Source organism: Micromonospora sp. CA-240977 (assembly GCF_050942285.1).
Classification (GTDB): Bacteria; Actinomycetota; Actinomycetes; order Mycobacteriales; family Micromonosporaceae; genus Micromonospora.
The window spans coordinates 1244883-1359148 of the sequence record NZ_CP192055.1 but is presented as its reverse complement, the minus strand read 5'-3'; the positions used below and the strand labels follow the sequence as shown (position 1 = coordinate 1359148).

At 71.0% G+C, this 114266-nt stretch carries 103 protein-coding genes, 1 tRNA gene and 1 riboswitch (1 of these 105 only partly in view); of the genes, 50 read left to right on the top strand and 54 right to left on the bottom strand.

Features of this window, described 5'->3' with window-relative positions; genetic code table 11:
• Nucleotides 1-429, bottom strand: partial view of an energy-coupling factor ABC transporter permease gene (locus ACQPWW_RS06445; RefSeq protein WP_433130101.1) — the 5' portion only. The gene continues 288 nt to the left of window position 1, outside the view; only the first 429 of its 717 coding nucleotides appear in the window; it begins with the start codon at nt 427-429; its stop codon lies beyond the left edge, outside the window.
• Nucleotides 430-760: 331 nt separating this feature from the next.
• Between ACQPWW_RS06445 and bcp the strand changes: the two genes are divergently transcribed.
• The 3 genes from bcp (at nt 761) to ACQPWW_RS06430 (ending at nt 2025) form a co-directional block, all read left to right on the top strand.
• The gene (gene bcp, locus ACQPWW_RS06440) at nt 761-1237 is read left to right on the top strand and encodes a thioredoxin-dependent thiol peroxidase (protein ID WP_433130099.1); all 477 of its coding nucleotides are present in this window, start codon (nt 761-763) and stop codon (nt 1235-1237) included.
• Nucleotides 1238-1325: 88 nt separating this feature from the next.
• Nucleotides 1326-1408, top strand: a tRNA-Leu gene (locus ACQPWW_RS06435).
• Between the two features lie 89 nt (nt 1409-1497).
• Complete coding sequence (locus ACQPWW_RS06430) at nt 1498-2025, top strand: N-acetyltransferase family protein (protein WP_433130097.1); 528 nt, start codon at nt 1498-1500, stop codon at nt 2023-2025.
• A 4-nt stretch (nt 2026-2029) separates the two neighbouring features.
• Here the strand turns inward: ACQPWW_RS06430 and ACQPWW_RS06425 are convergent, their stop codons facing one another.
• From ACQPWW_RS06425 to ACQPWW_RS06415, 3 genes are all read right to left on the bottom strand, one after another.
• The gene (locus ACQPWW_RS06425) at nt 2030-3016 is read right to left on the bottom strand and encodes an expansin EXLX1 family cellulose-binding protein (RefSeq protein WP_433130095.1); all 987 of its coding nucleotides are present in this window, start codon (nt 3014-3016) and stop codon (nt 2030-2032) included.
• A gap of 115 nt (nt 3017-3131) precedes the next feature.
• Nucleotides 3132-3950: an MOSC domain-containing protein gene (locus tag ACQPWW_RS06420; RefSeq protein ID WP_433130093.1), complete on the bottom strand. Its 819-nt coding sequence runs from the start codon at nt 3948-3950 to the stop codon at nt 3132-3134.
• Nucleotides 3951-3954: 4 nt separating this feature from the next.
• The gene (locus ACQPWW_RS06415) at nt 3955-4788 is read right to left on the bottom strand and encodes an O-methyltransferase (RefSeq protein ID WP_433130091.1); all 834 of its coding nucleotides are present in this window, start codon (nt 4786-4788) and stop codon (nt 3955-3957) included.
• 117 nt (nt 4789-4905) lie between these two features.
• Here ACQPWW_RS06415 and ACQPWW_RS06410 point away from each other — a divergent pair, with 117 nt between their 5' ends.
• Together ACQPWW_RS06410 and ACQPWW_RS06405 are read left to right on the top strand one after the other, a co-directional pair.
• Nucleotides 4906-5973, top strand: a complete 1068-nt coding sequence (locus ACQPWW_RS06410) for an LCP family protein (protein WP_433130089.1) — start codon at nt 4906-4908, stop codon at nt 5971-5973.
• 173 nt (nt 5974-6146) lie between these two features.
• A complete protein-coding gene (locus tag ACQPWW_RS06405) occupies nt 6147-7622 on the top strand; it encodes a sugar transferase (RefSeq protein ID WP_433130087.1) in 1476 nt (491 codons plus the stop codon).
• Nucleotides 7623-7699: 77 nt separating this feature from the next.
• Here ACQPWW_RS06405 and rfbB read toward each other — a convergent pair whose 3' ends face one another.
• Entirely contained in the window at nt 7700-8701 is a 1002-nt protein-coding gene (rfbB, locus tag ACQPWW_RS06400) for a dTDP-glucose 4,6-dehydratase (protein ID WP_433130085.1), read from the bottom strand.
• A gap of 161 nt (nt 8702-8862) precedes the next feature.
• Here rfbB and ACQPWW_RS06395 point away from each other — a divergent pair, with 161 nt between their 5' ends.
• From ACQPWW_RS06395 to ACQPWW_RS06370, 6 genes are all read left to right on the top strand, one after another.
• Nucleotides 8863-10131: a lipopolysaccharide biosynthesis protein gene (locus ACQPWW_RS06395; RefSeq protein ID WP_433130083.1), complete on the top strand. Its 1269-nt coding sequence runs from the start codon at nt 8863-8865 to the stop codon at nt 10129-10131.
• 1 nt (nt 10132) lies between these two features.
• On the top strand, nt 10133-10984 hold the full coding sequence (locus tag ACQPWW_RS06390) for a glycosyltransferase (protein WP_433130081.1): 852 nt from the start codon (nt 10133-10135) through the stop codon (nt 10982-10984).
• Nucleotides 10981-12060 carry a glycosyltransferase family 4 protein gene (locus tag ACQPWW_RS06385; protein WP_433130079.1) on the top strand — a complete coding sequence of 360 codons (1080 nt, stop codon included), beginning with the start codon at nt 10981-10983 and terminating at the stop codon, nt 12058-12060. The genes ACQPWW_RS06390 and ACQPWW_RS06385 overlap by 4 nt, the downstream gene beginning before the upstream one ends.
• 61 nt (nt 12061-12121) lie before the next feature.
• Complete coding sequence (locus ACQPWW_RS06380; RefSeq protein WP_433130078.1) at nt 12122-13036, top strand: glycosyltransferase family 2 protein; 915 nt, start codon at nt 12122-12124, stop codon at nt 13034-13036.
• A complete protein-coding gene (locus tag ACQPWW_RS06375; RefSeq protein WP_433130076.1) occupies nt 13036-13896 on the top strand; it encodes a glycosyltransferase in 861 nt (286 codons plus the stop codon). Before ACQPWW_RS06380 ends, ACQPWW_RS06375 begins: the two co-directional genes overlap by 1 nt.
• Nucleotides 13897-14010: 114 nt before the next feature.
• Nucleotides 14011-15630 carry a hypothetical protein gene (locus tag ACQPWW_RS06370; protein ID WP_433130074.1) on the top strand — a complete coding sequence of 540 codons (1620 nt, stop codon included), beginning with the start codon at nt 14011-14013 and terminating at the stop codon, nt 15628-15630.
• Nucleotides 15631-15755: 125 nt separating this feature from the next.
• Here the strand turns inward: ACQPWW_RS06370 and ACQPWW_RS06365 are convergent, their stop codons facing one another.
• From ACQPWW_RS06365 to ACQPWW_RS06355, 3 genes are all read right to left on the bottom strand, one after another.
• Nucleotides 15756-17747, bottom strand: a complete 1992-nt coding sequence (locus tag ACQPWW_RS06365) for a DUF7657 domain-containing protein (RefSeq protein WP_433130072.1) — start codon at nt 17745-17747, stop codon at nt 15756-15758.
• A 42-nt stretch (nt 17748-17789) separates the two neighbouring features.
• Complete coding sequence (locus ACQPWW_RS06360) at nt 17790-19355, bottom strand: O-antigen ligase family protein (protein ID WP_433134168.1); 1566 nt, start codon at nt 19353-19355, stop codon at nt 17790-17792.
• 92 nt (nt 19356-19447) lie between these two features.
• On the bottom strand, nt 19448-20638 hold the full coding sequence (locus ACQPWW_RS06355; RefSeq protein ID WP_433130070.1) for a hypothetical protein: 1191 nt from the start codon (nt 20636-20638) through the stop codon (nt 19448-19450).
• Between the two features lie 167 nt (nt 20639-20805).
• Here ACQPWW_RS06355 and ACQPWW_RS06350 point away from each other — a divergent pair, with 167 nt between their 5' ends.
• Genes ACQPWW_RS06350 through hutH form a run of 6 tightly spaced genes read left to right on the top strand, consistent with a single transcriptional unit; the run spans nt 20806 to nt 28673 of the window.
• Nucleotides 20806-21651: a MurR/RpiR family transcriptional regulator gene (locus ACQPWW_RS06350; protein ID WP_433130068.1), complete on the top strand. Its 846-nt coding sequence runs from the start codon at nt 20806-20808 to the stop codon at nt 21649-21651.
• A gap of 16 nt (nt 21652-21667) precedes the next feature.
• The gene (gene hutU / locus ACQPWW_RS06345; RefSeq protein ID WP_433130066.1) at nt 21668-23323 is read left to right on the top strand and encodes a urocanate hydratase; all 1656 of its coding nucleotides are present in this window, start codon (nt 21668-21670) and stop codon (nt 23321-23323) included.
• A complete protein-coding gene (locus ACQPWW_RS06340) occupies nt 23320-24522 on the top strand; it encodes an allantoate amidohydrolase (protein ID WP_433130064.1) in 1203 nt (400 codons plus the stop codon). The genes hutU and ACQPWW_RS06340 overlap by 4 nt, the downstream gene beginning before the upstream one ends.
• Nucleotides 24513-25880 (top strand): formimidoylglutamate deiminase, encoded by a 1368-nt coding sequence (locus ACQPWW_RS06335; protein ID WP_433130062.1) that lies wholly within the window; start codon nt 24513-24515, stop codon nt 25878-25880. Before ACQPWW_RS06340 ends, ACQPWW_RS06335 begins: the two co-directional genes overlap by 10 nt.
• 58 nt (nt 25881-25938) lie before the next feature.
• Nucleotides 25939-27138, top strand: a complete 1200-nt coding sequence (gene hutI, locus ACQPWW_RS06330; protein ID WP_433130060.1) for an imidazolonepropionase — start codon at nt 25939-25941, stop codon at nt 27136-27138.
• A complete protein-coding gene (gene hutH, locus ACQPWW_RS06325) occupies nt 27135-28673 on the top strand; it encodes a histidine ammonia-lyase (RefSeq protein WP_433130058.1) in 1539 nt (512 codons plus the stop codon). Before hutI ends, hutH begins: the two co-directional genes overlap by 4 nt.
• Nucleotides 28674-28766: 93 nt before the next feature.
• Here hutH and rdgB read toward each other — a convergent pair whose 3' ends face one another.
• The 11 genes from rdgB to ACQPWW_RS06270 form a co-directional block, all read right to left on the bottom strand.
• A complete protein-coding gene (rdgB, locus tag ACQPWW_RS06320; protein ID WP_433130056.1) occupies nt 28767-29381 on the bottom strand; it encodes an RdgB/HAM1 family non-canonical purine NTP pyrophosphatase in 615 nt (204 codons plus the stop codon).
• Nucleotides 29382-29433: 52 nt separating this feature from the next.
• Entirely contained in the window at nt 29434-30159 is a 726-nt protein-coding gene (gene rph, locus ACQPWW_RS06315) for a ribonuclease PH (protein ID WP_433130054.1), read from the bottom strand.
• Nucleotides 30160-30168: 9 nt separating this feature from the next.
• A complete protein-coding gene (locus tag ACQPWW_RS06310) occupies nt 30169-31338 on the bottom strand; it encodes a glycosyltransferase (RefSeq protein ID WP_433130052.1) in 1170 nt (389 codons plus the stop codon).
• Entirely contained in the window at nt 31335-32480 is a 1146-nt protein-coding gene (locus tag ACQPWW_RS06305; protein ID WP_433130050.1) for a glycosyltransferase family 4 protein, read from the bottom strand. The genes ACQPWW_RS06310 and ACQPWW_RS06305 overlap by 4 nt, the downstream gene beginning before the upstream one ends.
• A gap of 110 nt (nt 32481-32590) precedes the next feature.
• A complete protein-coding gene (locus ACQPWW_RS06300) occupies nt 32591-33334 on the bottom strand; it encodes an MBL fold metallo-hydrolase (protein ID WP_433130047.1) in 744 nt (247 codons plus the stop codon).
• Nucleotides 33335-33557: 223 nt separating this feature from the next.
• Nucleotides 33558-34523 (bottom strand): PLP-dependent cysteine synthase family protein, encoded by a 966-nt coding sequence (locus ACQPWW_RS06295; RefSeq protein WP_433130044.1) that lies wholly within the window; start codon nt 34521-34523, stop codon nt 33558-33560.
• Nucleotides 34524-34534: 11 nt separating this feature from the next.
• The gene (locus tag ACQPWW_RS06290; protein WP_433130042.1) at nt 34535-34921 is read right to left on the bottom strand and encodes a MoaD/ThiS family protein; all 387 of its coding nucleotides are present in this window, start codon (nt 34919-34921) and stop codon (nt 34535-34537) included.
• A gap of 66 nt (nt 34922-34987) precedes the next feature.
• On the bottom strand, nt 34988-35476 hold the full coding sequence (locus tag ACQPWW_RS06285) for a Mov34/MPN/PAD-1 family protein (protein WP_433130040.1): 489 nt from the start codon (nt 35474-35476) through the stop codon (nt 34988-34990).
• A gap of 52 nt (nt 35477-35528) precedes the next feature.
• Nucleotides 35529-36023 carry a DUF2017 domain-containing protein gene (locus ACQPWW_RS06280; protein ID WP_355033101.1) on the bottom strand — a complete coding sequence of 165 codons (495 nt, stop codon included), beginning with the start codon at nt 36021-36023 and terminating at the stop codon, nt 35529-35531.
• Between the two features lie 2 nt (nt 36024-36025).
• Nucleotides 36026-36316 carry an ATP-dependent Clp protease adapter ClpS gene (gene clpS, locus ACQPWW_RS06275; RefSeq protein WP_357376538.1) on the bottom strand — a complete coding sequence of 97 codons (291 nt, stop codon included), beginning with the start codon at nt 36314-36316 and terminating at the stop codon, nt 36026-36028.
• A 145-nt stretch (nt 36317-36461) separates the two neighbouring features.
• On the bottom strand, nt 36462-38018 hold the full coding sequence (locus tag ACQPWW_RS06270; protein ID WP_433130038.1) for a hypothetical protein: 1557 nt from the start codon (nt 38016-38018) through the stop codon (nt 36462-36464).
• 197 nt (nt 38019-38215) lie between these two features.
• Here ACQPWW_RS06270 and ACQPWW_RS06265 point away from each other — a divergent pair, with 197 nt between their 5' ends.
• From ACQPWW_RS06265 to ACQPWW_RS06245, 5 genes are all read left to right on the top strand, one after another.
• Nucleotides 38216-40894, top strand: a complete 2679-nt coding sequence (locus ACQPWW_RS06265) for a LuxR C-terminal-related transcriptional regulator (RefSeq protein WP_433130036.1) — start codon at nt 38216-38218, stop codon at nt 40892-40894.
• Between the two features lie 16 nt (nt 40895-40910).
• On the top strand, nt 40911-42197 hold the full coding sequence (locus ACQPWW_RS06260) for a nicotinate phosphoribosyltransferase (RefSeq protein WP_433130034.1): 1287 nt from the start codon (nt 40911-40913) through the stop codon (nt 42195-42197).
• A 48-nt stretch (nt 42198-42245) separates the two neighbouring features.
• Nucleotides 42246-42839 carry an isochorismatase family protein gene (locus ACQPWW_RS06255; protein ID WP_433130032.1) on the top strand — a complete coding sequence of 198 codons (594 nt, stop codon included), beginning with the start codon at nt 42246-42248 and terminating at the stop codon, nt 42837-42839.
• Between the two features lie 28 nt (nt 42840-42867).
• Nucleotides 42868-44115 (top strand): MFS transporter, encoded by a 1248-nt coding sequence (locus ACQPWW_RS06250; RefSeq protein WP_433130030.1) that lies wholly within the window; start codon nt 42868-42870, stop codon nt 44113-44115.
• A 71-nt stretch (nt 44116-44186) separates the two neighbouring features.
• Nucleotides 44187-44302, top strand: a riboswitch (SAM riboswitch).
• Between the two features lie 12 nt (nt 44303-44314).
• A complete protein-coding gene (locus ACQPWW_RS06245) occupies nt 44315-44923 on the top strand; it encodes an N-acetyltransferase family protein (protein WP_433130028.1) in 609 nt (202 codons plus the stop codon).
• Between the two features lie 131 nt (nt 44924-45054).
• On the opposite strand, the gene ctaD is transcribed toward ACQPWW_RS06245, so the two are convergent.
• Both ctaD and ACQPWW_RS06235 read right to left on the bottom strand, forming a co-directional pair.
• Entirely contained in the window at nt 45055-46812 is a 1758-nt protein-coding gene (gene ctaD / locus ACQPWW_RS06240) for an aa3-type cytochrome oxidase subunit I (protein ID WP_433130025.1), read from the bottom strand.
• A gap of 130 nt (nt 46813-46942) precedes the next feature.
• On the bottom strand, nt 46943-48049 hold the full coding sequence (locus ACQPWW_RS06235; protein WP_433130023.1) for an FAD-dependent monooxygenase: 1107 nt from the start codon (nt 48047-48049) through the stop codon (nt 46943-46945).
• A gap of 300 nt (nt 48050-48349) precedes the next feature.
• Between ACQPWW_RS06235 and ACQPWW_RS06230 the strand changes: the two genes are divergently transcribed.
• Nucleotides 48350-49477: a GH12 family glycosyl hydrolase domain-containing protein gene (locus ACQPWW_RS06230; RefSeq protein WP_433130021.1), complete on the top strand. Its 1128-nt coding sequence runs from the start codon at nt 48350-48352 to the stop codon at nt 49475-49477.
• Between the two features lie 96 nt (nt 49478-49573).
• Here ACQPWW_RS06230 and ACQPWW_RS06225 read toward each other — a convergent pair whose 3' ends face one another.
• The 4 genes from ACQPWW_RS06225 to ACQPWW_RS06210 all read right to left on the bottom strand — a co-directional run bounded on the left by ACQPWW_RS06225 (nt 49574) and on the right by ACQPWW_RS06210 (nt 52525).
• A complete protein-coding gene (locus ACQPWW_RS06225) occupies nt 49574-50077 on the bottom strand; it encodes a hypothetical protein (protein WP_433130019.1) in 504 nt (167 codons plus the stop codon).
• Between the two features lie 418 nt (nt 50078-50495).
• Nucleotides 50496-51458 carry an N-acetylmuramoyl-L-alanine amidase gene (locus ACQPWW_RS06220; protein ID WP_433130017.1) on the bottom strand — a complete coding sequence of 321 codons (963 nt, stop codon included), beginning with the start codon at nt 51456-51458 and terminating at the stop codon, nt 50496-50498.
• On the bottom strand, nt 51458-51610 hold the full coding sequence (locus ACQPWW_RS06215) for a hypothetical protein (protein WP_433130015.1): 153 nt from the start codon (nt 51608-51610) through the stop codon (nt 51458-51460). Before ACQPWW_RS06215 ends, ACQPWW_RS06220 begins: the two co-directional genes overlap by 1 nt.
• 126 nt (nt 51611-51736) lie before the next feature.
• Nucleotides 51737-52525: an aldo/keto reductase gene (locus ACQPWW_RS06210; RefSeq protein ID WP_433130013.1), complete on the bottom strand. Its 789-nt coding sequence runs from the start codon at nt 52523-52525 to the stop codon at nt 51737-51739.
• Nucleotides 52526-52774: 249 nt separating this feature from the next.
• On the opposite strand from ACQPWW_RS06210, the gene ACQPWW_RS06205 reads away from it, so the two are divergent.
• Nucleotides 52775-53965 carry a threonine synthase gene (locus ACQPWW_RS06205; protein ID WP_433134166.1) on the top strand — a complete coding sequence of 397 codons (1191 nt, stop codon included), beginning with the start codon at nt 52775-52777 and terminating at the stop codon, nt 53963-53965.
• A gap of 19 nt (nt 53966-53984) precedes the next feature.
• On the opposite strand, the gene ACQPWW_RS06200 is transcribed toward ACQPWW_RS06205, so the two are convergent.
• The 5 genes from ACQPWW_RS06200 to ACQPWW_RS06180 form a co-directional block, all read right to left on the bottom strand.
• On the bottom strand, nt 53985-55784 hold the full coding sequence (locus ACQPWW_RS06200) for a glycoside hydrolase family 15 protein (protein WP_433130011.1): 1800 nt from the start codon (nt 55782-55784) through the stop codon (nt 53985-53987).
• Between the two features lie 48 nt (nt 55785-55832).
• Nucleotides 55833-56225, bottom strand: a complete 393-nt coding sequence (locus ACQPWW_RS06195; RefSeq protein ID WP_433130008.1) for a cupin domain-containing protein — start codon at nt 56223-56225, stop codon at nt 55833-55835.
• Nucleotides 56226-56462: 237 nt separating this feature from the next.
• On the bottom strand, nt 56463-57350 hold the full coding sequence (locus ACQPWW_RS06190) for a sulfotransferase domain-containing protein (RefSeq protein WP_433130006.1): 888 nt from the start codon (nt 57348-57350) through the stop codon (nt 56463-56465).
• Nucleotides 57351-57412: 62 nt separating this feature from the next.
• Entirely contained in the window at nt 57413-57694 is a 282-nt protein-coding gene (locus tag ACQPWW_RS06185; RefSeq protein ID WP_433130004.1) for an adhesin, read from the bottom strand.
• A 192-nt stretch (nt 57695-57886) separates the two neighbouring features.
• A complete protein-coding gene (locus ACQPWW_RS06180; RefSeq protein ID WP_433130002.1) occupies nt 57887-58960 on the bottom strand; it encodes an NAD(P)-binding domain-containing protein in 1074 nt (357 codons plus the stop codon).
• Nucleotides 58961-59100: 140 nt separating this feature from the next.
• Here ACQPWW_RS06180 and dacB point away from each other — a divergent pair, with 140 nt between their 5' ends.
• Nucleotides 59101-60687, top strand: a complete 1587-nt coding sequence (gene dacB / locus ACQPWW_RS06175; RefSeq protein WP_433130000.1) for a D-alanyl-D-alanine carboxypeptidase/D-alanyl-D-alanine endopeptidase — start codon at nt 59101-59103, stop codon at nt 60685-60687.
• A 47-nt stretch (nt 60688-60734) separates the two neighbouring features.
• Here dacB and ACQPWW_RS06170 read toward each other — a convergent pair whose 3' ends face one another.
• The 3 genes from ACQPWW_RS06170 to ACQPWW_RS06160 all read right to left on the bottom strand — a co-directional run bounded on the left by ACQPWW_RS06170 (nt 60735) and on the right by ACQPWW_RS06160 (nt 62866).
• Nucleotides 60735-61064 carry a hypothetical protein gene (locus ACQPWW_RS06170; protein WP_433129998.1) on the bottom strand — a complete coding sequence of 110 codons (330 nt, stop codon included), beginning with the start codon at nt 61062-61064 and terminating at the stop codon, nt 60735-60737.
• 102 nt (nt 61065-61166) lie between these two features.
• Nucleotides 61167-62072: a hypothetical protein gene (locus tag ACQPWW_RS06165; RefSeq protein ID WP_433129996.1), complete on the bottom strand. Its 906-nt coding sequence runs from the start codon at nt 62070-62072 to the stop codon at nt 61167-61169.
• Between the two features lie 200 nt (nt 62073-62272).
• On the bottom strand, nt 62273-62866 hold the full coding sequence (locus ACQPWW_RS06160) for a pentapeptide repeat-containing protein (RefSeq protein WP_433129994.1): 594 nt from the start codon (nt 62864-62866) through the stop codon (nt 62273-62275).
• A 98-nt stretch (nt 62867-62964) separates the two neighbouring features.
• Here ACQPWW_RS06160 and ACQPWW_RS06155 point away from each other — a divergent pair, with 98 nt between their 5' ends.
• The gene (locus ACQPWW_RS06155; RefSeq protein ID WP_433129992.1) at nt 62965-64197 is read left to right on the top strand and encodes a serine hydrolase domain-containing protein; all 1233 of its coding nucleotides are present in this window, start codon (nt 62965-62967) and stop codon (nt 64195-64197) included.
• Between the two features lie 296 nt (nt 64198-64493).
• Here the strand turns inward: ACQPWW_RS06155 and ACQPWW_RS06150 are convergent, their stop codons facing one another.
• Nucleotides 64494-64958, bottom strand: a complete 465-nt coding sequence (locus ACQPWW_RS06150) for a PPOX class F420-dependent oxidoreductase (RefSeq protein ID WP_433129990.1) — start codon at nt 64956-64958, stop codon at nt 64494-64496.
• Nucleotides 64959-65000: 42 nt separating this feature from the next.
• Nucleotides 65001-65639 (bottom strand): DUF6642 family protein, encoded by a 639-nt coding sequence (locus ACQPWW_RS06145; protein ID WP_433129988.1) that lies wholly within the window; start codon nt 65637-65639, stop codon nt 65001-65003.
• Between the two features lie 313 nt (nt 65640-65952).
• On the opposite strand from ACQPWW_RS06145, the gene ACQPWW_RS06140 reads away from it, so the two are divergent.
• On the top strand, nt 65953-66732 hold the full coding sequence (locus ACQPWW_RS06140) for a D-Ala-D-Ala carboxypeptidase family metallohydrolase (protein ID WP_433129986.1): 780 nt from the start codon (nt 65953-65955) through the stop codon (nt 66730-66732).
• Between the two features lie 88 nt (nt 66733-66820).
• On the opposite strand, the gene ACQPWW_RS06135 is transcribed toward ACQPWW_RS06140, so the two are convergent.
• From ACQPWW_RS06135 to ACQPWW_RS06125, 3 genes are all read right to left on the bottom strand, one after another.
• On the bottom strand, nt 66821-67174 hold the full coding sequence (locus ACQPWW_RS06135; protein ID WP_433129984.1) for a hypothetical protein: 354 nt from the start codon (nt 67172-67174) through the stop codon (nt 66821-66823).
• Between the two features lie 202 nt (nt 67175-67376).
• Nucleotides 67377-68177 (bottom strand): response regulator, encoded by an 801-nt coding sequence (locus tag ACQPWW_RS06130; protein WP_433134164.1) that lies wholly within the window; start codon nt 68175-68177, stop codon nt 67377-67379.
• A complete protein-coding gene (locus tag ACQPWW_RS06125; RefSeq protein ID WP_433129982.1) occupies nt 68156-69415 on the bottom strand; it encodes a sensor histidine kinase in 1260 nt (419 codons plus the stop codon). The genes ACQPWW_RS06130 and ACQPWW_RS06125 overlap by 22 nt, the downstream gene beginning before the upstream one ends.
• A 131-nt stretch (nt 69416-69546) precedes the next feature.
• On the opposite strand from ACQPWW_RS06125, the gene ACQPWW_RS06120 reads away from it, so the two are divergent.
• The 4 genes from ACQPWW_RS06120 to ACQPWW_RS06105 are packed head-to-tail and all read left to right on the top strand — an operon-like array spanning nt 69547 to nt 72585.
• Nucleotides 69547-70443 (top strand): ABC transporter ATP-binding protein, encoded by an 897-nt coding sequence (locus ACQPWW_RS06120; protein ID WP_433129980.1) that lies wholly within the window; start codon nt 69547-69549, stop codon nt 70441-70443.
• Nucleotides 70440-71237: an ABC transporter permease gene (locus tag ACQPWW_RS06115; protein ID WP_433129978.1), complete on the top strand. Its 798-nt coding sequence runs from the start codon at nt 70440-70442 to the stop codon at nt 71235-71237. The genes ACQPWW_RS06120 and ACQPWW_RS06115 overlap by 4 nt, the downstream gene beginning before the upstream one ends.
• Before the next feature lie 2 nt (nt 71238-71239).
• Complete coding sequence (locus tag ACQPWW_RS06110) at nt 71240-71989, top strand: YqeB family protein (RefSeq protein ID WP_433129976.1); 750 nt, start codon at nt 71240-71242, stop codon at nt 71987-71989.
• Between the two features lie 32 nt (nt 71990-72021).
• The gene (locus ACQPWW_RS06105; protein WP_433129974.1) at nt 72022-72585 is read left to right on the top strand and encodes an SOUL family heme-binding protein; all 564 of its coding nucleotides are present in this window, start codon (nt 72022-72024) and stop codon (nt 72583-72585) included.
• A gap of 1 nt (nt 72586) precedes the next feature.
• Here ACQPWW_RS06105 and ACQPWW_RS06100 read toward each other — a convergent pair whose 3' ends face one another.
• From ACQPWW_RS06100 to ACQPWW_RS06090, 3 genes are read right to left on the bottom strand one after another with little or no spacing between them, the layout of a single operon-like run.
• Nucleotides 72587-73582, bottom strand: a complete 996-nt coding sequence (locus ACQPWW_RS06100) for a hypothetical protein (RefSeq protein ID WP_433129972.1) — start codon at nt 73580-73582, stop codon at nt 72587-72589.
• Between the two features lie 48 nt (nt 73583-73630).
• A complete protein-coding gene (locus ACQPWW_RS06095; protein ID WP_433129970.1) occupies nt 73631-76060 on the bottom strand; it encodes an FtsX-like permease family protein in 2430 nt (809 codons plus the stop codon).
• Nucleotides 76054-76818 carry an ABC transporter ATP-binding protein gene (locus tag ACQPWW_RS06090; protein WP_433129968.1) on the bottom strand — a complete coding sequence of 255 codons (765 nt, stop codon included), beginning with the start codon at nt 76816-76818 and terminating at the stop codon, nt 76054-76056. Before ACQPWW_RS06090 ends, ACQPWW_RS06095 begins: the two co-directional genes overlap by 7 nt.
• A 169-nt stretch (nt 76819-76987) precedes the next feature.
• On the opposite strand from ACQPWW_RS06090, the gene ACQPWW_RS06085 reads away from it, so the two are divergent.
• From ACQPWW_RS06085 to ACQPWW_RS06075, 3 genes are read left to right on the top strand one after another with little or no spacing between them, the layout of a single operon-like run.
• Complete coding sequence (locus ACQPWW_RS06085; RefSeq protein ID WP_433129966.1) at nt 76988-78145, top strand: sensor histidine kinase; 1158 nt, start codon at nt 76988-76990, stop codon at nt 78143-78145.
• Nucleotides 78142-78810: a response regulator gene (locus ACQPWW_RS06080; RefSeq protein ID WP_433129964.1), complete on the top strand. Its 669-nt coding sequence runs from the start codon at nt 78142-78144 to the stop codon at nt 78808-78810. Before ACQPWW_RS06085 ends, ACQPWW_RS06080 begins: the two co-directional genes overlap by 4 nt.
• A 29-nt stretch (nt 78811-78839) precedes the next feature.
• On the top strand, nt 78840-79379 hold the full coding sequence (locus tag ACQPWW_RS06075) for a DUF1697 domain-containing protein (protein WP_433129962.1): 540 nt from the start codon (nt 78840-78842) through the stop codon (nt 79377-79379).
• A gap of 43 nt (nt 79380-79422) precedes the next feature.
• Here the strand turns inward: ACQPWW_RS06075 and ACQPWW_RS06070 are convergent, their stop codons facing one another.
• Nucleotides 79423-80400 carry an MBL fold metallo-hydrolase gene (locus ACQPWW_RS06070; protein WP_433129960.1) on the bottom strand — a complete coding sequence of 326 codons (978 nt, stop codon included), beginning with the start codon at nt 80398-80400 and terminating at the stop codon, nt 79423-79425.
• Between the two features lie 154 nt (nt 80401-80554).
• On the bottom strand, nt 80555-81460 hold the full coding sequence (locus ACQPWW_RS06065) for a serine hydrolase (RefSeq protein ID WP_433129958.1): 906 nt from the start codon (nt 81458-81460) through the stop codon (nt 80555-80557).
• Between the two features lie 52 nt (nt 81461-81512).
• Here ACQPWW_RS06065 and ACQPWW_RS06060 point away from each other — a divergent pair, with 52 nt between their 5' ends.
• From ACQPWW_RS06060 to ACQPWW_RS06050, 3 genes are all read left to right on the top strand, one after another.
• A complete protein-coding gene (locus ACQPWW_RS06060; RefSeq protein ID WP_433129956.1) occupies nt 81513-82472 on the top strand; it encodes a LysR family transcriptional regulator in 960 nt (319 codons plus the stop codon).
• 99 nt (nt 82473-82571) lie between these two features.
• Nucleotides 82572-83423 (top strand): aldo/keto reductase, encoded by an 852-nt coding sequence (locus ACQPWW_RS06055; protein WP_433129954.1) that lies wholly within the window; start codon nt 82572-82574, stop codon nt 83421-83423.
• Between the two features lie 80 nt (nt 83424-83503).
• Nucleotides 83504-84199, top strand: a complete 696-nt coding sequence (locus ACQPWW_RS06050) for a hypothetical protein (RefSeq protein WP_433129952.1) — start codon at nt 83504-83506, stop codon at nt 84197-84199.
• Between the two features lie 29 nt (nt 84200-84228).
• Here the strand turns inward: ACQPWW_RS06050 and ACQPWW_RS06045 are convergent, their stop codons facing one another.
• Nucleotides 84229-85071, bottom strand: coding sequence for a helix-turn-helix transcriptional regulator (locus tag ACQPWW_RS06045; protein WP_433129950.1), 843 nt, complete (start codon nt 85069-85071; stop codon nt 84229-84231).
• Between the two features lie 102 nt (nt 85072-85173).
• Here ACQPWW_RS06045 and ACQPWW_RS06040 point away from each other — a divergent pair, with 102 nt between their 5' ends.
• The 4 genes from ACQPWW_RS06040 (at nt 85174) to ACQPWW_RS06025 (ending at nt 89034) form a co-directional block, all read left to right on the top strand.
• The gene (locus ACQPWW_RS06040; protein WP_433129948.1) at nt 85174-85926 is read left to right on the top strand and encodes an SDR family oxidoreductase; all 753 of its coding nucleotides are present in this window, start codon (nt 85174-85176) and stop codon (nt 85924-85926) included.
• A gap of 82 nt (nt 85927-86008) precedes the next feature.
• Nucleotides 86009-86995, top strand: a complete 987-nt coding sequence (locus ACQPWW_RS06035; protein WP_433129946.1) for an aldo/keto reductase — start codon at nt 86009-86011, stop codon at nt 86993-86995.
• A 171-nt stretch (nt 86996-87166) separates the two neighbouring features.
• Nucleotides 87167-88180, top strand: a complete 1014-nt coding sequence (locus tag ACQPWW_RS06030; RefSeq protein WP_433129944.1) for an ATP-binding cassette domain-containing protein — start codon at nt 87167-87169, stop codon at nt 88178-88180.
• Nucleotides 88177-89034, top strand: coding sequence for an ABC transporter permease (locus tag ACQPWW_RS06025; protein ID WP_433129942.1), 858 nt, complete (start codon nt 88177-88179; stop codon nt 89032-89034). Before ACQPWW_RS06030 ends, ACQPWW_RS06025 begins: the two co-directional genes overlap by 4 nt.
• A 48-nt stretch (nt 89035-89082) precedes the next feature.
• Here ACQPWW_RS06025 and ACQPWW_RS06020 read toward each other — a convergent pair whose 3' ends face one another.
• Nucleotides 89083-92364 carry an ATP-binding protein gene (locus ACQPWW_RS06020; protein ID WP_433129940.1) on the bottom strand — a complete coding sequence of 1094 codons (3282 nt, stop codon included), beginning with the start codon at nt 92362-92364 and terminating at the stop codon, nt 89083-89085.
• A 106-nt stretch (nt 92365-92470) separates the two neighbouring features.
• Between ACQPWW_RS06020 and ACQPWW_RS06015 the strand changes: the two genes are divergently transcribed.
• Nucleotides 92471-92923, top strand: coding sequence for a helix-turn-helix domain-containing protein (locus tag ACQPWW_RS06015; protein ID WP_433129938.1), 453 nt, complete (start codon nt 92471-92473; stop codon nt 92921-92923).
• Entirely contained in the window at nt 92916-93284 is a 369-nt protein-coding gene (locus ACQPWW_RS06010) for a DUF4180 domain-containing protein (RefSeq protein ID WP_433129936.1), read from the top strand. The genes ACQPWW_RS06015 and ACQPWW_RS06010 overlap by 8 nt, the downstream gene beginning before the upstream one ends.
• 5 nt (nt 93285-93289) lie before the next feature.
• Here ACQPWW_RS06010 and ACQPWW_RS06005 read toward each other — a convergent pair whose 3' ends face one another.
• Nucleotides 93290-93925 carry a hypothetical protein gene (locus ACQPWW_RS06005; RefSeq protein WP_433129934.1) on the bottom strand — a complete coding sequence of 212 codons (636 nt, stop codon included), beginning with the start codon at nt 93923-93925 and terminating at the stop codon, nt 93290-93292.
• A 205-nt stretch (nt 93926-94130) separates the two neighbouring features.
• Between ACQPWW_RS06005 and ACQPWW_RS06000 the strand changes: the two genes are divergently transcribed.
• The gene (locus ACQPWW_RS06000) at nt 94131-94970 is read left to right on the top strand and encodes a hypothetical protein (RefSeq protein WP_433129933.1); all 840 of its coding nucleotides are present in this window, start codon (nt 94131-94133) and stop codon (nt 94968-94970) included.
• 177 nt (nt 94971-95147) lie between these two features.
• Here ACQPWW_RS06000 and ACQPWW_RS05995 read toward each other — a convergent pair whose 3' ends face one another.
• Nucleotides 95148-96053: a hypothetical protein gene (locus ACQPWW_RS05995; RefSeq protein WP_433129931.1), complete on the bottom strand. Its 906-nt coding sequence runs from the start codon at nt 96051-96053 to the stop codon at nt 95148-95150.
• Between the two features lie 207 nt (nt 96054-96260).
• Here ACQPWW_RS05995 and ACQPWW_RS05990 point away from each other — a divergent pair, with 207 nt between their 5' ends.
• Nucleotides 96261-96809 (top strand): hypothetical protein, encoded by a 549-nt coding sequence (locus ACQPWW_RS05990; RefSeq protein ID WP_433129929.1) that lies wholly within the window; start codon nt 96261-96263, stop codon nt 96807-96809.
• 410 nt (nt 96810-97219) lie between these two features.
• The gene (locus ACQPWW_RS05985; protein WP_433129927.1) at nt 97220-99682 is read left to right on the top strand and encodes a hypothetical protein; all 2463 of its coding nucleotides are present in this window, start codon (nt 97220-97222) and stop codon (nt 99680-99682) included.
• Nucleotides 99683-99684: 2 nt separating this feature from the next.
• On the opposite strand, the gene ACQPWW_RS05980 is transcribed toward ACQPWW_RS05985, so the two are convergent.
• Nucleotides 99685-99990 (bottom strand): peptidase inhibitor family I36 protein, encoded by a 306-nt coding sequence (locus tag ACQPWW_RS05980; protein WP_433129925.1) that lies wholly within the window; start codon nt 99988-99990, stop codon nt 99685-99687.
• Nucleotides 99991-100370: 380 nt separating this feature from the next.
• On the opposite strand from ACQPWW_RS05980, the gene ACQPWW_RS05975 reads away from it, so the two are divergent.
• Entirely contained in the window at nt 100371-101249 is an 879-nt protein-coding gene (locus tag ACQPWW_RS05975; protein WP_433129923.1) for a fibronectin type III domain-containing protein, read from the top strand.
• A gap of 104 nt (nt 101250-101353) precedes the next feature.
• Here ACQPWW_RS05975 and ACQPWW_RS05970 read toward each other — a convergent pair whose 3' ends face one another.
• Nucleotides 101354-102013, bottom strand: coding sequence for a hypothetical protein (locus ACQPWW_RS05970; RefSeq protein ID WP_433129921.1), 660 nt, complete (start codon nt 102011-102013; stop codon nt 101354-101356).
• 81 nt (nt 102014-102094) lie between these two features.
• Nucleotides 102095-103201, bottom strand: a complete 1107-nt coding sequence (locus ACQPWW_RS05965; protein WP_433129919.1) for an FAD-binding oxidoreductase — start codon at nt 103199-103201, stop codon at nt 102095-102097.
• Between the two features lie 221 nt (nt 103202-103422).
• Between ACQPWW_RS05965 and ACQPWW_RS05960 the strand changes: the two genes are divergently transcribed.
• A complete protein-coding gene (locus ACQPWW_RS05960; protein WP_433129917.1) occupies nt 103423-103941 on the top strand; it encodes a flavoprotein in 519 nt (172 codons plus the stop codon).
• 739 nt (nt 103942-104680) lie between these two features.
• Here the strand turns inward: ACQPWW_RS05960 and ACQPWW_RS05955 are convergent.
• From ACQPWW_RS05955 to ACQPWW_RS05945, 3 genes are all read right to left on the bottom strand, one after another.
• Nucleotides 104681-105214: a hypothetical protein gene (locus tag ACQPWW_RS05955; RefSeq protein ID WP_433129915.1), complete on the bottom strand. Its 534-nt coding sequence runs from the start codon at nt 105212-105214 to the stop codon at nt 104681-104683.
• Nucleotides 105215-105372: 158 nt separating this feature from the next.
• Nucleotides 105373-107907 (bottom strand): trypsin-like peptidase domain-containing protein, encoded by a 2535-nt coding sequence (locus tag ACQPWW_RS05950; protein WP_433129913.1) that lies wholly within the window; start codon nt 107905-107907, stop codon nt 105373-105375.
• Nucleotides 107904-108275: a CU044_2847 family protein gene (locus tag ACQPWW_RS05945; RefSeq protein WP_433129911.1), complete on the bottom strand. Its 372-nt coding sequence runs from the start codon at nt 108273-108275 to the stop codon at nt 107904-107906. Before ACQPWW_RS05945 ends, ACQPWW_RS05950 begins: the two co-directional genes overlap by 4 nt.
• 572 nt (nt 108276-108847) lie before the next feature.
• Here ACQPWW_RS05945 and ACQPWW_RS05940 point away from each other — a divergent pair.
• Entirely contained in the window at nt 108848-111040 is a 2193-nt protein-coding gene (locus tag ACQPWW_RS05940; protein ID WP_433129909.1) for a DEAD/DEAH box helicase family protein, read from the top strand.
• A complete protein-coding gene (locus tag ACQPWW_RS05935; protein ID WP_433129907.1) occupies nt 110952-111932 on the top strand; it encodes a DUF3427 domain-containing protein in 981 nt (326 codons plus the stop codon). The genes ACQPWW_RS05940 and ACQPWW_RS05935 overlap by 89 nt, the downstream gene beginning before the upstream one ends.
• 68 nt (nt 111933-112000) lie before the next feature.
• Here ACQPWW_RS05935 and ACQPWW_RS05930 read toward each other — a convergent pair whose 3' ends face one another.
• A complete protein-coding gene (locus ACQPWW_RS05930) occupies nt 112001-114082 on the bottom strand; it encodes an MMPL family transporter (protein ID WP_433129905.1) in 2082 nt (693 codons plus the stop codon).
• Nucleotides 114083-114266: the final 184 nt, after the last annotated feature.

The following is a 114266-nucleotide window of genomic DNA, read 5'->3' as shown; positions in this document are numbered from 1 at the left end:
GGCCCGCGTCCGGGGCAGCACGCGCAGCAGCACCGCGATCAGCACGTACGCCGCGGCGGTGCCCAGCAGCGCCATGTTCGTGATGTTGAGGCCGAGCATCGCCACGCCGCCGTCACCGAAGATCAGCGCCTGCACGACCAGGACCACTGACACGCAGAGCGCGCCGACCCACGGGCCGACCAGCATGGCGGCGAGCGCGCCGCCGAGCAGGTGACCACTCACACCGGCCGTGAAGATCGGGAAGTTGAGCATCTGGACGGCGAAGATGAACGCGGCCACCAGGCCCGCCATCGGGGCCAGCCGGTCGTCCAGGTCGCGCCGGCCGCGCAGGACGCAGACGGTGAGCGCGGCAAGGGCGAGCGCAGCGAAGATCGCCGCCACGGGACCGTCGATGATCCCGTTCGAGATGTGCATCGCCAGTGTTTCCACGCGACCTCCCACACGTCAGTGGGCCCGACCGGGCCAGCGTGCGTCAGCCTATTTCCCAAGACTCGTTGTTGCCAGAGTCTGGCAACAACGCGAGGTGTTGATCACCTCGCGGTCGACCAAACTCCGCGCCCGCCCGGCGACGGGTGATCGTCTCGCCTTCCTTGATGCCGGGGTGTCCGCCTGGTGATCGACTCGCTTTCCTTGTTGTCGGGGTGTCCGCGACCCGCCGATGGCCCGGATTCCCGGAAGTCGAGTCGACCGAGGGCCGGCGGCGCCAACCTGCGCGCGTCGCCCGCGACAGCACCCGCCCGCCCGGCGGTATCGTCGGGCCATGACCACGCCCGACCGCCTCTCCCCCGGTGACCCCGCGCCCGAGTTCACCCTCGCCACCGACACCGGCGACCAGCTCTCCCTCGCCGACCTACGCGGCCGCAAGGTGGTCCTGTACGCCTACCCGGCCGCGATGACCCCCGGCTGCACCAAGCAGGCCTGCGACTTCCGCGACTCGCTCGCCTCGCTCCAGGCCGCTGGCTACGAGGTCGTCGGCATCTCCCCCGACAAGCCGGAGAAGCTGGCGAAGTTCCGCGAGCGCGACGCGATCACCTTCCCGCTGGTGTCCGACCCGGACCGGGCGGTGCTGACCGCCTACGGCGCGTACGGCGAGAAGCAGCTGTACGGCAAGACCGTCACCGGCGTGATCCGCTCGACGTTCGTGATCGACGCCGACGGCAAGATCGAGCGAGCGCTCTACAACGTCAAGGCCACCGGACACGTCGCCAAGCTCCGCCGCGACCTCGGCCTGGACTGAGCCGCTGAGCCACGGCACGGTCTCGACCATTCTCAGGGAGGCGGGGCTCAACACCGCCGAAGCCAGACGCTCTAGACTCAGCGAGTTGGCGGGAGTGGCGTAACGGCAGCCGCGATAGGTTTAGGTCCTATTGTCCGAAAGGGCGTAGGGGTTCGAATCCCCTCTCCCGCACAGGTCAACACGCACCGCGTGCCCACGTGGTTGTCGGGCGCGTCACTGTCGAGGGTCACGGGCCTGGTCGGCGGGTCAGGATGGCGAGCGTGAGTCTGCGCTTCGTCCTCGACCCCGACCTGACCCCGCGCCTGCGCGCCGAGATCGTCGCGCTGTGGTCGGACGTCAGCAACGCCGGTGGCGCGGTTGGCTTCGTCCCGCCGGTGACCACCGCCGACGTGCACGTGCTCGCCGACCCGACCTTCGCCGGCATCGCCGACGGGCCGGACCGCCTGCTGGTCGGCTACTCCGGCGACCGGCTGGTGGCCCTGCTGGTCTTCAGTGACAACCGCTTCCCGCTCAAGGCGCACTGGTGCGTGTTGAAGCGGGTGATGGTTCACCCGGACGCCCAGGGCAGCGGTTACGGTTCGGCGCTGATGGTCGAGGCCGCCCGGTTGGGCAGGCGACTCGGCCACGAGGCGCTGCACGTGACGGTCCGCGACGGGTTGGGGTTGGACAAGTTCTACGGCCGCCTCGGCTACCGGGAGATCGGCCGTCTGCCGGGCGCGTTGCGGGTGGCGCCCGATGACGATCGGGACGAGATCCTGATGTGGCTCGACCTGACACCTGTCGACTGAGCGGTCAGCTCGCGCACCAGCGGGCGTTCGCCCCGGCCGGCTGGGTGCTCGGCGTGCCGGTGGCCGGCGCGCTCGCCTTCGCCACCTCGACCGGGCGGCGGGCCTGCGTCGGCGTACCAGCGGCGGGTTGCCTGCCGGGTGGCCGAGCCGACGCGGACGGGCGCGGGGTGGCCGCGACGGCGCCGGGCCCGTACATCCGGACGGCGCTGCTCTGCACCTGGCCGGGCGCCATCCGGATGCCGCTGACGGTGGCGCGGTTGCCGTACACGTCGCTGACCCGGATGGTGAACGGGCCGGCGCCGGCGCCGGAGGCGATCAGCCAGTAGTTGTAGTCCTGCCGGGCGGCCGAGCGCCACGGATCGCTGTCACGCTGCCGGACCTCGACGGACCGCAGCGGGTTGCCGTGGTTGCCGACCCGGACGGCGAACCAGAACTGCGACGCGCCCTCCTTGATCCGGAAGGTGAGTGGACCGGGCAGCGGCGGGTTGACCACCGCGCGGTAGGTGACCGGAACGAGCCCCTGGACCGGTTCGGCGATCCGGGCGAACGCCTCGCGGGACAGGTCGAGATGCCCGGGGGCGCACTCCGGGCACTGGTCCATGATCAGCACCCGGACGGTGCCCTTGGGGCCGGTCACGTCGAGGAATCCACCGCAGGCGGCACCGGCGGAGTATTCGGTCGGGCCGAGCGCGACGTAGAGCTTGTTGGCCGGGGCGGCGGGGTTCGAACAGTTGCCGCCGGCGCCGTTCGAGTCGTAGAAGGTGGCCTTGCCGCTGTGCGTGGCGGTGCCGGTGGGCGGCGCGGCGGCGAGGCTCCGGCCGGCGGCGCAGGCGGGGGCGGAGCCGGACCGCATGGTCAGGGTGAGTCCCAGTGCCGCGGCGACGACTGTGACGCCGGCGGCGACCAGCCAGGGCGTCGACCGGGACGACGACGCGGGCCGCTGCTCGGGAGCATGGTCCAGGTCGATGTCCACAACGCTGACGTCCGTCACGACGGCGATGCTGCCGGAACGGGGTGTGCGCGGACAAGCCGGCTAAGCCAAAGCTAAGACAGCATCGACGGACGGTGATCGGCGCGTTCCGCTCGCCGGTCGCGCTCGGCAGTGGTCAGGGCGTGCTGACGAGCGGGGCGTCCACCGCGAGGTGGCCGGTGTCGAGCGGCACCAGGTGGAGTCCGAAGAGGATCTTCTGCCGGACGTTGCGGTGTCGTCCGAGGGTGCGCAGCGGTTCCTTCGCGCGTACCCCGGTCTCCTGGTCGGTCGTGGTCACCACGCAGCGCCCGCAGGGCCCGGCGGCGCGGAAGCGCAGGTCACCGATGCGCAGTGGCCGGCCGGCCCAGTCGTCCTCGGCCCAGGCCGGTGCCCCGTCGACCACCAGGTTGGGCCGGAACCGGGTCATCGGCACCGGCTCCTCCCCGGCCTCGGCCAGCCAGTCGTTGAGGGCGTCGAGGGAGGCGGTGTTCGTCAGCAGCAGCGGGTAGGCGTCGGCGAAGCTGACCTGGTCACCGGTGTCGTGTTCGCGACCAGCGGCGGCCACGTGGCGGGTCGGTCGGGCCAGCCAGACCAGCCGGACCGGTTGGCCGAGCAGCGCGCCGAGCCAGGCGTCGGCCGCTGGACCGGCCGGCAGGGCCGGGACCGGGAGCTCGCGGCTGCGGAAGGTACGCACGGCGACCGGTTCGCCGCCGGCCGGCTCGGGCACGTCGAGGTCGGGCTGCCCGTCGGCGCGCAGCGACAGGCCTCCGGGGCGCACGGTGGCGTGCAGGCCGACCAGCCGGGTGGTCTCGCGCTGGGTGACGCCGACGCCGTCGGCGTCCACGACCATCCAGCGCCGGTCGCCGGCCAGGCCCCACGGCTGCACGATCGCGCCGTCGTGGTCGAGCCGGTGACAACCCTTGACGGGGTACGTGTGGATCGATGTCAGCCGCACGGGGCTACCATGCCACGCCGATCCCGTCGCCGGGGTACCAGTGGTTGGCGGGGCTCTCCCGGTAGGCGAGGAACCGCCGGCCGGTGCGCTCGGCGTGCTCGGCGAGCACGTTGGTGCTTGTGACGTTGTCGGTGAGCAGGATCGCGCCGGCCGCGAGCGTCGACTCGACGGCGTCGAACTCGCGCTTCTCGTGGGCGCGGCTGTGATCGCTGTCGTGCAGGAACAGGTCGACCGGGCGGTCCAGTGCGTCGATCGAGGCGATCGAGTCGCCGATCACCAGGTCGACGACGTCCGACCAGGGTGCGACCTGGGCGAGGTAGCCGGCCTCGGGGTTGATGTCCAGCGAGGTGATCCGGCCGGGGTGCCCCTCCTGCGCGTTGCGCAGCAGGGCGGCGGCCAGGACGACGGTGCCCAGTCCCTTGTCGACACCGGTTTCCACGATGTGCGCCGGTCGGGTGGCACGGACGATGGCGTACCAGCCGATCCGGCGGGCGTAGCGGACCTGCCTGTCGGCGAGGCCACGGCGGGCGGCCCCGGCGGTGGCCTGCTCGATGTGTCGTCGCAACGCCTGGTCGGACTCGATCTCGTCGAGCCAGCCGCGGACCTGTGTGACCGGCCGGTCGCAGACCACGCTGACGAACCAGGCCAGGTGGTGGCGGCTCAGCGTGGTCAGCTCGTACGTGTAGTTGTGATGTTCCCGGGAGGTGACAAGCCAGCGGGCCGAAATGCGCAGCACCCTGGCGTCGTGGCGGACCACCCGGGCGAGCCGCTTCGGAAAGGCGGCGACCGGGGCGAGTGGCGTGCGGGCGATGGCTCGGCGCAGTTGCGTGACGTCCACCACTGCTTCATAGCAGGTTCACCGCAACGATCGTCGGAGAAGTTTCGGTCGGGATGCGGAACCCTATGGCCCGGACGGGGGTACATCCCCGTAACCGGGAATCAGTAGCATCGCGGCATGCAGTATCGCCAAGAGTACGCGGAGCCCGAGACCCAGTTCATCGAGGCGCAGCAACCATCGGACCCGACAAAGAAGGCGCGTCCGAGGCGTCCCCGGTGGCAAAAGGTCGCTTTGATCACTTTCGTGGTCCTGGCGTTGCTCGGCGGTGGCGGGATGATCGCCGGAGGTTTGTACTTCCGTTCGATCAACTCCGGCATCGAGCGCGTCGACGCCTTCGACGGTGTGCCGGAGGCCGACCGCCCGCAGGTGGGTGAGAACGCCAAGGGCGCCATGAACATCATGATCCTCGGCAGTGACTCGCGCGACCCGGACAGCGAGTCCGGCTCCCGCACCGACACCATCATCGTGGCCCACCTTCCGAAGGACCGGTCCAGCGCCCAGCTCATCTCGATCCCCCGGGACACCTGGGTCAGCGTGCCGAAGTCCTCGTCCGGCCGCGGTGGCAAGGACGCGAAGATCAACGCGTCGTTCGCGTGGGGTGGCGTGCCGCTGCTTGTGCAGACGGTGGAGAAGTTCACCGGCGTGCGGATCGACCACGTGACGATCGTCGACTTCAGCGGTTTCAAGGAGATCGTGGACGCGCTCGGCGGCATCACCATTGACGTGGAGAAGGGCTTCACCACGCTGTACGCGCTCAACGGCAGCCGGACGTTCAACGCCGGTCGGCAGAAGATGGACGGTGCCGCCGCGCTGGACTACGCGCGCGAACGGCACGCCTTCGCCGACGGCGACTTCGCCCGGATCAGGCACCAGCAGCAGGTCATCAAGGCGATCCTGGACAAGGCCGCGTCCGGCGGGACGCTCGCCAACCCGGCCAAACTCAACTCCTTCGTCAAGGCGATGGCCGACGCGGTCGCCGTGGACAAGAAGTTGAACCTGCTGGACCTGGCGTCCGAGATGCGCGACCTGCGTAGCGGCAACATGACGTTCCTGACCTGCCCGGTGAAGGGCACCGGCATGATGGGCACCGAGAGCGTGGTGCTTGCCGACAAGGAGAAGGCCGCGAAGGTCTTCGATGCGGTCCGCGACGACAACGTTCCGGGAATCCTCTCCGCCGCAAAGTAGGAGGAGGAACTGACTTGGCGGCTATGGTGACACGACCCGGTCGATCGTAGAGTTCGGTCGCCCTTCTGGTCGGGATACGTGACCGAGGGCTTTCACGGGGAGGTCCACTAGTGTCAGGCCATCCGGCGACCAGCCATTCGTCCACGCCGTCAGTCGACGAGGACGACATCGACATGCCGGGCGACGGGGCCCGCCTCTACGGAGGCGCCCCACCCGTGCCCCAGACCAGGGAGCCGGGGGTACGGGCGCAGGCGAAGGTTCAGGTGCCCGGTCTGGGCACCACCGCCGTCCTGCCGTACGCGAGGTCCCGCACCTCGTCGCGGACCCGGTGGCTGCGGGCATGGATGATGAATGCGCCGGTCGACGCCGTCGCGCTGATCGCTCCGCTGGTGCTGACCCAGAGCTACTGGCGCGGGACGTTGGCCAACGCCGTCCTGACCGTGGCCCTGTTCGCGGCAGGTGGCCTCTACCGGCCGCGCCGTCACGTGAGCATCCTCGACGAGCTGCCGAGCCTCTGCGGGCGACTGCTGGCCGCCGCCTCGGTGGTGGCCATCATCGCGGCCGAGCGCCACGCCTCGGTGGCGTACGTCGGCGGGTTCATGCGCGGCGTCGCGCTGTCGGCGGGGCTCGTGATCGTCGGGCGGGCGGCCAGCAGGTCGTTCACCGTCCTGTCCCGCAAGCGTCGGTGGGCCGAGCACAACGCGCTGGTCGTCGGCGGTGGGCCGATCGGCCTCGAGATCGCCCGGTTGCTGCGCCGCTACCCTCAGTACGGTCTGCGGTTCGTCGGCTGCGTCGACGCTTCGTCACGGCAGGACAACGCGGCGCTTCCGCTGAGCGGGACGATGACGGACCTCGAACACCTCGTCCGACTGACGGAGTGCGAGGTCCTGATCATCGCCGATCCGGACTGCGACGAGACGACGCTGATGGAAACCCTGTTGCAGCCCCGCAGCTCGCGCTGTGATCTCTGGGCCGTGCCGCGCCTGTGGGGCTCGCGCTCGCACAGCGGTTACCCGGACCACATCGGCGCGTTCCCGATCGTCAAGATCGGTGACATCACGCTGACCGGCCCGCGGTGGGCCATCAAGCGGGCGTCCGACATGCTGTTCGCCGGTGTCGCGCTCCTGCTGTTGAGCCCGGTGCTGCTGCTCTGCGCCCTCGCCACCTTCATCGACGGTGGCCGTGGGATCTTCTTCTACCAGGAGCGGATCGGCCGGTACGGCAAGCCGTTCAAGGTCATCAAGTTCCGGTCGATGCGTCCCGTGAACGAGCAGGAGTCCCAGACCAACTGGTCCATCGCGCACGACAACCGGGTCGGCCCCATCGGCCGGTTCATGCGCCGGACCTCCCTGGACGAGCTGCCCCAACTGTGGAACATCCTGCGCGGCGACATGAGCGTGGTCGGGCCGCGGCCGGAACGGCCGTACTTCGTGGAGAAGTTCTCGGCCGAGTACCCGAACTACGCGGCACGCCACCGCGTTCCCGTCGGGCTCACCGGGCTTGCCCAGGTCAGTGGTCTGCGGGGCGACACCCCGATCTCCGACCGGGCCCGCTTCGACAACTACTACATCGAGAACTGGTCGCTGTGGTTGGACGTCAAGGTGGTGCTCCGCACCGTCTCGGAGGTCTTCCGCGCCGGCGGTCGCTGACCAGACGCCACAACGCCGCGGGTGGCGGCGCCGACGGAGTTCGCATCGTCGGCGCCACCACCCGCGGCGTTGTCAGTTCAGGCGGTGGGTGTGGCCTTGAGGGGTTCCCACCAGGTGCGGTTGTCGCGGTACCAGGTGACGGTGTCGGCAAGGCCCTGGTCGAGGGTGATGCTGGGGGTGTAGCCGAGCTCTTCGTGGATCTTGGTGATGTCGAGGGAGTAGCGGCGGTCGTGGCCCTTGCGGTCGGTGACCGGGACGACGCGGTCCCAGCCGGCGTCGCAGGCGTCCAGGAGTCGGCCGGTGAGTTCCTTGTTCGTCAGTTCGGTGCCGCCGCCGATGTTGTAGACCTCGCCGGCGCGGCCCTTCTGTTGGACCAGGGCGATGCCGCGGCAGTGGTCGTGCACGTGTAGCCAGTCGCGGATGTTGCCGCCGTCGCCGTAGAGGGGGACGGTGGCGCCGTCGAGGAGGTTCGTGACGAACAGGGGGATGACCTTCTCGGGGAACTGGTACGGGCCGTAGTTGTTGGAGCAGCGGGTGACGACGACGTCCATGCCGTGGGTGCGGTGGTAGGACAGGGCGAGCAGGTCGGAGCCGGCCTTGGACGCCGAGTAGGGGGAGTTCGGGGCCAGGGGCCAGGTTTCGGTCCAGGAGCCTTCGTCGATGGAGCCGTACACCTCGTCGGTGGAGACGTGCACGAAGCGGCTGGTGCGGTGGCGCAGGGCGGCGTCGAGCAGGGTCTGGGTGCCGAGGACGTTGGTGGTGACGAACGGGGCGGCGCCGGCGATGGAGCGGTCGACGTGGGATTCGGCGGCGAAGTGCACGATGACGTCGTGTTCGGCGACGACCTCGTCGACGATGACCGGGTCGCAGATGTCGCCCTGGACGAACCGTAGCCGCGGGTCGTCGCGGACGGGGTCGAGGTTGGCCAGGTTGCCCGAGTAGGTCAGTTTGTCGAGCACGGTCACGACCGCCGGCTCGAGTGGCGGCACGCCCTCGGCGCTGCCGAGGGGCTTGCCCAGCAGCAGGCGAACGTACTCCGACCCGATGAATCCGGCTCCGCCGGTGACGAGGATCCTCACGGGTCCGAGAGTCTACGCCGGCCGACTGGCGGCGCCGGCAGGTGTTTCGGCATTATCGGTTAGGGCCGCCCGGTCGATTGCAGGTGTAACGGCATTCGGGTAGAAAGTGCCAGCGAAGTACGACTCGTCGTGCCCGCACGTATCGCATCTATGGGGGGCGAGTGAACGGCGTGTCGCTGGTCAATACCGCTCGGCCATCGCCGGGCCCCGGCACGAAGCCATCGCCCGGACGCCGCGCACTGGGCCTGCTGCGACGGCTCGTCGCACCCGAACGCCTCTACATCGGCGCTCTCGGCCTGACCGGGCTGGCGGCGGTCCTGTCCGTCGCGCTGCCGCCCGCGGAGCGTGGTGAGCTCTCCGCGAACATGGTGAGCGCGACGCTCGGCGCGGCAGTCGGTGGCCTGTCCCTGGACACCTTCCTGCTGTCCCGTCCGGGCGGCTGGGTCTTCTCGCGGGGACGCCCCTGGGTCCTCGCGATGTTGGCGGCCTCGGTCCTCCTCTCCGTCGTCGCCGCCGCGGTGCTCACCACGGTCGCCGGGATCGGCAGTTACCTGGTCGGCATGGGGTCCGCGGCAGGTCTGACGATCTTCAACACGGTCTCGTCGATCGCGCTGCGCCAGAAGAGCTTCCTTGTCGTCTACGCGATGCGCGCGGCGAGCGGGGCGGTCCTGGTCGGCGGCTACGTGGCGCTGTACTTCGCCGGCTACCTGGACGGCGGCCTGTGGAGCATGGTGTGGCTCGTCGTCCAGTGGGTCAGCGCGCTGTCCGTGTGTGCCCTGGTGCTGGGGATGCTCCGGCGGATCGGGCCCGCACCCCGGCCGGAGGCCACCGCTGTGGACTACCGCGCCGACATGGCTGCCGTCGGCAACCTGCACCTCGGGATCTTCGCCCAGATGATGACGCTGCGGTTCAACCAGATCCTGGTGGCCAGGTTCGTCGGCGCCGGCCCCCTCGGCGTGTACGCCCTGGCCGTCGCCGCGCTGGAGTTCGCGCAGGCTGGCGCCGTCGTACGGGCGCAGCGGATCCTGGCCAGCCGGGACGGCAACGACGGACCCGACCCCACCCGGTCCGTGGTCACCGCGGCGCTGCCGGTCGCCCTGGCCGCCGTCCTCGGGCTCGGCGTGCTGGGCTACCTCCAGCCGGAGTACCGGCACGCCTGGATTCTCGGCCTTGTCCTCCTGCCCGGCTCCCTGGCCACCGCGGCAGGCAAGAGCTGGAGCGCCCTGCTGCTGAAGAGGCGGGGCGAGCGGGCCACGACAGTGGTCGCCATGATCACCCTCGCGTTCGCGATTCCCGCGTACTTCGCGATCATCCCGTGGGCGGGTGTGATCGGGGCGGCGATCGCCTCGACGCTCGCCTACGCCGTACACGCCTTCGCCTCCAGAGCGAGCCTGCGACGAGCGCAGTCGCCGAATAATGGGACGGTTTGACATGGATGTCTCGATTGTTGTCCTCGCCTGGGAGGACTTTGAGCGCACCCGCGCCTGCGTCCTGTCGCTGCCGGCGGAGGCGGAGATCGTCGTCGTCGACAACGGCAGCTCGGCGCACATCCAGGAGTCGCTCAGCGCGTTCTGCGCCGAGCAGGGTGTCCAGTACGTCCAGTCCGGCTCGAACCTGGGATACGCGCGGGGCATGAACCTCGGCGTACGCCACACCAGCCGGGCGAACGTGATCCTCTCCAACAACGACATCATCGTGCACGCCGACGCCGTGACCCGCCTGCTGACCGCCCTCCAGGACCCGCAGGTGGGCGCGGCCTTCCCGGGCGTTGTCACGCCGTCGGGCGTGTCACAGACCGAGGGCGGGCGGTTCCTGGGCCTGGGCGTCGGTTTCGCCCACGCCACCGGCCTGAGCCTCGTGCTGCCGAACCTGCGCATCGTCGCGCCGCCGGAGAAGGCGGACTGGCTGACCGGTCCCTTCGTCGCCATGCGGCGGAGCACCTTCGACGCCATCGGCGGCGTCGACGAGACGTCGTTCTTCTACTCCGAGGACATGCGGCTCTGCTGGGCCGTCCGGCAACAGGGTCTGCGGCTGGCGTACGTGCCGGAGGCCGTGATCATGCATGAGGACGACGCGACCGCGAAGCGGCGCTGGTCCGAGGAGGAGATCTCCGAACGCCGTACCCGGGAGTTCATCCGGGCGAGCCGGAGCATGGGCGGCCGGCGCGGTCGCATCGCCACCACGGCGTACGTGGGTGGGGTGCTGCTGCGCGCCGCGGTGGGCGCGAACCCGGTTCGTCGCGCCATCGCCCGTGGCGCCGTCGAGGGGCTGCGTACCTCGTGAAGGTGTTGTTCGTCTGCACCACTGGTGGCTCGGGGCGGCGGCAGCTCGGTGGCGCCGAACGCATCCTGACGGAGATCATCCCGGCGCACGCGCGAACCGGCCTGGACGTCGTCGCCGCCACCTCGGACGACGAGGTGGGCCACGCGCTGCGCGAGGCCGGTGTGCCGTGGATCGGGCTCAGCGCGACCAGCCGGATCGATCTCGCCTACGCCCGGGAGATCCGTCGCCTGGTCAACGAGGTGCAGCCGGACGTGGTCTGCGCGCACCTGCTGTCCGCCGCCATGCACTCCCGAGCGGCGCTGAGCATGGGGGGCCGGCGGACGCCGCTCGTCGTCACCCTGCACAACAGCCTGTGGCAGTACCGGGACACCGCCGGCTCGTTCCAGCAGAAGGCGCTCATCCAGTCCAACATCACGCTGGACCTGGCCATGCGTCGGGTGCGTCCACACGCGACCGTGGCGGTGTCCGAGTTCGAGGCCGCCGAGCTGCGCGAGCGGGGCGGGGTCAAGAACATCCACCTGATCCCGAACCCGCTGCCCGTCACCTGGCCGAGCCCGAAGCCCGCCCAGACACCGGAGCCGGGTCGACGGCCGGTGGTGGGCTATCTCGGCCGGTTGGAGAAGGAGAAGGGGGCCGATCTCCTGCCCGAGATCGCCTCCCTCCTCCCGGAGCTGGACTTCAAGGTCGCCGGGGCGGGTTCGATGGCGATCGCCGCCCGGCCCAACCTCGACCTCGTCGGCCGGGTCACGGCCGCGGACTTCCTCCAGGAGATCGACTGCCTCGTGGTGCCGTCCCGGGTCGAGTCGTTCGGGCTCAGCGCGCTGGAGGCGTTGTCCCTCGGCGTACCTGTGGTGCACACCGGGGCCGGTGGCCTGGCCGAGGTGACCCGGCACGCGACGGGCACCCTGGCGTTCCGGGCGGACCTCGCGCCCGCCGCGCTCGCCGGCGCGATCCGGGAGGCGATCGGCCACCGTGCCGTCGACGAGGGGCAGCGGGTGGCCGAGTGGTACGCCCAGGAGTACGCCTTCGACAGGTGTGTGCAGCGGTGGCAGAGCCTGTACAGGTCCCTCCTGTGACGAGCACGCCGTCGTCCCGGTTGTCCGCCAGTCGTCCGCAAACAGTGAGGGGGGTGTCCGAATGGCAGAGACGTTGACGATCGTCACGGTCCTCTACCGGTCCAGCGACATGCTCGCCGAGACGCTCCCGACCTGGGTACGCGCCGCCGACGGGCTACCGGTGAGGTTCATCTTCGCCGACAACTGGCCGGAGGACGAGTGCGCGAAGGTCATCGCTGACGGTCTGGACGAGGAGCGGTACGAGTACCTGCCCGACTCGTCGAACCCGGGATTCGCGGCGGGCTGCAACCGGGCTGTCGCCGCGGTGCGGACGAGCCACGTGCTGCTGCTGAACCCGGACGTCTGGTTGCCGGAGGACGCCCTGACCCGGTTGTTCGCGGCCATCGCGGCGGACCCGGAGAGCCCGATCGCTGTGGGTCTGGCCATGCACGGCGGCGAGTACGTCGGCATCGACCTGCATCCGGTCTCGCTGTTCATCGACCGGGCGGCGACGGTCCCGCGTGGGCCACTCGGCCCGTCCGGTGGCGCGGCGGTCTTCCCCACCGCGCTCTTCCACCGTTTCGGTGGGTTCTACGAGCACCTGTTCGCCTGGGGTGAGGACGCCGACCTCGCCTTCCGGATGTACGCCGAGGGCCTGCGGACCCGGCGGTTGGATTTCATGCTGCCGCACGCCGGTGGCCACAGCGTCGAGGGCGACAACAAGCTCCAGGGGTTCCGGGCGTTCCTGCTGGCCCGCAACCGGCTCCTGGTCGCCGCGCGGACCTTCACCTGGCCGCTGATGCTCGTCGCGATCCCGATCCTCGCGCTGGCGCATCTGGCGCTGGCCGCCCGGCGCGCCCGTCAGGGCCTGCTCCGGCCCTTCCTGCGTGGGGTGGGACGTGGCCTGCTGGAGGGGCCCGCCGCCCGCCGGCAGTGGAAGGGCAGGCGGTTCGGTTTTGCATCCCTGGTCAGCTATCTGAGAGTTCGGAGCGCATGATGGCAGGAACCCCGTGGAGTGTCGTGACGGTCACCTACAACTCCGCGGACACGCTCCGGCGGTGCTGGGGCGGCGCCAAGCCCTACGAGTGGATCGTCGTGGACAACAACTCCGCCGACGATTCGGCCGCCGTGGCCGAGGAACTGGGCGCCCGGGTGATCCGGCTGCCGGAGAACGTCGGCTTCGCCAAGGCCAACAACGTCGGCGTACGTCAGGCGGGTGAGTACGTCCTGTTCGCCAACCCCGACCTGGAGGTCCAGCCCGCCGGGTTCGCCGCGATGCAGCGTCACCTGGACGTGCACGGCGGCCTTGTCGCTCCCCAACTGCTCGCGACCGACGGCACCCCCCAGCCCAACGGCCGGGGTTTCCCCTACGCCACCGCCAAGTTGGGCAACCGGAAGATCTGGCCGCTGTCGCGGATGCACGCGAACTACCGGGTGGTGGCGAACCCCGGCGACGCTGTCTACGTGGCCTGGGTGATGGGCGCGGCGGTCGCGGCCCGCACCGCGGACTTCGTCGCGATGGGCGGATGGAACGAGCGGTTCTTCCTCTACTACGAGGACCACGAGCTGGGGCTGCGGGCGTGGCGGCACGACATGCCGGTGGTGCTGCTCGGCGACGTGCGGTGGACCCACCACTGGGCCCGTGCGACGAACTCGTTCCAGTGGTCGCGGGCGCACACCCTGGAGTTGCAGAGCGCCCGGACCTTCTTCGGCCTGTTCCCCGAGTTCGTGGTCGGCTTGCCGACGGCCGCCCGGCGCAACCCGCAGGCGGCACGCCTGATCGGCACGTCGGTGCCGACGCAGCGTGGCGCGGCCGAGCCCCTGCCCACGTCGACGCGGCCGGCCGGGGCCAGCTGATTCCACAGCTGGCGGTGGCGTCGGGCGGTGCCCGGCCCGGCTCGCCGGGCGGCACCGAGGTGCACTCCCCCCGATGACGTCGTGCGGGTGGAGCATTGTCGTTCCGTACTCGTGATGGGAACCGACGTGGTCGTACAACTGGAACGCGGGGACGTGGGTCGTCCACCCACGTCGGCGACGCCGAAGGGACGCCGTCCCATCCCCGCGGACTGGATCGCCGTCGGCGTGCTGCTGGCCCTCTTTCCGGTGGTCCACGACGTCAAGACGATGCTCACGGCCGGGTACTGGCTCGACGAGGCCTGGGTGGCGCTGTCGGTGCGGCTGCCGCTGAGCGACCTGCCGGTGGCGACCTCGTCCACCCCGCTCGGGTGGAGCTTCCTGCTGCGACTGGTGCCGGACGCCGACTACCTACGCGTGGTGCCGCTGGCGTTCCACGGGCTCACCATGGTCGCCGCGTACGCGCTCGGACGGTTGCTGCGGTGGCCGACGCGGTGGCTCGGGGTCGTCGCTGGCGTCGCCTGCGCCACGGCGGTGCTGCTCGTGCCGGCCCAGCAGATCCGTCATGACCTGAAGCAGTACACCGCCGACGCCGCGATCACCGTGGTGCTTGTCGCCCTGGCGGCCTGGACGGAGCAGACCTGGTCGCGGCGTCGACTCGGCGTGCTCGCGGCCGTGGCCGCCACCGGCATCGCGTTCAGCCACGTGACAGCGATCGCCGCCCCGTGCGTGTTCGGCGGGTTGCTGCTGGCGACCGCGCTGCGGCGGCGGTGGGCGCGGCTGCGGGACGTGGCGGTGGCGGCGTTCGCCGCGATGACAGTCATCGTCGTCTTCTACTTCGGCGTCTCGGCGCGCGGCAACAACGACAAGATGCGGGAGTACTGGGCCGACAGTTTCCCCAGCCTGACCGAGCTGCCCGGCTACCTCAGCCGGCAGGTGCACAACCTGGCACCGATGGTGGGCGCGCCCGCGCTGGTGATCGGCTGCCTGTTCCTGGCCGGTGTCATCACCCTCGCCCGGCAGGGTCGCCCCGCTTCGGCGATCGCGGTGCTCCTGCTGCCGGTGGGGGTGACGACGCTGGGGGTCGCCCGGTTCTATCCACTGCTGGAGCTGCGTACCTCGCACTTCCTGCTCGTCACGACGGCCGCGGTCGCGGGTGTCGGGGTCGCGGGGCTGGCCTACGGTGGCGCCACGCTCGCCCGCCGCGGAGTGCCCCGCCTGCCGGCCACGGCGCTGACCGCGGCGGCCTGCGCGGTGCTGCTCGCGTTGTACGGCCTCCACAATGGCCGCTGGTACCGGTTCGACGGTGACGAACCGGGGCTCTACTACACGGCCATCGCGGTGACCGACATCCGTTCGGCGACCCAGTTCGTGGCGACGCACCGGTCCGCCAACGACGTCATCGTCATGAACGAGCTGGCGTGGTACGGCTTCGCCTACTACTCGCCGCAGGACCAGATCGAGTTGGTGACCCCGCACACCAACACCGTCGGCTGGTGGATCCGGATGCCCACCCGCTCGGACGTCACGGTGATCTACGACAACGAGCCGGCGGCCCTGCACGCCAGCCTCGATCAGGCGCTCACGCTGGCGGATCAGCGCGGCGGCGGGCGCGTGTGGCTGATCCGCTCCCACGCGATGGGGGAGGCGGATGCCTGGCAGCAGGTGCTCGCCGACTACCGGGTCGAAGAGGCGAGTGGCGGAGTCGAACCTGTCCTGCTGATCGGCCGGAAGTGACCGCCCCCGCGCGGGCGGCACACAGCAGAGCGGGGATCCGTACGGTTACCGGTGTGGTAACCGTACGGATCCCCGCCTGGGTCAGGGCGGAGCCGGGGCAGCTCTGACCAGCTGCCCCGGCGTCCTCAGCGAACCTTGTAGATCTGGAACGTCGCAGCCGGGTAGCGGATCGTCTCGCGGAGTTCCAGGCACGGCTCGTTGAGTGGCTCCACGGTCAGCAGGTACCGGGCCTGGTGCTGCCGGAGGAAGTCGCCGCACGGCTCGGTGACGACGTCGAAGTGGTCGGAGGTCCCGAGCACGTAGCTGGTCGGTACCGTCTTGGCGGGATCCCGGTCGAAGACGAACCAGACATGGGCGTAACGGTTGTAGGCGAATTCCTGTTCGCCCTGCGTGTCTGCCGTCCGCCACAGCTCCAACTGCGGGTAGCCGTAGACGCCGGCAAGCGAGTGGGCGCCGCTCATGTAGGCGAAGTTCTCCACGGACGGCACATCGGTCGCCCAGGTGGCGTCGGGATCTTCGGCCTCGATGGCCCGGATCGACTCCGCCAGCGGTGTCCGCGTCAGCACCTCGGTGCCGCGGTACAGCGGGTGGATGTACATCGTCATGACGAACGAGAAGGCCAGCAGGGCGGCCGACGCCCAGGCGAAGTGCTTACGAAGCAGCAGGAACACGACAAGCGGGATGGGGGTGATCGACAGCAGCAGACCGCGCTCCTGCATGAAGTCGGGGAAGGCCCGCTCCACGTGCAGGGTGAGCAACACCTGGGCGAGCAGCACCACGAGGGTGTACCCGATGACGATCTTGTAGCTCGGCCGGCCGATCCGTTCGTCGAGCAGCCGCCGGACGACCAGGGCCATTCCCACGAAGCTCAGCAGACCGATGCCGATGATCAGCCGCGCGGGCGGCACCATGTTGAGGAGCAGGATCTTGCCGACCAGGTCCAGGTGTGGCACGAACAGCCAGGCCACCGCTCCCAGGAGCGTGAGACTGACAAGCAACAGTGGCCAGTCGATGGTCCGCTGGGCGCGGTACAGCATGATCAGCAGGACCACGCTGGGCACCAACAGGAACGGGAAGACGAGCAGGAAGTTGGAGTTCTCGCTCTGGTTGGCCATCACCTTGTAGACGGCGGCCTTCTCCTCGAACTGCAGGCCGAAACTGGTGTGCCCGGCGAAGAGGTGCACGAAGTCGAAGCCACCACTCTCCACGATCCGCTTACCCGGATAGGCCGTGTTCTGGATGGTCTCGATGACCGTCATCCGGGTCGCGACGAAGGCACCGATCAGGGCGCCCGCGACCACCAGCGCCGCGACGGCGATGCCCAGTTGCCGCAGCAGCAGCCGGCGCGGTAGCGCCCGACCCTGCTCGATCAGGAAGCCCACGACGAACGGGGCCACCGCCAGGGCGCAGGACACCTGGAACGGCGGGTAGAGAACGAGCGCGAAACAGGTGAGCACGTAGGCCAGGAGCGCTGCCCAGCCGACGGTGGCCAGCAGCCGTTTCGACCGCATCAGGAGGATGAGGGCCGTCGCCGCGAACAGGGCGTAGTACATCGACGAGAGCGTGACGTACTGGTACCACCACTGGTTGAACGGGCTGAAGAACAGCGCCAGCCCGAGCCCGGCGGCGAACCATCGCTGCTTGGGCATCAGCGCCAGCACGAAGAAATAGCAGCTCAGGATGAGCAGATAGCCCATCAGCCACCATTTGAAGGCGAACGCGAAGTCGAACGGCAGCACCAGGAAAGCCAGGTTGTGTGGCTTGAAGACCGTCGACCACTCTTTGTACGGGACGTCCCTGATCAGGGTGACGTCCTCGCCCTGCCCGACGTTCGGGTTGACCCGCGGGTAGCCGGCGGCGTCCTGGGCGACGGTGAGTTGGGTGTTGACGTTCCACTCGTCCGCCCGGATCCCCTGCGGTTCGTTGAGCAGAAGGTCCGGGTCCGGTTGCGCGCCGTAGAAGTTGCTGTGGACCATGCCCACCGAGGAGCCATTGATCTGCAGGGCCGTCAGCCCCAGCAGAACGACAGTGAGCAGGGCCGGAAAGAGCCAGATGCTGCGGACGAATCTACCGCCGGCACGCATGGTGCGGCCACGTGGACCAGTGTCGTCGTTCATCGGGGCCATTCTTTTAAGGAGTTGTCGAGGGGGTTCGCGCGGTCAGTGGCTGTGGGTGCCACGCGCGGTGAAGGACGCCGCCACACCGGCTGACGGGGACGGCGGCTGGTGGTGCGATTCCCCAACGTCGGCGCTCTCTCGACCGGGGACCCGCTGTCGGCCGGGCACCAGGTCCCGCAGCGACCGGGGCCACGCTGCCGAGTCACCCGCGGCGCCCAGGCTGATCGCCAGGAGCAGGACGGCCACGGCGGTGAGCCACAGCCACACGTCGAAGAAGAAGATCTGCGCGGCGAACCCGACCATGATCAGTCGACCGACGAGCGAGCGGGAACGCCAGAACAGCGTCAGCAGGAGTCCGAGGAAGCTGAGCAGACCGACCAGGCCGAGGTTGTGCCAGATGGTCAGGTAGGTGTTGTCGAAGACCTGAGCCTGGCCGTCGCCGATGCCGACGTCCTCCAGGTAGCGCACGTTGGACTCCGGGCCGTTGCCGAAGATGACTGTCGACCAGTCGCGGGTGATGCCGTCCCAGGCGACGGAGATGCGTTCGAAGCGGGCGCTGGCACTGGCCGATCCCACCGGGTCCGACATCCGTGCTCCCGCCACGTCGACCGAGTCCACGGACGGCGCGGCGGAACTCGGCGTCGGCTTCGCGCCCGGCTCCACCGGGCTGACCCAGGTCGGCGGTGGCTCGGAGGAGCCGACCCGGAAGGTCGCCGGGTTGACCGCGACGGCGACGAAGGCGACCACCGCGATGACGACCCCGGTGGCCACACCGCGCCAGGCGATCCTCCGCAGATTGAGGAGCAGCCAGATCCCGAGCGCGAGGGCGGTGCCCACCCAGGCGCTACGCGTGCCGGAGAGCACCAGCCCGACGAGGTTGGCGGTGAAGGGGATGTACCAGTACCTACCCCGGATCGTCAGCGCCACGAGTGCCATGGCCATGGCGAAGGAGCCGTAGACGATCGGGTGACCGAAGAGCCCGGCCGCCCGGGTCGGATCGAACAGGGACGTGTAGGTCCAGTCGTAGGCGAACTGGTCGAAGAGCGGCCAGGTGCCGGTGAGGGTCTGGTACTTGGCGAACGCCGTCACGGCCACGCTGATCCAGGTGAACGTCTCGGCGATGCGCCGGATCAGCTTCGGATCGCGACGCGCTTCCTCGATGAGGTGCCAGCCCAGCACGCCGATGCACAGCAGGGGCGCGACACCGACCGCCACCGGCTTGATGCCGTGCCAGTGCAGCACTCCCGCGAGGACGGCGCAGAACGGCAGCAGCAGCGCCGCACCGATCAACCTCGGCGGCCATCCGTCGCGTTCGGCGCGGTGCAGCCGTCCCCAGACGGCGAGGACGAAGAGGAGCAACAGCAGCGTGTACGACGGATTTGTCGGGTAACCGAAGTCGATTGTCACCGGGACCATGAAGGCCACCACGAAGATGGCCCAGGTGATCCGGACCGGCTTCAGCAGCACCCAGCCCAGCAGCGCACCGGCGCCGACGGCGAGCGCGAGGTCCCACCTGCCCAGGACCAGGAACGCCACTGCCACCAGCAGCAGGCACAGACCGACGTAGCGCGCCGGACGCCCCAGGCTGCGGAACCGGTCAGTCACCATGTGCACGCTGCGATCGTACGGAGCAGGCGGCGTCGATGGACGCCGGCCTCCGTCGGCGTCGCCGCCCGGACCGGGTCGCCCCACCCCGGGACTCAACTGTACCGACGCCACAGGTCTCGCAGCGCCTCCCAGTTGCCCGCGATGCCGGCCTCGCAGGGCGTTTCGATGACCAGGACACCGTTGGAGTCGTCCCGATTCCACCAGAGTCCGCAGTACGTGCCGGTCTCGACCTTGAACGCGTACTCGACGTAGCTGCCCGGCACACCGCTCTTGCCGCCGGTCGTCCGGGTCGCCTCTTTCAGCCCCGGGGCGAGCGAGCCGGCGGCGAGGTTGAGATCCTGGCGCTGTGCGCGCGCCGCGTCCCGCTGGGCCTGCTCCCGGAACAGCACGAAGTGCAGCTCCAGCGCCCCGTCGGGGCAGAAGATGTGCCGCTCCTCGTTGGGTGGCAGATCCGGGCCGCCGTCGTCGTTGTAGACCACGCAACCGCTGACGTCGGCCAGCCACGGCTCGCCCAACGGCGCCAGTTCGCCGATGAACTTCGCCTTGTTGATGGAGAACTGGGTCGCCCGAAAGGGCGATAGGGAAGCCGTTTCGGACGGCGTCTTCTCCTCCGCGCCGGGCCCGCCGACGGCGTATCCCACGAATCCGGCGACGAGAGCGATCGCCAGCCCGCCGGCGACGAGGGCGATCCAGCTGCGACGTTTCCGGACGACCTGGACCGGCGCGATCCGCCGACCGGGCATCCCGAACGGTTCCCGGTCGAGCGGGACCGGCACGCCGGACGAGGGCGCCGCCGAGACCGGTTGGGACGACGGCCCGGACCACGGGGCCTGCGCGTACAGGGCGACCTGCTGGGTCGGCTCCCCGAGCGCGCCGGTGCCACCGTCACCCGCCGGGTCCTGGCTCCGGCCGCCCGTCGACACGGGGGTGCCGCTGACCGGGGCGACGGAATCACCGAGCGCCACTGTGCCGTCGTCAGCCCGGTAGTCCTGCTGGAGGAGCCGGAACAGCTGCTCCGGAACATCCGGCTGGTCGCCCTCGTACGCCACCCATGGGCTGGTCGAGGACAGGTCGGCCTCCGCGTAGGGGTGACCGGCGGGCGCCTGGGCCAACATCCTGACGGCGTGGGCGAAGGCCTCCCGCCAGCGTGGGTCCGCCGCCGCCGGCCCGTCCAGCAGGACGACCGTCATCGGCCGCTCCTGCCCGTCGACGGCGGCCCATGCCTTTCCCACCAGAGACCCGCCGAGCACGCGGGTGAACCTGTAGGGACTTTCCGGCTGCATGTGCGCTCCTCCGTCGTTTCGCCGAGCGGATACTACCGATCACCTCCGAGCGCGGACTGCCCCGTCAGGACGTGCCCTCGCACACTCTCCGGACGGCGTCGAACCGCGCCGGAACGGCGTAGGTGGCCGCCTTGCCAGGTGAAAGATTCCATGCATAGAGTCGGCCCGTGAATGAAAGTGGTGCGCAGGGCACCGACCTGCTCGACCTGTTCGACGGGGTGCGGCTGACTCCCACCCAGCGCCGGATCGCGCACTGCCTCGTGCAACACGCCCCCTCCGTGGCGTACCTGTCCGCCGCCGAGGTCGCCGAACTGGCCGGGGTCAGCCAGCCGTCGGTCACCCGGTTCGCCGTCGCGCTCGGCCACGACGGCTACCCGGCGCTCCGCCGCCGGCTGCGCGACCTCACCACCGCGACGCCCGGCGGGTCGACGGACGCCGGCAACGAGCTACAGCAGGCGGTACGCGCGGAGATGGGCAACCTGGACCGGCTCGCCGGCCAGCTCGCCGACCGGGACCGGATCGCCGAGACCGGGCGGTTGCTCGCCCGGAGCCGCCCACTGCCGGTGCTCGGCCTGCGCGCCGCCGCGCCGCTGGCCGCGTACTTCGCCTACTTCGCGGCGAAGGTGCACCCGGACGTACGGGTGCTCGACGACGGCGGCAGCCTGCTCACCGACCGCCTGGAGCAGGCGGCCGAGGCCGGGGCGTCGGCCCTGCTCGCCTTCGTCCTGCCCCGCTACCCCCGGGAGACCCTGGACGCGCTCCGCGACGCCCGCGACGCCGGGCTGACCGTGGTGGCGATCACCGACTCACCGGTCAGCCCCGCCACCGAGCACTCCGACGTGGTGCTGCCGGCGGCGGTCGGCGCGCAGCTCGTCTTCGACCTGCACACCGCCCCGATGACCCTGGCCATGGTGTTGTTACAGGCGATCTGCGACGCCGCACCGGCCGACACCCAACGCCGACTGGAGGCGTTCGAGGCCTCCGCGGCCCGCCGTCAGTTGTTCCGCGGATGACCGGAGGAGACCCGAGATGACCCAGCCCGTCCGTGCCGCACGGGGCAACCAGCTCACCGCCCGCGGGTGGCAGCAGGAGGCCGCCCTGCGGATGTTGATGAACAACCTCGACCCGGAGGTGGCCGAGCGCCCCGACGACCTGGTCGTCTACGGCGGCACCGGCAAGGCGGCCCGGGACTGGCCGTCGTACCACGCGTTGGTCCGCACCCTGACCGACCTGCGCGAGGACGAGACGATGCTTGTGCAGTCCGGCCGCCCGGTGGGCGTGCTGCGTACCCACGAGTGGGCGCCCCGGGTGCTGCTGGCCAACTCCAACCTGGTCGGCGACTGGGCGACCTGGCCGGAGTTTCGCCGGTTGGAGCAGCTCGGCCTGACCATGTACGGGCAGATGACCGCCGGTTCGTGGATCTACATCGGCACCCAGGGCATCCTCCAGGGCACCTACGAGACGTTCGCGGCGGTGGCCGCCAAGAGGTTCGGGGGCGACCTCGCGGGCACGCTGACGTTGACCGCCGGCTGCGGTGGGATGGGCGGCGCGCAGCCGCTCGCGGTCACCATGAACGGCGGCGTCTGCCTGATCGTCGACGTGGACCGCACCCGGCTCGACCGGCGGATGCACGACCGCTACCTGGACGAGGTCGCCGACTCGCTTGACGACGCGGTACGACGGGTGCTCGCCGCGAAGCGGGACCGGCGCGCGCTCTCCGTCGGCGTGGTCGGCAACGCCGCCGAGATCTTCCCCGAGTTGCTCAGTCGCGGCGTCGAGATCGACATCGTGACCGACCAGACCAGCGCCCACGACCCGCTGTCGTACCTGCCGGTGGGTGTGGAGCTGGCCGACGCCCGGGACTACGCGCAGGCGAAGCCGGCCGAGTTCACCGACCGGGCCCGCGCGTCGATGGCGACGCACGTTGAGGCGATGGTCGGCTTCCAGGACGCCGGCGCCGAGGTCTTCGACTACGGCAACTCGATCCGCGGCGAGGCACAGCTCGCCGGATATCAGCGCGCCTTCGACTTCCCCGGCTTCGTGCCCGCGTACATCCGGCCGCTGTTCTCCGAGGGCAAGGGTCCGTTCCGGTGGGCGGCGCTCTCCGGCGACCCGGCCGACATCGCGGCCACCGACCGGGCCATCCTGGAGCTGTTCCCGGAGAACGAGCCGCTGGCCCGGTGGATCAGGCTGGCCGGCGAGCGGGTCGCCTTCCAGGGCCTGCCGGCCCGGATCTGCTGGCTCGGCTACGGCGAGCGGGACCGGGCCGGCGTGCGGTTCAACGACATGGTCGCCTCCGGCGAACTCTCCGCCCCGGTCGTCATCGGGCGGGACCATTTGGACGCCGGCAGCGTGGCCAGCCCCTACCGGGAGACCGAGGCGATGGCCGACGGCTCCGACGCGATCGCCGACTGGCCGCTGCTCAACGCCCTTGTCAACACGGCCAGCGGCGCCTCCTGGGTGTCCATCCACCACGGCGGCGGGGTGGGCATCGGCCGGTCGATCCACGCCGGGCAGGTCTGCGTCGCCGACGGCACCGCCCTCGCCGGGCAGAAGATCGAGCGGGTGCTCACCAACGACCCGGCGATGGGCGTGATCCGGCACGTCGACGCCGGCTACGACATCGCCCGCGACGTCGCGGCCCGCACCGGCCTGCGCACCCCGATGACCGAGGGTGCCGCGTGAACGCGGACCTCGCAGCCCGGTTCCGGGCCCTGTGGGACGAGATCGCGCCGGTCGGGCGGGACGCCGACAGCGGCGGCTATCTGCGGTACGCGTTGACCGAACCGGAGCGGGAGCTGCGCGCCTGGTTCCGGGCGCAGGCCGAGCAGCGCGCCCTGCCGGTCAGCGAGGATGGCAACGGCAACCTCTTCGCCCACTGGGGTGACCCGGAGGCCTCCGACGCGGTGCTCACCGGCAGCCACTTCGACTCCGTGCCGCACGGCGGGGCGTACGACGGGCCGCTCGGCATCGTCAGCGCGTTCCTCGCCGTCGACGAGTTGCGCGCCCGCGGGGTCACCCCGACCCGTCCGCTGGTGCTTGCCGCGTTCGTGGAGGAGGAGGGGGCGCGCTTCGGCGTACCGTGCCTGGGGTCGCGGCTGCTCACCGGGGCGCTGTCGCCCGACCGCGCGGCCGGCCTGCGCGACGCGGCCGGGGTGAGTTTCGCCGAGGCGCTCGGCGAGCGGCCGGCGGGCGCGCGTCCGGAGCTGCTGGGCCGGATCGGCGCCTTCGTGGAGTTGCACGTCGAGCAGGGCCGGGCGCTGGACGGGACGGACGCGCCGGTGGCCGTGGCCAGCGCGATCTGGCCGCACGGCAGGTGGCGCTTCGACGTCGTCGGCGAGGGCAACCACGCGGGTACGACCCGGATGGCCGACCGCCGCGACCCGATGCTCACCTACGCGTTCACGGTGCTCGCGGCAAACAAGGAGGCCCGGCTGCGCGGGGCGCACGCCACTGTGGGCCGGGTCGCCGTCGAACCCAACGCCACGAACGCGATCCCGTCGAAGGTGACAGGTTGGCTGGACGCCCGGGCCGCCGACGCGCAGACACTGTCCGGGCTGGTCGAGGCGGTGTGGGGCAAGCTCACCGAACGCGCCCGCCGCGACGGTACGGCGGTGACGGTCACCGAGGAGTCGGCGACGCCGCTTGTCGCCTTCGACGGCGGTCTGGCCGGGCGGCTGGCCGCGCTGCTGGACGCGCCGGTGCTGCCCACCGGCGCCGGGCACGACGCCGGGGTGCTGGCAGCGCACCTGCCCACCGCGATGCTGTTCGTCCGCAACCCGACCGGGGTGTCGCACTCCCCCGCCGAGGCCGCGACCGACGACGACTGCGCCGCCGGGGTACGCGCGCTGGCCCGGGTGCTGGAGGAGCTGACATGTCGCTGACCCCGACCCGGTGGCTGGCCGAGTACGCCTGGCTGCCCGACCACGCCGAACCCACGCCCGACGTGCTGATCGAGGTCGAGGACGGCCGGATCACGGCGCTCACACCGCTGGTGGGGGCCGGCGGGCCGGCCGCCGGGGTGGAGGTGCTGCGGGACGCCAAACGGCTGCCCGGCCTGACCCTGCCGGGGCTGGCCAACGTGCACTCGCACGCCTTCCACCGGGCGCTGCGCGGGCGTACCCACGGCGGTCGGGGCGACTTCTGGACCTGGCGGGACCAGATGTACGCGGTGGCGGACCGGCTGGACCCGGAGACCTACCTCGCCCTGGCCCGCGCGGTGTACGCCGAGATGGCGCTCGCCGGGATCACCTGTGTGGGCGAGTTCCACTACCTGCACCACCGGCCCGACGGCGGCGCCTACGACGACCCGAACGCGATGGGCGCGGCGCTGGTGGAGGCCGCCGCGCACGCCGGGATCCGGCTCACCCTGCTGGACGCCTGCTACCTGACCTCCAGCGTGAACGGTCAGGCCCTCGCGGGGCCGCAGCGCCGCTTCGGCGACGGCGACGCGGCCCGCTGGGCCGAGCGGGCGTCGGCGTTCCAGCCGGCCGACCCGCACGTGCGGGTCGGCGCGGCAGTGCACTCGGTGCGGGCGGTTCCGGCCGACCAGCTCCGCACTGTCGCCGACTGGGCCCGGGATCGGCGGGCGCCGCTGCACGTGCACCTCTCCGAGCAGCCCGCCGAGAACGACGAGTGCCGGGCGGCGCACGGGCGTACGCCCACCGCGTTGCTCGCCGAGCACGGTGTGCTCGGGCCGGACACCACCGCCGTGCACGTCACCCACCCGACAAGCGCCGACCTGACGGTGCTCGGCGACAGCCGGACCGGGGTGTGCCTCTGCCCGACCACCGAGCGGGACCTCGCCGACGGGATCGGCCCGGCCCGGCGGATGGCCGACGCGGGAATCCGGTTGAGCCTGGGCAGCGACAGCCATGCCGTCATCGACCTGTTCGAGGAGGCCCGCGCGGTGGAGCTGGACGAGCGGCTGCGAACCCGCCGCCGTGGCCACTTCGCACCCGTCGAGCTGCTGACGGCGGCCACCGTCACCGGGCACGCCGCGCTGGGCTGGGCCGACGCCGGCCGGATCGCCGTCGGCGCGCGCGCCGACCTGGTGACGGTACGGCTGGACACCGCCCGTACCGCCGGGGTGCCGCCGGTGGGGGTGTTCTTCGCCGCCAGCACGGGTGACGTCGAGCAGGTCGTGGTGGACGGCCGGGTGGTGGTGGCCGAGGGCCAGCACCTGAGCGTGGACGTGCCGGCCGAGTTGTCGGCCGCCATCGAGGCGGTGACACCCCGGTGAGCGCGACGAGTGCGCCGAGTGTGCGAGCCCCGCTGTCGCGAACGGAAGGAGGCGACGCGTGAGCGGCAGTCTGCTTGTCGACAACATCGGGGAGCTGGTCACCAACGGCCCCGGCCAGGGCCCCCTGGGCATCCGCCGCGACGCCGCCGTGCTCGTCGAGGAGGGCCGCGTGGCCTGGGTCGGGTCGTCCGCGACCGCGCCGGCCGCCGACCGTCGGGTCGACGCCGGTGGGGCCGCCGTGCTGCCCGGCTTCGTGGACAGCCACGCCCACCTGGTCTTCGCCGGGGACCGGGCCGCCGAGTTCGCCGCCCGGATGGCCGGTGAGCCCTACACCGGCGGCGGCATCCGCACCACTGTCGGCGCGACCCGGGCCGCCACCGACGACGAGCTGCGGGCCACCGTGCGCCGGCTGCGCGGGGAGGCGCTGCGCCAGGGCACCACCACCATGGAGATCAAGAGTGGGTACGGGCTGACCGTCGCCGACGAGGCCCGCTCGCTGCGGATCGCCTCCGAGGTCACCGAGGACACCACCTTCCTCGGCGCGCACGTGGTCCCCGCCGAGTACGCCGACCGCCCGGACGACTACGTCGGGCTGGTCTGCGGACCGATGCTGGCCGCCGCCGCGCCGCACGCGAAGTGGATCGACGTGTTCTGCGAACGGGGCGCCTTCGACGTGGACCACGCCCGCGCCATCCTGGCCTGCGGACAGGCCGTCGGGCTCGGTGTGCGGCTGCACGCCAACCAGCTCGGCCCCGGACCGGGCGTGCAGCTCGGCGTGGAGCTGGGCGCGGCCAGCGTCGACCACTGCACCTACCTGTCCGACGCCGACATCGACGCGCTCGCGTCCCGCCGGGTCGACTGCATGTGCCACGAGGGCCCGCACACCACCACCGTCGCGACCCTGCTGCCCGGCGCGGAGTTCTCCACCCGCTCGCCGTACCCGGACGCCCGGCGGCTGCTCGACGCCGGTGTCACGGTGGCGCTGGCGACGGACTGCAACCCCGGCTCGTCGTACACCTCGTCGATGGCGTTCTGCGTGGCCCTGGCGGTCCGCGAGATGCGGATGACCCCGGCGGAGGCGGTCTGGGCCGCGACCGCCGGCGGCGCGCGGGCCCTGCGCCGCGACGACATCGGCGTGCTCACCCCCGGCGCGCGGGCCGACCTCGTGGTCCTGGACGCGCCGTCCCACCTGCACCTGGCCTACCGGCCCGGTGTCCCCCTGATCCGCCAGGTAATACGCAACGGAGCACCGCAATGACGAACGTGTCCATCCAACCCACCGGGATCACCGCCGACGACGTGCTCGCGGTGGCTCGCGGCACCGCCACTGTCGTCCTCGCCCCGGCCACCATCGAGGCGATGGCGACCAGCCGGGCCATCGTGGACGGCATCGAGTCGTCGGGCCGGCCCGTCTACGGGGTCTCCACCGGGTTCGGGGCGCTGGCCAACACCTTCATCGCCCCGCAGCGGCGGGCCGAGCTGCAACACGCGCTGATCCGCTCGCACGCCGCCGGGGTGGGCGCCCCGATGCCGCGCGAGGTGGTCCGGGCCATGATGCTGCTGCGGGTCCGGTCCCTCGCGCTGGGCCGTTCCGGGGTCCGGCCGCTTGTCGCCGAGGCCCTCGTCGACCTGCTCAACCACGACATCACGCCGTGGGTGCCGGAGCACGGCTCGCTGGGCGCCTCCGGTGACCTGGCGCCGCTTGCGCACTGCGCGCTGGTGCTGCTCGGCGAGGGCTGGGTCCTCGGACCCGGCGGCGAACGCCAGGACGCGGCGGACGCGCTGACCGCCGCCGGGCTCACGCCGATCGAGCTGGCCGCCAAGGAGGGGCTGGCGCTGATCAACGGCACCGACGGCATGCTCGGCATGCTGCTGCTGGCCATCCACGACGCGGCGCACCTGTTCGCCATGGCCGACGTGACGGCCGCGCTGGCCATCGAGGCGATGCTCGGCTCCGAGCGGCCGTTCCTGCCCGAGCTGCACACCATCCGGCCGCACCCGGGTCAGGCGGCGTCGGCGGCGAACATCCACCGGCTGTTGCAGGACTCCCGGGTGATGGACTCGCACCGCGACGACCTGGCGCACGCCGTGCAGGACGCGTACTCGATGCGCTGTGCCCCGCAGGTGGCCGGCGCGGCCCGCGACACCCTGGACTTCGTCCGCACGGTCGCGGGCCGGGAGTTGGTGTCCGTGGTGGACAACCCGGTGGTGTTGCCGGACGGGCGGGTCGAGTCGACAGGCAACTTCCACGGCGCGCCGCTCGGCTTCGCCGCGGACTTCCTCGCCATCGCCGCCGCCGAGGTGGGCGCGATCGCCGAGCGGCGGGTGGACCGGCTGCTCGACGTCACCCGCTCCCGGGAACTGCCGGCGTTCCTCTCCCCCGACGCCGGGGTCAACTCCGGGCTGATGATCGCCCAGTACACGGCGGCGGGGATCGTCGCCGAGAACCGCCGGCTGGCCGCCCCCGCCTCGGTGGACTCCCTGCCCACAAGCGGTATGCAGGAGGACCACGTCTCGATGGGCTGGGCCGCGACCAAGAAGCTGCGCACCGTGCTGGACAACCTCACCAGTCTGCTCGCGGTCGAGCTGCTGGCCGGCGTACGCGGCCTGCAACTGCGCGCCCCGCTGGAGCCGTCACCGGCCGGCCGGGCGGCTGTCGCCGCGCTCGGCCCGGCGGCCGGTGAACCCGGACCGGACGTGTTCCTCGCACCGGTGATGGAGGCGGCCCGTGCCGTCGTCGCCGGGCCGGAGCTGCGCGCCGCCATCGAACGGGAGGTCGGCCCGCTGGGCTGAGCTCCGTCCGGTCGCTGTCGTCCGCCGCGGGTCAGGCAGCGGACGACAGCACCCCGCGCCCGTCAGGCGGCGGGCGGCAGCACCCCGCGCCCGTCAGGCGGGCGGCAGCACCTTGGCGACCAGCTTGGCCAGCTCGCGAAGCGCCTTGCCCCGGTGGCTGATCGCGTCCTTCTCCGCCGGGGTCAGCTCGGCGTTCGTGCGGTCCTGTCCGTCGCCGAGGAAGATCGGGTCGTAGCCGAACCCGCCGTCACCGCGCGGAGCGCGCAGCACCCGACCGGACTGCCGACCGTCGACGAGGTGCTCCTTGCCACCGGGCAGCACCAACGCCACGGTGCAGACGAACGAGGCCGCCCGCTGCTCGTCGGGCACGTCGGCGATCTGGTCCAGCAGCAACTGGAGGTTGGCCCGGTCATCGCCGTGCCGGCCGGACCAGCGGGCGCTGAACACCCCCGGCATCCCGTTGAGCGCGTCCACAGCGATCCCGGAATCGTCGGCGATGGTCGGCAGCCCGCTCTGCCGGCAACCCTCCCGCGCCTTGATCAGCGCGTTCTCGCCGAAGGTCAGGCCGGTCTCCGGCAGCTCCGCGTACTGCTCGACGTCGTCCAGCCCGAGCAGGGCGATCCGCTGCGCGCCGAGCGCGCCGTCCAGGATCCGCTGGAGTTCCACAAGCTTCTTACGGTTACGGGTGGCGAGCAGGACCTTGTTCACGCTGAGACACCTTTGTTCGCGACTGCGGGGCTCGCAAGCTCACTCCTCGCGCTCACGCGAGTGCCTTCCGCTGGGCTTCGGCCAGCTCCGCGCACCCGGCCACGGCCAGGTCGAGCAGGCTGTCGAGCTGGTCGCGGGCGAACACGCCCGCCTCGCCGGTGCCCTGGACCTCGACGAAGTCACCAGCACCGGTGCACACCACGTTCATGTCCACCTCGGCGGCGACGTCCTCCTCGTAGCAGAGGTCCAGTCGCGCCTCGCCGGCGATGATCCCGACGCTGACCGCGGCCACCGACCGGTGCATCACCTTCTCCGGCTTACCGGCCAACGCCTTGCGGGCGGCCAGCCAGTTCACCGCGTCGTGCAACGCGACGTACGCGCCGGTGATCGCGGCCGTCCGGGTGCCCCCGTCGGCCTGGAGCACGTCGCAGTCGAGCACTATCGAGTTCTCGCCGAGCGCCTTGAGGTCGATGCTGGCCCGCAGGCTGCGCCCGACCAGGCGGGAGATCTCGTGGGTACGGCCACCGACCCGACCCTTGACGCTCTCCCGGTCGGAGCGGGTGTTGGTGGCCCGGGGCAGCATCGCGTACTCGGCGGTCACCCAGCCGAGCCCGGAGCCCTTGCGCCACCGGGGCACCCCCTCGGTGACGCTCGCCGTGCAGAGCACCCGGGTGCCGCCGAACTCGACGAGCACCGAGCCCTCCGGATGGGTGCTCCAGCCTCGGGTCAGGGTCACCGGTCGAAGTTGATTGGGCCCTCGCCCGTCAGGTCGCGCCATCCCTGCACCCTATGCGGTGCGCTGATCCACCTCGGCCGGGGTGTCCCGACCAGTGTCCGCGTCGTGCACCCGGAGGAATCCGGCGACCGCCGCCGGCCAGCCGAACTCCTCGGCCCGCGCGCGGGCGACCCGCCGCCGCCGCGCCTCCGGCCGAGCCGCCAGGCGGGTCACCGCCGCCGCCATCGACGCGCCCGAGCCGTACGCGGCCACGCCCGCGTCGCCGACCACCTCGGGCAGGGCGCTGGCCGCGTTGACCACGACCGGGGTGCCGCAGGCCAGCGCCTCCAGTCCGGCCAGGCCGAAGGTCTCCACCGGGCCGGGCGCCACCACCACGTCCGCGCTGGCCAGCAACGCGGCCACCGCGCGGCGGTCCGGCAGGAAACCGGTGAACGTGACAGGCAGCCCGGCCGCCCGCCGGGCCAGCGCGCCGCGCAGCGGGCCGTCACCGGCCAGCACGAGCACCGCGGGTACGCCCTCCCGGCGCAGTTCGGCGAGCGCCTGCACGGCCAGCTCCGGCCGCTTCTCCGGCGACAACCGGGCGCAGTGCACGAGCAGCAACTCGCCGGGGTCGGCGTACCGGGCGCGCAGCCGCGGGTCGGCCCGGTCCGGGTGGAAGGTGTCCAGGTCCACCCCGAGTGGCACCAGCTCCACGTTGTCAGCGTCGATCCGGTCGAACTCCTCGGCCGCCCACCGGGTCGTGCAGACGATCCGGTCGTACGCCCGGCTGGTCGCGCGGTTGAGCCGGTCGGCGGTTGGGCGGCGCAACGCGTCCGGCACGCCCCACTGGCCGAGCAGCCCGGTCAGCGACTCGTGCGACACCATCACCGACGGCACCCCGTGCGCCCGCGCCCACCGGCCCGTCCAGCGCAGCGACAACCGGTCGGAGACCTCCAACCGGTCCGGTGCCAGGTCGATGAGCAGCCGGGCCAGCCGGCGTCGACCGGCCAGCAGCCGGTAACCGCCACTGCCGGGCAGCTCCGGGCCGGGCACTGTGACCACCCGCCCCCACGGGTACGACTCGTCGGCGGCCCGTCGGCCGGGGATCACCAGCACCGGCTCGTGCCCGGCGGCCCGGTAGCCCTCCCCGAGGTGCCGCAGCGCGGTCCGCAGACCACCGGAGCGTGCCGTCACGAAGTTGGCGAGCCGCACGATCCGCAGCCCGCCCGCAGCCGAGGTCACGACGCGGCCGGCAGTCCGACGGTGGCGGCCACGGCGCGTACCGCGTGGTAGTGCCCGATCAGCTCGTCGCCGACCGCCGCCCAGCTGCGCCGACTGACCGCGACCCGGGCCGCCAGCCCGTAGGCCCGCCGCCGGTCGGCGTCCCCGGCCAGCTCGGCCACCGCGGCGGCCAGCGCGTCACCGTCGTTCGGTGCCACCAGCAGCCCGGTCACACCCTCGTCGACAAGGTCGACCGGCCCGCCGCTGGCCGGCGCCACGACCGGCACCCCGGAGGCCAGCGCCTCCTGGATGGTCTGGCCGAAGGTCTCGTGCGGTCCGGTGTGCACGAACAGGTCCAGGCTGGCGTAGAGCCGGGCCAGCTCGTCGCCGTGCTGCACGCCCAGGAACGTCACCCCGGGCAGGTCCCTGGTCAACTGACGGCGGGCCGGACCGTCGCCGGCCACCACCACCCGCACCCCGGGCAGCCGCGACGTCGCCGCCAGCAACTCCACCCGCTTCTCCGGGGCGAGCCGGCCGACGTAGCCGATCAGCAGCTCACCGTTGGGTGCCAGCCGGTCCCGCAGCGCCGCGCACCGTCTGGCCGGGTCGAAGCGGACCGCGTCCACGCCCCGGCGCCACAGCCAGATGCGCTGCACCCCGTTGGCGATCAGGTCGGCGGCGGCGCGGGTGGACGGGGCGAGGGTGCGCTGCGCCGAGTTGTGGATCTCCCGGATCCGCCGCCAGGCCGCCGCCTCACCCCAGCTCACCCGGTACGCCCGCGCGTACGCCGCCACATCGGTCTGGTAGACCGCCACGGTGGGCAGCCGGTACCGGCCGGCCAGCGTGGCCGCCCGCGCGCCGAGGACGAACGGACTGGCCAGGTGCACCACGTCCGGCTCGGCCGACAGCAGCGCGCCGGTCAACCGGGTGGTCGTCGGCACGCCCAACCGGAAACCCTGGTAGCGGGGCAACGGCACGCTGGGGATGCGTACCACCGGGTACGGCAGCCGGTCGATGTGCTGCCGGCCCGCGCCGGGTGGGGCGGGCGCGATGACGACCGGCTCGTGGCCCCGGTCGAGCAGGTGTTCCGCAGTGCGCACCACGGAGTGCGCGACGCCGTTCACGTCCGGTGGGAACGACTCGGTCACGATGGCGATCCGCATGCCCACACCGTGCGGGTGTCACTGGTGCGTCAGACGACCGCCCGCTGACCGGGCGGCGAACAATGCGGCACAACACCGGGGTCCGGCCGCGCGAACCGGGACCGGGCGCGTCAGACGTCGTAACTCGCGCCGGGCCGGACCACGTCGATCGGCCCGGTGTACGCGCCGGCGGCCGACTCCAGGGTGTGCGCCTCGCTGCCCCAGGCGGGCACCAGGTGGGTCAGCAGGAGCCGGCCCACGGCGGCCTTGGTCGCCGCCTCACCGGCCTCGCGGCCGGTCAGGTGCAGATCCGGCGGATTGTCCATGCCATCGAGGTAGCTGGCCTCGCAGAGGAAGACGTCGACGTCCTGGGCCAGCCGCAGCAGGGCCGCGCAGGGCGCGGTGTCCGACGAGTAGCACAGCGACCGGCCGTCGTGCTCCAACCGCACGCCGTACGTCTCGACGGGGTGGTTGACCCGGTCGACGGTGACGCTGAACGGGCCGATCGGGAAGGTACCCGGCTGCAGGGCGTAGAACTGGTAGACGTCCTCCACCGAACCGTCGTCGCCGTACGCGGCGCTGAGCCGGTCCGGCGCGCCGGAGGGCGCGTACACCGGCAGCGGCGGGTAGGGGCCGTCCGGGGCGTACCGGCGCACGACCACGTACAGCACGGCGTCGAACATGTGATCACAGTGCAGGTGGGTCAGCAGGATGGCGTCCGGGGCGTGCAGCCCCGCGTACCGCTGGAGGCTGGACAACGACCCGGAGCCGAAGTCGACGAGGAGCCGGAAGCCGTCGGCTTCGACGAGATAGGCCGAGCAGGGGGACTCGGGGCCGGGAAAGCTGCCGGCGCTGCCAAGGACGGTCAGTCGCATCGAGTCGTCTCGCTGTCACTGTCAGTAGCATCCGTGCCGGCAATCGCCTCAGCCATGATCTCTACCGACGCGTACGTCACGCTGCGCAGCCTACGCTGGGGTACCCGGCGGCAAGAATCATCCGCCGGAAGTTGTCACGAACGTGACACGTGCTCACGGTGCCCCGGACGCCGTACGGGCCGTCGACGCACGTCGACGGCCCGTACCGGGAAGAGCGGTCCGATCAGGCCCAGAGCTGCCCCTCCAGGGCGTCCTCGGCATCGGCGAGCGTGCCGCCGTACGCGCCGGTGGACAGGTACTTCCAGCCACCGTCGCAGACCACGAAGGCCACGTCGGCCCGCCGACCGTCGCGAACCGCCTCGTGCGCCACCGCGAGGGCGGCGTGCAGGATGGCGCCCGTGGAGAAGCCGGCGAAGATGCCCTCCACCTCCACGAGCTGGCGGGTACGCAGCACCGCGTCCCGGGTGCCGACCGAGAAGCGCCGGGAGAGCACCGAGGCGTCGTAGAGCTCCGGCACGTACCCCTCGTCGATGTTGCGCAGGCCGTAGACCAACTCGCCGTAGCGCGGCTCGGCCGCCACGACCTGGATGCCGTCGACCTTCTCCCGCAGGTAGCGCCCGGTGCCCATCAGCGTGCCGGTGGTGCCGAGCCCGGCCACGAAGTGCGTGATGTCGGGCAGGTCGTGCAGCAACTCCGGCCCGGTCGTCTCGTAGTGCGCCCGAGCGTTGGCCTCGTTGCCGTACTGGTAGAGCATCACCCAGTCCGGGTGCTCGGCGGAGATCAGCTTGGCGGTGGCGACCGCCTGGTTGGAGCCACCCGCCGCCGGCGAGAAGATGATTTCCGCGCCGTACATCCGGAGCAACTGGATCCGCTCGGTGGAGACGTTCTCCGGCATCACGCAGACCAGCCGGTAGCCGCGCAGCTTGGCCACCATCGCCAACGAGATGCCGGTGTTGCCGCTCGTCGGTTCGAGGATGGTGTCACCCGGCCGGAGCCGGCCAGCCGCCTCCGCCGCCCGGACCATGAACAGGGCCGCGCGGTCCTTGATGCTGCCGGTGGGGTTCCGGTCCTCCAGCTTGGCCCAGAGTCGCACCGGAGGAGCCCCGTCGGACACCGTCGGGGAGAGCCGGGGCAGGCCGATCAGCGGCGTACCCCCGCACGCGTCGAGCAGGCTGTCGTACCGCGCCATGGCGGCCGACCTCAGCGAGCCGCGACGGCGCCGCGGACCACCGCGACGGCGGCGCTGTGCGAGCTGATCGCCGCCGCCGCGGCGCTGTGCGAGCTGATCGCCGCCGCCGCGGCGAAGCCGAACGCGCCACCGGCCACGGCGGGCAGGATGGTGACGCTGTCACCGTCGGAGAGCTTGGCGTCCAGCGCGCCGAGGAAGCGGACGTCCTCGTCGTTGACGTAGACGTTGACGAAGCGGTGCAGCGTGCCGGCCTCGGTGATCAGCCGGCCACGCAGACCGCCGTGCCGGGAATCCAGGTCGATGAGCAGATCGGCGAGGGTGTCGCCGGCGCCGTCGACGACCTTGGCGCCGCCGGTGTAGCTGCGCAGGATGGTGGGGATGCGAACTTCAATGGCCATGGTGTCGTACTCCTTGATCGGGTGTGCCTACGGTGACGGGACGAGACGAGCGCGCACGCTGACGGATCAGCGGCCGGAACACTCGTAGTCGACAGTCGCCGGGCTCTGCCCGAACATGTAGGACTGGACGGCATGCGGGTCAACCCCGGCCTCCACGACCTGGACCGGCTCCTCGGTGACCACACCGTCGACGATCCGGAACGAGCGGATCTCCTCCGAGTCGGGATCACGGGTCGAGACGAGCAGGTAGTGCGCGCCCGGCTCACCGGCGAAGGAGACATCCGTCCGCGACGGGTACGCCTCGGTGGCGGTGTGCGAGTGGTAGATGATCACGGGCTCCTCGTCCCGGTCGTCCATCTCCCGCCACACCCGCAGGTGCTCCATCGAGTCGAACTCGTAGAAGGTCATCGACCGCGCGGCATTGTCCATCGGGATGTGCCGGGTCGGGGTGTCGCTGCCGACGGGACCGGCGACCACGCCGCACGCCTCGTCGGGGTGATCCCGGCGCGCGTGGGCGACGATCGCGTCGATGATCGACCGGTCGATGCTCAGCACGAGGACCAGCCTAACGCCTGAGGAGCGCGGGCCGAAGTGGTGCGGGTCACGCCTAGTCGATCAAGGCGTTGAGCAGCGACTCCTGCAAATATCCGAGATACGCGTAGACCGAAAGCTGGAACACGCGGCTGGAGCCCGGATCCTCGGCGACCGCGTCGTCCAACTCCTCGCCCAGATCCGTGCCGTCCTTGATCTCCAGACGGACACCCATCGCGAGCCGGGCGTCGTTCAGCGCCCGCAACCACGCCTCGGCCGCCTCGGCGTCGAGCCGCACCTCACCACCGGCGTCGTCGGGCAGCGCGGCCAGGATCGCCCCCGCCTGATCGATCTTCGCAGTCTTCAGGTCGCCCTCGGTGTACCGACGGAACTCGGCCGTCCCCGGCGCGTCCTGCGGATAGACCGCCGGAAAGAGCCGACCCACGACCGGGTCGGTGTGGTCGAAGCCATCGGTGAGCAGGCCGACCACCTCGGAGGCGACCTTGCGCAGCACGCGCACCTCGTCGACAGCGAAGGTGGCGACGTAGCGGCCGGCCTGGCGGCGGAACATGCTCACGACCGGTCCACCGTCGCCCACAGCCCATACGCGTGCAGCTGCGACGCGTCGTGCTCCATCCGCTCCCGGACACCTGTGGAGACCACGGCCCGGCCCTTGTGGTGCACGTCCAGCATCAGCTGCTCGGCCCTCTCCCGGCTGTAGCCGAAAAGCTTCTGGAAGACCCAGGTCACGTACGTCATCAGATTGACCGGGTCGTCCCACACGATCGTCACCCATTGCCGGTCAGCCGCCGGCACCTCGTCAGTGTCCGGCGTCTCGACCGGTGCAACCTGTGGAGCCGCCATGCCCCCCATCGTGCCACCGGATTCCCGGAACCGAGGAACCGGAACGCCGGACCGGCGCGGATCGCCCACCCCGGACACCCCTGACCGGCCCCGGGCGCCCTCGAACCCGTGGTGCGCGGACCCGGACCGGAGGGCGACCACACCGTCAGGCGAGCAGGATGCCGTGATCGACTGCATCGGAGAGCACCGCGCCCAGCGAGAGGCGGATCACCTCGAACCGTCGGGATATCTCCCGGGACAACCCCAGCTCGACCTCCCGCACCGCGCGCTGGGACCAGGCCCGCGCCGCGCTGTGGTCGTCGCTGCCGGGGGTACGCCACTGCTGCCAGCACCCGCCGGAGAGCGCCACCGCGACCGGCGGAAGCACCTCGTCGCGGATCACCGCCGGATAGTTGGCGAGGGCGTCGATCGCCTCGGGGCCGGTCAACCCGGCCACCCCGGCTGTGCTGGTGATCAGCAGCACCTTGTCCAGCTCGTGGCCCGGCCGGTCATCGACCAGGCCGTACTGGACGGCGGTGGCGATCCGTCGCCGCACTCCTTCGACCGGCGGCGCGCCGAGCACCCGGGCGGCGGTGTCGGAAACGATGCCACGCACCGCCTGGTCGCACTGCGCGGTGGCCAACAGCGACAGCGCCGCCATCTCCCGATCCAGAAGGTCCGGCAGGCCCGCGCAGCCGACCCCGAACACGATCTCCTGGACTGCCCGCAGGTGGATGTTCGCCAGTTCCAGTGCGAGGTGCTGGCGGATCCGCTGAGCACACGTCCGGGTCTGCCGGTCGAGCTGCTCCGACCAGTCCCCCGGATCGGGGACCACGGCGACCCTATCGTGTTGACCAGGCAGCACCGGCGGTTCGACGCTGGCCCGCCGCAACCCCTCCTCCGACGACCAGCCCACCAACGCCCGCCGCAGGTCGGCGGCGGAGTCGGCGGAGTGGGCGTCGACCGGGAACCACCGCGCGGCGGCCAGCGCCGGCACCGCGGCCAGCAGCGCCGCGCGGTGGGCCGCCACGGTCACCGCGACCGTGTCCATCTCCGTCGCCCGGCCTCCGACCGGCGAGACGGACGCCCCCGCGTCCTCCGTCGTCGCCGCGCCGTCGACCGGCGGCGCCCACCCTGCCGCGCCAGGGGTCACCGCGAAGACGACCTCCACCGGGGTCGGGGCGACCTCGGCGAGCAGGTTCAGCTCGGCCGCCGTGAACGCCTGGTCGGCGGCGATCACGAAGAGCAGTGCGCCGGCCCGCCCCACCGCGTCGAGGAGCACCTGCCTGCCGGACACGCCGAGCGTCGCGGTGTCCGGTACGTCGATAAGCGTGAAGTGCCGCAGCAGCGGCTCGGGCACGCTCAGCTCGACCCGCCGGGGAGGACGGGCCAACGCCGGGCCGGCGGCGTTCCGGTCCGCCCCGTACGAGTGGGGTTGGCGGTAACCGGGCACGAACGCCGCCCGGGTGGGCACCTTGGCGTTGCGCACCAGCAACCAGCTGCCCGACGGCACGGTGAGCATGACCGGGTCGAGGTTGAGCAGCGTGGCGAGCACGGCGCGTCGATCGGCACCGGCCGGGCCGACGGCGACCACGCCGAGCGGCTCCTCCGGGGCAGGGCTGGTCACGCCGAGCCGGGCGGGCAGCGGGCCGCAGCTGGGCAGATCGGTTGGGCCGACCACGTCGTCCGCGGAGTCGACCGAGGGGAGAGGGCCCTGCTTCATCAGGCGGCCTCCCGTGGCAGGTGACCGGACGCCCGGTCAGGTGGGGAATCCGGTGAAGATACCCGGATGCCGGAAGACTACGGGCGGGCCGGCAACCAGGTGGAACACCTCGGATACTCAGCGGTAATTGTGCGACTACTCAACTTCGTTGAGTGACGGTGCGGGCGCGGACGGAATTCGGTCGATATGCTGCGCGGATGAGTCGATGGAAGTTCGTCGGCCGAACCGATGAGCTCAACCGCCTGCTGGCGGCGGTCACCGGCGAGGCAGGCCGCGGGCTCTTCTTCAGCGGCAGCGCCGGGATCGGCAAGAGTCGGCTCCTGCGCGAAGGCGTGAACACGCTGCCCACCGAACGCTTCGCCATCTGGTCCATCGCGGCCAGCGCCACCACGGCGGCACTACCGTTCGGGGGGCTGGTGCAGGTCCTTCCCGCCGAGCAGCCCCAGGGCCTCTCCCCCGCCGGCATCCTGCGCTGGGCGCTCAACGTGCTGCAACAGCAGGCGGCTGGTCGACGGATCGTGCTCGCCATCGACGACGCCCACCTGCTCGATCCCCCCTCGGCGGCACTGGTCCACCTGGTCGCCCGCGCGGAGAACGCCACAGTGGTCGGCACCCTGCGCGACGGCGAGCAGATCCCGCTGCCGATCCGCGCACTCTGGACCGACGACCTGGTCGAGCACGTCGAGCTGACTCCGATGCCGCAGGGGGAGACCGCCGGCCTGCTGGCGGAGATGCTGGGCGGCCCGGTCGACGCCAACTCCGCCGACCGGCTCGGCCGGCTGTCGGCGGGCAACCCGCTGCTGCTGCGGGAGCTGGTGCACGCCGCCAACGGCAGCTCTGAGCTCAAGCAGACCTACGGGATCTGGAAGTGGACCGGGCGACTGGAGCTGGCGCCCAACCTGACCGACCTGATCGACACCCGGGTCGGCAAGCTCACCGACGGCGTCCGCGCCGTCGTCGAGCTTGTCGCGTTCGGCGAACCACTCGGCCTGCACCTTCTGCGGCAGGCCGCCGCCCAGTCGGACGTGGAGACCGCCGAGGAGCGCGGGTTGATCAGCGTGGTCCAGAACGACCGGCGCACGAACGTCCGGCTGGCCCATCCGCTCTACGGCGAGGTGATGCGCCGCCGCTGCCCGGTCAGCCGCACCCGCCGACTCCAGGCACACCTCGCGGAGCTGCTCGAGAAGGTCGGCAAGCGCCGCCGCGACGACCTGCTGCGGGTCGCGGTGTGGCGCCTCGACTCCGGCACCGCCCAGGATCCGGCGCTGCTTGTGGACGCGGCGGTCCAGGCGTTCACCCGCTACGACGTGCCGCTGGCGACCCGCCTGGCGCGGGCCGCGTTGCACGCCGGTGGCGGCTCCGACGCGGCGGAGTTGCTGGCCACCATCCTGATGTTCGCCGACCGGCCGGAGGAGGCCATCGAGGTCCTCGACGCGGTGACCCCCGAGCCCGGCGACGAGCGGCGGTACTGCCGCTGGCTGACCGTACGCGGGATGGTCAGCTACTGGGGGCTGAGCCAGCAGTCCACAGTGGAGGAGATCGCCGGCCGCGTCGAGCAGCTCAGCGACTCCGGGGACCGGTCCCGGGTGCACGCCTTCGAGGCGATCATGCGCCTGCACCGGATGGACACGACCACCGCCGTGCGGCTCAGCCAACAGGTGCTGGACCGGCCGGCGGCCGGCGTCGCCGCCCGCGAGTTGGCCCGCTGCACCATCGCGTACGTCCAGGCCGCGCAGGGTCAGCTGACCCACAGCGGTACGGCGATCGCCCAGGTGCACTCCGCCGTCGCCAACTGGCGCACCGACATGCCGTACCTGCAACTGGCTCTGGAGCTGGCCCGGGGCACCCGGCTCATGCTGACCGGCGACCTGGCCGGGATCGACGCGATAGTGGCCGACGAGTTCGCCGACCTCGCCGATGCCGGCGACTTCCGGCTCGGCACCGGCTACCTGGCCATCCTCCAGGCGTACGCGGCCCGGCTGCGCGGGCAGAGCGACGCCGCCACCCGCGCCTCGCTGGGGGCCTGCGCGGTGTTGGCCACCAGCCGGGTCTACGCCGGTCTGGCCCAGGCCGAGCGGGCCCAGTCGGCCGCGCTGCGCGGCGACGCGGCGCAGGCCGCCGCGGCGATGGCCGAGGCGGACCGCACCCACGCGCCGGGCATGGCGGTGCTCTACCCGTGGCTGGAGCAGGCCCGGGGTGCGACGCTCGCCGCGTCGGGTGACCTGCCGGGTGCGGTCAAGCACCTCGGTGACCTGGTGGACCGGCTGCGCTCGGACGGCTTCGCCGGGCACGAGGTGCACGTCCTGCACGATCTCGTCCGGCTGGACCAGGCTGGCATGCCGGTCGGGCCCACCTGCTCCGACGGTGGTCGACGCACTGTGGCGCAGCGCCTGGCCGAGCTCTCCGAGCGGGTCGACGGGGCACTCCCGCCGCTGCTGGCCCGGCACGCCCGCGCAGCGGTGACCGACTCCGCCGCGGATCTGCTCGCGGTCGCCGACGACTACGCCTCGCTGGAGTTGACCGTGTACGCCGCCGAGGCCACCTCCCAGGCCGTGCAGCGGCTGCGGCGGCAGCACTCGACGGCGACAAACGGCGCCCGGGAACGCCTGGCTGGCCTGCTCGGGCGCTGTGACCTGATCCGGACGCCGGCGCTGCACGCGGGGGCGCCGGTGCTGACCGAGCGCGAGTGGCAGGTCGCCCGCCTCGCCGCGCACGGCGCGTCCAGCCGGGCCATCGCGGAACGGCTCTACCTCTCGGCGCGCACCGTCGAGAATCACCTCCAGCGGATCTACAGCAAGCTGGGCGTGACCGGACGGGCCGAGCTGTGGGCCGCGCTGCGGGCGATCCCGGGCCACGACGACGGCGACGCGAACTGAACCTTAGGGTGGGGCGGTGAGCATCAACCGCCCCGCGCTGCTGACCGACCACTACGAGCTGACCATGGTCAGTGCGGCACTGAAGGACGGCACCGCCGACCGCCGGTGTGTCTTCGAGGTGTTCAGCCGCCGGCTGCCGAGCGGCCGCCGGTACGGCGTGGTCGCCGGCACGGCCCGGCTGATCGAACTGATCCGCGACTTCAGGTTCGACCCCACCGATGTCGACTTCCTACGGCGCACCGGCGTGGTCGACGACGCGGCAGCGGCCTGGCTCACCGACTACCGCTTCACCGGCGACATCGACGGGTACGCCGAGGGTGAGCTGTTCTTCCCCGGTTCACCGATCCTCACCGTCTCCGGCGGTTTCGCCGAGTGCGTGGTGCTGGAGACGCTGGCGCTCTCCGTGCTCAACCACGACAGCGCGGTGGCCGCGGCGGCGGCGCGGATGGTGACCGCGGCACGGGGTCGAGCGCTCATCGAGATGGGGTCGCGCCGGGCCCACGAGGAGGCGGCGGTGGCCGCGGCGCGGGCCGCGTACCTTGCCGGTTTCCGGTTCACCTCCAACCTCGCCGCCGGTGCGCGTTACGGCATTCCGACGGCGGGCACTGCGGCGCACGCCTTCACCCTGCTGCACGACGACGAGCGGGCGGCGTTCGCCTCGCAGGTCGCCACGCTGGGCAAGGACACGACGCTGCTCGTCGACACGTACGACATCAGCCAGGGCATCCGCAACGCGATCGCGGTGGCCGGACCGGAGCTGCGGGCGGTACGGATCGACTCGGGCGACCTGGCGGTAATCGCCCAGCAGTCCCGGGAGCTGCTCGACTCGCTGGGCGCCACCGAGACCAAGATCATCGTTTCGGGTGACCTGGACGAGTACTCGATCGCCGCGCTGGCCGCCGAACCGGTGGACATGTACGGCGCTGGCACCGCCGTGGTCACCGGCTCCGGCGCACCGACCGCCGGGCTGGTCTACAAGCTCGTCGAGGTCGAGGGGCGGCCGGTGGTGAAGCGCTCCGAGCGCAAGGCGACAATCGGCGGCCGGAAGGTCGCGGTCCGCCGGCACAAGCCGACCGGCACCGCCACCGAGGAGATCATCGTGCCGCAGGGCGTACCGGACCGGCAGCCCAACGACCGCATGCTCCAACACTCGTACGTGGTCGCCGGCGAGCCGGCGTGGCTGCCCACCCTCGACGAGTCGCGAGAGCACCTGCGCGAGTGCCTGATCTCCATCCCGTGGGAGGGGCTGAAGCTCTCGGCCGGTGACCCGGCGGTGCCGGTCTCCGTTGTACCCGCCGACTGATCTCGTCGAGCATCCCGCCACAGACAGACAGTGAGGAGAGGGACTCCAATGGCCAACGCTCTGATCATCGTCGACGTGCAGAACGACTTCTGCGAGGGTGGCTCGCTGGCCGTCGAGGGCGGCGCGGGGGTGGCCGCCGGCATCTCCCGGCTGCTCGCCGCCGAGCCGGACCGCTGGTCGCACGTGGTCGCCACCAAGGACTACCACGTCGACCCCGGTGCGCACTTCGGCGATCCGCCGGATTTCGTGGAGTCCTGGCCGAGGCACTGCGTGGTCGGCACCAGCGGGCCGGAGTTCCATCCCGAGCTGGACACCGGTCGAGTGGAGGCGATCTTCCACAAGGGCGAGCACGCGGCGGCGTACTCCGGGTTCGAGGGGCATGCCGACGACGGCGAGTGCCTGGCCGACTGGCTGCGCCGGCACGACGTGGACCGGGTGGACGTGGTCGGCATCGCCACCGACCACTGCGTGCGGGCTACCGCGCTGGACGCCGCCCGGGAGGGTTTCGCCACCACCGTGCTGCTGGAGTTGACCGCGGCGGTGGCCCCGGCGACCACCGACGTGGCACTGCGTTCCATGGACGGCGCCGGGGTGACCCTGCACGGGGAGCCTGTGATCAGGGCCGCACAAGACGGTAATTGATTGGCCATCGGGCCGTCGCCAGTCGAAGATGGCGCCGGAGGTACGGACCCACGTGAACATGAAGCCTTACCGGCAGGCGCTCGCGCTGCCCGGCCTGCGGTCGCTGCTGGTGGTCGCCGTCCTCGCCCGCATCCCGCTCACCGCGACCGGGGTGACACTGACCTTCCACGTGGTGTTCGACCTTGATCGCGGTTACGGGGCCGCTGGCCTGGTGGGTGCGGCGGTGACCGTGGGCGCGGCGATCGGCGGGCCGATCCTCGGTCGGCTGGTGGACCGGCGTGGTCTGCGTCCGGTCCTGGTGCTCACCGGCATCGCGGAGGCGATCTTCTGGTCCACCGCGCCGTCGCTGCCGTACCCCCTGCTGTTGCCGGCCGCGTTCGTGGCCGGCTCACTGGCCCTGCCGATCTTCTCCGTGGTCCGTCAGTCGATCGCCGCGCTGGTCCCGGAGGACCAGCGCCGCCCGGCGTACGCGTTGGACTCCATGTCGGTGGAGCTGTCGTTCATGATCGGCCCGGCGTTGGCCGTCGCTCTGGTCACCGCGATCTCCGCGCAGACCACCATGTACCTGGTCGGCGGCGGCATCGTGGCCGCCGGAATCGCCCTGTGGCTGGTCAACCCGCCGATCCGCGAGGCCACCGGAGAGCCCAGCGGCCCAGCCCAGCGGGTGCCTCGCCGGGAGTGGCTGACTCCCCGGCTGCTCGCCGTACTGGCACTCAGCACCGCCGCGACCCTGGTGCTCGGCGGCACCGACGTGGCGGTCGTCGCCGTGCTGCGGGCCAGCGGCGAGGTCGGCTGGACCGGCGCGGTGCTGGCGATCTGGGCGGTCGCCTCGCTGGCCGGCGGGTTCGCCTACGGGGCTGTGCACCGTTCGTTCTCCCCACTGGCGTTGACCGCCGCACTCGCCCTGTGCACCATCCCGGTCGGGCTGGGCGGCGCGCACTGGTGGCTGCTGTGCCTGGCGCTGATCCCGGCCGGTGCGCTCTGCGCGCCGACCATCGCGGCCGGCTCCGACGCGGTCAGCCGCCTGGCCCCGGCCCAGGTACGCGGCGAGGCGATGGGGCTGCACGGGTCGGCGGTCACCGTGGGCATCGCGATCGGTGCGCCGCTCGCCGGTGCGGTGATCGACGCCAGCTCGCCGATCTGGGGCTTCGTGGTCACCGGGGCACTCGGTGCGCTGGTGACCCTTGTGGTGCTCCCGATCGAGCTGCGCCGTCGCCGCGCCGCCGCGACCACCCCACCGCCCGTCGAGGCGGACCTCACCCCCGCCACCCGCTGACGGCCAGCCGGGCGGACCCAGAGCCCGCCAGCCGGCTGGTTCGGCCAGCCGGTGCTACGGTCGCCTGCACAGGTCATGAGTGTCAGCGCGAAGCCCCGGCTTGCTGGCCGGCAACCCTCCGTTCGCGGGCGGGGTGCTCCGGGTGAGGACCAGGCTCGGTACGAGTGGTGTCGAGCAAGCCGCGAACCAGGAGGTCAGTGTGTCGGCTGCCACTTCTTCGGACCAGGGTGGCGCGCTGAGACTGTGCCTCGCCGACGTTGACGTCGCCGGGCAGATCGCGCTGCTGCACGCCGACAGTTGGCGCCGGCACTACCGCGGCGCCTACGCCGACTCGTTCCTCGATGGTGATGTCGTCGCTGACCGTCGCGCGGTCTGGACCGCGCGCTTGGCCACCCCCACCCGGAGCCACACGGTGGTGGCCGAGGACGACGACCGGCTTGTCGGCTTCATCCACGTCGTGTTCGATCAGGACCCGCGTTGGGGCAGCCTCGTCGACAACCTGCACGTCGCTCACGACCGCCAGCGGAACGGCGTCGGCACCGCGCTCCTGGCACACGCCGCCCGGGCCGTCGTCGAGCACGCGAGGGCCGGCGGAATGTACCTGTGGGTGCTGGAGCAGAACACTGCCGCACAGCGGTTCTACCGCGCCTGCGAAGCTCGCCACGTCGAGACGGCGCGGGTGTCGCCGCCGGGCGGAGACCCGTCCCGGCTCAACGGCAGTCCGCGCAGGTTCCGGATGGCCTGGCCGGACGCCACCGTCGCAGGCAATCTCGACACCGAACTCGGACGTCGACCCCAGCCGCGCTGAGCAGCCCGCGGGTCAGCGGTCGCGGCGGTGCGGCGGGCCGCCCGGCCGGGGCGAACGTGGTCGGACATGGCGACGGGCGCCGCTCCCGGTGGTCCCGGTGGCGGCGCCCGTCGTACAGCTGGGCTTGAGCGTCAGTGCCGATCGATGTCGCTTGCGGTGTCCTCGCGGTAGCTGGCGCCGCCGTCCGACTCGCTGGTGAGCGGCTTCGAGCCACCCTCCGGCGGGCCGGCCAGGGTCTGGCCGGCGGCCAGCTCCGGGAACTTCGCGTCGAACGCCGGCCGCTCGGAGCGGATGCGGGGCATCCGGTCGAAGTTGCGCAGCGGCGGCGGGCTGCTGGTCGCCCACTCCAGCGAGTTGCCGTGACCCCAGGGGTCGTTCACCTCGACCACCGGGCCGGTCTTGTACGACTTCCAGCAGTTGTAGATGAACGGCAACGTGGAGATACCGGTGATGAACGCGCCGATCGTGGAGATCGTGTTCAGCGTGGTGAAGCCGTCGCCGGGCAGATAGTCGGCGTAGCGGCGGGGCATGCCCTCGTTGCCGAGCCAGTGCTGCACCAGGAACGTGGTGTGGAAACCGATCATGGTGAGCCAGAAGTGCACCTTGCCCAGGCGCTCGTCGAGCATCCGGCCGAACATCTTCGGGAACCAGAAGTAGATGCCGGCGAAGACCGCGAACACGATCGTGCCGAAGAGCACGTAGTGGAAGTGCGCCACCACGAAGTACGAGTCCGACACGTGGAAGTCGATCGGCGGGCTGGCCAGCAGCACGCCGGTGAGACCACCGAAGAGGAACGTGACGAGGAAGCCGATCGCCCAGAGCATTGGCGTCTCGAAGCTGACCTGACCCCGCCACATGGTGCCGATCCAGTTGAAGAACTTCATACCGGTCGGCACGGCGATCAGGTAGCTCAGGAAGCTGAAGAACGGCAGCAGCACCTGGCCGGTGGCGAACATGTGGTGCGCCCAGACGCTCATGGAGAGCGCGGCGATCGCGACGGTCGCGGCGACCAGACCCTTGTAGCCGAAGATCGGCTTGCGGGAGAAGACCGGGATGACCTCGCTGATGATGCCGAAGAACGGCAGCGCGACGATGTAGACCTCGGGGTGTCCGAAGAACCAGAAGAGGTGCTGCCAGAGCATCGGCCCGCCGGTTGCGGGGTCGTACACGTGGGCGCCGAGGATGCGGTCCGCGGCGAGCGCGAAGAGCGCGGCGGCCAGCAGCGGGAAGACCAGGATCACCAGGAGGCTGGTGACCAGGATGTTCCACGTGAAGATCGGCATCCGGAACATGGTCATGCCGGGCGCACGCAGGGTGAGCACCGTAGTGATCATGTTCACCGCGCCGAGGATGGTGCCCAGACCGGAGATGGCCAGACCCATGATCCACATGTTGGCGCCGACGCCGGGCGAGTGCTCGACGCTGCTCAGCGGCGCGTACGCGAACCAGCCGAAGTCAGCGGCGCCACCCGGGGTGAGGAACCCGGCGGTCGCGATCGTGCCGCCGAACAGGTACAGCCAGTAGGCGAAGCTGTTCAGGCGGGGGAAGGAGACGTCGGGCGCGCCGATCTGGATCGGCACGATGTAGTTCGCGAAGGCGAACACGATCGGCGTCGCGAAGAACAGCAACATGATCGTGCCGTGCATCGTGAAGAGCTGGTTGTACTGCTCGGGCGACAGGAACTGCAGCCCGGGTCGGGCCAGCTCAGCACGCATGATCAGGGCCATCAGGCCACCGATCATGAAGAACGCGAACGCGGTGACCATGTACATGATCCCGATTTGCTTCGCGTCCGTGGTTCGCAGCAGCCGCGCGATGGCCGACCCCTTGACCGGCTCCCGGACCGGCCAGGGCCGGGTCACGACCGGCTTGGGTGCGACGGTGGTCACGAGTGGCCTCCGGTTCTCGGTTGTCCCGCTCGGCACACGCTGTTTATCGGCGGGCCGTCATCCGCAAGGAGGATAGTCCCCGGCAGGTCGCAGCGCCGCGTGGGGTGGCGTGACACGATCTACAACGGGCCTACAGCGGGCCGAGCAGTAGCCGGTAGTGCTCCCCGAAGATCCGGCCGCCGCGCCCGCGCAGCAGCGGGTCGCGCAGCGCCGGCGGCACGTCCCTGGTCCGGTTGCGGTCCCGGGTCCGGTCCCGCACCCATCGGGTACGCGGACGACGACGACTCTCGTACGCCACCAGGGCCGCTTCCACACTGCCGGCGGCGCGCAACGACTCCGCGAGCACCACCGCGTCTTCCAGTGCCATCGCCGCGCCCTGGGACAGCGTGGGGGCGGTGGCGTGCGCGGCGTCCCCGACCAGGAGCACCCGTCCCCGGTACCAGCGGCCCAACTCCACCTCGTCGGTGATCCCGACGTGCACCCCGTCGAGTGCCGCAAGCACCTCCGGCACCGGGCCCCGGTAGTCGGCGAAGAGGTCGCGCAGCCGGCCCAGTGGGTCGGCGGGCGCCTCCGTGCCGGCCTCGTCGGCGTAGAGGTGCAGCCGCCCGGCGCCCATCGGCACCATCAGGAAGCCGGAGCGCTGGCCGAGCAGTGCGGTCCACTCGGTGACGGGCGGGCCGTCCCGCAGCACGGCCCGGTAGACCACCTGACCGACCGGGCGGGGCGGCCCGCCGAGCGCGGCCAGCGCGCGGACCGAGGAGCGTGGCCCGTCGGCGCCGATGACCAGGTCGTACTCGGTGGTGGTGCCATCGGTGAAGGTGACCCCGACCGCCCCCGGCAGCAGCTCCAGGGTGCGGACCTCGGCGCCGTGCCGGACGGCGCCGCCGGCACCGCTGAGCAGCACCCGGTGCAGGTCGGACCGGAGCAGCGCCCGGCATTCGCCGACGCCGGCCCAGAGGGCGTCGAGGTCGACCTCGCAGAGTCGCGCGCCGGTGGCGTCGAAGAACCGCTGCCGGTGGATGACCTGCCCGAGGGGGCGGACCGGGTGGTGCAGATCGAGCCGGTGCAGCGCGCGGGCGGCGTTGCCCGGCAGGTAGAGGCCGGCTTCGGTGGACTCCCCCGTTGGCAGTTTGTCAGTGACGTCGGGCCGGAAGCCCGCGAGGCGCAGCGCCCGGGCCACGGCCAGGCCGGCGATGCCCGCGCCGACGACGAGGATGCGCAGGGGGGAGCCACCCATTGTGGTGTACGCCTCCGGAGGGGGAGCGGAACGCGTTGGAGGCAACACGCTACTCGGAGCGATCGGCGCACGCCAGGCCCGATCGGCCGCCCGGAGCCACTCGTCGGCGTGCCCGTGGCGCTTGGCTGGTCGCCTGCCGACAGCCGTCCGGTGGGTGGGCGGTAATCCGCACGATTCATCACTTTGGCACGTACGGTTGCGCGACAGTTTCAGGCATGTAAATGTGTCGTTGAGCGTGGGAGCGCTCCCGTACCACCCCACCACATGCGGCGCCCGGCATGCGCCGAGTCAAGGAGCGTCATGAAACGTCAACTTCGGGCCCTGGCCGCGACCGGCGTGCTGCTCGCCGGCTCGCTGGTAGCGGTGGCCTTCGGCGGCAACGCTTCCGCCGACACCCTGATCTGCGAACAGTACGGCTCGACGGTGATCCAGGGCCGGTACGTGGTGCAGAACAACCGCTGGGGCACCACCGCCCAGCAGTGCATCAACGCCACAAGCAACGGCTTCGAGATCACCACCCTGAACGGCAGCAGCCCCACGAACGGCGCACCGACGGCGTACCCCTCGGTGTTCTTCGGTTGTCACTACACCAACTGCTCCCCCGGCACGAACCTGCCGATGCAGGTGAGTCAGATCAGCAGCGCCACCAGCAGCATCTCCTACCGGTACGTCAGTGGGGCGACCTACAACGCCTCGTACGACATCTGGCTGGACCCGTCGCCCAAGCGGGACGGGGTCAACCAGATGGAGATCATGATCTGGCTCAACCGGCAGGGCTCGATCCAGCCCATCGGCTCGGTCGTCGGCTCGACGAACCTGGCCGGCCGGACGTGGCAGGTGTGGCAGGGCAGCAACGGCTCCAACAACGTCATCTCGTACGTCGCGCCGTCGGCGATCTCCAGCCTGAACTTCAGCGTGCTGGACTTCATCAACGACGTCCGCAACCGGGGCGCGATCAACAACTCCTGGTACCTGACCAGCATCCAGGCCGGCTTCGAGCCCTGGCAGGGTGGCGTCGGTCTCGCGGTGACCTCGTTCTCGGCCAACGTCAACGGCGGCGGCACGCCGCCCACCAACCCGTCGACCCCGACGCCCCCGCCGTCGGGCGGCGCCGGATGCGCGGTGAAGTACACCGCCAGCTCGTGGAACAACGGCTTCACGGCCGACGTGCAGATCACCAACACCGGGTCCAGCGCGATCAACGGCTGGACGCTGACCTACAGCCTGCCCGGCGGGCAGCAGGTCACCAACGCCTGGAACGCCACGGTGAGCCAGAGCGGGTCGGCGGTGACCGCCCGGAACGTGAGCCACAACGGGTCGATCGCGCCCGGCGGTACGGCCAGCTTCGGGTACCAGGGGACGCTGAGCGGGTCGTACTCGTCCCCGACCAGCTTCTCGCTCAACGGCGCGACCTGCTCGCGCGCCTGAGCAGTATCCCTACCGACAGAGAGGGGCGTGATCATCTGGTCACGCCCCTCGCATTGTGCCCGCCACCCGCGCTCTTCTCGACGCGCCGACCCTGCGTCACCGACCTTCTTCAGCCACCGCTCTCCCGTAGCCCAGGGTTTCACGCAAGAGTGCCAGAATCGTGGCGCAGAAGGCGTCCTCGATCGGAGCGGCATGGGTGACCAGCGTAAGTGCAGTCGCCTCCGGCAGAGCCAGTTCGACTTCGGTCCATCCTGACAGCGGACCATCGTCCAGGCCACCCTCGCCGGCGACGTCCACCTTCATCACCAAACTTCGGTGAATCTCGTAGAAGAGCGCCACTGGCCCGGAGCCGTCCGACATCGGGGCATATCCGTGCTCCTCCCAATGCTCGTCCATCACCCCGTCGCGAGCGAATGTCAGTTCGCCATGAGTTGGAAAGCGACTGGCATCGACGAAGGCGGTAGTCGTCGCCCCCTTGCCGTCATCAAATTCAATGAGGGCAGACGGCCACAGCCGCCGCATGCCACGGACGAACGCGGTCACGGCCGGCCGCGCGTCGAATGGCACCATAACGAGCGTGTCCACTCCAGTGATCTCCACGCGTCCTCCTCTTATCTGCCGACCCCGGCACGCGCCTCAGCCTGACACCGATCGAATCCCGGCCCTAATCGGCCACTGAGCGATATCTGAATTGTCGGATCAGCGGGTCCCTCACCTGCCGGGATACCCGGAACCGCCCGAGGCAGACCGCTACCATCCCGAACAGTGGAGTTCCCGGCCGCCGCTTCCCTGGAGGATCGGGAAAGAGCGTTACCCGGTCGGGGTGACCAGGCCTTTACCAGCATTGCCAGGGGCGGCTACCGCCCAACCTCGGCTTCTCGCCCGACGATTCCCTGTACCGGCTATCAGTCGGCCTCGTGATTCACTCGGGTTCCGTGAAGCCGGGGCATCATCGCGCCGGGGACACCCCGACTTCCGGGAGGTCGAGTCGATCAATCCGGGGCGCGGGCCGTCCGGGTCAGACCCGGGTGAGGCGGACGGCGTCGGCGATGACCAGGCCGGTGGCGTTGCTCCACCTGCTCACCGCCACCCGGTTGGCGTCCCCGGCGGGCAGCGTGAACGTGCCGAGGACCCGCCACTGCCCACCGGTCACCCGCTGGTCGACGTAGACGGTCCGGTTGCCGGTGCTGGTGGCGACGATGTACGGGGTGGCGCTGTTGTAGCCGCTGTTCGTCGGCCACCAGGCCTCGACCCGGTAGGCGCCGGCCGTCGGCACGTTGAACCGGTACCAGGCGGGATCGCTCGCCGCGACCGGGTCGGCGTACCGGTAGTCGGCGCCGTAGCGCTGACTGGAGAACGTCGAGACACCCCAGTTGGCGCTCGCGGTGAAGCGACCGGCGGTGGTGTTGTCCACGGTGGAGGACCAGGCCGTGCCGCCGGCCATCCTCGCCGCGACGTCCGCGCGCATGACGTTCAGGTCGATGAAGGACGGGTCGATCTTGCCGGTGGTGCTTGTCTCCCGGTGCCCGCGGGCGTAGCTGCTGTCCCGGCCGAGGCGGGTGAGCACGGCGGCGGTGGCGGCGAGCGACGCGTCGTACTGCGCGGCGGTCATCTCCTGGTTGACGCCGTTGTAGTCGATCTCCCACCCGATCATGAGGGTGTTGCCGTCCCCGGCCGGGATCGGCCCGCTGCCGCCGCTGACCCCGGCGTGGTTGCACCGGCCGGCGGAGATGACGTGGAAGACACCGTGGTAGTCGACGAGCGCCTGGCACAGCGGCCCGGGCAGGTCGGACCGGCCGTTGATGCAGATGCCGAGCGCCGGGTGCGGGTTGCTGGCGCTGGAGGTCGAGGCGGTGTGGTGCCAGAGCACCCCGATCGGGTCGAACGACCCCGGCCGCATCCGGTTGAGCCAGTCGCCCTCGACGACGACCTGGACCCCGGCGGCGCGCAGCACGTCCACCAGCCAGGGAATCGTCGCCATCAGGCGTCCTGGATCAGGTCGGCGAGGCACTCGACCTTCGGCGCGGCGCTCGCCGGGGCGGGTCGGGCGACGACGGTCAGCGCGGCGGCCACCAGGGCGGGGATGCCGAGCACCCCGCGGCGGCGTAGACGGATGGATGGTGATCGGGTCATGGCGATCCTCCAGCGACGGCGAGCACGAACGGATCGACGATCGTGATGACGGGCACGCTATACCGTCATGAGCGTCGATGTCGATAGCCTTCATCGCCGAGTCAGAGCCTGAAGGAAACCACCGGATCAGACCTCGCCGAGCGCGTCGATGTCGCGCATCTCCTCCGCCGTCAGCGCGAAGTGGAAGACGTCGAAGTTGGCGGTGATCCGCTCCGGGGTCACCGACTTCGGAATCGCCACGATCTCGTGGTCGATGTGCCACCGCAGCACCACCTGGGCCGGGGAGACCCCGTGTGCGGCAGCGATCCTGGTCAACACCGGATCGCTGAGGTCGCTGGTCTTGAACGGGCTGTAACCCTCCAGCACCACACCCCGGTCCCGGTGCTCGGCGTGCCGCTGCCGGTCGTACAGCGCCGGACTCCACTCGATCTGGTTGACCGCCGGGTTCTCCTCGGTCGACTGGATCAGCTCGTCGATCTGCCCGGTGCTGTAGTTGCTGACGCCCACCGCCCGAACCAGGTTCTCGTCCCGGGCCGCCAGCAGCTCCCGCCAGAGCGGGATGCTGTCCGACGGCGACGACGGCGGCCAGTGGATCAACCACAGGTCCACCTGGTCGACGCCGAGCGCCGTCAGGCTGGCCTCCAACGTCGCGCGCTCCTGGCCCACCCGGTTCGGCGGGAGCTTGGTGGTGATGAAGACGTCCTCCCGGCGCAGCCCGCTCTCCTGCACCGCCCGGCCGACCTCGCGCTCGTTGCCGTACACCGTGGCGGTGTCGACATGTCGGTAGCCGGTGTCGAGCGCGGCCAGCACCGCCTCGTAACCGGCCTGGCCGGTGGCCTGCCAGGTGCCGAAGCCGAGCAGGGGCATCCGGACATCCCCCGGAAGCAGGGCGGTGGGCTGGTCGGTGAGGTCCATGAGGTCCGTTGTACCCCGCCGAGCCCTCCGCCGCCGAGCGAACCGGACACTCCGGCATTCCGACGCGCCGGTCCGGCGGGCGTGAGCAGCGTCGACGTTCCGGACGCGCAACGCCGGGAGCTGCGCGATGGGCTGGCCTTGACCGGTGCGCACTGGCAGACTCCGCAGGGTTCCCGGGCGCGCGCGACGCGGCCCAGCGCACCGGGTGCGAGCGGAGGCATCGACGCGGTCCGAACGGCGAGGAGCGACGTGTACCTGACTCACCTGGACTGCCCGCGCTGCGGCAAGGAGCACTCCGCCGACGAGTTGCGCAACCTCTGCACGTGCGGCTCCCCGCTGCTGGCCCGCTACGACCTGCCGGCGGTGGCGAAGGCGGTCACCCCGGAACGGTTCGGACTGCGCCCGGCCGACCTGTGGCGCTACCGGGAGCTGCTGCCGGTCGGCGACCCACGGCACGTCACGACGCTCGGCGAGGGCTGGACGCCGCTGCTGCGCGCCCCGGCGTACGGCGCCGAGATCGGCATCGCGGACCTGATGGTCAAGGACGAGGGGTTGATCCCGACCGGCTCGTTCAAGGCGCGCGGCGCGGCGGTCGGGGTGAGCCGGGCCCGGGAGCTGGGCGTACGGCAGATCGCGATGCCCACAAACGGCAACGCCGGGTCGGCCTGGGCGACGTACGCCGCGCGGGCCGGGATGGGCGCGACGATCGTCATGCCGCTGGAGGCCCCGAGCATCTGCCGGCGCGAGTGCGTCGCCGCGGGAGCCGACCTGCGCCTTGTCGACGGGCTGATCGGCGACGCCGGCCGGCGGGTCGCCGAGCTGATCGGGGAGTCGAACGGGGCGATCTTCGACGCCGGCACGCTGCGCGAGCCCTACCGGCTCGAGGGCAAGAAGACGATGGGGTACGAGATCGTCGAGCAGCTCGGTTGGCAGGCCCCCGACGTGATCATCTACCCGACCGGCGGCGGTGTCGGGCTGATCGGCATCCACAAGGCACTGCACGAGCTGCGCGAGCTGGGCTGGGTCGGCGACAAGCTGCCCCGGCTGGTGGCGGTGCAGTCGACAGGCTGCGCACCGATCGTGCGGGCGTTCGCCGCAGGCGAGGACCGGGCGCAGCCGTGGGCGGACGCGCACACAGTGGCGTTCGGGATCACCGTGCCGGCGCCGCTGGGCGACGAGCTGATCCTGGCGGCGCTGCGGGAGTCCTCCGGCACCGCTGTCGCCGTCGACGACGCGGACCTCCTGGCCGACCTTCGGGACTTCGCCGGCCGGGAGGGGTTGCTGCTCTGCCCGGAGGGTGCGGCCTGCCTGACCGCGGCGCGACAACTGCGGGCCGGGGGGTGGATCCGGGCCGGTGAGCGGGTGGTGGTGCTCAACACCGGCGCCGGCCTGAAGTATCCGGACACTGTCGACGTGTTCGGCGTACCCGTGCTGCGCTGAGCCGGCCCGACGGGGCCGATCAGAAGCTGTTCGGCTCCGTCAACCGCCAGGCCGCGTTGATCAGGCCGATGTGCGAGAGCGCCTGCGGGGTGTTGCCGAGGTGCATCCCGGTGCTCAGGTCGATCTGCTCGCTGAACAGTCCCACGTCGTTGGCGTACCCGACGACCCGCTCGAACAGCGCCTCGGCCCGCTTCGGCTCACCCGCCATCACCAGGCACTCCACCAACCAGAACGAGCACAGCAGGAAGCCGGCCGGGTCGGTCGTCCACCGTCGCAGCAATCCACCCTCGGTGCCCAGCTCACGCTCGACCATCTCGATTGTGGAGCGCATCCGCGGATCGGTGGCCGGCAGGAAACGCGCCACCGGCATGGCGAGCACCGAGGCGTCCAGTTCCGCCGACCCGAACGCGCCGGTGAACGCCCCGATCCGGTCGTTCCACCCCTCCCGCAGCACGGTGTCGCGGATCTCGTCGCGCACTGCGGCCCAGCGGCGCGGGTCGGCCCGGTCACCGAGCCGGTCGGCGAGGCCCACCGCCCGGTCCAACGCCAGCCAGCAGGACACCTTGGACGAGACGTAGTGGCGCTCCTCGCCCCGGGTCTCCCAGATACCCCGGTCCGGCTGCCGCCACGTCGCGGCCACCTGCTCGGCCAACCCGAGCACCATCTCCCGCAGTTCGTCCTCGAACCTCGCGCCGAGGTAGTCGCGCAGCCGCCACACCGCCGACATCACCTCCCCGGGCACGTCGAGCTGCCGCTGCCGCCAGGCGTCGTTGCCGACCCGGACCGGCCTGCTGTCCCGGTAACCGCGCAGGTGGTTGCAGTGGTGCTCGGAGAGGTCGCGCTCACCCTCCAGGCCGAAGAGCACCGGCACGGGCTCGTCGCCGAACCGGCCGATCGAGCGGGTCGCCCAGGCGAACAGCCGGGACGTCTCGTCGGGACAGGCCGCCACCCAGAGCGCCCGCATCGTCAACGAGAAGTCCCGCAGCCAGGAGTAGCGGTAGTCGTAGTTCCGGTCGCCGCCGATCTGCTCCGGTAGCGAACTGGTGAGCGCCGCGGCGACCGCGCCACTGCGCGCGTACGTGAGGCCGGTCAGGACTGTCGCGCTGTGCCGGACGAGCGCGGGGTACCGGCCCGAGTACGTGTGCGTCTCCCGGAACGCCTGCCACGCCCGCGTCGTCTCGGCGAGGGCGGCCAACGGCTCGATCCGGGCCGGCGGTGTGCCGTACGTCTCACCGAACGCCACGTCCATGCCGATCAGCTGACCGGCGGAGATCTCGAACTCGTGGGTCACCCGGTCGACGTCCGCCCGCAGGCGCAGCCCGTCGGCGCGCAACACCAGCACCACGGGGCCCGCGCCGGCCAGCACGCCGCCGTCCGGCTGCTCGTGCAGGTACGGCGTGAGCAACCCGTACTCCGGTCGGGGCACGAAGTCCAGCGCCATCCGTACCCGCCCGGACAGCCCCTGCACCACGCGGATCAGCACGGCTGGCGAGTTCTTGCCCAGCTCGTGCGCGCGGGCCCCGACCTCGGCGGCGAGGGCGTCGGTGACCGCCACGCTGCCCTGTGGCGTGTGATGGACCGTCCGCAGCACCAACGAGTCCGGGAGATAGGCCCGTTCCGACCGGTGCCCCCGGCCGCCGAAGCCGACCGGCGCCAGCCGGAAGTGCCCGGCGCCCGGGTCGAGCAGCCGCCCGAACACCGACGCCCCGTCGAACCGGGCAGGGCACCACCAGTCGATCGAGCCGTCCTTGCCGACCAGGGCACCCGATCGGGAGTCCGAGAGGAATCCGTAGTCGGAGATCGCCGGCTGCTGCTCCACCCGCCGCGGGTACCCGCATCGGCCCAGATCAGACCGCTGCCCAACGCCTCAATCGGTCGGCGGCTCGTCCTTGCCCGCCGCCTCGGCCGCGTCGGCCTCCTCCTTGGTGCGGTGGACGGCCTTGTCGGCGTGCTCCGCCGGGCCGTACACCGTGTACAGCACCAGCGGGTTGGGGCCGGTGTTGACGAAGTTGTGCTTGGTCCCGGCCGGCACGACCACCAGGTCGCCGGAGACGACCTTCCGCTTCGAGCCGGCAACCCGGGCCTCGCCGACGCCACTGACGAAGGTCAGGATCTGGTCGACGTCCTCGTGCACCTCTTCGCCGATCTCCCCACCCTCGGGGATGGTCATGATGACCAACTGGCTGTGCTCACCGGTCCACAGCACCCGTCGGAAATCCGGACTCTGCTCGGCGATGGTCGCGATCGTGAAATGCTCCATGACCACGCTCTTACCCCGTTCGTCGGCGCACCACGCCGGGAATCACAGATGGTGGAACTCCCCCTGGTTGGCAGGTTTGGATCCGGGCGGACCGGGGATCGACAAAGCGGACCGGCACGAACGGCCGGTCGAGCCAGGTCCCCGCTGTCGTACCGCCGAACGGCTGCGGTGGTGGGAGACGGCCAGAGCGCGGCGACGTTCCGACACTGTCGGTGCGGCGCCGCGCGCTCGTCTGCGCTACCGGTGCAGCCAGTCGAGCAGGTCGGGCGGGGCCAGCGCCTCGGTACGCTTCCGGTAGCGGGCCCGCGTGGTCGAGTCCAGCAGGTCGCGGCCCTGGCCCGAGCCGCCCTGGCGGAAGAACGCCCGCCGGTCTCGCAGCACGCCGAGCCGGTCCGGGGCGAGCTGGTCCGCGCGCGCCCGCATCTGCCCGAAGGTGGCCGCCTCGACCAGCTCGGGCCAGCGTTCGGGCGGGACCGTGATGCCCCACCGTTCGGCGAGTCGGCGCATCTCACCGCCCAGGTCGGCAAGCAGGTCGTCGTAGTGCACAAGCGCGATGTTCGGCTCGTGCCGGCGGGCCCACGCGTCACTCAGGTGCATCATCACCCCGGGTAGCGAATCCAGCTCGGCCCGCGGATCCACCTCCCGGTCCATCCAGCTCGGCAACCACTGCTCCACCGTTTGGCGTGGCCGGGGCGGGCCGGTCGGGGCGGGCGCGCCGACCAGCTCGGCGAGGCGCGCCCGGTCCAGGTTGCTGGCCTGGTGATAGAGGGACACCGCCAGGTCCAGCGGGTGCCGGGCCACCACCACGTAGTGCACCCGCGGATCGAGCGGCACACCGTCCAGCGGGGTGTGCGTCTTGATGAACCGCCGGTGCGGTTGCGCGGCCAGCCGGTCGAACACCTCGTCGCGTGGTTCGACCAACCAGTCCAGCCACGGCGACAGCACGGTCAGCGGCGCCGGCAGCTCCGGAGTGCCCAGCACCAGGAGGGCGCAGATCATCTGCATCCAGGTGGTGCCGCTCTTGGACCGCGTGCTGATCACGATGTCGCCGTCGCGGAACGGGAAACCGGTCCAGCGGGCGCTGTCCTCGTCTTCGGACCGGTAACGGTGAGCTGGGCGGAGCATCGGAGCAGCGTAGCCGCCGGACCGTCGCCCGAGCAGCCGAATTTCGACCCGCCGGGCCGCGTCTACTCCCGCTCGGTGAAGCCGAACTGGATGACGCCCTCGTCGTCGACGGTGGCGTCCACCGAGGCGTCCCCGAGCAGCTCGGCGGCATCCTCGTCCAGGAAGATCCGGGCACCCTGGTTGTCGACCACACGATCGCCCTGCACCGGTTCGGGCACCAACTCCACAGTCAGCGAGCCGGCCTCGGTGTCGGCGGCGATGCGCACGCCGCCGTCCTGGGCGACGTCCTGCTGGTTGGCGAGGTCACGGATGACGAGCACGGCGTTGTCGGTCATGGTGAGCATTGCGGAACTCCTCGTGGATTCTCGGCTCGCGGTCGCAGTGGTGCGCAGACCGGACGGTCGGCTCGCGTACGAGCGCACGTGGGAGGCGACAGGAGGGCGAACAGTCGTCGCCGTCGCAGGGTGTCGGGGCAGCTGACGGCCCCGTCACCACCACCGTGCCCGCTGGTGGGCCATCCGTCAAATAGAGCCAGGTCAGTCGAGAGCGGGGGCCGGGGCCAGCCGGGCGCGAATCTCGTTGACGGCGGCGCGGCCGGCCCGGTTGGCGCCGATCGTGCTGGCCGAGGGGCCGTACCCGACCAGGTGAATCCGGGCGTCGGCGACCACCCGCGTGCCGTCCATCGTGATACCGCCGCCCGGCGAGCGCAGGCCCAACGGGGCGAGGTGGTCGATTGCCGCTCGGAAGCCGGTGCACCAGAGGATCACGTCCGCCGGTACGAACCGCCCGTCCGCCCAGGCCACCCCGTCCGGTGTGATCCGGTCGAACATGGGTAGCCGGTCCAGGACGCCGCGCTCGCGCAGCCGACGTACCTCCGGGGTGACGGGCAGTCCGGTCACCCCGACCACGCTGCCCGGTGGGCGGCCCGCCCGGACCGCCTCGTCCACCCGGGCCACCGCCGCACGGCCCAACTCCGTGCCGAACTCCTCGTCCCTGAACTCCGGCGGCCGGCGGGTCACCCAGGTGGTGGCCGCCGCGACTGTGGAGACCTCACCGAGCAGCTGCACGGCGGAGGTGCCACCACCGACGACCACCACCCGCAGGCCGGCGAAGTCGGCCGGACCGCGGTAGTCGGCGGTGTGCAGCTGCCGGCCCCGAAACGACGACCGGCCCGGGTAGTGCGGCCAGAACGGCCGGGTCCAGGTGCCTGTCGCGTTGATCAGCGCCCGCGCGGTCCACAGGTCCGCATCGGTGTGCACGTCCAGCCGCCCGTCCGGGCGGGAGCGCACCGCACGGACCCGCACCGGCCGCCGTACCGGCAGGTCGAACGCCCTCTCGTACGCGGCGAAGTAGGCGCTCACCTGCTCGGCGGCCGGACGCTGTGGTTCGGCGGGCGGCAGCGGCAGCCCGGGCAGGTCGTGGAAGCCGTGCACCCGGTCGAAGACAAGCGTCGGCCAGCGGTGCTGCCAGGCACCGCCGGGCCCGTTGTCGCCGTCGAGGATGACGAAGCCGCTGCCCGGGGCGAAGCCGGTACGACGCAGGTGGTAGCCGGCGCTCAGGCCAGCCTGACCGGCGCCGATCACCACCACGTCCGCGGAGTGGGTGTCCACCCCGGGTCCAACGCCCCGGTGCGCACCGCTGTGCCCGCACCGGACGTCGGGTCGATCACAGCAGGCCGTTCCGTCAACAGCCGGACGGACCCGCACCCGAGGCTCTTCTCCGGCGAATACCTTCGTGACAGCATCAGCGCATGCATCGCCGTCACTTTCCCAGGGCCCTCGCGCTGGCCGCGCTGGTCGCCGCCGCGGCCCTCGCCGGAGCGCCCAGCGCCACGGCCGAGTCGCCCACCCCCGCGACGACCCGACTGAACGCCACAATCGACACGATCCTCGCCGACGCCCGGCTCGCCGGCGCGCAGACGTCGGTGGTCGTGCTCGACACCAGCACCGGCCAGACGCTCTACGACCGCAACGGTGACCGCCGGCTGATCCCGGCCTCGAACACCAAGCTGCTGACCTCGACGGCGGCCCTAGAGCTGCTCGGCCCGGGGCACCGCTTCACCACGGACGTACGCACCACCGGCAAGCGCCGCGCGGCAGTGCTCTCCGGCAACCTCTACCTTCGCGGCGGAGGCGATCCGACGATGCTCGCCACGGACTACGACGCGCTCGCCGCGCAGGTCGCCGCCGACGGCGTACGCGTGGTCGCCGGCAACCTGGTCGCCGACGACACCCGCTACGACCACACCCGACTCGGCCCCGACTGGACCTGGGACGACGAGCCCTACTACTACGCCGCGCAGGTCTCCGCGCTGACCGTCGCGCCGGACACCGACTACGACGCGGGCACCGTGATCGTGCACGCCGCCCCGGCCGACCGGGCCGACGCCGCACCGGTGATCAGCACCACCCCGCCCACCACGTACGTGCGCATCGACAATCGCGCCCGCACGGTCGCCGACGGCGAGACCTCGATCTCGATCGAGCGCGAACACGGCAGCAACACCGTCGTGGTGACCGGCCAGATCGCCGTCGGGGACGAGCCCGCCAGCGACTGGGTGACAGTCGAGGAGCCCGCCGGCTACGCGGCCGACGTGTTCCGGGCGGCGCTGCACCGGCACGGCGTCCGGGTGCTCGGCCGGACCGTGCTCGGCCAGCCCACCCCGGAGACGGCCAACCCGGTGGCACAGCACGAGTCGATGAGCCTGGGTGAGCTGATGACGCCGTTCCTCAAGCTCTCCAACAACGGTCACGCCGAGGTGTTGACCAAGGAGATCGGCCGGGTGCTCTCCGGATCGGGCACCTGGACGGCCGGAGTCACAGCGATCAGCGAGTACGTGGCCGACACCGGAATGGACACCGGAAAGCTGCGCCAGCGCGACGGATCCGGGCTGTCCCGCCGCAATCTGGTCCCCGCCGGGGAGTTCGTCGACCTGCTGAGCGCCGTCCGCGCCGAGCCGTGGTTTCCCACCTGGTATGCGGCACTGCCGATCGCGGGGCAACCCGAACGGTTCGTCGGCGGCACCCTGCGCAGCCGGATGGCCGGCACCCCGGCAGCGGGCAACGTGCACGCCAAGACCGGCAGTCTGACCGGTGTCTCCGGGCTCTCCGGCTACGTCACCAGCGCCGACGGCCGGCTACTGGCGTTCTCCATCCTGCTGAACAACTACCTCACGTCGTCGGTCAAGCCGCTGGAGGACCAGATCGCCGTGGCGTTGGCGGGATACCGCGAGGAGGGGACGCCCACCACGGCACGGATGGCACCGCCGGCGGTGCCGGAGACGCCCCGGACGCCGGAGGGCGTCGAGTGCTCCTGGGTCAAGCCGATCACCTGCTGAGCGAGGGCCGGGAGGTGCGTACCCGCGCCTCCCGGCCGGCCGGGCGCTCAGGCCGGACGGTTCGGTGGGGGGACCACCGCCGTCGGGTCGCCGCGCTCGATCAGCGCGTCGATGTCGGCGGCCCGCAGCCCGCGCAGGGCGAGCACCTGGGTGCCCCAGCGGTGCAGGCGGCACGGGTGCGGGCTGGCGTCGTTGCGGCAGACCACTCCCCCGGACCACCGCTGGGGGGCGTGCACCACCACCGCCCGCACCGCGAACTGGGTGTCCTCGCCGGTCACGTAGGGCGGCAGGGGAATGTCGCGGAGCCCCTCCCCGGACGCTTCATCGGCACCTGTCGTAGCGGCGCGACGGACGCGGTGGGCGGTGCTACTGCTCATCTCCGCTGCCTCCACACTGGATGGTCGGATGGGGACAGCAGAAAGTTACGACCTCCTCGACCCTGCGCGACGGACAAACTGTCCCGCGGTGCGATCGATCGGTCAGCGCACCGCGACGGCCTGGAGGCCGACGTTGCCGCAGTGCGGGGTGAAGACCTTCTCCACGGTCCAGGTCAGCAGCAGTCGGGCGTTCTTCGGCGCGGCGAACCGGACGGTGAACTGGGCGCTCCGACTGGTGTACGGATCCTCCAGCACAGCGGTGCGGGCGGGCCCACCAGTGGACAGGCGGGCCTCCAGCCGGCCCCGGGCCATCCAGGTGCCGCCGTAGACCTGGACCGTGCGCGGCTCGCCGCTGCCGGCGACGGCGAGGGTGAACCCGTTGCCGACGCCGCAGGTGTAGACGCCGTCGGAACTGTGGTTCGCCGACCGCTGCGACGCGCCGTCGGACCAGCGGACGTACTCCTGGTTGCCGTCCCAGCCGACCCGGGTGCCCGCACCCCCCGCATCGATGATCTCCCCGGAGCCGGAGCGCTTGCGGACGGTCGAGTTGCCCCCGCGCGGCCCCCAGTGCATCCAGTCCCGGGTGCCCACGGCGGTGAGGTCGACCTCGCCGGGCATCTCGCCCTGGGTCACCGACAGCACCGGGGATCCGGGTGACGGGGGCGGCGCGGGCGGCGCGGCGGGTGCGCTGGTGGAGGGTGTCGGGTCCGGCGAGGGTGGGCGCTGACGCGGACGCAGGCCCGGCATCGCCGGCCCCGCTTCGCCGGTGCGTCCGTCGATGGCCGGGTGCGCGGCGGAACGGGCGGCGCCGGCCGGCACCTCTCCCGCGCGGCCCGCCTGGTCGTCGCCGGGCTCCGGGTCGGACCGACTGGCGAGGTACGAGACCAACAGCACCAGGCAGACGAGGACGGCGACCCCCTCCACCGCCCACCGCCGCCGCTTCCGGGCACGGGCGACTTGGCGCAGCCCGGTGCGGGTCTGCGTCCTCGTGTGGTCGTCGTCCGCCACCGACCCCTCCACCTCCACCGCCCCGGCCGCCATCGACCGCCGCGAGCCGCGCCGTCCACTGTGGGTCGTTTCACGTTTGCACCGGTGTGGACGACACGCTAGATCCGGAGCGCCGGACGTGTCCAGCCCGCGACCGGACGCCGTCGGACGACCCGGCCCGCTCGATCGGCGTGGCCGCTGGACCGCCCCCGCCTACCGCGTCAGCCGATCCGGAAGCCGAGCACCTGCGCGATGACGATGGCCTGCTCGGCGTCGACGATGGCGCCGTCCCGCTCGACGACCGTCGGGTCGAGCGCGGTGAGATCGCTGCCGCGCAGGTCGGCGCCGCCGAGCCGGACGTTGCGCAGCTGCGCGCCGGACAGGTCGACGCCGGTGACCGTGGCACCGGTGAGGTTGGCCCTGGTCAGGTCCGCCTCGCGCATCCGCACCCCGGTCAGGCGGACGCCCCGCAGGTCGGCGCCGGGCAGCGCCACGAAGGACCAGTCACCGCCGTCCACCACCATCGGACGCAGGTCGCACTCGACGAAGGTGCTGCCGATCAGCTTGCAGCCGGCGAACTCCGCCTCGAAGAAGTTGCACCGCCGGAAGACGCAACGGGTGAAGGCGGAGTCGACGTGCCGGGAGGCGTTGAACAGCACGTTGCCGAACGTGCAGCCGGTGAAGACCGCGCCCCGGCTCACCGCCTCGGTCAGGTCCACGTCGAAGAACTCGCAACCCACGAAGTGCCTGTCGACCAACTCCTCGCCGTACCAGTCCTCGTTGCGGAAGGTCACGTCCTCGGCCAACTCCGGCATCCGGCCAGGCTAATCGGCGCCACCGCCAACCGACGGGTCGGTGCCCCCGGTGGCGGCCCCCTTCCGGTCCCGGAGTACCGGCTAGTAGGTTCGGCGACGTGAGTGTGGCGCGAAGCACGGACCCCGATCAGATCGGTTTCGACCCGACGCGGCTGGCGCGGATCGACGAGCACTTCGGCAGGTACGTCGACGACGGCCGGCTGGCCGGTTGGCAGGTGGTGGTCACCCGCCGTGGCGAGGTGGCGCACTCCTCGACGTACGGGCTGGCCGACCGGGAGTCGGGCGCACCGGTCGAGGCCGACACGCTCTGGCGGATCTACTCGATGACCAAGCCGGTCACCTCGGTCGCGGCGATGATGCTGTGGGAGGAGGGCCGGTTTGAGCTGACCGACGAGATCAGCCGCTGGCTGCCGGAGTTCGCCGACCTGCGGGTCTACTCCAAGGGGTCGACGCTCAAGCCGTTCACCGTGCCGGCGGCCGAGCCGATCCGGGTCTGGCACCTGCTCACCCACACCGCCGGGCTCACCTACGGCTTCCTGCAGACCTCGGTGGTGGACGGGCTCTACCGGGCCGCCGGTTACGACCTGTACCCGCCGGACGACGTCGACCTCGCCGGCGCCTGCGCGGCCTTCGGCGAGCTGCCGCTGCTGTTCCAGCCCGGCTCCGCCTGGGGCTACTCGGTCGCCACCGACGTGCTCGGCCGGCTGGTCGAGGTGATCTCCGGGCAGAGCCTGGACGCGTTCTTCGCCGATCGGATCTTCGGCCCGCTGGGCATGACCGACACCCGCTGGTGGATGGACGGCGACGAGGCCGGGCGGCTGGCCGCGCTCTACGTACCGGAACCGCGCAGCGGCCGGGCCGTCCGGTACGACAGCCTCGGCGCGCTCGCGTACCGCAAGCCGACCCTGTTCTCCGGCGGTGGCGGTCTGATCTCCAGTGCCGCCGACTACCACCGCTTCACCCAACTGCTGCTGCGCGGCGGGGAACTGGACGGGGTCCGCCTGCTCGGGCCGCGCACGGTGCGGTTCATGACCCGCAACCACCTACCGGGTGGCCAGGACCTGGGCACCCTGTCCACCGGCGGTTTCGCCGAGACGACACTGGACGGGATCGGCTTCGGCCTCGGGTTCGCGGTGGTCGAGGACCCGATCCCCAGCCGGGTGCCGAGCAGCGTCGGCGAGTTCTACTGGGGTGGGGTGGCCAGCACGGCCTTCTGGGTGGACCCGGCCGAGGAGATCACTGCGCTGCTGTTCACCCAGCTGATGCCGTCGAGCACCTACCCGCTCCGCTCCCAGCTGCGTCAACTCGTCTACGCCGCACTTATCAACTGACCGGCACTGCGACGGATCGGCGGCGCAGCGGGCGCCGGACGGTCAGGCTGCCGACCCCCACCCGGGTCCTGTCGCCGCTGTAGAGCTGCCCCAGATGTGGGGCAGCTCTACAGCGCCCACCGCCGCCACAACCCAGGCCAGCAACCCGCCACCACCGGCCGCCCCGAATATCCAGCCGCCCCGAATATGGGGCAGCTCGACAGCCCGCCGGTCAACCCATGGCCTCCGTCCGCGTCGGTACTCCGCGTCCGTCGGCGGTCTCGGCGGTCGTGACGTCGGGCTGAGCGTGATCGCCCTCAGTCGGCGAGGCGGGCGGGGAAGCCGCCGGTGGCGATCGGGCCCCAGGCGTCGATCGTGACCCGGATCAGTGACTTGCCCTGGCGCACCATCGCGGCCCGGTAGTCGTCCCAGTCCGGGTGCTCGCCGGAGATGCTGCGGAAGTATTCGACGAGCGGCTCCACCGCCTCGGGCAGGTCGAGCACCTCGGCGGTGCCGTCGATCTGCACCCAGGGGCCGTTCCAGTCGTCGCTGAGCACGCACGCCGACACCCGGGGATCGCGGCGGATGTTCGTCACCTTGGCCCGCTCGGGGTAGGTGGCGACCACCAGCCGGCCCTGCCCGTCGATCCCGGCGGAGACCGGGGACGACTGCGGGCGGCCGTCGGCCCGAGTGGTCATCAGCAGGACGCGGTGTCGCGGCCGGAGGAAGTCGAGCAGGCTGTCCCGGTCGACCCGGGTGTTCCGTGCGATGCTGCGCGCCATCCCCCGTTCCTACCAGGGTGGCGGCGACGTAGTGGCAGCGGGTCAGCGGGGCCGGGCCGCGGAGCGGTGCGCCGCCTGGGTGGGCACCCGGGGGCGGCCGGAGGGACGCCAGGCCCGACCGTTGGCATAGATCACCCGAAAGCCGAGGTACGAGGCGAGCGGCGCCCAGTGGGCGGAGCCCATCCGCAGCTCGGCGGCGTTGTGCCGCTGACCGTTGGCGAGCACGTCGAGCAGGACGGTTTCGAAGGCCGCCGACTCGACCCAGTCGACTTCTCGGCTGAAACCGCAGATCAGCGCCGCCCCGGTGACCTCCAGGAACTCGCGCAACACCGCGTCCGAGGCGCGCAGCACCGAGCAGCTGCCGAAATAGAGCCGCCGCCCCTCGGCGCGGCCGGCCATCAGGTCGGCCACCTCGTTCAGCTCCACCGACTGCCAGTCGGTGAGGCAGAGCCGGCTCGGCTCGCCGTGCATGGCGAAGAAGCCGACCCGGTGGTCGGCGTACTGCTTGAGCAGCCAGCGGTCCAGGAAGTAGAACAGCTCGTCACGCGTGGCCGCGTCCTTGTGGATGAAACGGATCTTGCCCAGTCGTTCCAGCAGCTCGAGGGTGGGCAGCACGGAGCCCCGCTCGTTGAGATCCCGGTGCCACTGACCCTCGACGCAGAAGACGCCACCGCGTGCCACGTGCACCTCCGCCAGTCCGCCGTCCGGGGCTGACGTTACCGCCCGCCACCGACAGCGGAACATCACCCTCGGTGTGGTTGATTGCGACGTTCGGTGTGCTTGTCGTGGTTGGTCGGGGCCGGGGCGATCGGCAGTGAATGGCTGTTTCGCAAATCAGCCTAATTCCCAGCCAATACCCAGGGACGACGGTTTGTGAGGACGATTCTCGTTAATCACCTCCAACGGCCCCGATCAGTGTCACTGTGGAAATCGCGGGACTTCTTGGTCGATGTCCTGGAGCCACCCCATTCGCTCTCCTATCGGGAGGACTTCTGTGCGCGTAAACACCTTGAAGCGGGCCGCCGTCGCATTCGCCCTGGCACTGCCGGGCGCAGCGATCGCCACGGTTGTCGCCGCGCCAGCGGCACACGCGGACGGCTGTTACACCTGGAACCGCAACCTGTACCAGGGACGCTCGGGCGACGATGTCCGTCAGTTGCAGATCCGGATCGCCGGCTGGGCCGGCTACCGGGACATCGTGGAGAACGACGGCCGCTTCGGACCGAAGACCGCCGCCGCGGTCAAGCGGTTCCAGCAGGCGTACGGGCTGCGTGCCGACGGCGTCGCCGGCCCGCAGACCTACACCAAGCTGTACCAACTCCAGGACAACGACTGCACGCCCGCGCACTTCAGCTTCACCGAACTGGACAACGGGTGCGGCGGGTCCGGATACAGCGGTGGCCCGCTCTCGGCGGCCCAGACCCGGCAGAACGCGCTACGCACCATGTGGAAGCTGGAGGCGCTGCGCAAGAGCCTCGGGGACAAACCACTCGACGTGTCCAGCGGCTTCCGCAGCCGCGCCTGCAACGACCAGGTCGGCGGCGCGTCCGACAGCCAGCACCTGTACGGCAACGCGGCCGACGTCACCCCACGGTCGTCCTCGCTGTGCCAGACCGCCCGCGGTGCCCGCAACCACGGCTTCAGCGGGATCTACGGGCCGGGCTACCCCGACCACGACGACCACGTGCACGTCGACTCACGGCGCGAGAACAACAGCGACGACAGCTCGAACACGACGAGCTGGTCGGCGCCGGACTGCGGGGTCGGCAACTAGCTGCCCGCCCAGCGCGACGTCGGCCCGACGCGGAGGGGGGATCCTCGCGCCGGGCCGGCGTCATGTCGGCCCCGGGTACCGGCGAAGCTCAGCTCGCCCGGGGCCAGCGCGGCGCGGTGACGGGGGGCGTCACCGGCCGGCCAGCAGCGGCGGGCCGTGCCCCCGGCGGGGCGACCCGCGCGGTCTGCTGCCGCGACGGCCCGGTCGCCGTGAAGGGGAAGGGCACGTGCACGAACGGGTTGCCGTGCCGGATCACCGCCTCGATCTGCCGCTCGTTGAGCCCGTGTGTCTCCAACACCCGTCGCCCCCAGCGGTGCAAACGGCACGGGTAGGAGGCGCCGTCGTTGCGGCACAGCGGCCCCGTGGGCCACTCCTCGGCGGTGTGCACGACCACCGCCCGGACCGCGAGCCGAACGTCCTCCGGGGTCAGCGGTGCCGGCATTGGCACCTCCCCCAGTACCTGATCGATGGGATCCGTCGACTGCTCACCAACTCGCACGGCAGGCCTCCCGCAGCTCGGCAGCGGTACGGCGGACTCACCGCACCGACATCCTCGGCCATGGATACGGCCGGCACCGGACGAAAGTTCAAATCCGGTACGCGCCAAGCAGATCCTCCGGCGACCGGACGTGCAGCCCGTCGTCTCAGACGAGGCCGGCGTCGTGCACGAGCAGGGCCACCTGGACCCGGTTGTTCAGGTCGAGCCGGGTCAGCAGCCGGGAGACGTACGCCTTCACCGTCGCCACACTCATGAACAGCTCTCCCGCGATCTCCGCGTTGGTGCGGCCCCGCCCCAGCGCGACCGCCACCTGCCGCTCCCGTTCACTGAGCCCGCTGAGCGCCCGCAGCGCCCGCTCCCGGCGCGGGTCCGGGCCGGCCGGAGCGGGGATGGCGGCGGTCACGTGGGCGATCAGCGTGCGGGTCACCGTCGGGGAGAGCGTCGCCTCGCCGGCTGCCACCCGTCGCACGGCGTGCACGATCTCCGCCGGCGGGGTGTCCTTGAGCAGGAAACCGGCCGCCCCGGCGCGTAGTGCCCGCAGCACCTGCTCGTCGGCGTCGAAGGTGGTCAGCACCAACACCTCCGGCGGGTGCGGCTGGGCGCGCAGCGCCTCGGTGGCGGTCAGCCCGTCCACCCGCGGCATCCGGATGTCCATCAGCACCACGTCCGGGGCGTACGCGGCGACAGCGGCGGGCACCTCACCGCCATCGGCCGCCTCACCGACCACTGTCAGGTCCGGCAGGCCGCCCAGGATCATCGAGAGGCCGGCCCGGACCAGGGCGTCGTCATCCACGATCAACACGCGCACCGACGGCACCACCGACCCGGGCCCGGCGGCACCGACAGGCTCCGACGCGCTCGAACGTGCCGGCGCGCCCGATGGCCCCGGCACACCCGAAGGCCCCGGTGCGCCGGAGGGCACTGTCACGCCGGCCACGGCAGCCAGGCCGCCAACCGGAAGTCGCCCGCGTCGTCCCGACCGTAGGCGAGGCGACCGCCAGCCAGCGTGACACGCTCGCTGATGCCCACCAGCCCGGTGCCGGCCCCCGGCAGCGTGCCGCCGGCCGGCGTGCCGACCGGCCACCGGTTGCCGATCGCCACTGTCAGACCTTCGCCCGGGCCGCCGGCCACGTCCAGCCGGACCGCCGCGCCGGCCGCGTGCTTGCGGGCGTTGGTCAGACCCTCCTGCACGATCCGGTACGCGGCCCGGCCCAGCGCCGCGGGCACCTCCCCCGACCGGTCCACGGTGTCGCTGACGTCGAGCCGCATCCCGGCAGACCGCGACTCGGCGATCAGGGCCGGCAGGTCGGCGAGAGTGGGCTGCGGCGGCTCGGGGGCGTCGCCGTCGGTGCTGTCCTCGGCCCGCAGCACCCCGATCACCTCGCGCAGGTCCTGAAGGGCGGCGTGCGCGCTGCCCCGGATCACCCCGGCGGCGCGGGCCACCTCGTCGGCCGGCGCGTCCGGGCGAAACTCCAGCGCGCCCGCGTGCAGGCTGAGCAGCGAGATCCGGTGCGCCAGCACGTCGTGCATCTCCCGGGCGATCCGGGTGCGTTCGAGGTGGCGGGCCTGGCTGACGCGAAGCTGCTGCTCCGCCTCGGCCCGCTCGGCGCGCTCGCGCAGCGACACGATCAACTGCCGCCGGGCCCGGACGAACATCCCCCAGGCGAGCACGGCGAGGCTGATCACCACGCCCCACGACAGGGTGACCCAGTAGGACATGCCCGGATCCGGACGAAGCCAACTGAACACCACGTTGGTGAGCAGACCGACCCCGGTCACCGCCACCGCGACGGCCGTCCGTCGGTGCACCACCACCGTGAAGTAGAGGATGACCAACGGGATGGCCGAGGCCATCGAGAACAGCGTCAGCGGCGTCGTGGCCACCATCAGCCCGAGCGGCCACCGGCGGCGCAGCCAGAGCAACCCGCAGCAGACCAGCCCGATCAGCGCGTCCACGCCGGTCATCCAGTCCTGCGGCAACGGTGTGGTGATCGCCGGATGGGGCGACAGGGCGTCCGCGGTGGCGAACAGGACCCAGAGCAGGCTGATCAGGAAGGCCAGGGTGTCGACCGCCCAGTCCCGCCCGGTGCGCCGGGGCCGCCGGGCCGCCTGGTCCGGGCTGGCCGCGCCGGCCAGCGCCCCGGGCAGCAGCCAGGGGTGTTCCGGGACGGCGAGGCTGGTCACGGCACCATGCTAGGCAGCCGACGGGCGCCACGACCAGCTACCAAAGTCGAGACCCGACCAGGACCAAGGTCGCCGCGACACCGACCGGTGGCCGCAGCGGATGGCCGGGGGGCGCGGGCAGGCTCGACGACATGATCAGCGTGGAGAACCTCACCAAGCGGTACGGGCCGCACCCGGCCGTGGACGACGTCTCGTTCCAGTGCCAGCCGGGCACCGTCACCGGCTTCCTCGGCCCCAACGGCGCCGGCAAGTCCACCACCATGCGGATGATCTGCGGCCTCACCGCGCCGACCGCCGGCCGCGCCACTGTGTCCGGGCTGCCGTACCGGGAGCTGCCCAACCCGGGACGCGAGGTCGGGGTCCTGCTGGACGCCTCCGCCCAGCACGCCGGGCGCACCGGCCGCGAGGCGTTGACGCTGTCCGCGTACACAATGGGTCTGCACCGGAGCGAGGTCGCCGCGAAGCTCGACCTGGTCGGGTTGAACGCGGTGGCGGCGAAGCGTCGGGTACGGGCGTACTCGTTGGGGATGCGCCAGCGGCTCGGGCTGGCAAACGCGCTGCTCGGCAACCCTCGGGTGCTGATCCTCGACGAGCCGGCCAACGGGCTGGACCCGGAGGGGATCTTCTGGATGCGCGGCCTGCTGCGCGACTTCGCCGACCGGGGCGGCACCGTGCTGCTCTCCTCCCACCTGCTGCGCGAGGTGGAGGCGGTCGCGGACCGGCTGGTGGTGATCGGGGGTGGCCGGATCGTGGCCCAGGGCGACAAGAACGAGCTGTTGGGCGGTGGCGGCACCGTGGTCCGGGCCCGCGACGGCGCGGCGCTGCGTCGCGCGCTGGACGCGGCCGACCTCACCGCCGCCGACAGCTCGGAGGGGCTGCTCGTGCAGGCCGACGCCGAGGCGGTCGGCCAGGCCGCCGCGAACGCCGGCGTCGCGCTGGCCGAGCTGCGCCCCGCCAGCGGCGGTGGCCTCGAACAACTCTTCCTCACCCTGACCGCAGGGGAATCCACCAAGGAGGCCGTCCGATGACCACCACCACCGCGCCCGCGGCCGACGCCGTCGCGCCCCGGCAGCACACCCCGGTACGCCGACCGTCGCTGCTCCGCCTCAGCACCGTGGAGCTGCGCAAACTCGTCGACACCCGCGCCGGTCGCTGGCTGCTGATCACCATCGGCCTGGCCACCGCCGCGATCGTCACCCTGCAACTGATCTACGCCGGGGACGCCGACCAGACGTTCCTCAACTTCTTCGTCCCCTCGCTGCTGCCGGTGTCGGTGCTGCTACCGGTACTGGGCATCCTGTCGATCACCGGCGAGTGGTCGCAGCGCACCGCCCTCACCACGTATGCCCTGGTGCCGCGCCGGGAGCGGGTCGTCGCCGCGAAGCTGACCGCCGTGTCGCTGACCGCGCTCGCCTCGGTGCTGACCAGCCTGGCCGTCGCCGCCGTCGGCACGCTCGTGGCGTCCGCCACCGGCGGCGCGGGCACCTGGCAGTTCGACGGGTCGCTGCTGCTCAACGCGGTGGTCATCCAGGTCACCAGTGTGTTGATGGGCGCGGCCTTCGGCCTGCTGCTGCTCAACCCGCCGCTGGCGATCGTCGGCTACCTGCTGCTGCCCACCCTCTGGGGGGTGCTCGGCGAGATGGTCAAGCCCCTGCGTGGCCCGTCCGAATGGCTGGACACCAGCAAGACAATGGATCCGCTGTTCAGCAGCGACGCCCTCACCGGCGGGCAGTGGGGACGGATAGCGGTGTCCCTGCTGGTCTGGATGGCCCTCCCGCTGGCCGCCGGTCTGTTCCGGACGCTGCGCCGCGAGGTGTCCTGACCATGGACGTGTCCGGCTACCGGCCCCGCACAGTGGTCAGCGGCGGCCCACTGGAACTGGTCGTCATGTGGCTCGGCTTTCCGCTGCTGGGTGCGGGCGCCGGATGGCTGCTCGCGGCGACGACCGGTTGGCTCGCCCGGCTGCCCTGGGTGCCGTTCGGCGACCTTGTCGAGTGGCTGGACCGGCTGCCGGAGCCGCAGGCCACCCTCGGCACCGTCGCGGTGGGCGTCCTGGCCGGCCTGGTCGTCGCCGGGATCGGCACCGCCGAACGGCTGATCGTCACCGTCGACGCGGCGCAGGTCCGGCTGCGCCGCGCCGACCAGGACCGGGCCGTCGCGCGGGTCGACACCCGGGTGGTCTTCCTCGCCGACAAGCATCTGGTGCTGCTCGACGGCGACGGCGCGGAACTGGCCCGGGAGTCGACGGACCTGCCGGCCGCCAAACTGGCCGAGGCGTTCCGCGGGCACGGCTGGAGCTGGGCGGACGACGATCCGCACCGGTCGGCGTACCGGCTGTGGGTGCCCGAGCTACCCGGTCTGCCCGGCGGCGCGGACGCGCTGCTGCGCGCCCGCGAACGGGCCATCGAGCGGGACCGCCGCGACGACGCCCGGGAGCTGCGCCGCGAGCTGGCCCTGCTCGGGGTGGTGCTGCGCGACGAGGGCAAGCGGCAGTACTGGCGGTTGACCGCGCGGGCGGTCGCCCCGGGACCGGAGCAGCCGACTTCGGCCGAGCGGGAGCCGGACGGGCGGTAGCGTCTGTCCCAGGAGATCCTGGGAGCCGCGCAATGACCGAACAGCAGCCGTACCGGGTGGTGTCCCGACACCCCGGCTTCGAGCTGCGTCGGTACCCGGCCCACCTGGTGGCCGAGATGCAGATCCAGTCGTCGTTCACCAGGGCGCCGATCGAGGCGTTCCGGCCGCTGGCCGCGTACCTCGGTGGCGCCAACCGGGCCCGGCACCCGATCGGGACGGCCGCGCCGGCGATGCCCGCGGCCGGCAGCTCGGAGAGGATCGCGATGACCGTTCCGGTGATCCAGGTGGAGGGTGAGCGGCCGGGCGCGTACCTGATCCAGTTCGTGATGCCTGTCGCCTTCACCGCCGCCACCCTGCCCGAACCGGTCGACCCGAGGGTGCGGACCCGCGAGGTGCCCGCGCAGCTGGCGGCGGCGATGCGTTTCTCCGGGCGGTGGACGGAGCAGGCGTTCAGCCAGCGCGCCACAATGCTCGGCCGCTCGGTCACCGCGACCGGGCTGCAACCCACCGGCGCGATCCGGTACGCGCGCTTCGACCTGCCGTGGAAGCCGTGGTTCCTGCGCCGCAACGAGGTCGTGCTGCCGGTCGTCGAGTGAGCTACCGACGGTTCTCGGCGGTCGGCCAGGCCAGCAGCACTGCCATCCCGAACCCGGAGAGCAACCCGCACAGCGAGACCAGCAGGTCGGAGTCGGCCGCGTTGATCGGGCTGTTGCCGGCCAGCTCGGTGAACGTCGCCCCGACCGGCAGCAGGATCAGCATGGGGATGGCCGTGACCAGCAGGAAGGCCATCGGGCCCACAAGCGCGGCGAGGGCGGCCAGAGCGTGGTGCCGCCAGATCGGTCGACCACCCGGCCAGTCCCACGCCAGCACTGTGACCCCGGTGAGCAGCGCCCCCCCGAGGGCCATCTCCGGCAGCAGTCGCGTCCCGGGCGGGACGGCGCGGACCAGCCCCACGCCGAGCAGCGCCGCCACGGCGAGGCCGGCCGCCAGCCCGACGCGGGCCCGGGACCGCGCCGGGGCCGCCGCCAGCGCGGCGCCCACGGCCAGGACGACAAGCAGCGCCGCGGTGGCCAGGGCGCCCTGGTTCAACTCCGGCTCCCGGTCCGTCGGTGACTCGATGCCGGCCGCCACCAGGGTCAGCACCCCGGCCACACACGCCGCGCCGGTCAGCGCCTTCCGCTCGGCGGCTTCCGGCGCACCGCGCTGCGACAAGGTGCCGCGCTCGGGCCACCACAGAGCGGCGGCGAGCGCGCCGAGCAGGGCGCAACCGCCGACGGCGAGCAGCACCGTCGCCCGGACGCCGAGCGGATCGACCCGGTCGACAGCGACGTCGGCGGCAACCCAGCAACCGCCGAGCAGCACGGCCGACCGCGTCCAGCGCAACCGCCCCCGGCCGGCCAGCACCAGCCCGATCGCCGCCGCCATGATCGACATGAAGCGCAGGTCGCGCGCCCAGTAGGCGTTGTTGCCCGGCAGCGCCTCCGACCACGGGCCGATCGGCTCGGTAAGCGGTTGCAGCACTGTCACACCGAACGCCCAGAGCACGACGGCGGCGGCGGAGAGCAGCAGCCCGAGCGGGCGTGCGAATCGCATCAGTGGACGGTAGCGGCCCGGTCGCTCTCCCGGGGGGCGGGAACGCCGTCATCCGGCGACACCGATCGGTGACCGCACGGGACGGTGCCGCAGCAGCCGCCACGTCGGCAGGATGCTCGCGAGGGCGGAGAGCAGGAGACACAACCCCACCACACCGGCGATCACCGACCACGGCACCACCAGGTCGACTGGCGCACCGACCTGCTCGGCGAGGCCGGCGCGGATGCTGAGCAGGCCGACGAAGGCGACAGTCCCCCCGAGTAGCGCACCGATCAGCACCACCACCGCGGACTCGGCAGTGACCAACCCGATGACCTGCCGCCGGGTCGCCCCGGCCAGGCGGACCAGCCGCAGGTCGGCGGCCCGGCCGGCGGCGGCCAGCACCACAGTGTTGGCCACCGCGATGGCACCGTAGCCGGCCGACACACCGATCAGCAGCAGCGTGAACAGCCAGACGAGGCGGTCCTCGGCAGCGTCCGCCTCGGCCGCCCAGGTGGCGACGTCGACGACCCGCGCGCCGACCGGAGGATCGATCCGGTCCCGGACGTACACGGTGGACGTGAGGGCCGACGGGTCGTGCGTCCGCACCACCGCCCGGGGCAGGAGCAGATCACCGGGGAGCGAGTCGTCGGTGACAACGGCGACGACGCGCAGCGACACCAGTTCCCCGTCGGCGAAGACCACCGCGTACGGCTCGGACGGCCGCAGGTTCGCCGAGGCGGTCACCACCACCGTGTCGTCGCCGCGCAGGTCGTCGAGCGAGCCGGCGACGACGGTCAAGGCCCGGTTCGCGGCGGCGAAGCCGACCGGGTCCACGCCGAGCGCGGTCAATGGCCGGTCCGCGGGCACCGTCGCGGGATCGGTGCGGAAGACAGTGGTCGGCAGGAGGGCGGTGCCACCGGTGCCGGTCACCGCCTGGTCCGACAGACCCGGCGCCCGGTCGGGCACCACGATCCAGCCGGCGTTCACGTTGTCCGCCCGACCTGCCGCGTACGCGGCGGTGGTGGTCCGCACCATTCCGGACACCAGCACCGCGAAGGCGACAGTCAGCAGCACCGGCGCGGCAGTGGACGCGGTCCGCCGGGTCGCGGTCAGCGCTCCGCCCCGCACCAGCATCCCGATCGCGCCACCGGAGCGCCGCACCGGCGACCGCAGCAGTCGCACCACCGGCCCGACCACCGCCGGGGAGAGCACCGTGGCGCCGGCCACCAGGGCCATCACCGCGTACAGGGCGTACTGCGCCGCCACGCGGGCCTCGCCGGAGGTCGCCGTCCCGACGCTGAGGGCGACCCCCGCCGCGACGAGCAGCGCGCCGACGCCGACCCGCAGCCGCCCGATCGGCCGCTGCTCCACCGCCGCCTCGCGCAACGCCTCCATCGGTCGCACCCGTGCCGCCCGGCGCGACGCCGACCAGACGGCCAGCAGCGCGATCACCGGCCCGGCGACGAGCGAGAGCGCGACCGGCCACGGGGTGTACCGGACCCGGAAGGTCGAGGGTTCGAAGCCGACGTCGACGAGCAGCCGACCCAGGAGCGGGGCGAGCAGCGCGCCGACAAGCAGACCGACGAGTCCCGCCGAGGCGCCGACGAGGAGCGCGTCGACGTACACCATGCGGCGGACCTGGCGTCCGGTGGCGCCGACGGCGCGGAGCAGGCCCAGTTCACGGCGGCGCTGCGCGACTGTGAAGGCGAAGGTGGAGGCGACAACGAACACCGTGACGAAACCGGCGAGGACCGCCGTGCCGGTGAGCACCTGCATGCCGATCCAGCGGGTGCGGGCGTCGTTGCGCGGCTCCAGCGCGCCACGCGCGTCGCCGGTCAGCACCTGTCCGTCCGGACCGACGACGCCGCGCGCCGCCGCGGCGACCCGCTCGGGGTCGGCCCCCGGCGCGAGCACCAGCCCGATGGCCCGGACGCCGGGCGCGAGCGCCGCGGCGACCTCGTCCGCGACCTGGACGCCGGGCGCGTCGACCAGACCGGTGACGGTGTACGGCTCCGGTCCCGCCGCCGTGAGCACTGTGACCGGCGCGCCGCTACGCAGCCCGAGGGCGCTGTCGACGACCACCTCGCCGGGCCGGTCGGGCGGCTCGCCGGCCGTCAGGCGCAGTCCGCCCAGTCGGGCGCTGGACCAGCCGTGCCCCTGGTGGGCGTCCTCGCGCCCGGTGTCGGTACCCGCGGGTCGGCCGTCGACGAGTGGCTGGGCGTAGAAGGTCCGGTCCGGCACCGCCGCCGCGACACCGGGCAGAGCGGCCAGCCGGTCGACGAGTCCCTCCGTCGCGGTTGCGGACCAGGGGCGGGTCGGCAGGAACGAGTCGGCCGACGCGCCGGCCTCGGGGCTCTGCACCACGACCGCCGCCCGCGCGAGCCGGTCCGGCACCTGTGGACGCCCGGAGGCGAGCAGCAGGGTGGCCGCCGCGACGAGCGCGACCCCGATGGCGACGGCCACGAACGCGCTGGCCGACCGCCGGATGCTCAGCACGACGACTCCGTAGCGAGCCGGGACGTGTCAGTCTCCCGCTCGGCGATCCGGGCGGCGACGACAGCCGCGGTGATCCCGCCGTCCAGCTCGTCGACGACGCGGCCGTCGGCGAGCAGCAGGACCCGGTCGGCGTACGCGGCGGCGGCCGGATCGTGGGTCACCATCACCACTGTCTGCCCGTGGTCGTCGACGAGCGCCCGGAGCAGTCGGAGCACCTGACGGGACGCCGCACTGTCCAGCGCCCCGGTCGGCTCGTCGGCGAAGACCACCGCCGGGCGGGTGATCAACGCGCGGGCCACGGCGACGCGCTGCTGTTCGCCGCCGGACAACTCACTCGGCCGGTGCCCGGCCCGGTCGGCCAGTCCCACGGCGTCGAGCGCGGCGGTCACGTCCCGGGCCGCCGGGCGGCGACCGGCCAGGCGCAGCGGCAACTCGACGTTCTGCGCGGCGGTCAGCGTGGACACCAGGTTGAACGCCTGGAACACGAAGCCGATCCGGTCGCGCCGCAACCGGGTCAGCTCGTTCTCGCCGAGGTCGTTCAGGCGCGTGCCGTCGATCGTGACGACCCCCTCGGTCGGGCTGTCCAACCCCGCCGCGCAGTGCAGCAGTGTGGACTTCCCCGAGCCCGAGGGGCCCATCACCGCCGTGAACGTTCCGCTCGCGAAGCTGGTGCTCACGTCGTCGAGCGCCGTCACCCGCCGGGTTCCGGTGCCGTACACCGCGCGTAGCCCCGTCAGGGTCACCGTCTGTGTGGTCATGACCAATACGGTGCCGGTTGCGGGGGGTGGCGCGCGTCGTGCCGGAGCGGGCACTTTCCGGCCCTCCCCCGGGTGGACGCGGCGGCCCGGAAGCACCGGCGCGTCATCCTCCGTGATGACCACCCACGGGTGGACGCGGCCGACCCGGCCGACCGATACCGTCGGACCGGTGACGGCTCTCCTGCTGACCCGGCGACTGCGGCCGGTGGATCTGTACCTCGTGGACGCCGTGCTCGCGCTGGTGGTCGGTGGGCTCCTCTGCCCGTACGCGGCGCTGGAGTCGCCGGAGCACGGTGGCCTACGCGAGCCGCTCTGGGTGTCCGTGCTCGTCGGGATGGCCCTCGGGCTGCCGTTGGCAGTCCGGCGCCGGTGGCCGATCCCCGTCGCCGTGGTGATCAGCGGCGGCACCGCCGCAACCCTTGTCACCGGCGTGATTCCCAGCTTCGCCGCTGCCGCGCCGGCGGTCGCCATCGGCCTGTCCTTCTACACGGTGGCCGTGTCGACGACCACGCGCCGATCGCTGCTCAGCGCCGCTGGTTGTCTCGCTCTGGTCAGCGCCGCACTGGTGTTGACCGCTGGTGACCTCTGGTCGCGCACCGGTGGCGTCGTCTACGCGGCCGTCATGATCGCGCCCACCTGGGTGATCGGCTGGCTGCTCCGCGAGCGACGTGCCCTCGCCGCCCGGCAGAGTGACCAACTGGTCCGTCAGGCCGCCACTGAGGAACGGCTGCGGGTGGCGCGTGAGCTGCACGACGTGGTCGCGCACACGCTGAGTCTCATCGTGGTGAAGGCGGCCGTCGCCAACCACGTCGCCGAGGCCGACCCGCGGGAGGCGGGGGCCGCCCTGCGGGTGATCGAGGAGACCGGCCGCAACGCGCTGACCGACGTCCGTCGGGTGCTCGGCGTCCTGCGCGAGAACACCCCGTACGCGCCGACGCCCGGCCTGGACGAGCTGCCGGCGCTGGCTCGGCAGGCGGCGATCGGCGGCGTCGACGTCCGGCTCGACGTCCGACGCGAGGAACCGGACGGCGCGGTGCCCGAGTCGGTGGGCCTCGCGGTGTACCGGATCGTGCAGGAGGCGGTGACAAATGTGGTGAAGCACGCGGCGCCGGCCGCCTGCCGTGCCCTGGTGACCGTCACCGCCGACGAGGTGCGGGTGGAGGTGACCGACGACGGCCGGCGTCCGGTCCTGGTCGGCGGGGAGGGGCACGGGTTGATCGGCATGCGGGAACGGGTGGCGTTGCACGGCGGGGAGTTCCGGGCAGGGCCCCGCTCCGACGGCGGTTTCGCGGTGACGGCCAGCCTGCCCTATCGGGTGGCGGCGTGATCCGGGTACTGATCGCCGACGACCAGGCGCTGCTGCGCGGCAGCTTCCGGCTGCTCGTCGATCTCGCCGGGGACTGCACCACTGTCGGTGAGGCTGGCACCGGCGTGGAGGCCGTCGCGTTGGCCGGACAGCATCATCCGGACGTGGTGCTGATGGACGTCCGGATGCCGGAGATGGACGGCATCGAGGCGACCCGGCGGATCTGCGCCGACCCGGCGACGGCCGGCACCCGGGTCATCATCCTGACCACCTTCGACCTGGACGAGTACGTCTACGGCGCGTTGCGGGCCGGGGCCAGCGGGTTCCTGCTCAAGGACACCCCACCGGCCGACCTGCTGGCCGGGATCCGGGTGGTTGCCGCCGGGGAGGGGCTGCTCGCGCCGACGGTGACCCGCCGGTTGATCGACGAGTTCGCCCGGCGGGCCGAGCCGACCCAGCCGTTGCCGCGCCAGCTGGACGGCGTGACCGAGCGGGAACGGGAGGTGCTCACGCTGATCGCCCGTGGTCTGTCCAACGCGGAGTTGGCCGCCCGGCTCAACCTCAGCCAGGCGACGGTCAAGACGCACGTCGGGCGGTTGTTGACCAAGTTGGCGGTGCGGGACCGGGCGCAACTGGTCATCGTCGCCTACGAAACGGGTCTGGTGGGGCCGGGCGGCCTACGCTGAGCCGGTCGACCCGCACCCCAGGAGGAGCCATGACCCGGTACGTCGCCCTGCTACGCGGGGTCAACGTCGGCACCACCCGGCTGGCGATGGCCGACCTGCGCCGAATCGTCACCGACCTCGGCCACGAGGATGTCCGGACGTACCTGCAGAGCGGCAACGTGGCCTTCGGCAGCACCGTACGCGACGCGGGAAAGCTGGCCGCCGGGATCGAACGGGCGCTCGCCGACGAGCTGGCGTTGACAGTGCCGGTGCTGGTGCGCAGCGGCCGGGAGTTGGCGGCGGTGGCCGGTGGCAACCCGTACGCCGACCGGGAGGACGACCCGACGCGGCTGCTGGTGGCCTTCCTCGCCACCGCGGCGAAGAAGTCAGCAGTGGACGCGCTCGCCGTGCCCGGTGGGGAGAACGTGTCCTTCACGGTGACCGGTCGGGAGGTCTTCCTGCACTTCGTCGACGGCGGGTACGGGCGGTCGAAGTTCACTAACGCGTACCTGGAGAAGAAGCTCGGCGTGGTGGCCACCACCCGCAACTGGAAGTCGGTGCGGGCCCTGGCCGAGCTGACCGCCTCCTGAGCACGGTGGGGGTCGTCGGCCCGGCGACCCCCACCGGCGCTGCTCAGAAGTGGTATGCGGTCTCGTACTCGGGCACCAGCACCCGGCTGCGCGGCGAGATCCGGCGTACCGCCGCGATCATCTCGGTCAGTCGGGTGCGGTCGGCCGGGGCGACCGACGGCGGGTTCTGCAACGCCGTCTCGAAGTTGTCGTAGTGCACCGGCACCACGACCTTCGGGTAGTCGAGGCCGGCCAGCAGCCGGGGCAGGTAGTCGCCGGTGGTGGTGGCGCTCTGCATGGCCACCATCGCCACGTCGGGCGCCAGGCCGGTGAGGTTGCGCTCGGCGACGTCGCTGGCCCCGGTGAAGTAGACCGACGGGCCGTCGTCGACCCGCAGCAGGTAGCCCAGCGTGTCGCCCTCCGGCAGGTCCGCGATGGTCGCCGGCGGCGGGGGCTGGGTCACCCGCACCCCCGGAAAGGCCACGGAGTACGACGGGTTGCGGCTGTGCAGCGAGCCGACCACCTCGACGGTGTGGTCGCCGAAGTCCAGCACCTCCCCGCCCTTCACGGCGCTGAGCTGCGTCGACGGCAACCCGTAGGCCAACCCCAGGTGGTACGCGGTAAGCGTGCCGAACACCCGCGCGCCGGTGCGCTTGGCGATGTACGGCACGTCCATGAAGTGGTCCCAGTGGGTGTGCGTGACAAGCACCGTGGTGGCCCGGTCGACGCGCGGGTCGATCACGTCGGTGCGCACCGTCAACGGGGTGTCCGTCCGGAACGCGCCGGTGAACAGCCCGGTGTCGATCCGGCTGAGGAACGGGTCGACGAGGACGGTGCGGTCGCCGATGTCGACGCGCCAGCCGGCGGTACCCCACCAGCGGAAGCTGACCGCGCCCTTGCGGCGAGCGGTGGGCGTGGGCGCGGCGGTCGAGGGCGCGGCCTGGGCCGGGGTGGCGACGCCGGTGGCGAGTCCACCGGCGGAGACCAGGGCGGTGGTGGCGGCGGCGTCGCGCAGGAAGCGTCGACGGTCGAGACTGGGCATGCGGATCTACTCCCCGTGGTCGGGCGATGTGTCGACCACGAGCCAACCAGCGGCACCGGGCCGCGGTCCAAGATCGAAGGCGGTCGGCTCCGATACGCCTCGGGATATCGGACCAGCTCAGAGGCGGCCGGCCGAGGTCGCGGCGGGCCCGAAATCAGTTGCCGCGCAACGCCTCGACGGCCGTGCGGGCGGCCTCCCCCATCGCCAGGTCCACGTCGATCCGGCGCGGCGTCAGCTCTTCGGCACTGGCGAAGACGGCGATCGCGTACCGGCCGCCGTCGGGGTATTCGGCGACTCCGGCCTCCAGGTGCAGGCCGGGCAGGGTGCCGGTCTTGCCGGAGACCCGGACGCCGGGCGGAAACCCGGCGGCCAGTCGGGTCCAGAAGATCTGCCGGGCCATCCAGGCGCGGACCATCGCGCACGCCGCCGCCGGCCCGGCCTCGTCCCGCCAGATCAGGGTGAGCAGTCGGGTGATCTCCCGGGCCGTGCTGGAGGTGGTGTGCGCGGGATCGAAGACCCGCATCGCCCGGACCCGGTCCGCCGACAACGTGGGGAAGATCCGGGCGAACTCCGCCTCGGTCCGCGCGCCCACGTCGGTGAGCATCATCTCGACCAGTTCCCGGGGACCGCCGAGGACGCGGGTACGGGTCAGCCCCAGCTCGACGGCGAGCATCGGCAGCAGGTCCGGGCCGACCCGGCGCAGCAGCAGGTCGGCTGCCGTGTTGTCGGTGACCGACATGGCGAAGTACGCGAGGTCGCGCAGCGACACCTCGGCGTCGTCGGCGCAGCCGGCCAGCCCCCACCCGCCGAGCCGGTCGGCGGCGGTGACCACTACCCGCTCGGTCGGATCCAGCTGACCGGCCTCGACCTGCCTGGCGAACTCCAGCACCAGCAGGATCTTGAAGATCGAGGCGATCACCACCTGCTCGTCGGCCCGTACCCCGACCTCCGGACCGCCGACGCCGACGGTCCGGTCCGCGGCGTCCAGGTCGACGACGTGCAGACTGGCCGTCACCCCCACGGCGGCGAAGATCTCCTCGATGCGCTCGCTGACGTCCACGCCAGCACGGTATCCAGCGGCGCCGTGGCGGCGCTGGCGTAGGGTCCCGGCCGTGGATCTGCTCCGACACCTGCGGCACTTCGTGGTGGTCGCGCACGAGCTGCACTTCGGGCGGGCCGCCGAGCTGCTCAGGATGGCCCAGCCGCCGCTGAGCCAGTCGATCCAGCGGCTGGAACGGGAGCTGACCGTCGAGCTGTTCGACAGGTCCCGCCGCCAGGCACGCCTCACCACGGCCGGTGAGCTGCTGCTCGGCGAGGCCGAGGAACTGCTCGCCGGCGAGGCTCGACTGCGCAACCTGATGGGCCAGGTTCGCGCCGGTGAGCTGGGCGTACTCCGGGCCGGGGTGCCGCCGGAGACGCCCGCGGTGACGCTGCGCGCGCTGCTGGACGGGCTCACCACCCGGGCGCCCGGCCTGGACGTGGAGCTGCACGAGCTGACCACCGCCGAGCAGGTGCGGATGCTCGCCGAACGGACCCTGGACGTGGGGCTGGTGCACCACCCGGTGGCGGCGGACGGGCTGCGCTTCGGCGCCCCGGTGGACGTACCCCTCGGGGTGTTGCTGCCGCGGACCTCGCCGCTGGCCCGCGACCGTGCGGTGGCGCTCGCGTCGCTTGCCGATCTGGATCTGGTGGCCGCGCCCCGGGCGACCGCGCCCGGTTGGCACGACCACCTGCTGGCGGTGTGCCGGCAGCACGACTGGCGTCCGGCCCGGATCCGGCCGGCCCGCAACCCGGAGTTCCTCTTCGGGCTGGTGCTCGCCGGCGGCGCGGTGGCAGTGGAACCGGCGACGGTGGCGCGTCGGGAACCCCGGATCACCTGGCGGCCGATCACCGGCACGCCGCTGGTCAGGCGCACCTCGGCGGCCTGGCCGGACCGGTCGGCGCACCCGGCGGCGGCGATGTTCGGGCAGCTCGCCGCCGAGGTGCTGGCCGACGCCGAGCCCGTCGCGCCCGCGCCGGCGTCGGTGCCGGAGGCCCGGCCCTGGCCGGTGCTCTTCGACACGACCGGGTGAACGGATCCCACGTTGCGCTCGTCACCCCGGGTTGGCCGGTGTACCGCCGTTCGCTCGGGTATGGATGACAGGCAACGAAGACGACGCGAAGGAGCCGCAATGGCAAGCACGATTCCCGACATCAGCCTGAACGACGGCACCACCATTCCGCAGCTCGGCTTCGGCGTGTTCCAGATCGAGCCGAAGGACACCGTCGCGGCGGTGACGACGGCCCTGGAGACGGGCTACCGGCACATCGACACCGCCGAGATGTACGGCAACGAGTCCGAGGTCGGCGAGGCGGTCCGGGTGTCCGGTCTCGACCGGGGCTCGGTCTACGTGACGAGCAAGCTGAGCAACGCCTTCCACCGCCCCGACGACGCCCGCCGGGCGTTCGACTCGACGCTCGCTGCGCTGAAGATGGACTACATCGACCTGTTCCTGATCCACTGGCCGCTGCCGACCCTGTACGACGGCGACTACGTCTCGACCTGGAAGGTGCTTGAGGAGTTCCAGCGCGACGGCCGCGCCCGCTCGATCGGCGTGTCGAACTTCCAGGTGGCACACCTGCGGCGGCTGGCCGACGAGGCGAGCGTGGTCCCGGCGGTGAACCAGATCGAGGCGCACCCCTACTTCGGTAACGACGAGGTCCGCGCCTACGACCGCGAGCACAACATCCTCACCGAGGCGTGGTCGCCGATCGCGCAGGGCCAGGTGCTCGACGACCCGACGGTTGTCGACATCGCCGAGGAGCTCGGCCGGACCCCGGCGCAGGTGGTGCTCCGCTGGCACGTGCAGCGCGGCGACATCATCTTCCCGAAGTCGACCACCCCGAAGCGGATCGAGGAGAACACCCGGATCTTCGACTTCGAGCTGGACGACACGGCGATGGAGCGGATCACCGCGCTGGACAGGGGCGAGGCCGGGCGGCAGGGCCCGAACCCGGACACCTTCGCCTACCTGCCTGCGTAACGCGAGGGCCGGTTTCGGCGCACACAGTAAAGGGGGCCCGGTCGGGCCCCCTTTCTTGTGTGAAAGGACCGCCCCCGGCGATGTCGTTCCGCCGTACCATCCTGGTTCCGCTGTCGTTGCTCCTGTTCGCCTCGGCGGCCTGCGCCCCGAGCCAGGCGGCCGAGGCTCCCCGCTGGTCCGCGCCAGCGGTGTCGGCCTCGCCGACCCCGCCGAAGCCGCGCCCGGCGCCCACCTCGACCGCCGAGGTCCGCACCAGGCTGACCGGGGCGATGCTGGACCTGGACGCGACGTTCCACCCGGAGACCGCCACGTCCACCGGCGAGAACACCGACGCGTGGAAGCTGATCTCCCTGTGCCGGGCGAGCCTGCCGTCGGACATCAAACGCAGCGCCCAGCGGGAGCGGGTGTGGGACGGCGAGTCCGTGTGGATCCGGCAGTACGTGGTGGGTTACCTGAAGGTGCCCGGTCGCAAGCTCGCCGACGAGCTGCGGTCCGTCCTCGCGACGTGCAAGGAGTACGTGGTGCCCGACGACGGGCGCACGTCGACGATCGTGCGGCCGTCTCCCCCGCCGGTGCCGAACGGCCCGGACGTGATCACCTTCTGCGAGCGGCTGGCGGGGAAGGCGACAAAGCACCAGTGCACGCTGGTCCTGGTGCGCGGCAACTTCGTCATGGAGGTGGACGCCGCGGCGTCCAACGGTGACCTCGCGGCCGGCACCGCGCTGATCGCGAAGATCGCGCCGCTGGCGGTGGCCGCCTTCGAAAAGGCCGTCTGAGGGCCGCCGCGGGGCGGGTGCCGGTCAGGTCAGGAGCCGACGCGTTCGGCGATCCGGCGGAACACCGCCTGGGTCGGCGAGTCGGGCTCGGGGACGTAGACGATCAGCCGCTGCTCGGTCTCCGGTACCAGCAGCACCCGGCACTCGAACTCCAGTGCCCCCAGGCGGGGATGCGGCACCCGCTTGATCACCGGACGGCGCGCCTCCACCTCGTGCTCGGCCCAGAGCTGGGCGAACTGAGGCGACGTGCCGAGCAACTCGGTGACCAGGTCACGGATCGCCGGGTCGGCCGGGTAGCGGCCGTAGGCGGCCCGCAGGTCCGCCACAGTGCTGTGCACGAACCGACGGGCGTCGGCGTCGGTCCAGTGGCCCTCGGTGACCGGCTGCCGGAACGTCCAGCGGATCATGTTGCGCTCCGCGTCCGGCACGGTCGCGAGGTCCCCCAGGAAGTATGTGGCCATCCGGTTCCACGTCAGCACGTGGTACGCGGCGTCGACGAGGTACGCCGGGGTCTCGGTCATGGCGTCGAGCAGGTGCCGCAGCCCCGGAGTCACCTCCCGGCTCGGGCCGACTGTCGGCGGCGGATTCTCCCCGGCGATCCGGAACAGGTACTCCCGCTCGTCGCGGCTCAGCAGCAACGCCCGGGCCATCGCGGCGAGCACCTGCCGGGACGGGTGCGGCCCCCGGCCCTGCTCCAGCCGGATGTAGTAGTCGATCGACATCCCGGCGAGCTGGGCGACCTCCTGCCGACGCAGGCCGGGAGTGCGCCGGCGTACCCCGTCGGGGAGGCCGACCTCGGCGGGGCGCAGCCGGGCGCGGCGGGTCCGCAGGAACGCCGCCAGTTCGTCCCGCCGCAGGCCGCTGCTCGTCATGCCTCCAGCATGCCCCGGGCCGGGCCCGCGAGGGTGGTACCGCCGGTCCCAGCCTCGGGCCGTCTCTCCCCGGGGGCCGCCGACGGGGACAGGCTCGACCGCATGACGAACAGGATCGCCCTGATCACCGGGGCCAACAAGGGAATCGGCTTCGCCACCGCCCGTCAGCTCGGCGCCCTCGGAATGACAGTGCTGGTCGGCGCGCGGGACGCCGAGCGCGGCCGGGCAGCGGAACGGCAGCTGCGTGACGGCGGCGCGGACGCCCGGTTCGTGCCGCTGGACGTCACCGACGCCGAGTCGGTGACGGCCGCCGCCAAGCGTGTGGAGACGGAGTACGGCCGGTTGGACGTGCTCGTCAACAACGCAGGCATCGTCCTCGCCGACGGCACGAGGGGGCTGCCCAGCGAGACGACGGTGGCGACGCTGCGCCGGCTGTACGAGACGAACGTGTTCGGCGTGGTGACGGTGACCAACGCGCTGCTGCCGCTGCTGCGCCGGGCACCGGCGGCACGGATCGTCAACGTCTCCAGCGAGGTCGGGTCGATCGCGGTGATGACCGACCCGGCCGGCGCGCTGTTCGAGTTGACCTCGGTGCCGTACCCGTCGTCGAAGGCGGCGCTGAACATGCTCACCGCCATGTACGCCAAGGAACTGCGGGACACCCCGATCAAGGTGAACGCGGCGAACCCGGGCTACTGCGCCACCGACCTGAACGGCAACAACGGCTTCCGCAGCGCCGAGCAGGGCGCCGAGGTGAGCACGCACCTGGCGACGTTGCCGGCCGACGGCCCCAGCGGGCTGCTGTGGGGTTTCCAGATGGACGCCGGCGGCGGCTACGGCGTACTGCCCTGGTGAACGAGCGCTTGACCTGGAGCGCACTCCAGCCCCCAGGGTGTTCCTCGGGCGCCCACCGGTAGGGCGCACGGAAGGAGATCCCATGCGGTACCGCACGATCGGCGCCGACCCGGCGACCCGGCGCGAGGTCAGCGTGCTCAGCCTCGGCGCGATGCTGTTCGGCAGCGCCACCGACGAGGCCACCTCGTACGCGATCCTCGACCGGTACGTCGAGGCGGGCGGCACCTTCATCGACACCTCGGACAACTACGCGTTCTGGGTCGACGGCTCCCAGGGCGGCCAGAGTGAGGAGCTGCTCGGACGGTGGCGGCGCAGCCGGGGCGTCGGCGCCGAGATCGTCATCGCCACCAAGCTGGGCGCCCGCCCGCTGGCACCCGGAACCAGCTACCTGGACAACGCCGAGGGCCTGTCGGCGAAGGTGATCCGCGAGTCCGCCGAGCGCAGCCGCGACCGCCTCGGGGTGGATCGGCTGGACCTGCTCTACGCGCACATCGAGGACCGGACCGTGCCGCTCGCGGAGACCGTGGAGGGCTTCGCCGAGCTGGTCACCGAGGGGACGGTGGGCCTGCTGGGCGCGAGCAACCACCGCGCCTGGCGGGTGGAGCGGGCCCGCGCGCTGGCCGCCGCCGCCGGCCTGCCGGGGTACGAGGTGCTCCAGTACCACCGCAGTTACCTGCCGAACCGCACCGACCTGGTCAGCGAACTGGACCCGGACGGTGAGCCGGGCGGTGTCAGCGGTGACCTGCTCAGCTACCTGCGGGCCGAGCCGGAGCTGACCCTGGTGGCGTACTCGCCGCTGCTCAAGGGGGCGTTCACCCGGGCGGACAAGCCGCTCAGCGCCGCCTACGACCTGCCGAGCGCTCCTCGCCGGCTGGCTGCCCTGCGGGAGGTGGCCGGGCAGACCGGCGCGACTGTCAACCAGGTGGTCCTGGCCTGGTTGCTGGGCGGTGAGCTGCCGTCCATCCCGCTGGTGGGCGCCTCCTCGGTGGCCCAACTGGAGGAGAGCCTGGCCGCGGTGGACCTGGAGTTGACCGCCGAACAACGGCACCGCCTCGACACCACCTGGTGAGGCCGTGAGCGGCCCTACCGCCGTCGTGTGCTGAAAAACGGCCCCCGCTAGATCGGATCTAGCGGGGGCCGGTCGCTGTCTCGCGCCTCCAGGATGGATGGGGGGTACGGCCCTGCGCGGCGGCCGGCCCTACGCCCCCGCAAAAGACGTCCACACCGAGAGGTACGAATCATGAGTAGACGCACCACCGGCCTGGCCATCGAGGCCGAGGGGCTGACCCGTTCGTTCGGCGACACCCGGGCGCTGACCGGCATGGATCTCCAGGTGCCCGCCGGCACCGTCTACGGCCTGCTCGGCCCGAACGGGGCGGGCAAGACCACCGCCGTCCGGGTGCTCGCGACGTTGCTGCGCCCGGACGGGGGCTCCGCCCGGGTGTTCGGGCACGACGTGGTGAGCGACGCCGACAAGGTCCGTTCCCGGGTCAGCCTCACCGGCCAGTACGCCTCCGTCGACGAGGACCTGACCGGTACGGAGAACCTGGTGCTCCTGGCCCGCCTGCTCGGCCTGCGCAAGCCGGCCGCCCGGGAGCGCGCGGCGGCCCTGCTCGCCGCGTTCGGCCTGACCGAGGCGAGCGACCGCCAGGTGAAGAAGTACTCGGGTGGGATGCGGCGGCGCATCGACATCGCCGCCAGCATCCTCAACACCCCCGACCTGCTCTTCCTCGACGAGCCGACGACGGGCCTCGACCCGCGCAGCCGCAACCAGGTGTGGGAGATCATCCGGGCGGTGGTGTCGCACGGCACGACGGTGCTGCTGACGACGCAGTACCTCGACGAGGCCGACCAGCTCGCCGGGCGGATCGCGGTCGTCGACCACGGCCGGGTGATCGCCGAGGGCACCCCGGGCGAGCTGAAGTCGTCGGTCGGCTCCGGCACCGTCCACCTGCGACTGCGTGATCCCGCTCGACGGCCCCAGGCGGAGCAGGTGCTCCGGGAGGCGCTCAACGTGCCGGTGCAGCTCGCCGCCGACCCGGTGGCGTTGACCGCCCGGGTCGGCGAGGCCGGCACCGACCTCGACGCCAGCGCCCAGGCCGCTCGTGCGCTCGGCGAGCTGGCCCGCGCCGGGATCGTCGTCGACGACTTCTCCCTCGGCCAGCCGAGCCTGGACGAGGTCTTCCTGGCCCTGACCGATCACCCGGCCGTGCCGGCCGACGAGCCCGCGAACGAACTGGAGACGGCCCGATGAGCGACGCCACGACCACCACCACCGAACGGGCGCCGACCGTCTACGTCCCGTCCGCCGAGGCGCTGGCGACGGTCCTCGCGCCCGGTGCCCGACCGCCTCGACCGAGCGCGCTTGGCGCGTCGCTCACCTTCGGCTGGCGGGCCATGCTGAAGATCAAGCACGTGCCGGAGCAGCTCTTCGACGTGACCGCGTTCCCGATCATCATGGTGCTGATGTTCACGTACCTGTTCGGCGGCGCCCTCGCCGGCAGTCCACGCGAATACCTGCAGTTCTTCCTGCCCGGCATCATGGTGACGAGCGTCGTGATGATCACCATGTACACCGGTGTCGGCCTCAACACCGACATCGAGAAGGGCATCTTCGACAGGTTCCGGACGCTGCCCGTCTGGCGTCCCGCCGCCCTGGTCGGCATGATCTTCGGCGACGTGCTGCGCTACCTCCTCGCCGCCCTGGTGATCCTGGGCCTGGGGCTGGTGCTCGGGTTCCGTCCCGCTGGTGGCGTGGCCGGTGTGGCCGTCGGGATCGGGCTGCTTGTCGTCTTCTCGTTCGCGTTCTCCTGGGTGTGGACGTTCTTCGGGCTGATCCTGCGCAGCGAGAAGTCGGTGATGGGGGTCAGCATGATGGTGCTGTTCCCGTTGACGTTCCTGAGCAACGTCTTCGTCGAGCCGAGCACCATGCCCGGCTGGCTCCAGGCGTTCGTGAAGGTCAACCCGGTGACGCAGTTGGTGGCCTCGATCCGCGGGTCGATGAGCGGCGAGTCGGACCCGACGGCCACGATGTGGCTGCTGCTGTGGAGCGCCGGCTTCGTGCTCGTCTTCGGCACCCTGACCATATACCGGTACAACCGCCGCTGACCCGGTCCCCACCCCACCCTTGTCGCGGCTGGGTGGGGTGGGTCGTCTTCAGAGCCGCCAGGGCGGTGGCTCGGGGGGCAGGTAGCGGCAGGTGCTGCCGGTCGAGACGGACTCGCGCAGGTGGCTGGCGAGCGCCGGGTGCCGCTCGTCGAGCTTGCGCAGGGCGTCCCGGATCCGCGCGGTCACCGTCTTGCGGGCCCGCTCGGCCTCGTCGCCCAGCCGGCGGCTCCGCCCGGCCAGCCCGGCGGCGGCGCGCAGCTCGTCGAGCAGCGCCCCCCGTTCGGCGTCCAGCTTGGACACCTTCCGGTCGTCGTCGCGGGCGGCGGCCCGGTCGATCTCCTCGTCGAGGCGGGCCAGGTGTTGCCGGTAGCGGGCCTTCGCCTCGTCGTCGAGGACGGGATCGGCACCCAGCCGGCGGGCGGCGACCAACTCGGGGCCGGCGGCCGGGTCGAGCAGCTCCACCGCCGGCACGTCGCTGCCCGGCCGGCTCAGCAGCAGGTGCAGATCGCGCAGGCCCTTGGCGTCGGGCAGGTGCACCAACGACCCGGCGTACCCGAGTCGCCAGACCGGCCCGTCGCGCCGAAACTCGTACCCCTCGATCGTCGTCTCGGCCGACGCCGCCGCACCGGGCGCGACAACCGGACCCGACCCGACGGCCTGGCCCGTCGCGGCGACGGCCTGGGCCGGTCGGCCCACGTCGACAGGCAGTGGCACGGCGAGCCGACTGAGCACCTGGGTCATGCCGAGGGCGGTCGCCTCCCGGACGGTGGCGTCGCGCAGCGCGGCCAGCGTCGCGGCGTCGCCGGGGTGACCCCGGCCGGCGAGGGCGTGCGCGAGGCCGGTGCGGGCCATCAGCGACCAGGGCCGCGAGCCCAACCGGTCGGCGGAGTCACGGGCCGCGGTGAAGCCGGCGATCGCGTCGTCCCAGCGTTGCTGGGCGGCGTCGGTCAGGGCCAGCCAGTGGTCGACGGGGCCGCTGATGTCGCAGCCGAAGAGCCCGACCATCCACTCCCCTCGGTGCGGGGCGAGGGCGGCCCGCGCGGCGTCGCAGCGCTCCGGATCCGCGGACGCGGCGGCGGCCTGCGCGCGGAGCCGGAGCCAGAGTGGCGATACCGGACGCGGGTACCGGATGGCGGCGGCCTCGATGCCGGCGGTCAGGTGAACGGCCGTCTCGCCGTCGCCGCTCTCGGCGGCGGTGATCGCCCGGAGCAACTCCTGGTAGGGATAGTCGGCCGGAGCCAGCCCGTCCAGCAGTGTGCCGGCCTCGGCGAACCGGCCCTGCAGCAGCAACCGGGACCAGCGCAGGTGGTGGCCCATGAACCCGAACTCGCCGTGACCCGGGTCGGAGTTGTCGGTGAGAACGCCGAACCGCTCGTCGGCCTTGTCGAAGTCACCACGGAACGCGGCGATGATCCCGCTGTCGACGGTCGCGGCCATCCGGTGCCGGGCGAAGTCGTCCTGCCGGTCCGAGTCGACGAAGGTGGCGAACTCCTCGGCGAAACGCGGGTCGCCCGACTCCAACAGCGCGACCCAGCGCAGCGCGGTGGCCCACAGCTCGGTCTCCCGGTCTCCGGTCCGCCGCGCCACGTCCCTGATCTCGGCAGTGAGCGCGACGCGGGTCGCGGCGGTGCCCAGCCCCCAGGTCGTGTCGTGGCGGGCCCAGAGGCTGAAGGTGAGCGCCTCGTCGTCCTGCCCTCGACGGGCGATCGTCTCGGTGGCGGTGATCAGGTCGGCGATCAGCGTGCCGACCGTCGCGGCCGGGTCCGGTTCGCCGATCAACCGCCGGTACGCCTCGCGCACCAACTCGGCCGCCTCCACCGGGTAGGCGGTCTCCACCTGACGGGCGCGGTTCACGGTGAGCGCGACCCGGGCCAGCAGCGCCGGGTCGTCGAGCGAGCGGGCCAGCCCGGCGGCCTCGGCGAGCAGCCGGACGACCTCCCCACGGTCGGCGTGGTGGTAGTGCGATTCGGCGAACTCGATGAGGATCCGGGCCCGTTGCGCCAGGTCCTCGACGATGTCGAGGGCTCGGCGGAAGTGCACCGCCGCCTCGTCGCCGGCCAGCCGGGCGAAAGCGTCCCGCCCGGCTGCCACCAGCAACGTGGCCACCCGGGACCGGTCGAGCGCGGGGCCGGCGAGGTAGGCGTGTCGGGCAAGGTCGGCCGGGATCAGCCGATCGGTGAGCTCGGGCAGGTCGTCGACAGCCCGGACGACCCCGCCGTGCCGCGCCTGCCGTTCGTCGTGGGACAGCCCGTCGTAGAGGGTCTCGCGGACCAGGTCGTGCGCGAAGGCGAACCGGCCACCGCCCCGGGCGACCACCAACCGGGCGGTCACCGCGCGGTCCAGCAGCCGGTCGACCTCCGCCGCCGGGGCCACCACGCAGGCCACGAGAACCTGACTGTGGAACTCGCGCCCCAGCACGGCGGCGACGGTGAGCGCCTCGACCACGGCCGGCGGCAACTGAGCGAGGCGGCGGCGCACGGCCTCCCGTACGCCGGGCGCGATCGTGCCGGCCGCGTCGTCGGCGTGCCACAGCCGGGCGGTCTGCTCGATGAAGAACGGGTTGCCGCCGGTGCGCCGGTGCACCTCGTCGACAAGGCCGGCGTCGGGCTCCCGCCCGGCGGTCCTGGTCATCAACGCGGCCACCTCGTCGCGGGAGAGGCCGGTGAGGGTGATCGTGGTGGCCTTCGCGACAAGCGGCATCAGCAGGGGACGCAGCGGGTGCTCACCCGACTCGACCTCGGCGTCGCGATAGGTGCCGATCAGCAGCAGCCGCTCGAACCAGGTGTGCTGGGCGGCGAAGCGCAGCAGCCGCAGCGAGGCCGGGTCGGCCCAGTGCAGGTCGTCGAGGACGACCACGACCGGCCGGCGCTGGGAGACGGCGACCAGCGCGGCGGTCACCGCGTCGTACAGCGCGAACGCCTCCTGCTCGGCGACGTCCGGGCCCAGGTCGACGCCGGCCCAACTGCCGAGGCGGCCGGCCGGCTCACCGTGGGCGTCGGACTGGCCGAGCAGGGCTGCGAGGGCCGGCTCGGCGGACTGCCGCGCCAGTGCCCAGTCGTCGGCGGAGCGCCGCAGGCCGCGCAGCACCTGCACCCACGGCCAGTAGCCGGGGGCGCTGTCGGAGTCCCAGCAGGCGGCGCCGAGCACCAGCGCGCCACGCTGTCGGGCCTCCCGGGCCGCCGACGTGACGAGGGTGGTCTTGCCGATGCCCGGCTCGCCGGCGACCAGGACGAGACCGCCGTGGCTGGTGGTGGCGCGATCCATCTCGGCGCGCAGCAGACCCGCGGGGTGGTCCCGCCCGATGATCGCGTCGCCGCGCCGCGCGTCCATGGTTCCCAGACGGTACTGGACACCCCCGACGGTGACAGTGGAAATTTGACACCGCTGTCGACCCCATCATTACCTAAGTTTCCCTATCGAGCTAGGATAGGGAGCGATGACGGAAGAAATGTACTCGGTGGAACGGGTGGCCGACCGGCTCGGTCTGCATGTGCGGACGGTGCGCGGCTACATCCGCTCCGGCCGCCTCCGGGCGGTGCGGATCGGTAAGCAGTACCGGATCGCCGCCCGGGATCTCGACGCGCTCACCGGGCAGGCCGCCCCGCTGGCGAGCGTTCGGGGCCGGGCGGAGGTGTCCAGCATCGTGCAGGTCGACGGTGTCGACCGGGCCGCCGCCGACCGGCTCGGCACGCTCGTGCTCACCAGCGCCAACACCGGCCACGACCAGGCCAACCCGCTGCGGGTGCAGACGGTGTACGACGAGGAACGCCACCGCATGAAGATCATCATCCTGGGTGACCCCGCCGCCACCGCCGAGCTGCTGCACCTGCTCGACGCCGTCCTGCACGCCGACAACGGCTTACTCGACCGGGAGGTCCGCGATGTCTGACGAGATCCAGGAACGCGCCGGGGTGCCGGTGCTGGTCTGCGACCCGGCCGGCCCGCCGGTGGCCACCGAGCAGGACGCGCTGGACCTGATCGGCGCGGCGTTCCTCGGTGCCCAGGTGGTGGCCGTGCCGGCCAGTCGATTCGACGACCGCTTCTTCTCGTTGGGCACCCGCTTCGCCGGAGACGTGATGCAGAAGTTCGTCAACTATCGACTGCGGCTGGCCGTCGTCGGCGACATCTCGGCGCAGCTCGCGGAGAGTTCCGCGTTGCGCGCCCTGGTGCACGAGTCGAACCAGGGCGGGCACATCTGGTTTCTCCCCGACCTCGACGCGCTCGACGCCCGCCTCCGCGCGGCGCGATAGCCACCTCACCCGCCGCCGACAACCCGCATCTCCACCTCGTCCGCCTCGACCGCCCTCACCTGGGCCTGCTCGGCCGCCCACCGCAGGTAGGCCAGCCACTCCTCGGACGACCAGCCGTTGCGCCGGCCGACACCCGCCTCGGCGGGGAGCAGACCGGCCACGACACGGTCGAGGATCAGGGGCTGCACGCCGCCCACCCCTCGCCGGTAGCCGACGAAGTAGAGGACCTTCGTGAACAGGCCCGGCCCCAACCAGGGCAGGCGAGCGTGATCCGGGTCGCGGAAGCGGCGGTACGCCGCACACAGCGCGTCCTCGTCGGGCGCTGGCGTGGACACGTCTTCCAGCGCGTACGCCAGGCGTTTTCCGTCCGGATCAGCGCCGAGCGACCTGGCGGCACGCCACGGGCCGTACCCGATGGGTCCGTAGCCCCAGGCCAGCACGGCGGTCAGCAGTTGACGGGGGCTCGCGGCACCGGCGCGGCACGCCTCGGCCACCGCGAAGACGTCGCGACGCCAGATCTCGCCGCTCGCCGGAAGGGTGTCCGGCCACGCATCCGGCGGCAGCCCCGCCCGCCACCGGTCCACCCGAACAGCGACCGGGGCTCGCTCGCCCGGTAACAACAGACCTTCGGCCGTCTGCATGGTCGCCTCCCTCAGATTGCGCGCTCGCGGAAGTCCGTGGTTCGGACGCTATGGTCGGGCGCTTCCCCATGCCGCCCGCCGACGGCAAATCGCGGTATCAATTGCCTGGGCGCCTGTCTTCTGGGCAGCCATCAGCGACACCGCATCTGGCGGGGTCGAGAACGTCGCACGATTGACCTACGGTGCTCCCGTGCTTCCCCGAAACGTGAAGATCCTCGATCAGGTCCGCGCCGAGGCGCTGCGCCGCGACATCCCCGCCGCCGACGTGGAGCGCTGGCTGGAGCTCGCCCGCCCGTCTGCGCTCCTGACGCAAGAGGGTGATGGGCCGGTCGTGGGGGCCATCCGTGGGCCCGTGCTGCTTCCGGCCGACGCCAAGGACCCCCAGTTTCCCTTGATCGCCACCATCGACTGCGCTGCGCTTCCGGCAGACGTGACCGACCTTCCACTACCGTCCGACGGCCAACTGCTGCTGTTCGGCTGGCCCGAAGAAAGCGGCTACGGCGAGGTCAGGTATGTGCCGGCGGGCGTGGCCGTCGAGGAGCGAGAACAACATCCGCCTGGGTTCTCTCCCGACGACGAGGAGTGTGCCGAGGTCTACGCGGAGATCCCACAGGGCGATCTGCACCTCACTGTCGACATATCTCTGCCCTACGTCAAGACGATCCCCGGGCCTCCGTGGTCTCCGCCGCTGCCGGGAGAACCCCCGTTCGAAGAGATGTCCAAGGTGTGGCAGGACGTCCTGGGCGACGTGCCGGACGGCATGTTCTCCTGTGGAGGCCATACGACGCCGCTGCTGTTGGGCGGCTACGGCACTGACTGCAACGGCTTCAACCCCGCCTGGTTGGGTGCCAACCCCTCGGGCTACTCCGGCTACGACGGGCCGGTGCGTGGTGGTGGGCCACCCGACCATGGTGACTGGGTTCTGCTGGCCGAGTTCCACGGCGGCAGACAGGGCGGCGCGTCCATCCACTGGGTGATCCAGCGGGCCGACCTGAAGGATCGACGCTTCGACCAGGCCAGCGTCCTCGTCTACTGGAATCCGTGAGGCCGGACGAGCACGGACGGAACAGGTGAGTTGGGCACCCTCACCTGACCCGCCCCGGCCGGCCGGTCTGGGGCGTTGCCGGGCGGCCTTGGCCTGTCGGGGCGGACTGGGTGCGGGTAGGGGCGCGACGTGGCCACCCCGGGCGCTGCGGGGTGGCCACGTCGGACGACCTGTCGATTACGCGGTGGCGCAGATGGCGTACGCCGTGTCGGACCAGTTCCCGGCGAAGGCGTCCTCCTCGTACGCGCCGGAGGCGACGGACGTCGGGGCGGTCGCGGGGCCGCCGTTGGGGCGGAAGTCGTCGACGATGCCCTCACCGGTCACCCCGTTGAGCTCGTAGCCGGCACCGGTGAGCACCTTCCCGACCGGGCACGTCGCCGTGACGCTGCGGAAGTCGAGGGAGTTGCTGGCCCCCACGGTGGAGGCACGCACCAGACCCGCGAGCGGGTTGGCACAGATGGCGTACGCGGTCACGGACCAGTTCAGGGCCGTGGCGTCCGACTCGTACGCGCCGACGGTGACGGCGGTCGGCGCCGCCGCGACGCCGCCGTTGGGGCGGAAGTCGTCGACGACACCCTCACCCGTGACGCCGTTCAACTCGTAGCCGGTGCCGGTGAGCACCTTGCCGGCCGGGCAGGTCGCAGTGGTCGAGTGGAAGTCGGCCGAGTCGCTGACACCGACAGCGGAGACGCGCACCAGGCCGGGCACCGGGTTCGCGCAGATCGCGTACGCCGTGACGGACCAGTTCCCGGCGAACGCCTCGGTCTCGTAGGCGCCGACCGTGACAGCCGTCGGTGCGGTGGCCACGCCACCGTTGGGGCGCAGGTCGTCGACGACGCCTTCGCCGGTGACGCCATTCAGCTCGTAGCCGGTGCCGGTGAGCACCTTGCCGACCGGGCAGGTGGCCGTGACGCTGTGGAAGTCGGCCGAGTCGCTGACACTTGTCGCGGCGACCCGCACCAGGCCGGGGACCGCGGCGGACGCCGGGGTCGCCGGGGCGAGCACCGCTCCGGTCGCGACAAGACCGAGCATGAGTACTGACGCTCGGGCGGCGAACCGGCGGGTTTCCTTGTGAGCACGCATCTGTTTCTCCCGTCTGAGGCCCGACGGGCGGCTGGTGAAACGCCGACGTCAGGGCCGTTCGTGATGACGGGTTCACGCTAGGTAGCCACCTGGCCAGGCATTATCTTCAAACCGACTACGTCGCGTAACGGACGATGAGGTCTCCCGGCCTGGCTGGCCGGCGCGGAGACCATTGATTGCCCGCGCTCGATAGCCTGAGGTCGAATCGTGCGTGATCCGGCTCGGGAGGCCGCGTTGACAATGGAATCCGCCAGCCCGTCGGCGACCGTCGACGCGTCGGAGTTCGTGACCCGGTTGGCCCGGCAGGTCAGCGGACGGCTGGCCCCGGAGGAGTCGGATGTCTTCGACGAGGTCGCCAGGGTGTGGCGGGCCGGGGCGACGCGAGGCCGCGCGCCGGGCGGCGGGGTCGGCTTCGGCATCGAAGAGGCGCTGGTGAGCGCGATCGTGATCGAGGTGGTGTCCACGTCGGTCCGGGAGGTCCTGGATCTCGGGGCCGGGGTCGCGAAGTCGCGCTGGCGGCGGTGGCGGCAGTGGCGGGGCGCCGACGGCCACCCCCCGTCCGGCCCGGAGCTGGCCGGCACGCCGCTGCCTGCGGTCGACGGCCGGATCGTCGTGACGGCGGCCCAGGTGGCCCGACTGCGGGAGGTGTCGCGGCGACACGCGACGGCCCTCGGGCTCGACGAGGACGCCGCCGACCTGCTCGCCGACGCCCTCGTCGGTGCCATCCACCTGCCGGAAGCCCCAGACCCTTCCTGATGACGGCCAGCGTCGGCTGGACAGAGGGTCCGCCCCCAGCGACCTGACCGTCACCGCGCACTCGTACGACGCCCCGGTGGGCGTTGTCAGTCGGCGCGGGCGAAGGCGGAAAACCGTCGGAGGAACCGGCCGGGAGCAGGGATTCCGTGCGCTCAGTCACCTCTAAATCCCGTTCCGTGACGACCGCGCGTTCATTCATCGACATGTCACGGATTGCATTTTCGCGGAAGCGTAAAGTAGCGGTTTATTACTTTTGGGTAGGTGCGGGATCCGCTGCGAATAAATACCGCGTTCGCCCGAAAATTGGGGTAGCTTGACGGTCGCGTTCACCAGCGCATCCCTCACTCGGACGTGCCACCCCTGCCCGTCCGCGTCCACTTTCACCACTCGTGGAAGGTCCAACGGCGGACATGGGCGACGGTCTTGTCGACGAGCTCGAACGGTACGTGGAGGATGCGACAGTCGCTGCCGCGCTGCGGGACTGGGCGGCCGGGCGCGACGCCGTCGTTCGCCCCCCGTGCCATCCCACCCGGCGGCGGGGGCACAGCGACGCCGAGCTGATCCCGGTCATCGCCGAGCGGCGTGACGGCCGCAACGCCGAGCAGCTGTACGTCAAGGTGCTGCCCGCCGAGCCGGCGACCGAAGAGGCCGCCCGGCACGCGCGGGCCGCCGCTCTCGATCGCGGCTTCGCGGAGCGTCACCTGGTCCGTCAGCCGTACCCGCCGTACCCGGTCCGCGACGGCCGGTACCTGATGTTCCAGGACATCGCGCACGGCGCCGAGCAGGTCGTTCCGCTCGCCGACGTCAACGACGACCAGCGCAAGGACGCCTACAAGGCCCTGCTCGACGGGGTGTGGAACACCTGGTGCCCCGAGGAACGGCGGACCAGCCGGACCAGCGTCGGCCGATTCGTGCGACGGGAACTGACCGACGCCGGGGCGCAGGACGAGCTGCCCGGGGCCATGAGCGCGCTCGGCCTCGGCACCGTCCGGGGCGACTGGCTGCACGACGTCGCGACCGGCGCGGTGCTGCCGCACCCACTCCGCTTCGCCGAGACCGGTTCACTCGTCGACGACGACCAGCTCGACCAGCTCTGCGGTGCGTCGCACGGCGACCTGCACGGGCGAAACGTCCTCTATGCCTGCTCCCGGTCGGGCCAGGTGCACGTCAGGAAGTTCTGCCTGGTGGACACGGACCGGTTCGCCGTCGACGCGCCGCTCACCCGCGACCTGGCCACAGTGCTCCTGGACGCCGTCCACCCGGACGTGGTGAACAGCCCCCGCAGCGCCGACACGGATGCCCTTCGCAGCCTGCTCATCGACCCGGAGGAACGCCCCTCGGACCGGCTCTCCGCGCGGCAGGTCAAGGCGATCAAGGCCAGCTACTCGGTCGGGCTGACGGTGGCCAGGTCGGGCAACTGGGGGGTGAGCTGGCGGGCGCAGTACCTGCTCTCCCTGCTGAGTCAGGCGCTGATCTCCTGCACCTACGAGGACGCCGGCCGCGCCGGGCGGGCCTGGTACTTCCGGCTGGCCGCCTACGCCGCGCACGCCTATCAGCGCGAGTTCCGCAGTGATCTGGTTCCGCCGGCGGCGGCCGGCCTGCCGACCCTGCCGCACGCCGACCCGCTCCCGCAGCTCGCGTTTCCGGGCAACGACCAGTCGGCCCGGTTCAACGCGGTAGGACCGCAACCGAGCCAGCAGAACCGGGCCGCGCCACTGGACCGGGTGCCCTTCGACCAGCCACCCCGCCCCCTGGACGCGGAAGCGCCGGCGCGGCAGCGGAGTGCGGTGCCGATCCCCCAGCGGCAGACCGCGGCCGGCTGGCACGCGCCGCCCCACCGACCGCTGACCGCACCCATCGCCCGCAGCGGCACGGCGGGGTGGCCCGCGGCGCGGGACGGAGGTCGACGCGTGAACCGGCAGGCCCAACGACACGGCGGCGCCGCCCGGACGACAAAAGTTCCGCGGCCCCGCCGTCCCGCGACCGAGGAGGTAGTCCTGACCCCGACCGTCATCAGTCGGATCAGCCGGCTGCCACCGAAGATGCGCGCCGTGCTGGCGATCCTGCTCGGCGGGGTGTCCCTGCCGCTGGTGACGCTCGGCGCCACCGCGATCCGGGGGCGCGACGAGGTCCGGGTCGTACCGACGACCGAGGCGACACCCAGCACCCCGCCGTCGACGGGCAGCACTCCGACGGTCGGCGGCACGTCGGGCCGCCTCAGCGATCTCGCGCTGGCCGTCGCGGGCATCGCGCCGACGGCCAGCGCCGGGGCGTACACCGTCTCCTGTCTTCGGGTCTGGGCACCGGCGGACCTCGCGCCCGGGATCGATCGGGACAGCTACCGGGACGAGACGCTGTGGTGGACCGGGGAGCTGTCCGGCCGCCGGGTCGTCACCCCGGTCACCGACGGACGCCGATCGGCCGCACCGGAGACGGTCCCTTATCGCCGGGGAGACCTGGCCGAGATTCCGCCGGCGCCCTCGGTGGACCCGCAGGAGCTGCGGCAACAGTTGGCCGCGCAACTGGGTGAGCAGCCGCCGGAGTTGCGCACGGCGGCCGGGATGCTGAACGTGGTCAGCCGGATCTTCCGCTACCACCTGCTGAGCCCGGGTCAGATCTCGGCGCTGCTGTTCGAGTTGGCGGCGACGCCGGGTATCCAGGACCGGGGCGCGTACCCGGACTGGAACGACCGGCCCGGGCTGGCCTTCAGCGCCGACGCCGTGGACCGCCGGGAGACTGTGCAGTTCGACCCGCACACCGGCGAGCTGCTCAGTCACGCGACGACCACGGTGACCGACAACCAGACCCTCGACTATGTGCTGTTCCTGCACAAGGAACGGACCAACCGGACCACCGGACCCGGCTGCGTCTGACGTCAGCCGCAGCGACGCTGCACGTAGTTCGGCCAGTTGCGGTACGGCGACGCGTCGCTGCGGACCCGGTTTCCGGCACCGACGTCGAAGAGCCGGGTGTCGTAGTAGTAGAACCCGACCGACCCGCTCGTGAGGTTGTAGTGCGCCGACTCGACGCGGAACTGCCAGTGCCAGGTGGCGAGGCTCTGCCGGCCGCAGTCGGAGAGCCGGCCCCGGGGATAGCCGTAGTTGGGCCACTCGTAGAAGCAGTACCAGCCCGACGGACAGTCGGCGGCGGCGAGCGTCCCGAACGGTCGGCGCAGGGTCACGACGAACGCCCCACCGTCGTAACTGATCTCGTTGTCGCTTATCGCCTTTCCGCCCGGGTGGCTAGCCAGATAATCTGCTATTTCCTGATTTCCGGACGCGCCGGCGCCGGCCGGACTGGGCGCCGGAAAGGCGATCAAAAACCAACAGAGTACGGCCGCGAGCACGGCAGGAACGGGACGTGGAATGACCATTCGACACCTCGCGATGTGGGCGCGCAGGGACGGACGTGCGACAACGCCGGCCAGGTCAGCCAGGCGGTGAGTGCGGAGAACCGATGGATACGCCGCCCAGCCAGCGTATTTAGCCGGGTCAATTGATCGCCAGGTTGGATCGGTAAGACGACGCATTGATTTCTATACGTGTCGAGTAGCATTCGGCTATGCCTGCGCGCCGCGTCACCGCCACCATCGCCCTCGCCGCGCTGGCGAGCCTGCTCACCGTCAACGCCGCCCGGGCCGACGGCCCGGCGATCAGCACCCCCGGCACCCCCACTGTGGTGGCCAACGCGCCACATCAGCTGACGCTCAGCTGGGCACCCTCGGCCTGGGTCGAGCCGGGCGGGGAGCAGCCGATCAACTACGAGGTGCAGGTGCCGCTGGGGCCGAACACGTACCGCTTCCTCGGCTCCACTACCGACACCACCATCACGCTCACCGACCTGGCGCCCGGCACGACGTACCGGATCGCGGTTGCCGCCCGCGCGCTCGGCGGCTACTCGGACACCTCGCCCACCACCACCGTGCGCACCGCGTCCGGCCGCGCGACGGTCAGCTACCTCAACCTGGACTGGTCCCCCACGAACAACCAGATCCAGCACCTCCTGCGGGTCACCAACACCGGCACCGGGCCGCTCGACCTGGGTACGGTGCGGGTCCGCTACCACCTGCGCTTCGAGGGTGGCAACACCTCACTGGTGCCGAACTGCGACTGGGCCACGCTGGGCTGTGACCGGATCCGGCAGACCGTGCAGTTCTTCGTCCCGCCCGGCGGGCCCCCCACACTGACGACGCCGACGCCGGGCTACCCGGCCCCGGGAACGCCGGTCCCCGGCTGGGTCGAGCTGACCTTCACCGACGGCACACTCGCGCCGGGCCAGTCGACCGGGCCGATCCAGCTACGGCACCACCGGCACAGCTGGAGCGACATCGACGAACGCGACGACCCGAGCTGGCTCGCCGCGACCGGTCAGTGGACCGACAACGGGCGGATCACCCTGGATGCCGACGGGGTACGCGAGTTCGGCGACACCAACACCTGACTCCGGTGCAGCCGGTGCGAGCCGGATCCGGACGGCCATGTCCTGACGAGCGATATACCTGTGAGTCATATTTATGCCCCAGAGGTATATCGCTCTTCGGGAAACTACTCCCGACCCTCCCGCAGCGATTGCCGCCCGCCTTGGACCGGCAGGTCTTCGACGTGACCCCACTTGAGTTCGGTGCCGCCGAGCAGAGCCGCCTCACCCCAGGAGACCCGGAGTAGCCCTTTGTCGGAGTTGCACGCGAAGCCGACGAGCAGCACCCGGGGCTCGTCGGCCAACTGCTCCACGGCCTCCCGAAGCGCCGAGCGGTCGCGGGCCTCCTCCGGCGTGAGCGGCATCAACGGCAGAGTGACCTCCTCGTGGCTCGGCTCAGGCCCAAAGAGGATCAACAAGTCCCGGATCAGCCGGTTGAGGTCCCGACCCGGGCGAGCGTCGCGCATGTCCACGTCGCTCCGCGTCGCGTAACGCCAGGGCAGCAGAAGATGCCCCCGGCAGATGGTGACCCGCACCTGGGCGCCCGGCGGATGCACGCTGACCACATCGGGGAGATCGTGCAGATACTCGTGCAGCACCTCGTACTGCTGCTTCCACCGGACCGGGCCGAAGGCATGATCGGTGTCCAACTCCGACGCATCGCGGGCATCCTGGGCAAGCTCGACCGCACGGCGCAGCGCCGCCGGGACCGCAGTGCGCAGCCTGGTCGCCAGGGGCAGCCCAAACTTCTCGACCGACCATCGGGACGGACCGTCAGCATCCCCCATGCCGCTCACCCCTTGCATTGGGACGAACACGCTCAGGCGTGAAGCGTCTCATGCCGATCGATCGATGAGAAGGCGCGGCGATCAGCGGGTGAAGCCTCTCGGCAGATGGATGTGGGCGGCGGGGACCCCGAGAGCGAGTAGCCGTGTCCGCGCATCGGCAAGCATCGCGGGTGGGCCGCAGAGGTAGACCTCCTGGCCGGGCCGGTGGTGGTCGAGGGCGATGGTCAGGGCGTCACCCTTTTCGGCCGGGTCGGCGCAGGGGTCGGTGGAGAGCGCCGGCACGACGGTCAGCCAGTCGTTGGCGCATTGCAGCTTGTCGAGGGCTATCGCGTCGTACAGGTCGGTGAAGGTGCGCGCGCCGACGACGAGCGTCACCCGCCGACCGTCCGGAGCGGCGGCGACCTGCTCGACAAGGGCGCGCAGCGGCGCCAGCCCGGTGCCACCGGCGACGAGCAACACGTCATCGGTACGCGCTGGATCGAGGGTCAGCCCGGTGTCGCCGGGTGGGCCGAGCCAGAGCTGTTCGCTGGGGCGTACCTCATGGACAAGGTGGTGGGAGACGGTGCCGGCGGGTACGGCGCGGACGTGCAGCTCGATGGTGCCATCGGCGCGTGGGGCGTTCGCCGGTGAGAGCCAGCGCCAGCGACCCGGCAGGCGGGGTGTGCAGACCGGGACCGCCTGACCTGGCTGGAAGGGCAGTCGCCGCCAGGGACGTACCGTCAGGATGGCGATGTCGGGCGACGGCCGTTCGTGGCCGATCACCTGGACGTGCCACCAGGCCCGCCCGTCGCCAACCCGCGCGGCGGCCCGGCGGATGGCGTGCGTGGCGCGGCACAGGGCGCGCTCGGCGGCGCGGGTGAGCTGCGGCGTCCACTGTAGTTGCGCGTGGCGGGCCACGGTCGCGAGCAGCGCGTCGGCGATGGTGGTGGAGTGCGGGAGCAGGTCGAAGTGACGGTACGCGCGGCCGAGCACCAGGAGCAGCGCCGCCCGACTGGCCGGGTCGTCACCGCCGACCATGAGTTGGCCCAACGCGGTGAAGAACAGCGGCGCGTCGCGGTGTGGGAGCAGCCCCGGTCGGCGGTCCTCGAGTGTGCACCAGAAGTCGCCGGCGGCCCGCACGTCCACCGACGCCCAGGCGGCGGCCAAGCTCACGGGAGTCGGGTGATCGTCGTCGATAAGGGTGGGCATGCCGGCTCCGAGACGTTGACGGATCGAGCGGCACCGGGGCGGGCGGGACGAAGCTGCGCCGTTGAGGGCCAGCGCAGTTCCGTAGTCGGGACACCCGCCCCGGGCCGTGTGTCGACTCTCGCGTCTGACCAGGCAATCCGGCATGCCACAGTGATCGTCGGCAGCATGCGTGGTTCGTATGCGGTCGACAACGCGTCATCCTGGTCGGGCAGACTGCCGGCATGACGGAACGCCCGGTGCTGTATCTGGTCGTCTGCGCCGCGGGTCCGGCGGAACACATCGACGAGCTGGTCGATCTTCTGATCGCCGACGGGTGGCAGGTGTGCATGATCGTCAGCCCGACCGCCGCGCCGTGGCTAGACCGTCAGGCGTTGCAGGCCAAGACCGGTTTTCTGGTACGTGTGGAGTGGCGGATGCCCGGTGATCCGGAGCCGCACCCGCCGGCCGATGTGGTGGTAGCAGCGCCTGTCACGTTCAACACGGTGACGAAATGGGCGCTGGGCATCAACGACACGCTGGCGCTCGGCGTCCTGAACGAGTCGCTGGGTGCGGGTCTGCCGATCCTTGTTTTCCCGCACACCAAGGCGGAGCTGGCCGCGCATCCGGCGTACGCGGGTCATCTGGCGGTGCTGCGGGCTGCCGGCGTTGTCGTCGCCGACGGCAGGGCGCTTGCTTCGGCGGACGGACCGAATTGTTGGGACGTGGTTGTCGAGGCGCTGCGGTTGCTTCGTCCAGCCTGAGGATCTGCTCTCCTCTTCAGCGGTCCTTGAGATATGCGTCGTGCGTATACCAACTCCCCACGCACCGTGTTCAATGGACAGGCTCGATGAGGCGAGACGGACGGAGCCGCCGGTGAACCACGCGAACTGCCCTCGGTGCGGCGGACGGCTGGCCCGGGACAACGACAGCGGACGGTGCACGCCATGCCAGGCCGCTGAGCGGGATCGACTGAGCGCGCCGCCAACTGTGCCGGCGAGTTTCTGGGAGCACGAGCCGGTGCGACTGGCACTGGCCGAGCGGCATCTGGGGCGGGTGATCCGGGCGTACCGCTGCCATCCGTATCACGGGCGCGTCGCCTTGCCGCAGAGCGTGGTGGCGGGGTGGTTGGCTACCCTGCTAGTCCTGCCTGATAATGCCGCCGCTCAAATGCTGTACCATTGTTTAGGCTGGAATAAGGTGAACAAGCTCCGGCCAGCCTGGGGAAATGCGCCCACCTTCGACGTTTTGCTGCGCACCTTGCCAGGAACCACCACTCATCCTCGCTTCTAAATAAGTCGCTGACGGACAGACACACCACAGGTTTCGGCATTATAGAGGGCGCTGTCGAATTATATGGGCACGGACGCGGACTCGGTTATTCGACCTGCAGTCCACGTACTGTCTGCTTGAACGCCAACGTCGGCCTGAGCTTCGAGATGTCACGCCACGCTTGACGCTTCGAACCCACGCCTTATTGGATTGCGTAACTGAGGTGCGGCGTTAGCCGTTGGACTGAATCCCACTGCCGTCCGGCTTCGGAAGGGAGTACTTCAAGAGCAAGGTGGCGTCAAGGTTCCTAATCGCTTCAAGTAGAATGTTCATCGCAACCTCAGCTTCTGCCGGAGATCGCATCTTTTGAGCAAGCTCTCCCCAAGCCAGCAGCAAGGCAGCCCACCAACTCTCAAAAGAGCGTAGCTTCAACGCCATCTCCGATGCCCTCTCAAGCAGGCGGTCTAGCTCCGCACCGCCGACCGGAGTTCGCTCAAAGAGCTCTATGGCAACCAGGCTCGGATCCGAGAAGATGTTCTCCTTCAGGAACCGGAGGCGCCGGAGCCTCAAGGCATCCTCTCTCTGCCTTTGAAGATCGGCACGAGTATCTTCTGTTAAATAGAGCCGGACGCGGCCCACTAACTCCCGGTAGAATCCGTCAGGGCACTTATCGCGCATACCCAAGATTCCGTTAATCTCGTCCTGCGCCTCCTCGACGTACTCTGGCCGCCAACTTACGGCGACCCCGGCAGCCGCTGACTGCACCCTATTTCGCACCAAAGCGTCTAAATCCGCATGACGTCGATGGGGTCTAACCCTCGCAGTAAAATCCGCAGCGAAAAACATGTCTCTGTCATTTGTTTTCAGCCGCATACCGCGCGGAAATTGCACTATCCTACTACGACGATAGAGCCCGTACATCGCTACCTTCCGCCAACCTTCTCAGCACTCCTGGATTCCTCAAGGCGAGCCGACAAGTCATCGACGGGACTTCGCAATTCGATCGCATCCAAGGCTCGGGACAGCCGGAACAGGCTCGCGATTATTCCATTCTCCCTAGCAGCGCCCGCCAAAGAATCAATTAGTGCCTGGTAGCTAGCCTCATTAGTTGCGGACTTTACCATGGACACGATGATTGGGTGCGCCGATTCGTCGATCAGAAGTTCTGCGAGAAGGGGCTTCAGTTCCAGAGCGCCGTCTCTCTCTAGCGCGATGAATACCTCAATCCCTGCGGGATCTCGGATTAACGCATGAAGGGCGAGTTTTGCTGAAGTCTTTGCGCTTGCTGAGCCTAACCAGCCTGAAATGGCCGGAAGAAAGGAAACACGAGCAGTCTCGTCTTTTAGGATCTCTTCGAACGCAGCCTCTACGGACGAGGTGGTAACATCAGAAATTTTACCGAAGTCCGCGACTCGTTGCAGCCGTCGTAGAGCAATAGGCCGCTGATCAAGTAGGTAAAGTTGCTTAGCAACCTCCACTACGACGCTTTGCATCTCGGCGCTCTGGGCCCAGTCGTAGAGTAGCCTTTCTGCCCTCCGCCTCATATGTTGGTCACGACAAGCGTCGAAAAGAACATCCTTCAGAATTTCCTTGTCGCCAATTTCGCGAAGTTCGTGGCGGATGAAATCAACATCTTGACTTCTACGTACCAATCCGGAGACCCACGAAGCAGGCGAAAGTTGCCCCGATTCTTGGGCGAGGTGGGCACACATCCAACGCACGAGAGGGCTTCGGACTTCGCTATAGTTGTCCCAAACATAGCGGACAACGGCCCCACCGAAAGTCGGCCTGGCAAATCGCGCGACTTCGTTTCGGTCTACTACCGCGCGAATTCGTTTCAGCCTGCCCCTGATCCCAGCCCTCGCCAAGACGCTGTCGAGCCGCCGATCACCCCCATCCGCCCTCCCCCTGAGTTCTGAGAGAAGGTCCCGCCAATCATCTTCTAATTCACTCACGCGGGCCTCTGAACGAACAGAGAGCGTCAGCAATAAACACCGATCATCCAGAACGAGGGGTCTATATTGCCGTAGGCCGGAAGGAGGAGACCATGGAGAACTGAGCGCCTCTTCCTCGCCGAATAGAACATCCAAGTACTCGATATGGCTGTCGAGGACTTCGGCAATCTTCTCCGTCATCTGCTGCGTAGACAATGGAGTGCCCTCACCCGGTTGATCGAGTAGGTCAACGATTTGCCCTATAGCATGGCTCGATTCGATGGCATTCATGCCATTCAAATGTGTACGAACACTATCGTGACGTATTGCAGGGATTACTATTGGATCGAACTCTTCGAAAAATCTCTCAACGAGCGTGAGTGGATCTGGCGGACTCTCGATACGAACAGTTCGAACATTTTCAAGTGAAACAGCTGATTTGCTCGACCACAAAGTATCTCTGATCGTCACAATAAGACAAGATTGGGCCTGACTGAAAGTGTGGGCACTTTCGTTCAAGCCACGCAAGAATTGAGCGCTAGGCTTATCGTGATCAGGGTCTTGCAGGTCAAGGATATAGCCGTGCCAGGGCTGCTTAGGCAAGGAGGCAGCGTTTGGTGCATCCCAGTCACCTGGCTCAAGCCTTGCCACGCGAAGGCGACTATCGCCCTCCCTGGCGATCAGCTGTTCGGCGAAGGTTGTGGATCCGAAGCCAGCGGGAGCCACAACAAGCAATATCTTTCCCGACTCAAGGGCTTCTATCGAATTGCGCCATGCAATCGCCCACTCTTCGGGCATAAAAAAGCCGGCTTCGTTAGTCAGCCTAGCTTTATCTTCGTAGGTGACATTCAGGAGCGCAGACCTGTCCGTCCGATCTTCAGCAGTTTCGAATACTGCTACCCGGACAGATGGGGGGAGAATTGTTACTAGGTCCTCAACCCGCACAAACCAGACGCGATCCCTAGACCACGCTTCGCTGTTGTAGCGCTTACTCATCACTCCGATGACCGCGCCATCGCTCGTCCGCAAAACCGGGGAACCACTCATTCCAGGCTCCGCACCTGGAGCGGTTCCGGCGCCTACCGATAAATCCTGAATCGTGTGGGCGGCTCGGCCCCACTGACCGAGAGTTGTAAGACTCTTGTATTGCGATTCATCGTCAAGACGAGCGCATCCAGTAATGAAGAATTCGGTTCCTGGCGTTTGCGCGTCCGAATAGGCCAGGTGGGTGACTACTGCAGCGAGAGGGCGGTCGGCTTCGAGTACCGCCACGTCCTGGGTTTCGTGCACGGCAAGGACCCGGGCGGTAATCGTCCCCGGGTCCCTATCGGTAAGCGGGGCGACGACGACGGGTCTACCCACGAGATTTGCACGGTCGTCCTCTACCAGCGCCTCCTGTACGACGTGAGCAGCAGTTACAAGGAATCCAGAACTGATTTGGAAGCATGTGCCAACATAGCCGCCTTGGGCGTTCTCAACACGACCCAAGAATGCGTCCGTACCGCCAGCAGGCGAAGCGCTCACCGTTGACCATCCCTATCCTCAGCATTCGACGAGTCCTCTTCGTCAACAGCCACAAAGGGTCCAAATATCACCTTCACGGCGAGACTTGCCTCAGACGCCACGCTGGTGAATATCACCCCCGCCTGGGTCGAGAACTTCAAGCCAAATTGAATTTCCACTTGATCAGGATGTGCCGCTCGAAAGGCAGTCGCTCTGACCATTTGCGAGGTAGATACAATCGTGGCCTCGATTACCCTTTGAGCTTTGCCGAACAGGTCCTCGACACGGTCCTGTAAAGGCTTCGCACTCGTATACTCATCGCCGACAGCCACAGCTTCTACTAGCACCGGGATGCCATTTATCTCGGCAGGGATGCGTCGTACTGACATACCGCAGCTACCCCAATTCGAGTTTCGAGGTCGACCAGCTATCCCCGGGGGCACCTCGCCGACCTTCCTCCTATCACCAGGAATCCGAGCAATCGCGCTCACACTCGGTTTAGGACCGCCCGGGATGCGATTTGCTGGGCCTCCCGACCTGAATGATAAACAGCCTGGTAAACGCCGCGGCTGGTGCCAAACCAGTGAAGACGTCCACGCATGGACACGTGCCGCTGAGGTCAGCACCTTAGGCAATAGGCCACCCCCTCCCGCAGGTGTATAACGGGAGACTGTACCGGCGGGCCCCTCGCACCGGGACCCCCAGCTCCTGTGACAGTGACGCATATCCGCCATGACGGACTCACAAGTGGCTCCGCCGCCACTTCTGCATCCGGGACCTACTATAAAGTAGGTTAGCGACTCCCAGGTCAGGCGTGGGGTTACCTGCGAACCGTCATAGTTGTAGCGGTGCCTGCAAGCGCTGAGACACCTGAATAAATATCTGTCCAGGACCCGACAGTCTGATCTCACTGCCGCGGCTAGGGCTGCAAGGAGCCACCTCGACAGCTACCTTTCCCCTGGTGACGGATCTAGAACGAGGCGTGTACGCGCACCTGATCACCCGCGAGCTGGCCGATCGCCTTCAGCACGTCGATCCCGCCCTGATCCAGCATCACAAGCTCGACCCCGCCGATGCCCACCACACCCTGGCCCGGCACATCGCCGCGCTGGCGGCCCGAGCCCTCCAGTCCGTCTCCAACGGCGATGACAAGCTCCACCAGCAGGTCGAGATGGCGAACCAGATCGCTGACGCCATCGCCGCCCTCAGCCCGAAGGCGGCAACAGAGCAGGACCAGGTGACCGACGCCAGGCACCTGCTCCACGCCATCGCCGCCCCGCCAACGCCGCCCGCGGAGCCCACCTTCCCGCAACGCCCCACCACCCCCCTCTCCACCGGCGCGCTGCTGGTCAACGGCCGCCACCAGCCCCGCATCGGCCACGAGGTCAACCACGAGATGGCCTCAGCCGACCACGTCGACCTGCTCTGCGCGTTCATCAAGTGGTACGGCCTGCGCATCGTCGAGCCGGCCATCCGCGAGCTGATCGCCCGAGGCGGCAAGGTCCGCGTCATCACCACCACCTACCTCGGCGCCACCGATCAGCGGGCGCTCGACCGGCTTAAAGAGCTGGGCGCCGAGATCAAGGTGTCGTACGAGACGAGGACCACCCGACTGCACGCCAAGGCGTGGTTGTTCCGCCGGTCCAACGGCACCACCACCGCGTACGTCGGCTCGTCGAACCTGTCGAAGACCGCGCTGGTGGACGGCGTGGAGTGGAACGTCCGCATCTCGAACATGGAGCAGCCGCACGTCATCGACACGTTCACGGCGACCTTCGAGGACTACTGGAACGACCCGGCGTTCGAGGCGTACGACGCGACCCGAGATGCCGAGCGGCTACGGCACGCGTTGAGCGGGGAGCGCCGCGACCAGGCACCCACCGAGATTTCGAACCTGGACGTGCGCCCCTACCCCTATCAGGCCGAGATCCTGGCCGACCTGGACGCCGAGCGGCTGGTGCACGGGCGCTGGCGCAACCTGGTGGTGATGGCCACCGGCACCGGCAAGACCGTGGTCGCGGCCCTCGACTACCGCCGCTTGCACAGGGCGGGAAGGGCAGACTCGCTGCTCTTCGTGGCTCATCAGGAGCAGATCCTGCGGCAGAGCCTGTCGACGTTCCGGCAGGTCATGGGGGATGGCAGCTTCGGTGAGACGCTCGTCGCGGGCGAACGGCCGAACGGTTGGAAGCACGTCTTCGCCTCCATCCAGTCGCTGCACCGCCGGGAGGTCGACCCCGAGGCGTACGACATGGTGATCGTCGACGAGTTCCACCACGCGGAGGCACCGACGTACACGCGGTTGTTGGAGCGGCTGCGTCCCCGCGTACTCCTGGGACTGACGGCGACTCCCGACCGGGCTGATGGCGGCGACGTGCGCCGGTGGTTCGACGGCCGCGCTGCTGTTGAGCTGCACCTGTGGGACGCGTTGGAGCGGCAGTTGTTGGCGCCGTTCCAGTATTTCGGGCTGCACGACGACGTCGATCTGTCGCACGTCACCTGGAAGCGCGGCCAGGGCTACGACCCGACGCAGCTCGACACCGTCTACACCGGCAACGATGCTCGGGCGCTGCTGGTACTGCGGGCGGTCCGCGACAAGGTCGACGTGGGGCGGATGCGGGCGCTCGGGTTCTGCGTGAGCATCGGGCACGCCGAGTTCATGGCCGAGTGGTTCAGGAAGCACGGTGTTGAGGCGGCGGCGGTGACCTCGCGGGCCGGCACCGACCGGGCCGGGCTACTGCGGGACTTCAAGGCCGGCAAGCTGCGGGTGCTCTTCACAGTGGACCTGTTCAAACGAGGGCGTCGACCTGCCGATGGTCGACACGATCCTGATGCTGCGGCCCACCGAGAGCGCCACGATCTTCCTGCAACAACTCGGCCGTGGCCTGCGCCTCGACGACGACAAGCCCTGCCTCACGGTGCTCGACTTCATCGGCGGGCAGCACGCCAACTTCCGCTTCGACCTGCGGTGGCGTGCCCTGACCGGGGTGAGTCGACAGGAGATCACCGAGGCGATCCGCGACGACTTTCCGAGGCTGCCGAGCGGCTGCCACGTCGAGCTGGACCGGGTGGCGAAGGAGGTCGTGCTCGCCAACCTGAAGAGCGCCCTGCCCACCTCGAAGGCCGGCCTGGTGTCCGAGCTGCGGCAACTCGGTGACGTCAGCCTGGCGACCTTCCTGCGCGAGACCGGCCTGGAAATCGAGGACGTGTACCGATCGGCCAGCATCGGCGGCTGGACCGGGCTGCGGCGGCTCGTCGGCATGGAGACGTCCGCGCCCGGTCCGGACGACCGGGACCTGGGCCGGGCCATCGGCCGCATGCTGCACACCGACGACGTAGACCGGCTGGAGCTGCTGACCCGGGTCGCGACCGGACCACCCACGCCAGGTCAGCAGGTGTACGAGGGCAACGATCGGCTCCTGGACATGCTGCACTTCAGTCTCTGGGGGCCGAACGCGTCGCTGGCCACGCGGGACGAGCGGCTGGCCCGGCTCTGGAAGGACCCGGCCCGCTGCGCCGAGCTGCGCCAGATCGCCGAGGTGCTGCGGGATCGCATCCACCGGGTGACGCCGGCCGTCGCTCCGGGTGCTGTGCCGTTGCGGGTACACGCCCGCTACAGCCGCAACGAGGCATGTGCCGCCTTCGGGATGACCAACCCGGGCTCGCTACGCGAGGGGGTGAAGTGGCTCCCCGACGCCCAGGCCGACCTGTTCTTCGTCACCCTTGTGAAGTCGGAGGCGCACTACTCCCCCACCACCATGTACGCCGACCGGGCCATCACAAGCAGCCTGTTCCAGTGGGAGTCGCAGAGCACCACGTCGGCGGCGTCGGTGACCGGGCAGCGCTACACGTCCGGTCACTCGACAGTGCATCTCTTCGTCCGGGAAACCCGGATCCCCGACCGGGACCTGGGCGCGCCGCCGTACCTCTATGCCGGCACCATGACGTACGAGTCGCACACCGGCGACCGGCCGATGCGGATCCTCTGGCGGCTTGACCACGCCCTACCCGCAGACGTCTACGCCACCGCCCGCACGATCGCCGCCTAGTGCTGCTCCGGCGGTGGGTCGGGGGTGGTCGAGCGGTATTCGGTTCGTCTCCTGCCGGCGCAGTTCCGCTAGCTCGGCTGGTCGACGGCGCGGGCGTCTCGCCCGCCGGCCGGCCGCTCGTCGCCGTGGCCCGGCCACCACGCCTTGTGCCCGATCAGCGCGGTCAGCGCCGGGACGAAGAACATCGACATGACGAACGCCGACAGCACGATGCCGATCGCCACCGCGAAGCCCATCTGCTGGAGGAAGGAGATCGGCGCGAGCAGCAGCACCGCGAACGTGCCGGCCAGGATCAGTCCGGCTGCCGCGACGGTTGGGCCGGCGTGTTGCACACCGATGGCGGCGGCCTCGTGTGGTTCGTTGCCTTCCCGCGCTTCCTCACGTAGTCGGGCGATCATCAGGATGTTGTAGTCGGTCCCGATCGCCACCACGAAGAGATACAGGATGATCGGCAACTGGAAGGTGACACCGGGCTCGCCCTGTAGCCCTTGGAAGAGGTAGACGGTGGCGCCAAGTGTGGCGGCGAAGTTGAGCAGCACCGCGATCACCAGGTAGATCGGCGCGACAAGGCTGCGCAGCAGCAGCGCGAGGATGAGCGCGATCAGGCCGGCTGCGACCGGCAGGATCACCGATAGGTCGCGGTTGTTCGCCGAGTTGATGTCCGCGAAGATCGCGGTGGTCCCGCCGACCAGCGCCCGGGTGCCGGGCGGGGCCGACGCGTGTACGGCATCGCGCAGGTCCTCGCGGACAAGGTTGATCGCCTTGTTGGAGACCGGGTTCTCGTTGAGCAGCAGATTGACCCGGGCCACACTCGGGTCGGTGCTGCGCTCCGGGGGTTGCGCCTGGCCCACACCCGGGGCTTTCGCTATGGCCGCGGCGAACTCGTTGACCTGCTGCTCGGTCAGTTGTGACCCGTTACTTGCGGTCAGGTAGACCTCGGTGGGGGCGAGCGCACCGGCGGCGAACCCGCGCTGGAGGTCCTGCGCGGCCTTCGCCGACTCGGTGTCCTGCGGGAAGCCGGCGCTGAAGTCGTAGTCGGCCTTGTAGCTCAGCACGCCTGCGGCGAGCGCGACAAGGATGATGCCGGAGATCGCCGCGACGAGTGCCGGCCGACGCCCGACGGTGGTGCCGAGCCGGTGCGAGATGGTGGCCTTGGGCGTACGCTGCCACGCCTTCGACGGCCAGAAGACGTACCGGCCGAGCAGCGAGACGACCGCCGGGACGAGGGTGAGCGAGGTGACAAGCATGACGCCGACGGCGATCGCGAGCGCCGGCCCGAGCGAGCCGAAGAAGCCCAGGGAGGCGAGGAGCAGCACGAGGAACGCGACGATTACCGCTCCGGCGGCCGAGGTGATGACCTCGCCGACCCGCTGGACGGTGACGATCATCGCGGTGCGCTTGTCGTCGCCGGCGCGCAGCCGTTCCCGGTAGCGGAAGAGCAGAAACAGGATGTAGTCGGTGCCGATGCCGAACAGCACGATCAGCAGGATCGTTTGCAGGTCCTGGCTGACACTGAGGTCGAATGCCTTGCCTGCGGCGGCGACGAGACCCGTCGTGATGCTCAGGACGACACCGACGACCACAACGGGCAGCAGCGCGGCGATGGGGCTGCGGAAGATGACGAGGATCAGTCCGATGATCAGGATGATCGTCGCGATGCCGACCACGGCGAAGGCGTTGTTGAAGGTGTCCTCGTTGTCGACGAAGCTCGCCACGTCACCGGCCACGCCCGCGGTCAGTCCACTGTTCGCCAACTCCGGGCCGATGTCCGCCCGCAGATCGCGGACGGCGTCGAGCAGCGTCGGGTCGTCGGGGGTGGGGGCGTCAAGCCCGACGTTGACGATCTGCACCGACTTGTCCGGCGCCACCGCTTGCGGACCGGTCTGGTAGCCGGACGTGTGCGGGATGTTCTTGGCCTTGAGCGCCTGGGCGAGCTTGCCCACCGTCGCCTCGTCCGCGGGCGTGAGCTTCTGCCCGTCGGCGCGCTTGACCACGATGACAGCGGTCGCTGTGGCCTGCTGCGGAAACGCCTTCTGCCCGAGCTCGGTCGCCTGCACGGACTCGTACGAGCGGGGCAGGAAGCTTTCCTGATCCGCTGAGGTGATGTCGCTAAGCGATGGTGTGGTGAGGATGATGGCGGCTGCCGCCACCACCCACCCCGCAATAACCCACCACGCTCTGCCCACAACGAATCTGCCCAGCCGCTCGAACATGGTTCCCCCCGTGCGTTCGACACCACAGTCGTCTGGGCCTGGAACGCCCAGGGAGCGCACCCAATCACTCTTCCGGGTGGTCTTCGCTACCCGCTGTGCAGAATACAGTCGCCCGCCACTC

Coding starts and splice junctions, on each gene's coding strand:
- ACQPWW_RS06390 (WP_433130081.1), top strand. CDS start 10,133: ATGGATGTCTCGATTGTTGTCCTCGCCTGGGAGGACTTTGAGCGCACC.
- ACQPWW_RS06115 (WP_433129978.1), top strand. CDS start 70,440: ATGACCACCACCACCGCGCCCGCGGCCGACGCCGTCGCGCCCCGGCAG.
- ACQPWW_RS06280 (WP_355033101.1), bottom strand. CDS start 36,023: ATGTTCCGCCGCCAGGCCGGCCGCTACGTCGCCACCTTCGCTGTCGAC.
- ACQPWW_RS06135 (WP_433129984.1), bottom strand. CDS start 67,174: ATGCCGGCACCGCTGACCCCGGAGGACGTTCGGCTCGCGGTCCGGGCG.
- ACQPWW_RS06365 (WP_433130072.1), bottom strand. CDS start 17,747: ATGAACGACGACACTGGTCCACGTGGCCGCACCATGCGTGCCGGCGGT.
- ACQPWW_RS06355 (WP_433130070.1), bottom strand. CDS start 20,638: ATGCAGCCGGAAAGTCCCTACAGGTTCACCCGCGTGCTCGGCGGGTCT.
- ACQPWW_RS06265 (WP_433130036.1), top strand. CDS start 38,216: ATGAGTCGATGGAAGTTCGTCGGCCGAACCGATGAGCTCAACCGCCTG.
- rph (WP_433130054.1), bottom strand. CDS start 30,159: ATGGCGCGACCTGACGGGCGAGGGCCCAATCAACTTCGACCGGTGACC.
- ACQPWW_RS06235 (WP_433130023.1), bottom strand. CDS start 48,049: ATGGGTGGCTCCCCCCTGCGCATCCTCGTCGTCGGCGCGGGCATCGCC.
- ACQPWW_RS06030 (WP_433129944.1), top strand. CDS start 87,167: ATGAGTAGACGCACCACCGGCCTGGCCATCGAGGCCGAGGGGCTGACC.
- ACQPWW_RS06270 (WP_433130038.1), bottom strand. CDS start 38,018: ATGAAGCAGGGCCCTCTCCCCTCGGTCGACTCCGCGGACGACGTGGTC.
- ACQPWW_RS06120 (WP_433129980.1), top strand. CDS start 69,547: ATGATCAGCGTGGAGAACCTCACCAAGCGGTACGGGCCGCACCCGGCC.
- clpS (WP_357376538.1), bottom strand. CDS start 36,316: ATGGCGGCTCCACAGGTTGCACCGGTCGAGACGCCGGACACTGACGAG.
- ACQPWW_RS06050 (WP_433129952.1), top strand. CDS start 83,504: ATGTCGTTCCGCCGTACCATCCTGGTTCCGCTGTCGTTGCTCCTGTTC.
- ACQPWW_RS05985 (WP_433129927.1), top strand. CDS start 97,220: ATGGGCGACGGTCTTGTCGACGAGCTCGAACGGTACGTGGAGGATGCG.
- ACQPWW_RS05945 (WP_433129911.1), bottom strand. CDS start 108,275: ATGTCAGTACGACGCATCCCTGCCGAGATAAATGGCATCCCGGTGCTA.
- ACQPWW_RS06380 (WP_433130078.1), top strand. CDS start 12,122: ATGGCAGAGACGTTGACGATCGTCACGGTCCTCTACCGGTCCAGCGAC.
- ACQPWW_RS06110 (WP_433129976.1), top strand. CDS start 71,240: ATGGACGTGTCCGGCTACCGGCCCCGCACAGTGGTCAGCGGCGGCCCA.
- ACQPWW_RS06190 (WP_433130006.1), bottom strand. CDS start 57,350: ATGCTCCGCCCAGCTCACCGTTACCGGTCCGAAGACGAGGACAGCGCC.
- ACQPWW_RS05975 (WP_433129923.1), top strand. CDS start 100,371: ATGCCTGCGCGCCGCGTCACCGCCACCATCGCCCTCGCCGCGCTGGCG.
- ACQPWW_RS06105 (WP_433129974.1), top strand. CDS start 72,022: ATGACCGAACAGCAGCCGTACCGGGTGGTGTCCCGACACCCCGGCTTC.
- ACQPWW_RS06290 (WP_433130042.1), bottom strand. CDS start 34,921: ATGGCCATTGAAGTTCGCATCCCCACCATCCTGCGCAGCTACACCGGC.
- hutU (WP_433130066.1), top strand. CDS start 21,668: ATGACCCAGCCCGTCCGTGCCGCACGGGGCAACCAGCTCACCGCCCGC.
- ACQPWW_RS06250 (WP_433130030.1), top strand. CDS start 42,868: ATGGCGCCGGAGGTACGGACCCACGTGAACATGAAGCCTTACCGGCAG.
- ACQPWW_RS06195 (WP_433130008.1), bottom strand. CDS start 56,225: ATGGAGCATTTCACGATCGCGACCATCGCCGAGCAGAGTCCGGATTTC.
- ACQPWW_RS06375 (WP_433130076.1), top strand. CDS start 13,036: ATGGCAGGAACCCCGTGGAGTGTCGTGACGGTCACCTACAACTCCGCG.
- ACQPWW_RS06015 (WP_433129938.1), top strand. CDS start 92,471: ATGACGGAAGAAATGTACTCGGTGGAACGGGTGGCCGACCGGCTCGGT.
- ACQPWW_RS06045 (WP_433129950.1), bottom strand. CDS start 85,071: ATGACGAGCAGCGGCCTGCGGCGGGACGAACTGGCGGCGTTCCTGCGG.
- ACQPWW_RS05965 (WP_433129919.1), bottom strand. CDS start 103,201: ATGCCCACCCTTATCGACGACGATCACCCGACTCCCGTGAGCTTGGCC.
- ACQPWW_RS06090 (WP_433129968.1), bottom strand. CDS start 76,818: ATGACCACACAGACGGTGACCCTGACGGGGCTACGCGCGGTGTACGGC.
- ACQPWW_RS06405 (WP_433130087.1), top strand. CDS start 6,147: ATGCCGGGCGACGGGGCCCGCCTCTACGGAGGCGCCCCACCCGTGCCC.
- hutH (WP_433130058.1), top strand. CDS start 27,135: ATGACGAACGTGTCCATCCAACCCACCGGGATCACCGCCGACGACGTG.
- ACQPWW_RS06300 (WP_433130047.1), bottom strand. CDS start 33,334: ATGCGACTGACCGTCCTTGGCAGCGCCGGCAGCTTTCCCGGCCCCGAG.
- ACQPWW_RS06075 (WP_433129962.1), top strand. CDS start 78,840: ATGACCCGGTACGTCGCCCTGCTACGCGGGGTCAACGTCGGCACCACC.
- ACQPWW_RS06150 (WP_433129990.1), bottom strand. CDS start 64,958: ATGGCGCGCAGCATCGCACGGAACACCCGGGTCGACCGGGACAGCCTG.
- ACQPWW_RS06070 (WP_433129960.1), bottom strand. CDS start 80,400: ATGCCCAGTCTCGACCGTCGACGCTTCCTGCGCGACGCCGCCGCCACC.
- ACQPWW_RS06170 (WP_433129998.1), bottom strand. CDS start 61,064: ATGAGCAGTAGCACCGCCCACCGCGTCCGTCGCGCCGCTACGACAGGT.
- ACQPWW_RS06335 (WP_433130062.1), top strand. CDS start 24,513: ATGTCGCTGACCCCGACCCGGTGGCTGGCCGAGTACGCCTGGCTGCCC.
- ACQPWW_RS06185 (WP_433130004.1), bottom strand. CDS start 57,694: ATGCTCACCATGACCGACAACGCCGTGCTCGTCATCCGTGACCTCGCC.
- ACQPWW_RS06025 (WP_433129942.1), top strand. CDS start 88,177: ATGAGCGACGCCACGACCACCACCACCGAACGGGCGCCGACCGTCTAC.
- ACQPWW_RS05995 (WP_433129931.1), bottom strand. CDS start 96,053: ATGCGTGCTCACAAGGAAACCCGCCGGTTCGCCGCCCGAGCGTCAGTA.
- ACQPWW_RS06010 (WP_433129936.1), top strand. CDS start 92,916: ATGTCTGACGAGATCCAGGAACGCGCCGGGGTGCCGGTGCTGGTCTGC.
- ACQPWW_RS06295 (WP_433130044.1), bottom strand. CDS start 34,523: ATGGCGCGGTACGACAGCCTGCTCGACGCGTGCGGGGGTACGCCGCTG.
- ACQPWW_RS06005 (WP_433129934.1), bottom strand. CDS start 93,925: ATGCAGACGGCCGAAGGTCTGTTGTTACCGGGCGAGCGAGCCCCGGTC.
- ACQPWW_RS06360 (WP_433134168.1), bottom strand. CDS start 19,355: ATGGTGACTGACCGGTTCCGCAGCCTGGGGCGTCCGGCGCGCTACGTC.
- ACQPWW_RS06040 (WP_433129948.1), top strand. CDS start 85,174: ATGACGAACAGGATCGCCCTGATCACCGGGGCCAACAAGGGAATCGGC.
- dacB (WP_433130000.1), top strand. CDS start 59,101: ATGCATCGCCGTCACTTTCCCAGGGCCCTCGCGCTGGCCGCGCTGGTC.
- ACQPWW_RS05960 (WP_433129917.1), top strand. CDS start 103,423: ATGACGGAACGCCCGGTGCTGTATCTGGTCGTCTGCGCCGCGGGTCCG.
- ACQPWW_RS06230 (WP_433130021.1), top strand. CDS start 48,350: ATGAAACGTCAACTTCGGGCCCTGGCCGCGACCGGCGTGCTGCTCGCC.
- ACQPWW_RS06410 (WP_433130089.1), top strand. CDS start 4,906: ATGCAGTATCGCCAAGAGTACGCGGAGCCCGAGACCCAGTTCATCGAG.
- ACQPWW_RS06160 (WP_433129994.1), bottom strand. CDS start 62,866: ATGCCGGAGTTGGCCGAGGACGTGACCTTCCGCAACGAGGACTGGTAC.
- ACQPWW_RS06215 (WP_433130015.1), bottom strand. CDS start 51,610: ATGACCCGATCACCATCCATCCGTCTACGCCGCCGCGGGGTGCTCGGC.
- ACQPWW_RS05970 (WP_433129921.1), bottom strand. CDS start 102,013: ATGGGGGATGCTGACGGTCCGTCCCGATGGTCGGTCGAGAAGTTTGGG.
- ACQPWW_RS06020 (WP_433129940.1), bottom strand. CDS start 92,364: ATGGACGCGCGGCGCGGCGACGCGATCATCGGGCGGGACCACCCCGCG.
- ACQPWW_RS06220 (WP_433130017.1), bottom strand. CDS start 51,458: ATGGCGACGATTCCCTGGCTGGTGGACGTGCTGCGCGCCGCCGGGGTC.
- ACQPWW_RS06055 (WP_433129954.1), top strand. CDS start 82,572: ATGGCAAGCACGATTCCCGACATCAGCCTGAACGACGGCACCACCATT.
- ACQPWW_RS06255 (WP_433130032.1), top strand. CDS start 42,246: ATGGCCAACGCTCTGATCATCGTCGACGTGCAGAACGACTTCTGCGAG.
- bcp (WP_433130099.1), top strand. CDS start 761: ATGACCACGCCCGACCGCCTCTCCCCCGGTGACCCCGCGCCCGAGTTC.
- ACQPWW_RS06100 (WP_433129972.1), bottom strand. CDS start 73,582: ATGCGATTCGCACGCCCGCTCGGGCTGCTGCTCTCCGCCGCCGCCGTC.
- ACQPWW_RS06210 (WP_433130013.1), bottom strand. CDS start 52,525: ATGGACCTCACCGACCAGCCCACCGCCCTGCTTCCGGGGGATGTCCGG.
- ACQPWW_RS06035 (WP_433129946.1), top strand. CDS start 86,009: ATGCGGTACCGCACGATCGGCGCCGACCCGGCGACCCGGCGCGAGGTC.
- ACQPWW_RS06305 (WP_433130050.1), bottom strand. CDS start 32,480: ATGCGGATCGCCATCGTGACCGAGTCGTTCCCACCGGACGTGAACGGC.
- ACQPWW_RS06370 (WP_433130074.1), top strand. CDS start 14,011: ATGGGAACCGACGTGGTCGTACAACTGGAACGCGGGGACGTGGGTCGT.